Genomic DNA, 114,489 nt, shown 5'->3' on the forward strand with positions numbered 1-114,489 from the left:
CGGCACGGCGACGCGCGCCTCGCTAGCCGGCCCCACCGTCTGGCTCGACGCGCGGGCCTTCTCGGTGATGGCGCTGGTGCTGCACGAATTGTCGACCAACGCGGCGAAATATGGCGCGCTGTCGCGGCCGGGCGGGCGGGTGGAGGTCCACTGGCAGCTCGTCGAGGATGGCAGCTGCGAGGTGCTCTGGCGCGAGTCCGGCGGGCCGGCGGTGGTGCGCAGCGGCCGCTCGGGCTTCGGCACGGCGCTGATCGAGCGCGCGGTGCCCTATGATCTGGGCGGCGAGAGCGAGATGCGCTTCGAGGCCGCGGGGCTGCAGGCCCGCTTCCGCCTGCCCGCGCGCCATGTGCTCAGCGCCGGCCTGCTCGACGCCGAAGCGGGGACCGGCGAAGAGGCCGGGGCGCAGGCGGCCCCCGGCGATCCGCTCGACAATGTCGCGGTGCTCCTGGTGGAGGACCAGATGCTGATCGCGATGGATGTCGAGTTCATGCTGGAGGATGCCGGCATCACCCATGTCATCACCGCGCCCTCGGCGGCGGAGGCGCTGCGCCGGCTGAAGGACTTCACCCCGGATGTGGCGGTGCTCGATGTCAATCTCGGTGCCGGCACCTCGGCTCCCGTGGCCACCGAATTGCAGCGGCGCGGCGTGCCCTTCGTGTTCGCCACCGGTTATGGCGACCGCTCGATGATCCCGCCCGGCTGCGAGGACGTGCCGGTGCTCGCCAAGCCCTATGAGCGCGAGCCGCTGCTGGCCGCGCTGCGGGAATTGCGGCGCCAGAGCGGGGGTCAGCCCACCTTCGCGCCATAGGCGGCGAGGAACACCCGCACCGCGCGCTCGACCGCCGTGGCGATCGCCTCGGCGGTGGGCGGCTCGGCGCCGGTGAACATCATCGCCTTGACGAAATTGCCGTGGCACATGTTGAGGAACAGATGCGCGACCTCGACGGAGTCCTCGCCATTCAGGTCGAGGCGTCCGCGCGCTTCCTCCCCCCGCAGGAGATCGGCCATACGCCGCCCGCCATGGCAGGGGCCGGCCTCGAAGAAGCTGTGGCCGATGCGCGGGAATTTTTCGGCGACGCCGACCACCATGCGCACCAGCCGGATGTTGTCGGGCCGCACCATCATGGTCATGAAGGACATGCCGATATGCTGGAGCACGCCGGCAATATCGTCGACGGCCGGGTCCACCGCGAACAGACGCTCGGCCGAGCGGTCGCGCTCGCTCAGCACCAGCGCCTCGAACAGCTCATCCTTGCTGGCGAAATGCGCATAGATGGTCGCCTTGGAGACGCCGGCGGCCTTGGCCACCTCATCCATGCTGGCGCCGTCGAAGCCCTTGTCGAAGAACACACGCCGCGCGCCCTCGATCACCTCGCGGCGCTTGGGGGATTCGGCTTCCAGCCGTTCGGCCGCGTGGGCCGTCAGTGTCGCGATATCGGTCATGATCATGTGCCTCCCGACCAGTTAGGCGGCGGAACGGTGCTTTGTCAAAGGCATTGACTAGACGGTTTAGTTTGCTATGTAAATTGTCAAATGAACTAAACGGTTTAGTTGACCTTTGGTGAGGTAAGTCATGGCACAGACGGGCAGCCGGACGAGAAACATGGATATCGGCGAGATCGAGCCGCAGGGCGGTTCCGAGCCGGTGCCCTTCATTGCCCGCAAGCGCGAGGAGGCACCGGCGCAAGCGCCCGAGGCGCCACCGGCCGAGGCGGCGAGCCCATCCCCCGCGCCGCCGAAGACGTCGCGGCGCCGGCTGGTGTTCGGCGCCCTCCTCATCGCGGCCCTGGCCGGGGGAGGCTATTACGGCGTGCATTGGTGGCAGGTAGGGCGTTTCCTCGTGTCCACCGATGACGCCTATGTCGGGGCCGACACCTCGATCATCGCCGCCCGCGTCTCCGGCCACATTGTCGGTCTGGATGTGCAGACCAATCAGCCGGTCAAGAGGGGGGATGTTGTCGCCCGCATCGACGATGGCGATTACCTGCTCGCGGTGAAGGCCGCCGAAGGCAAGATCGCCACCCAGGAAGCGACGATCGAGCGTTATGGCCAGCAGATCGCGGCGGGGCAGGCGAGCGTCGACCAGACCAAGGCGGAACTGGCCTCCAGTGCGGCGGAGCTGAACCGCACCCAGCTTGAACTTGACCGCCAGACCGAGCTTGCCAAGTCGCAATTCTCCAGCCGCGCGACTTTTGAGACCGCGCGCGCCGACCGTGACAAGGCGCAGGCGGCCGTCGACGCCGCCAAGGCCGCCATCGCGTCGGCCGAGGCCAATGTCGCGGTGCTGCATGCCCAGCAGATGGAAGCCGTGCGCCTGCTCGACGAGTACCGCACGGCGCGCGATCAGGCCCAGCGCAATCTCGATTTCACCGTGGTCCGCGCGCCCTTCGACGGCGTGGTCGGCAACCGCGCGGTGCAGGTCGGCCAGCTGGTGCAGGAAGGCACGCGCCTTCTGGCGCTCGTGCCGATGAGCCAGGTCTATGTCGACGCCAACTTCAAGGAGACCCAGCTCGGCGAGTTGCATCCGGGCCAGAAGGTCGACATCGCCGTCGATGCCTACCCGGACGAGCAGTTCCACGGCCACGTGCTCAGCGTCGCCCCCGCGTCGGGCTCCGTGTTCAGCCTGCTGCCGCCGGAGAACGCCACCGGCAATTTCACCAAGATCGTGCAGCGCGTGCCGGTCCGCATCGAGCTGGACGAGGAAGCCCGCGCCAAGGCCGAGCTGCGGCCGGGCATGTCGGTGGTCGCCACCGTCGATACCCGCGGAGGCGCCTGAACCGGCGCCGGAAAGGACCCATCATGTCGGACGCTGTCATCACCGGGACGGGGGAGAGCGCCGCCGCCCGCGACCGGCGGCGCATGATCGCCTTTCTCTGCATGGTGTTCGGCATGTTCATGGCGATCCTGGACATCCAGATCGTCTCGGCCTCGCTGGCGGAAATCCAGGCCGGTCTTGCCGCCTCGTCGGACGAGATAAGCTGGGTCCAGACCAGCTATCTGATCGCCGAAGTGATCATGATCCCGCTATCCGGCTTCCTGTCGCGGGCGCTGTCGACGCGCTGGCTGTTCGTCGGCTCGGCGGCCGGCTTCACCGTGATGAGCTTCATGTGCGCCACGGCGACCAATATCGACCAGATGATCGCCTATCGCGCCTTGCAGGGCTTTCTCGGCGGCGGGATGATCCCGACCGTCTTCGCCGCCGCCTATTCGGTGTTTCCGCGCAGCAAGCTGCCCATCGTCTCGCCGATGATCGGCCTCGTCGCCACGCTGGCCCCGACCATCGGGCCGACCATTGGCGGCTATCTCACCGATCTGTTCTCCTGGCACTGGCTGTTTCTGGTCAACATCGTGCCCGGCATCTTCGTCATCATCGCCACGGCGACGCTGGTCGATTTCGACGAACCGGACCTCGCCTTGCTCGACCGCTTCGACTGGTGGGGCCTGCTGTTCATGGCCGGTTTCCTCGGCAGCCTCGAATTCGTGCTGGAGGAGGGGCCGACCAATGACTGGTTCCAGGACGAGGCGATTCTGATCTTCGCCCTCATCGGCATTGTGTCGTCGGTCGCCTTCTTCGCGCGGGTGTTCATGGCGCGCGAGCCGGTGGTGGACCTGCGCGCTTTCGCCAACCGCAATTTCTCGGTCGGCTCGGCCTTCAGCTTCGTGGTCGGCATCGGCCTTTATGGCCTGACCTATCTCTACCCGCTCTATCTGGCGCGGGTGCGGGGCTATTCGGCGCTGATGATCGGCGAGACCATGTTCGTTTCCGGCGTCGCCATGTTCCTCACCGCCCCGCTGGCCGGGCGGCTGGTCGCCAAGGTCGATCCGCGGCTGATGATCGGTTTCGGCTTCCTCGCCTTCGCGCTCGGCACCTGGCAGGTGACCGGGCTCACCAGCGACTGGGATTTCTGGGAACTGCTCTGGCCGCAGATCCTGCGCGGGGTCGGCATCATGATGGCAATGATCCCGATCAACAACATCTCGCTCGGCACGCTGCCGCCGGCGCAGCTCAAGAATGCCTCCGGCCTGTTCAACCTGATGCGCAATCTCGGCGGCGCGGTCGGTCTCGCGCTCATCAACACGGTGCTGAACGACCGCTGGGACCTGCACCTCGCCCGGCTGCACGAGAGCGTGCAATGGGCCAATGGTGTCGCCGTCGAGCGGCTGGACGCGATGACCAGCGCCCTGTCGGCGCTGGGCTCGGATGCGGACCGCGCGGCGCTCAAGGAAATGGCCGGGCAGGTGCGCATCCAGGCCGAGGTGATGGCCTTCGCCGATGTGTTCCTCGTGCTCACCGCACTGTTCGTGATGCTGTTCTTCTTCACCCCTCTGATGAGCCGGCCCAAGAACCCCGGCGGTGGCGGGGGCGGGCATTAGGGGCGGGGCCCTGTTTGGGCGTGCGTCATCCCGGCCGTAGTCCGCAGGGCGAAGAGCCGGGATCGTCATCGGTTCGCGCGGCACGCGATCCCGGATCGGCCTGGGGCCGTCCGGGATGACGAGCATGGAGTGGGGCTTTCGCCGCCATTGCCCCCCAACACCGCCCCGCTTGCCGTTTCATCCGCGCTCGGCTAAACAACTCGTCCTGAGAGCAACCCTCGCGAGAGCCGAGCCGTGACCTTTGCGTCCGTCCGCCGCTGCACCGCGACCCCGACCGCCCTGCGGTTTTCGGGGCTGGCTCTCCTTGCGTCCGGGCTCCTTCTTCTTAGCCGCCCCTGAGGGCCGGCCGGGCATTATGCCTGGGCGCTCAGGGGATGACGCCCATCAAGTCGCACCACGCCAGATCAGCGCCGGACGATGCCCATGAAGGCTCCCGGCCGCAGGACGCCCAGAAGGAAGACCCCCATGTCCGATAAGAACCGCGTCGTCATTTTCGACACCACCTTGCGCGACGGCGAACAGTGCCCCGGCGCCTCGATGACCTTCGAGGAGAAGCTGCAGGTGGCCGAGCTGCTCGACACGATGGGCGTCGACATCATCGAGGCCGGCTTCCCGATCGCCTCCAATGGCGATTTCGAGAGCGTCGCCGAGATCGCCCGCCGCACCAAGAACGCGGTGATCGCCGGCCTCTCGCGCGCCGCCCCCGGCGACATCGACCGCTGCGCCGAGGCGGTGCGCCACGCCCGCCGCCCGCGCATCCACACCTTCATCTCCACCTCGCCGGTGCACATGAAGTACAAGCTCCAGAAGGACCCGGAGACGGTGCTGGAGATGATCGGCGCCTCCGTCGCCCGCGCCCGCGGCCATGTCGACAATGTCGAATGGTCGGCCGAGGACGCCACCCGCACCGAGATGGACTTCCTGTGCCGCGCGGTGGAGATCGCCATCAAGGCCGGCGCCACCACGATCAACCTGCCCGACACGGTCGGCTACGCCACGCCGGGCGAATATGAGGCGATGTTCCGCACCGTGATCGAGCGCGTGCCGAATTCCGACCAGGCGGTGTTCTCGACCCATTGCCACAACGACCTCGGCATGGCGGTGGCCAACTCGCTGGCGGGTCTGGCCGGCGGCGCGCGGCAGATCGAGTGCACGGTCAACGGCATTGGCGAGCGCGCGGGCAATGCGGCGCTGGAAGAGATCATCATGGCGATCAACGTGCGCAACGACGTGCTGCGCTACGACACCGGCATCGACGCCACCATGCTGATGCGCGCCTCCAAGCTGGTCTCGGCCGTGACCTCCTTCCCGGTGCAGTACAACAAGGCCATCGTCGGCCGGAACGCCTTCGCCCATGAGAGCGGCATCCATCAGGACGGCATGCTCAAGAACACCACCACCTACGAGATCATGACCCCCGAGAGCGTGGGCGTGAACAAGACCTCGCTGGTGATGGGCAAGCATTCCGGCCGCGCCGCCTTCCGCGACAAGCTGAAGGCGCTCGGCTACGAGCTGGGCGAGAACGCCTTGAACGACGCCTTCACCCGCTTCAAGGATTTGGCCGACCGCAAGAAACTGGTCTATGACGAGGACATCGAGGCACTGGTCGATCAGGAGATCGCCGCCGCCCATGACCGCGTGAAGCTGGTCTCGCTCTCGGTCATCGCCGGCAGCCACGGCCCGCAGCGCGCCACCATGAAGATGGCGGTCGACGGCCAGGTCATCACCGAGGAATGCGAGGGCAACGGCCCGGTCGACGCGGTGTTCAACTGCATCAAGGCGATCGTCCCGCACGCCGCCGCCAAGCTGGCGCTCTATCAGGTCCACGCCGTGACCGAGGGCACCGACGCGCAGGCGGAAGTCTCGGTGCGGCTGGAGGAAGGCGACAAGGCGGTCACCGGGCGCGGCTCCGACCCGGACACGCTGGTCGCCTCGGCGCAGGCCTATATCATCGCGCTGAACAAGCTGCACACCAAGCGCCACAGCCTCAACGCCGCCCAGCCCGCGGCGGAGTGAAGGCTCGCGCCATCTCGGCGTGACGAATGAGCGGCGCGGGGCCTGCCTCGCGCCGCCGCCACAATGATGCCGAGCCGCGCGGCTAGGCATGTCAGGCCACCGTCGGTCCGTCTGATATGCTCCCGTCCACGACGTCCGTTCCCGCATGACGAATGCCGCGCGCGCTGTGGACCCCGCGGACGCACAGGTGCGCTGGAACGCGTCCGCTCTGCCGCCGCGATGGCCGGGCGGGCTCGATATCGGCGCCTCGCTGGTTTTTCATCTGGCGCTGCTGGCCCTCGCCCTGCTGGCGGCCATTCGCCCTCTCTCGGCCCCCGAGGCGCCGGCGATCGAGACGGAGGTCATCAGCGCCGCTGAATTCGCCGCCGCGACGGGGCGCGCCACCCTGTCCGACCCAGCGCCCTCGGTCGTCGCACCAGCGCCCGCGCCTGCGCTACCGGGCGCTGCGGCCAAGCCGGCCCGCGCCGCGCCGCCGCCCGACATGATCCGCGCCGAGCGCATGCTCTCGGACGCCGCGCTGCACGAGCCGCGCAACCGCCCGCTGCGCCGCCAGCTCACCACCCTTGCCGACGATGAGTATGTGGCGCAGCTCTGCGACTTCGAGGCCATGGAGCAGATCCACCGCTGGCGCGCCAGCCTGCAGCCGGACCGGCTGGTGGACTATGCGCTCTCGGACCCACGCTGGGAGGATGGCGCCTTCGTCGCGCAGGGCGGCGCCTTTCGCAGCGGCCGGGCCTGGTACGAGGTGGCCTATCGCTGCGAACTCGATGCCGCCCGGCGCGCGGTTGCCGGCTTCGCGTTCCGCGTCGGCCCGCCGATTCCGCGCAGCGAATGGTCGGCGCTCAACCTGCCGGCGGTGCATTGATCCTGCGGGAGCGGCCGCTCAGGCCTCCGGTATGCCCAGCGCGGCCGTCAGCGCCCCTGTGAGCGCGCTCTCCATCTGCGGGGACTGCGCCAGTGCCACGCCGTCCAGCGCCGCCACCGGGCGCAGGAGCCGCACGGAATTGGTGAGGAACACCGCATCTGCCCCGGCGAGTGCTTCCGGCGCCAGCGGGCGCTCCTCCACTGCGAGGCAGAGCGCGGGTGCGGCCTCGATAAGCAGCGCGCGGATGATCCCCGGCAGGCAGCCCTCGGCAAGGGACGGCGTGACCAGCCGCCCGCCGATCAGCATCACCACATTGGCAATGGTCGAGCAGGCGACGCGCCCCTGCGTGTTCAGGATCAGCGCGTCATCCGCGCCGCCCTCCGCCGCCTGCCGCGCGGCCAGGATATGGTCGAGATAGCCCAGCGTCTTGAGATTGGCGCTCAGTGAGAACTCGTTGCGCCGCCCCGTCGCGGTGATCAGCCGCGCCGGCTGGCCGATCAGCGACGGGCTCCACGGCGCCGTCGTCGTCACCAGCGTCGGCGCGCCGACGCTGGCCGGCCAGAGTCCGCGCGCGGCGCTCCCGCGTGTCACCGTGGTGCGCAGGATGGCGGGCGCGTCGCTCAGGCCCGCCGCCATCGCCGCCTCAATAGCCTCATGGGTCACCGCAATGCCAATGGCCTGCGCCGCCGCGACCAGCCGGTCGACATGGCGTGCGCCGGCCAGCACGCGCCCGTCCAGCGCCAGCGCGGTGTCGAACACCCCGTCGCCGAGCGTGAAGCCGCGATCCTCGACGGAGATAATGGCGCTCACCGCTCCGCTCCCCAGCGCGCCGGCCAGACCTTGGCCCAGTCCGGCGTCGGCAGGGCGGCCGGGGCCAGCAAAGGCGGGTAGGCGCCCGGCGCGTGGTCGGGGACGGCGACGGGGCCGAGCATCGGCGTCCGGGTGCCGAGCCCGGCGAGCCCGAGGAAATTGGCGAGGATCTCGTAGCCCGGCCCGGTGAGCACGGATTCCGGGTGGAACTGCACGCCGAAGGTCGGGTGCGTGCGGTGCGCCAGCCCCATGATCTCGCCATCCTCCGCCCAGGCGGTGGCGATCAACGGCGTACCCTCGTCCAACTCCACCGCCAGCGAGTGATAGCGGCCGGCCGGAAAGGGGGAGGGCAGGCCGGCGAACACGTCGCGGCCCTCATGGCGTACCGCCGAGGCGCGCCCATGCATCGGCTCCTTCGCCCGCACCACGCGCCCGCCAAAAGCCTGCCCGATGCATTGATGGCCGAGGCAGATGCCGAGAATGGGCAGCCGCCCGGACAGCGCCCGCACCGCGTCGAGCGATACGCCGGCTTCATTGGGCGAGCAGGGGCCGGGCGAAATCACCAGCGCCCGCGGCGCCAGCCGCTCGATGGTCGCCACGTCCAGCGCGTCATTGCGGACGACCTCGACCTCCTCGCCCAGTTCGGTGAGGTAGCGCGCCACGTTGAAGACGAAGCTGTCGTAATTGTCGATCAGCAGGATCATGCGAGCCCCTCCGGCCGGAAGGCGCGAAACAGCCGCTCCGCCTTGGTCAGGCTTTCCACATGCTCGGCCGCTGGGTCGGACAGGGCGGTGATGCCGCCGCCGACGCCGAAGCTGGCCGTGAGGCCGGCCCCGTCCTCCTCCACCGTCACCGTGCGGATGGCGATGTTGAAATCCATCGTGCCGTCAAAGCCGATATAGCCGATGGAGCCGCAATAGACCCCGCGCGGGCGCCCCTCCAGCTCGCGGATGATCTCCATGGCGCGGATCTTCGGCGCGCCGGTGATCGAGCCGCCGGGGAAGGAGGCCGCCATCAGGTCGAGCCCGTCGCGGCCCTCCTGCAGCGTGCCGGTCACCACCGAGACGAGGTGATGGACATTGGCATAGGTCTCCAGCCCGCACAGATGCGGCACCCGCACCGTGCCCGGCCGGCAGACGCGGGAGAGATCGTTGCGCAGCAGGTCGACTATCATCACGTTCTCGGCGCGGTCCTTCTCGCTGGCGGTCAGTTCCCGCCCGCGAAAGGCATCGAGCGTCGGCTCCACCGAGCGCAGCACCGTGCCCTTGATCGGCCGGGTCTCGACCTCCGCCCCCGTCAGCTTGACGAAACGCTCGGGCGAGGAGGAGGCGATCACGCGGTCCTCATTGACGATCAGCGCGGCGAAGGTGGCCGGGTTGGCGCGGCGCAACTGGTCGTAGAGCGCCAGCGGATCGAACGCCCCGCCAGCTATCGCGAGGGGCGATTCAAACCGCTGGGTGAAGTTCGCCTGGAAGATGTCGCCGGCGCGGATATAGGCGATCACCTGCGCGACGGCGTCGCGGTAGCCTGCCGCCTCGAAATTGGAGCGCCAGCCCGTGGCCGTCACCGCCGGGCCGAGGGCGGGCAGGGGGGCGGCAAGGCGTTCGCCGGCCTGCGCCAGCCGCTCCCGCGCCCGCGCGGCCCGCCGTGCGGGCTCGCCCTCGGGCCAGCCGGTGGAAATGAGGAAACCGCGCCGGGCCACCGTGTCGAAGGCGATCACCAGATCGTAGAAGCCGAGGTCGATTTCCGGCCCTTCGCCCGGTTCGGCCTGCGGCGTCGGGAAACGGTCGAACAGGCGTCCGGCCTCATAGGCGACATAGCCGGCCGCCCCGGCCTGAAACGCGGCCTCGCCCGGCAGACGCGGCTGGGCGTAGCGGGCGAGGCGCTCCTTCAGCGCCGCCAGCGGCGCGCCAGCAACACGCTCGCCATCCCAACGCGGGATGCCGGCGGCGACGGTGAAGCGGCCGAAGGGCTGCGCCATCACATAGGACCAGCGCCCCAGAAGCGGGTGCGCCATGGCGCTGTCGAGAAAGACGAGGCCCTCCGCCCGCGCATCATCCGCCCGCCCGAGCCGGCGCGCGGCCTGCCATGGCTCCTGCCAGGCGATCTCGACAATGAGGGGCGGCGGTTCCTGAATCATCCGCCGAATATGGAGGCTCGCGCCGCCGCTTCCTAGATCGTCCACGCTGCCTCGGGCCGAAACCGCTTCCAGAACGAAACACTAAGCCGAAAGGGCCACTTGACGCAGTGTCATGCGGGTGCTGGCTTAAGCGCCCACAAATGCCGGATGCAACGTCGTCCGGTCAAAGCGTGCCAAGCGTTTTACATGTCTCGGGAGGGACGCATGAGGAATTTGAAATCGGCCGCGATCGCGCTCGCGGCACTGGCGCTCTCGGTAGCGCCCTTTGCCGCCGCGAAGGCCCAGGATTTTCCCAGCCGCAATGTGACGATGATCGTGCCCTTCGCCGCTGGCGGGCCGACCGACACGGTGGCGCGGCTGATCGCCGAATCGATGTCCCGTTCGCTCGGCCAGCAGGTCGTGGTCGAGAATGTCGGCGGCGCCGGCGGCACGCGTGGCGCGGGCCAGGTCGCCAAGGCCGCCCCCGATGGCTACACCATCCTGCTGCACCATATCGGGCAGGCGACCTCCGCCACCCTCTACCGCAAGCTGCCCTACAATGTGCTGACCGATTTCGAGGAAGTCGGCCTCGTGACCGACGTGCCGATGACCATGATCGGCAAGTCGACGCTTGAGCCCAAGGACGCCGCCGCCCTCATCGCCTATGTGAAGGAGAAGAAGGACGGGGTGATCTACGGCAATGCCGGCGTCGGTTCCGCCTCGCATCTGTGCGGCATGCTGTTCATGTCCGCCATCGGCACCCCGATGACCACGGTTCCCTATCAGGGCACCGGCCCGGCGATGAACGATCTGGTCGGCGGGCAGATCGACCTGATGTGCGACCAGACCACCAACACCACCGGCCAGATCAAGGCCGGCAAGGTGAAGGCCTATGGCGTGACCACCCCGAACCGCCTGAAGTCGCTGCCGGACATCCCGACCTTCAAGGAAGGCGCGCTGCCGGGCTTCGAGATCGCCGTGTGGCACGGCCTGTACGCGCCGAAGGGCACGCCCAAGGTGACGATCGACAAGCTCAACGCCGCGCTGTTGACCGCGCTTCAGGACCCCAAGGTGATCGCCCGCTTCGCCGATCTCGGCACCGAGCCGGTGGCGCTGGAGCGCGCGACGCCCGAGGTGCACGAGAAGTTCCTGGCGGCGGAAGTCGCCAAGTGGAAGCCGGTGATCGAGCAGGCCGGCGTCTTCGCCGACTGATCCGAGCCGACCCATCCCGCCCGCTCGTCAGGCCGGAAAGGCCGTCGGGCGGGCGGGTCATTTTATCTGAAGGCCGTGCAGGGGGGGCTATGGTCCGTTTCGTCAAGAACCCGCGCAATGTCGCGACAGGGCTGATGCTGATCGCCGTCGCCGCGTTTTTCGTCTGGCAGGGATCGGATCTGCCGATGGGGCGCGCCATCCGCATGGGGCCGGGCTATTTCCCGATGATCCTGGCCGGTCTGCTGGCGCTGCTTGGCCTGATCGTCCTCCTCACTGGCCTCACGCGCCCTTCCGACGATGAGGGCTCGATCGCCCTCAGGCACTGGCCCTGGCGGGCCCTCGCCCTCGTCACACTAGCGGTAGTATTGTTCGGCTTCGGCATCCGCCCCCTCGGCCTCGGCCCCTCGATGTGGCTGGCCGTGTTCGTCTCCTCCCTAGCCAGCTCCCGCTTCAACATCCTCACCGGCCTGCTCTCCGCCTGTATCATGGTGGCGTTCTCATGGGCCGTGTTCATCAAGGGCCTCGGCCTGCCTCTGCCCATGCTCGGGCCGTGGCTCGGCGGCTATTGATCAGGAGCCAGACCCTTGGAAATATTTGATAATCTGGCGCTCGGCTTCTCCGTCGCCTTCACCTTCCAGAACATTCTCTACTGCTTTCTGGGCGTGCTGCTGGGTACGCTGATCGGCGTTCTGCCCGGCCTCGGCCCGGTGCCGACCATCGCCATGCTGCTGCCCATCACCTTCGGCCTGCCGCCTGTGGCGGCGCTCATCATGCTGTCGGGTATCTATTACGGCGCGCAATATGGCGGTTCGACCACGGCCATCCTGATCAATCTGCCGGGCGAGAGCTCCTCGGTCGTCACCGCCATTGACGGCTATCAGATGGCCCGTCAGGGGCGGGCAGGAACGGCGCTCGCCACGGCCGCACTGGGCTCATTCTTCGCCGGATCGGTCGCCACTTTCCTGCTCGCCGTGTTCGCCCCGCCGCTCGCCGATCTCGCCTTGAAATTCGGCCCGCCTGAGTATTTTGCCCTTATGGTTCTTGGGCTTATTGCGTCCGTCGCGCTCGCCTCGGGCTCCGTGATCAAGGCACTGGCGATGGTCGTTCTGGGTATCCTGCTTGGCCTCTCTGGTCAGGATGTCTACACCGGCACCCCCCGCTTCACCTTCGACGTGATCGAACTCGCTGACGGGATCGAATTCGTCGCCCTCGCCATGGGCGTGTTCGGCATCGGCGAAATCGTCCGAAATCTTGAGGACGAGCACACGCGTACCGTCATGGTGCAGAAGGTGAAGGGCCTGCTGCTCTCCAAGGATGACTTCAAGCGCATCATCGGCCCGGTGCTGCGCGGCACTTTTCTCGGCTCTTTCCTCGGCATATTGCCGGGCGGCGGGGCGATCCTGTCCTCCTTCGCCTCTTATTCCATCGAGAAGAAGATATCGCGCCACCCCGAACGCTTCGGCAAAGGCGCGATCGAGGGCGTGGCGGGCCCCGAATCGGCCAACAATGCGGGTGCGCAGACGTCCTTTATCCCCATGCTGACGCTGGGAATTCCGTCAAATCCGGTGATGGCGCTGATGATCGGCGCACTCATCATCCAGGGGATCGTGCCTGGCCCGAATGTGGTCAACGAGCAGCCGAACCTGTTCTGGGGTATCGTTGCCTCCATGTGGATCGGCAACTTCCTGCTGGTGGTGCTCAACCTGCCATTGATCGGCATTTGGGTGCGGCTGCTCACCGTGCCCTACCATATCCTGTTCCCTTTGATCGTCGGCTTTTGCTGCATTGGCGTCTATAGCGTCAACAACAATGAGTTCGACGTCTTCACCATGGCTCTCTTCGGCTTGATCGGCTACGTGCTGGTCAAGCTTCAATGCGAGCCGGCGCCGCTCCTTCTTGGCTTTATCATTGGGCCAATGCTTGAGGAATATTTGCGCCGGGCGATGCTGATCTCCCGTGGTGACCCTCTGGTGTTCGTGTCCCGTCCGATTTCCGCGACCATGCTGGGGCTTGCCGCGCTCGCGCTGCTCGTGGTTCTGCTGCCTTCGGTGCGCAAGAAGCGCGAGGATGCGTTCAAAGAGTGAGGACAAATAGCGGGAGGGTGTAGACAGGCCGGAATCGCTTTGCTACATGACCCCCCGTTCGCGGGACGTTGTTCCGCAGACACACGGTCCGGGCGCATAGCTCAGTTGGTAGAGCAGCTGACTCTTAATCAGCGGGTCCTAGGTTCGAGCCCTAGTGCGCCCACCATATCCTCCCAGGAATGAAATTCTGGACCGGTGTCGGCAAGCGATTTAGTTATCAGGCCATGGATGGCCTTCCCCCGATACCACTCCAATTGACTGTAGCCGCGCTAGCGTCTGGAAATGTTCGATTGGATTCACCGGACTGATCGTCCGCTTCTTGTGGTGGAAGGGCCTCAGGTCCGGGTCGTGGCAGCGAATGCCGCGGCGACGGCGCTGATGGACCAACCCTTGCTGAATTGCGAACCCGGCCCGTTGCTCGCCGAGATCGGTCAGATGCCGGATTGCTCTGTAATGGAGCGGGCCTGGATGGCCGAGCCGGAAACACTGCAGGCCCAGTTCGAGATTGACATCATCGCGCAGGATGGCGCGAGCCGGCGCCTGCATTGCGGCCTGCGTCACCTGACCGACATGCATCGGCTGATCACCCTCCGCGAGGGGCCAGGTCGACTGCCCAATGACCAGGCGACCGAAATCCTCGACAAATTGCCGGTGGCGCTGGAGATCTACGATCTTGACTTCAACAGCCTGTTCTACAATCAGGTCTCTGACGAGATGTTCCTCTATGAGGAAAAGGCGATCGTTCATCACGATGAATGGTGGGAACTCGGCTTTCCTGATCCTGTGGAGCGGGCAGCGGTATTTGCCGAATGGCTTTCAAAAACGAAGGCCGCGCGGCAGGACCGTTCTGTCATCCAGTTCAGTGAATGGGCCGTGCAGTGCCGCGACGATGTTCGCCGCATCGTCCAGTTCCGCTACCGCTTCGTCGGCGATTTTTTCCTGCTGACCTGGTGGGATGTGACTGCACAGCGCCAGAGCGAGGAGCATCTGCGCCAACTTGCCGTTTCCGATCCGCTCACCGGCGTCTGGAATCGGCGCCGGCTGCTGCAGGAAATTGGCGGCGCGTTGGAGAAGGCCCTTGCGGGAGGGCCGGTCTGTTCGCTGCTGTCGATCGACATCGATCATTTCAAGTCGATCAATGATCGCTTCGGTCACCCGATCGGCGATGAAGTGCTGCGTGCGATCGCGCAGCGTTGTCATGCGCTGTTGCGGGGCGCCGATGTGCTCGCCCGTATCGGGGGCGAGGAGTTTGCGGTTCTCCTCATCGGCATGGGCGGTGTTGAGGCGCAGATTGCCGGGCAGCGTCTGCTGCGCGAATTGTGCCGGCCAATCATCACCAGTGCCGGGCTCGCCATCGACATCTCGGTCAGCATCGGGCTCGCCACCAGCCTGCCGGGAGAGCAGGATGTGGACGCTTTGCTGAGCCGCAGCGATCGCGCGCTTTACCGGGCCAAGGCGGCGGGGCGCGGCTGCCTGGTTGTCGACGGCTCGTGAACGCTCTTCTCGCCTCCACTGTGCTAGAATCATACCCAGCGAGCCGAGCGGTAAGCCGGAAGCGCCGCCGACCGGAGGACATTGCCATTTCCCATACGCTTTCGATGATCTGTGCCCATTGCCAACGCTGTGGGCGGCGGTCCGCGCTCGGTCAGGGCGATGCAGCGGCGCTTGCCGAGCTTGATCCCGCCGAGCCGGCCCCGCGTCTGCGTTGCGATATGTGCGGAGGGCGAAGGGTCACCCTGTTCCGGGCGCGCGGCCCTATGGAGATGATCGCCTTTCTGGCCGGCCGCATGTGAAGGGCCCCGCGAACCAAACGGCGACTGCCGCGTTGTCCGGCGCGGGCATTCGACCGGAGGACAGCGATATGGCCAATAACGACACGACTTCGAACGGCACGGAAAAAATTCCCGGCGCTTCGGGCGCTTATCAGGCCGTATCCGGTGAGTCCTTTGGGAGCACGAGGACGACCGGCAGCGGCGCGTCGTCAACCCTTGCACCTCGCCCGGTCAAGAGCGCCGCGGCGATGACTGAGGACGCGGCTTCTGGCACTGGCCGGCGTTATTCATTCAACATGCTGCTGGCGACGGCCGTTGTCGGCTACGCGATCGGGCGTTTGCTCCCGCGCTGAGCTACGATCGGAAAGGTCATTATGCAGACACTCACTGTGCGCCATCTGACGCACTACACTTATGCCAATCCCGTGGTCTTCCAGCCGCACAAGCTGATGCTGCGTCCGCGCGACAGCCATGATCTGCGTCTGGTGGCGGCGGAGCTGACACTCTGGCCGCACGCTAATGTGCGCTGGCTGCATGATGTCTTCGGCAATTCCGTTGCGATGGTCGAGTTTCTCGAGCCGTCCAACGAGTTGAAGGTCGAAAGCGTCCTTACGATCGAGCGTTACGGGACGGGTGGTCTCGATTTTGAGCTCGACGACGCGGCCAAGGAATACCCCTTCGTCTATTCCCCAGATGATCGCACCGATCTCGGGCGAATGCTCGAACCTCACTATCCCGACCCCGTCGGGCAGCTGGAGCAGTGGGCGAAGGGATTTATCGCCAGCCGGCCGACAGACACGATGGCGCTGTTGACCGATCTCAACAACAGCATTCACCAGGGGTTCGGCTATCAGGTCCGCCACGAGCAGGGCACGCAGCCGCCGCTGGAGACGCTGCGTCTGGGCACCGGATCCTGCCGTGATTTTGCGCTTCTTCTCATTGAGGCTGCGCGGGCCCTCGGTTTCGGCGCGCGCTTCGTGACGGGCTATCTGTACGATCCGGCGCTCGACGGTGACGCCCCCGGTGTTGTTGGGGCAGGTGCAACCCATGCCTGGGCGGATATCTATCTGCCCGGCGCCGGCTGGGTGGAGTTCGATCCCACCAACGGCACGATCGCCGCCGATAACCTGATCCGTGTTGCGGTGACGCGTGATCCAAGCCAGGCCGTTCCGGTGGCCGGCGGCTTCACCGGGCTGACGGGTGACTATCTCGGCATGGTGGTCAATGTGTCCGTGCGGGCGCAAGCCGCACCCTTGGCCGCCTGATTTCAGGCCCGTCCGATCGCGAGAGGGGCCTGCCCTGAATCAGGCAGGCCCCGGGCGTCGTCAGGCGCCGGTCTGTTCCAGCGTGGGGTAGTCGATGTACCCCTTGGCGCCACCGCCATAGAGGTGATCGCGGTCAAGCTCGTTGAACGCGGCACCGAGGCGCAGGCGTTCCACGGCATCCGGGCTGGAGATGAATGGTTTGCCGAAGGCCACGAGATCGGCCTTGCCGTTGGCTACGACGTCTTCGGCCATGGCCTTGTCGTAACCGTTATTGACCATCCAGGTACCGCTGTAACGCTTGTGCAGGGCTTCGAAATCGAAGCCGGGCACGATGTCGCGCGGCCCGCCGGTCGCGCCTTCGATCATGTGGACATAGACCGGCTTGATGGCTTCCAGCACGTCCATCACATGGGCAAAGAGAGCCGCGGGATCACTGTCCGAGAGGCCGTTCGCCGGAGTCACCGGGGAGATGCGGACGCCGGTACGGCTGGCACCGATCTCGACCGTCACCGCCTCCATGATCTCCTTGAGGAAGCGGACGCGGTTCTCGATCGAGCCGCCATATTGGTCGGTGCGCTGGTTGGCGCTGTCGCGCAGGAACTGGTCGATCAGATAACCATTGGCCGCATGGATTTCCACGCCATCGAAGCCGGCGCGGATCGCATTTGCCGCCGCGCGGCGGAAATCATCGATGATGCCGGGAATTTCGCGGGTTTCCAGCGCGCGAGGCTCGTCGACCTCGGAAAACCCATTGTTCACATAGGTTTTCGTCTCGGCGCGGATGGCGGAGGGAGCAAGCGGCGCGGCGCCGCCCGGCTGCAGCGAACGATGCGAGACGCGGCCGACATGCCAGAGCTGGACAAAAATATGCCCGCCCTTGGCGTGCACGGCGTCCGTGATCTTCTTCCAGCCCTCGATCTGCGCCTCGGTGAACAGGCCGGGCGTATCCTGATAACCCTGTGCGGTCGCCGAGACCTGCGTAGCCTCGGTGATGATGAGGCCTGCGGAGGCGCGCTGGGCATAATATTCCACCGCCAGCGGGGAGGGGACGAGGCCTTCCACTGCGCGGTTGCGCGTCAGAGGTGCCATGACGACCCGATTTGCCAGGGTGATTTCGCCGAGACGGTAGGTGTCGAAGAGCGACGGCGTGGGGCTCATGAAAATTCCTGTCCTGTCGGAGGATGACTATCCCTGCTCACGTAGTCATCGTTTCGGCGGACGGAAGGGGCTGCGAAACGCGCATTGTTGCAACGCACGCTCTGCGTTTCTGCCAACTGTTCGGTCCCGGCATTTACCGTTGCCCTGCACATTGGCATTCCAATGCACTAGAAGGGGAATGCCGGCCAACAGGGCAGTCCCGCATGATCGATATCGCCTCGCGCGTCTACAATCACACTTGGAAGATCGACCCGATCGTTCGATCGGTGCTCGACACCGATTTCTACAAGCTGCTGATGGCGCAGACGATCTATCGGCGGCATTTCCAGACGCGGGTCACCTTTGGCATCATCAACCGCACGGCGCGGATTCGCATCGCGGATTTTGTCGATGAGGGGGAACTGCGCGAGCAGCTCGACCATGTGCGGTCCCTGTCGCTGACGCGCGGGGAATCGACCTGGCTGCGCGGCAACATGTTCTACGGCAAGCGTCAGATGTTCTCCCCGGACTTCATGGCCTGGTTCGAGAATTTCCGCTTCCCCGCCTATCATCTGGAGAGGCGCGACGGGCAGTATGAGCTGACGTTTGAAGGGCCGTGGATCGAGACCACAATGTGGGAAATCCCCGCCCTTGCCATCATCAATGAGCTTCGATCGCGCGCGGTGCTGCGCAGCATGGGGCGCTTCGAGCTTCAGGTTCTGTATGCCCGGGCGATGACCCGCGTATGGGAAAAGGTGGAGCGTCTCAAGGCGCTCGGCGGCGTCAATGTCGCCGACTTCGGAACCCGTCGCCGGCACGGCTTCTTGTGGCAGGACTGGTGCGTGCAGGCGATGATGGAGGGGCTCGGAGAGAGTTTCCTGGGGACGTCGAACTGCCTGATCGCCATGCGGCGCGAGGTGGAGGCCACCGGCACCAACGCCCATGAACTACCCATGGTCTATGCCGCGCTCGCCGATTCCGACGAGGAACTCGCCAGGGCGCCCTACAAGGTGCTGTCAGACTGGCAGAAGGACTATGAGGGCAATCTGCGGGTGATCCTGCCCGATACCTTCGGAACCACGAACTTTCTCGCCATGGCGCCCGACTGGGTCGCCAATTGGACGGGTATCCGAATCGACAGCAAGGAGCCGATCGAGGGTGGGGAGGAGGCGATCGCCTGGTGGACCTCCCGCGGGCAGGATCCACGCACAAAACTCGCGATTTTTTCCGATGCGCTGGACATCGCCGATATCGAGCGAATTTATCGGCACTTCCAGGGGCGGATGCGCATGGGTTTCGGCTGGGGCACGCTGTTGACCAACGATTTCCGGGGATTTGCCCGCGACGGCCGGCTGGACCCGATCTCCATCGTTTGCAAGGTCATCTCGGCCGATGGCCGCCCCACTGTGAAGCTCTCCGACAATGCGACCAAGGCCATGGGGCCGGCGGACGAAATCGCCCGATATCGGCGCGTGTTCCATGCCGTGGAGGAGGACCGTCGGGAGGTCGCGGTCTGAGCGCCCAGAGAGGTATTAAAATCGCGTGTGCGGAACCGTCGCGTGGGTGGGCCAAGAGTTGCCGCAATCGCGCGTCATGTTGAAAAACTAGCCATGTTGCTTTCTTGCATCAACCGACCCAATGCGGTTAGTGTGGCGCCGGAGCGTGCGGGAAGTAGTTGAGTAGTGTCAGCGGGTCTGCGGAGGCCCGCCACAGAACGGAAGTTACGCATGCGGAGTGTCGAGCACTGCGAAGCCGAGTGGATGGCGGGGACGGCCTTCGGGCACAGCCGCCGGGAGACCCGATCCAATGCTGAGACTGTCGTCATGATGTGTGAGCCCGTCGGCCGTTGCCGCTCGAAAGCCGCGTTCCCGCTGACGACGTTCGCCGAGTGACCCGCGCCATGCCGACCTCATCGCAGGAGCCGCGCGGTTCGGGACTATCGTCCACGCTGGTCAAAGATTTTCGCGCCATTCTGAATGCTCTGGAGCAGGAGAAGGCCACACGTGGCGGCGATGCTCAGTTGGTGTCGTCTACAGGCGCGTCTGTGAGCGGGCACGCCGGTGCCGATCCCCGTTCCGTGGATGAGCCTGCACGCCCCTTGGTCGTGCGGCGCGAGCCATCGGAGCGTCCGGCGCCAGCTCCCTATTCCGAGGTCCGCACCCGAATCGCCGCTTTGGGTGACGTGCGCGACATGTTTCCCGTCCGGCCCAAGGCCGAACTCCAGACGCCCGTAGCGCCGCTATCGTCCGAGGCGCAGCCTGTGCCCGATCAGCTTCGGCCCGCCGCACTGCGTCCCGTACAGCAGCCGATTTCCGATTCCTCGACGACCGAATCACGGCGGCGGGGCTTTGGCGTTGTCGGGCGCTGCGCAGAAGGTGAAGCGCCGGCGCGCCGGCGCCGTGCCGCGTCCAAGGATGCCTTTACGTGGCAGCGCCTCGGTGTGCTCGCCATCTGCATGGCGATCGCGGGCGGTGGCGCCGTGGCTCTGCAGTCGGTTGTCGGGCGTGAAGAGGCCAAGGTCGCCCCTGAGGCCATCGGCAACGCGGCCATTGCCAGCGTGGCCCCCTCAGCGCCGCTGGCGATGGTCGCTGCCACGGAAAGCGCGGAAGCCGGTCCCGCCGAGCCGTTCCCCATTGCGTCCGCGCCCGCCGCAAGTACGGCTCCGAGCGTATCCGCTGTGGTAGCTGAAGTGCCGCAGCCGACACTGCGCAATGCCGAACCGCTGTTCGAAACGACGCCGGTACCTGCCAACATACCCGGCATGACCGCCTTTGCGCCGACGGGTGAGGCCGATGCCCAGAACACGGAGGCTCTCGCCTCGGCCCAGCCCAAAGCCGTGAGCCTGCCGAAGCAGGCGCCGCTGCCGCCGCCGGCCCCCGTCAAGCATGTGGCGTCGGCCGAACCGACGGCCCCGACCGACAGCGATACGGCGGCCGTCGCCGAGGAGGATGGGCCTTCCGACACGGCTGCCACTGGTTTCGGCGGTGATCCGGTGGGCACCATCACCCTTCGCTCGCCGGTGACGATGCGTGCGGCGCCGAAGAAGGGCGCAGCTCCCATCGCCAATCTGCCCGGCGGCCAGAAGGTCGATCTCGTGGCGTGCTCCGGCTGGTGCGAAGTGATTGCCGACGGCAAGCGCGGCTTCATCTACAAGAGCTTCGTCGATGTCTCGGCGCTGAAGCCGATGGAGACGGTCACGCCCTGAGCGTGACGTCCTGCCTTGAGATAGGCGCCTCGGTAACAACCTGAATCAATTGTTGAGCCGGCGCCGGCGCAGAACATGCGTGGCTTGGCTCGTCACGTTTCGGGGCGCGTGTTAGACCGCGACCGGAACGTTTCATTGGCAATTTCGTCACGAGGTCAGATCAATGGCTCAAAGCACGGCTGCGGAAAAAGCTCCTATCCGCGTCGGCGTCATCGGCGTCGGCGTCATGGGCTACAATCATGCGCGCGTGCTCTGCGACCTTCCCGGCGCCGAACTGGTCGGCATTGCTGATCCGGACGAGGCGCAGCGTGCCAAGGTGGCGGCCATGCTCGGCTGCAACGCGGTGGCGAGCATCGGCGATCTGATCGAGCTTGGCGTCGACGCGTTGGTGGTGGCCGCTCCCACCCATCTTCACCACGATGTGGCGCTGGCGGCGATCAACGCCGGCAAGCATGTTCTGGTCGAGAAGCCTATTGCCCCGACCGTTGCCGAAGCCGAGGCCATTGTCGCCGCTGCCAAGGCGAAGGGCCTTGCTCTCATGGTGGGCCATGTCGAGCGGTTCAATCCGGCTGTCGAGGCCGTGAAAAATGCCATTCGCGGCGAAGAGATCCTCTCCATCGGCATTACCCGTGTCGGCCCGTTCCCCCCGCGCATGTCCAATGTCGGCGTGGTGATCGACCTCGCCGTGCACGACATCGACCTGATCTGTCACTTCACGGGTTCGCACATCGTCGACGTGCAGCCGCAGGTGAAGGCGGCGGTGGCCGACCGCGAAGACATTGCCCTGCTTCAGTTCCGCACGGCCAATGGCGTACTGGCGCACATCAACACCAACTGGCTGACGCCCTTCAAGGCGCGCACCGTGCATGTCGCTACCCGCAACAAATATGTCATCGGCGACCTGCTGACCCGGCAGGTGACGGAGTGCTTCGACTACAAGCCGGATGGCAGCTACTCGATGCGGCATCTGCCGGTCGCCTATGCCGAGCCGCTGCGCGTTGAACTGACCCGCTTCCTCGAAGCGGTGCGCGGCGACCGCGACCCGGCGGTCTCAGGTGAGGACGGCGTTGCCGCCATCGCGACCGCCATGCGGTGCCTCGAACACTTCCCCGCCCCGAAATCGGCCCCCGAGACGCCCCTGCGCGTTGTCGCCGCCGGCTGAGCGAGACCATCGAATGAATTCGCATGTGAAGACCGAGACCGTGTCCGCCTCCCTGCCGCCGATTCCCTTCATCGACGTCGCCTCCCAGCGCGCCCGCCTCGGCTCGCGTATCGACGAGGCGGTGACGCGGGTACTGAACCACTGTCGCTTCGTGAATGGTCCGGAAGTGACCGAGCTGGAAACCCAGCTTGCCGCTTTCGCCGGCGCCAAGCACGCGATCTCCTGCTCCAGCGGCACGGACGCGCTGGCGATGATCCTCATGGCCTGGGGCGTGAAGGCCGGCGACGCGGTGTTCTGCCCCGCCTTCACCTTCTGCGCCACCGCCGAGGTTGTGCCGTGGGTAGGGGCAACGCCTGTCTTCGTCGATGTGCTGGACGATACGTTCAATATGGATCCGGCGAGCTTGGAGGCCGCCATCAAGGTCGCCACGGATCGCGGACTTAACCCGCGTGTGGTGATCCCGGTCGATCTGTTCGGCCAACCGGCCGATCTCGATGCGATCGAGGTCATCGCCAAGGCACATGATCTGAAGATCCTGTGCGACACGGCGCAGGGCTTTGGCGCCACCTGGAACGGCAAGCGCACCGGCTCGTTCGGGGACGCCTCAGCGACCAGCTTCTTCCCGGCCAAGCCGCTCGGCTGCTTCGGCGACGGCGGTGCCGTATTCACCGATGACGACGATCTTGTGCCCGTGCTGAAGAGCGTGCGCGAGCATGGCCAGGGTGTCGACAAATATGAGAATGTCCGCATCGGCATGACCGGCCGCCTCGACACCATCCAGGCGGCCATCCTTCTCGAAAAGCTCAGCATTTTCGAGGATGAGATCGCCGCCCGCCAGCGCGTCGCCACCCGCTACAATGAGGCGCTGAAGGACGTGTGCGTCGTTCCTGCGGTGGATCCGCGTGCGACTTCGGTCTGGGCGCAGTACACGATCCGCCTTCCGCATGGCGTGCGCGATGGCCTCGCCGCCGCCCTTCAGAAGGAAGGCGTGCCGACCGCCGTTTATTACCGCATCCCGATGCACCGCCAGCCGGCCTATGCGCAGTATCCCGCCGCCGGAAACGGCTTGCCGGTCTGCGAGAAGCTCTGCGGCGAGGTCATCAGCCTGCCGATGCATGCTTATCTCGACGAGGCGAGCCAGGAACGGGTCATCGCCGCCGTCCGTCGGGCGCTCGGCGCCTGACGCAGCAGTACAGGGCTGGCAGTCAGGGGCCGACGGGGCTAGCTTCCGCCGGCCCTTTTCGTGACCAGCAAGCCCGCGCCATGATTCGCAGCATCTTCTCCGTCGGCGGCTGGACGCTTCTCTCGCGCCTGACCGGCTTCGTGCGTGACATCATGATGGCGGCGGTGCTCGGCGCCGGGCCGGTGGCGGACGCCTTCTATATCGCCTTCCGGCTACCGAACCATTTTCGCTCGATCTTCGCGGAAGGCGCGTTCAACACCGCCTTCATCCCCGCTTATGCGCGGGTGAAGACGGTGCTGGGCGATGGCAGCGCCCGTCAGTTCGCCAATGGCATCCTCACGGCGGTGGTGCTGGTGCAACTCGCCCTGCTCGCCTTCGCGCTTGCCGCGACCGACTGGGTGGTCTCCGTGCTGGCGCCGGGATTGGCTGATGATCCCGAGCGGTTCGCGCTCACCGTCGATTTCACGCGCATCACCTTCCCCTATCTCGGCTTGATCGCCGTCGTGACGCTGGTCGGTGGCGTGCTCAACGCCAATGACCGCTTCTGGGCGGCAGCAGCGGCCTCGATCCTGCTCAATGTCGCGATGATCGGTACGTTGAGCGTCGTCGGTCTGTTTCCGACCGCGGGCGATGCCGCAGCCTGGGGTGTACTGATCTCCGGCTTCCTGCAAGTGGCGCTGCTGGTGTTCGACGCGGAGCGGCACGGACTTGGACCGCGCTTCGGCCGGCCCCGGCTCGATCCCGAAATGCGCCGGTTCCTGCTGGCGCTCGGACCGGCGATCATCGGTTCGGCTGGGGTGCAACTCTCCATCTTCGCCGACACGATCATCGCCTCCTTCTTGCCTCAGGGGGCGATCGCGGCGCTGTTCTATGCCGACCGTATCAACCAACTGCCGATCGGCGTGATCGGTATCGCGGCCGGTATCGTGCTTCTCCCGGAGCTCTCACGCCGCATCGCGGCGGAGGATTATGCCGGGGCACGCCATGCCCAGTCCCGGGCCATCGAGCTTACCATCCTCCTCGCGCTGCCTTTCCTCGCGGCGTCGCTGACGATCCCGGAGATCATCATGCGCGGACTGTTCCTGCGCGGGGCGTTCACGGCCGAGGCGGCGGCTGCCGCCGGGGCGACGCTGGCGGCCTACGGCATAGGACTGGTGCCCTTTGTCATCCTCCGGTCGATCTCCGCGCCCTTCTATGCGCGTGGCGACACCCGTACGCCGGTCATGGCGACGCTCGGGGCGGCGGTCATCAACATCGCGTTGAAGATCGTGCTGATTGATGACTATGCCCAGGTAGGGCTCGCCTTCGCGACCTCGATCGGGGGCTGGATCACCGTCCTCGCTCTTGGCTTTCTGGCGCACCGGCGCGGTTATGAATGCGGTGACGAACAGCTTTGGCGCAAGCTGCCCGTGCTTGGACTGATCGCACTTGCCCTCGCAGCAACGCTATATTTCGCCGGCCATTTTGGCGTTCGCGTGTTTGCGAATTTGGACCGCGGTCAGGATGAGGGGCTGCTCGCCCTGTGTATCGCGGCGGCTGCGTTGGTCTATGCGGCGCTGGTTGGATTACTGCTCGGGCCAGCCTATCTTCGTACCCTGCTGCGCCCACCAAGGCCGCCCGCTATCGCTCCGTGATATTGATTACGCAGTGCAGCAAAACTGTGCTAGTGGCTCCCGAAGATGGGCGCCCGATGCGGGGCGGCGCGTATCGTGCGGCAGCCATACAGGGGCTGTCCGACTGACGTTCTCGGAGAGAATCGCATGACTGCAGCGTTGCCGCGCTTTCCCCTCTTTGCTCTCATCACGGCCGTTCTCGCTCTGGCCGGCTGTTCCGAGCAGAAGCAGGCTCAGCCGGCGGCGCCGCCGGCTGCTGCGGTCACTGTGGCCAAGCCGAGTGTGCGCACTGTCACTGATTATGACGAGTATGTCGGCCGCTTCACCGCCGTGGACCTGGTTCAGGTCTATGCGAGGGTCTCCGGCTATCTGCAGTCGATCAATTTCACCGATGGCCAGCTCGTGAAGCAGGGGGAACTCCTCTTCAGCATCGACAAGCGGCCGTTCCAGGTGGCGCTTGATCAGGCGCAGGCCAATCTGGACAAGGCGCAGGCGGATCTCGATTTCGCGCAGTCGGACCTCCAGCGCGCGCAGACGCTGATCGAGGACCGTGTCTCCACCGCCATCTCCAAACAGACCTTTGACCAGCGCCTGCAGACCGAGCGTTCGGCGCGTGCCAGCGTGGCGGCGGCTCAGGCGCAGGTTCATTCCGCCCAGCTCGACCTCGAATTCACCGAGCTTCGCTCGCCGGTCACCGGTCGTATTGGCGATCGCAAGGTCTCGGTTGGCAATCTGGTGACGGGCGGTGCGGGCGGCACCAACACCAATACACTTCTGGCCACCATTGTCTCGATGGATCCGATCTATTTCGAGTTCACCTATGACGAAGCCTCCTATCTGCGTTACCAGCGCATGGCCAAGCAGATGGGCGATACCGGCAAACCCATTCCGGTCGAGCTTGGGCTGATCGACGAGAAGAGCTTTTCCTACAAGGGAACGCTGAATTTCGTCGATAACCAGATCAGCACCGAAACCGGCACGATCCGCGGCCGGGCGCAGTTCGCCAATCCCGATGGCATCTTCACGCCGGGCATGTTCGGGCGTGTGCGCGTGCCGTCCTCCGTGCCCCATGAGGCTGTCCTGGTGCCGGACGCCGCCATCGGCACGGAGCAGACCCGCAAATTTGTCTATGTGATGCAGCCGGGCGATGAGCCTCAGGTGCCGCAGATGAAATATGTCACGCTTGGTCGGTTGAGCGATGGCTTGCGGATCATCAATAGTGGCCTCACCAAGGATGATCTGGTGGTGGTCAATGGTCTGGTCCGCATCCGTCCGGGTGCGAAGGTTGTCGGCAAGCCCGAGGAGCCTGCGGCCCCGGCCGCCGGCGCCGGGACGCAAGCGCCTGCCGCCAAGCCCGCCAACTGATCGCGGGAGAAACGATCATGCGCTTCTCCCATTTCTTCATTGACCGCCCGATCTTCGCCTCGGTCGTTTCGGTCATCGTCATGATCCTCGGCGGCGTGGCCTATGTCGCGCTGCCGGTCGCTCAGTATCCCGACATTGCGCCGCCGGTCGTGAACGTGTCGGGCCAGTATCCCGGCGCGTCCGCGGAGACGGTGGCCGACACGGTTGTCGCGCCCATCGAGCAGCAGATTAACGGTGTCGAGGGGATGCTCTACATCTCCTCGAACTCGACGGCGGATGGGCGCTTCTCCATCGCGGTCACCTTCGATATCGGCACCGACCTCGATATTGCGCAGGTTCAGGTGCAGAACCGCGTGTCTACGGCAACTCCGCGCCTGCCGCAGGAGGTGCAGCAGATCGGCGTGACGGTGGCCAAGTCGTCGCCGGATATGCTGATGGTGGTCAGCCTGTTCTCGCCGGACGACACCCGCGACTCGCTGTTCATATCCAACTACGCCAATCTGCAGATCAAGGATCAGCTCCAACGTGTGCCGGGCGTCGGCTCCATCACGGTGTTCGGCTCGCGTGACTATGCGATGCAGGTCTGGCTCGATCCGTTGAAGCTGCAGGCGTTGAGCCTTACCGCAACGGATGTGACGGCCGCGCTTGAGGCCCAAAACCTTCAGGTCGCCTCAGGTGTGCTGAACTCCCCTCCGGTGGAAAAGCAGCTCGCTTTCCAGGTCGCGGTGCGCACGCTCGGGCGTCTATCGACACCGGAGGAGTTCGGCAACATCGTCGTGCGCCAGAGCGGCAATGCCGTGGTGCGGTTGCGTGACGTTGCACGTATCGAGATCGCCGCGCAGGACAGTTCCTCGATTTCGTATTTCGACTCCAAGCCATCGGTGTCGCTGGGCATCTTCCAGTTGCCGGGCTCCAACGCACTCGCCACGGGCGAGGCGATCGAGCGCCAGGTCAAGGAAATCGCCAAAAGCTTCCCGTCCGGCATCGTCTATTCAACCGCCTATAATCCGACGCAGTTCATCGCCGAATCCGTGCGCGCGGTCGAGCACACGATCTTCGAGGCGATCATTCTCGTCGTGATCGTGGTGATGCTGTTCCTGCAAAGCTGGCGTGCGGCGATCATTCCGATCATCGCTATTCCGGTGTCGCTGATCGGCACCTTCTTCATCATGAGCCTGTTCGGATTCTCGCTGAACAACCTCTCCCTGTTCGGCCTGGTCCTTGCCATCGGCATCGTCGTCGACGACGCGATCGTTGTGGTGGAAAGCGTCGAGCACAATATCTCGACCGGGCTCAGCCCGCGCGATGCCGCCTACAAGACCATGGATGAGGTCGGCGGTGCGCTTGTTGCCATTTCGCTCGTGCTGGCCTCGGTGTTCATTCCCTCGGCCTTCATCACCGGCATTTCCGGCGAGTTCTACCGCCAGTTTGCGCTCACCATCGCCGGTTCGACGCTGATCTCGCTGCTGGTCTCGCTGACTCTCTCTCCTGCGCTGTGTGCGCTCCTGCTGAAGCCGCACAAGGGGCCGGATCACAAGCCGGCTTGGTATGCTCGCCCCATCACCGGGTTCTTCCATTATTTCAACAAGGGCTTTGACGGTGTCTCCCGCGGTTATGGCTGGCTCACCAGCCGGCTGGTGCGCTTCGCCATCGTCGTCCTGGTGGTCTACGTCGCGATACTGGCGGGCGGCTTCAAGCTGTTCTCGATGACGCCGCAGGGTTTCATCCCGGCGCAGGATCGCGGCTATCTCATCGTTGCCGCGCAGTTGCCGGGCGGCGCCTCGCTCGCGCGCACCAATGAGGTGATGACGCGCGCGGCTAAGGAAGTGCTGGCGACCCCGGGCGTGGCTCACGTGGTCAACATCGTCGGCTTCTCGGGCGCGACCTTCACCAACGCGCCGAATGCGGGCGCGATGTTCGTCATTCTGGGACCGGCCGCCGAGCGTGCGGAGCATCCCGGACAGTCGGCGGCGGCGATCCAGGGGCAACTCTTCGGCAAGCTCGCGCCGATCCAGGAAGCGTTCATGATCGTCGTCATGCCGCCGCCCGTGCAGGGCATCGGCAATGCCGGCGGCTACCGCATGATGATCGAGGATCGCGGCGGGCGCGGCTATCAGGCGCTGCAGGGTGCCGTCTATGCGATGATGGGCCGCGCCAACCAGACGCCGGGCCTCAAGCAGGTCTATTCGCTGTTCGAGACATCGACGCCGCAGCTGTTCCTCGATATCGACCGCACCAAGGCGCAACTGCTCGGCGTCAACATGGCGGACGTGTTCTCGACGCTGCAAACCTATATCGGCTCGAGCTACGTCAACGATTTCAACCTGTTCGGCCGCACGTACCGCGTTCAGGCGCAGGCTGATGCGCCTTATCGCCTGACCCCGGAGGATGTGCTGCAATTACGGGTGAAGAACGCCGCCGGGCAGACCGTGCCGTTCGGCTCCTTCACCACGGTGCAGGACATCTCCGGTCCCTATCGCGTGCCGCGTTACAATCTCTACCCCGCCGCCGAGCTCGACGGCGACGTGGCCGGCATATCGCAAGGGCAGGCGATCCAGCTCATGCAGCAGATCGCCACCGAGACCCTGCCGGACGGCTTCGCCTATGAATGGACGGCACTTGCGTATCAGCAGGTGCGGGCGGGCAACACGGCCATCTTTGCCTTTGGGCTTGGCGTCGTGTTCGTCTTCCTCGTGCTGGCGGCGCAGTATGAAAGCCTGACACTCCCGCTCGCGGTCATTCTGATCGTGCCGATGTGTCTGATCGCTGCCGTGGTGGGCATTCTGCTGCGTGGGCAGGACAACAACATTCTCAGTCAGGTCGGCTTCATCGTGCTGATCGGTCTGGCGGCGAAGAATGCGATTCTGATCGTGGAATTCGCCAAGCAATTGGAGGATCGCGGTGAGGATCGCTTCACGGCGGCCACCCATGCCGCGCAGCTGCGCCTGCGCCCGATCATCATGACGTCGCTCGCCTTCATCCTCGGCGTCGTGCCGCTGGTCTGGGCGACGGGGGCGGGCTCTGAACTCCGACAGGCGCTTGGTACGGCCGTGTTCTCCGGCATGATCGGCGTGACGATATTCGGCCTTCTTTTCACGCCCACTTTCTATGTTGTCAGTCGCTGGATTGCCGGCTTTGGCGAGCGGCGGCGGGCGCGTGCGCGCGAGCAGGCGGCCAGCTTGCCGCATTAAGGCGGCTACACAGCAAAAAGGCGCCCGCTGGGGCGCCTTTTTCATAACGGCAGTAGCGCGGGTCTCAGTCGAGCACGGCCGCCTTGAGCAGGCACACCATGGTGGCCTGGGCCGGCTCGCTGCCGAGATTGCGAATGACATGGCGCCGGTCGCACCGGTAGCGCAGCGTCTCGCCGGCGCGGGCGACCTCGATCACATCCGCGCATTCCACCTGCAACTCGCCGGAGAGCACGGACAGACACTCGATGGAGCCGCGCTGGTGGCCGTCCGAGATCAGCTCGCCGCCCGGCTCCGCGACGAAGTCGAACCATTGCAGCCATTCCACCGTCTTGATCCAGCCGGTGATGGTCAGTCGGCACTTGCCATCCTCCGAGAGGAGAATGGGCGTGTCGGCGCGGGTGAGGTGCTCGACAAAAGGTTCATCGTCCGTCGCCGCCATGAAGCGGTCAATGGAGACGTCGAGCGCCTGCGACAGCCGCCAGACCGTGGCGAGGGTAGGGTTTGTCTCGTTCCGCTCGATCTGGCTGATGATGGATTTGGCGACGCCAGACTGCTCGGACAGTTCCGAGAGCGAGAGATTATAGGCCTTGCGCAGCCGCTGGATGGTGCGGCCAAGCTGGCCGGTGATCGCCTGGGCGCCGGCTTCCATGCCAATCCGATCGAGACTGCGCGTGCGGCCCGACATGTCTCTCATATCCCTCGTTGATCCTGGAACTTAGGGTGCAGGAGCCAGGCGGCGCAAGCATGCCAAGCTTGTGTGAGGCTTTTGTCCCGGCTTGTTGTGCAGTGCCCCACACCGGATGACCATGGAATGGGGATGCGCGTCGCCTCGACCCGGACTAAACTCATAAAATGATGCAGTCCAACGCCCTCCCGACTATCGACGACATTCTCTCCGCCGCCGAGCGGCTTGCTCCTGTGGCCGTGCGCACGCCACTCATGACATCATTGAAGCTCGACGAGTTGACGGGGGGACGCATTTTTCTCAAGCCGGAACCGTTGCAGCGCACAGGCTCCTTCAAATTCCGCGGAGCGTATAATCGCATCTCGCGCATTCCGGCCGACCAGCGGGCAGGGGGCGTGGTGGCCTGTTCCTCGGGCAACCACGCACAGGGCGTGGCCGCGGCGGCGACCTTGATGGGCATGTCCTCAGTAATCGTGATGCCGAACAATGCGCCGGCCATGAAGAAGGCCCGGACGATTGCCTTTGGTGGAGAAGTGGTCGAGTACGACCGTGAGCATGATGATCGCGACGCCATTGCCGGCGCGATCGCCCGCGAGCGCGGGGCGATCTTCGTGCCGCCCTATGATGATTTCTACGTCATCGCGGGTCAGGGCACCGTCGGTCTGGAGATCGCACAGGATCTCGCGGCACTCGGTCTGGCGCCCGATGTAGTGATCGCCAATGCCTCGGGCGGGGGGCTTGTCTCCGGCATTGCGCTGGCCGTCAAGGATCGCTTTCCCGAGGCGCGGGTGATGACGGCGGAGCCGGCCGGGTTCGACGATCACGCACGCTCCTTCCGGTCCGGCGGGCGCGAGCGCAACAATCAGGTAAGCGGCTCGATCTGCGACGCGCTGCTGGCGGCGACGCCGGGCAAGCTCACTTTCGAGATCAGCTCCCGCATTGTCGGCGAGGGCGTCTCCGCGACGGACGAGGAAGTGGCGCGCGCCGTCGCCTTCGCATTCGAGGAACTGAAGATCGTGGTCGAGCCCGGCGGGGCCGTGGCACTTGCCGCGGTGCTGGCCGGGCGCGTTGATCTGACAGGTAAAATTGGGGCTATCGTGCTGTCCGGCGGTAATGTCGACGCGACGGTCTTCGCCCAGTGCCTCTCCGCTGCCTAAGAGGCAATAGCGTTCAGCTCGCCGCGACGTTGATGTGCTGCACGCGGCCCTGAGCCATGCGGATATTGCCGAGGAATTGTTCCGTGCAGGCCCGCCAGGAATAGCGCAGCGCGTAGGAGCGGGCGGCGCCTCGGTCAATATCCAGCGCGGCGAGGGCGGCGCGGCGCAGGTCGGGGTCGAGAACTCCGACCGGTGTGTCCAGCGGCGCCTCGCCGATGACGTCCATGGGGCCCGTCACCGGGAAGGCCGCGACCGGCAGACCGCTGGCGAGGGCTTCGAGCAGGACGATGCCGAACGTGTCGGTCAGGCTCGGAAAGACGAAGACGTCGGCGGCCGCGTAGATGCGCGCCAGCGCCTCGCCTTCCTTCATGCCGAGGAAATGCGCGTCCGGGTGCTGGGCCTGCAATTCGGCGCGGGCCGGGCCGTCACCGACGATGACCTTCGAGCCTGGAAGATCCAACTTCAGGAAAGCACTGATGTTTTTCTCCACCGCGACCCGGCCGACGGAGAGGAAGATCGGACGCGGCAGGCTGGCGACGAAGGCGTCCAGCTCATCGGCCGGGCGCGGGCGGAACAGTTCCGCATCGACGCCGCGCGACCAGCGCAGGATGTTGTGGAATCCGCGCCCGCGCAGCTCGGTCTCCAGCGTGCCGGTGGAGACCATGATGCCCGCGCCGGCATTGTGAAAGCGGCGCATCCAGGCATAGGAGAGGGCCTGCGGCACGGGTGCGCGCGCGGCCAGATATTCCGGGAAGCGGGTGTGATAGCTGGTCGTGAAGATCTGCCCGCGCGACAGACATACGCGCCGGGCGAGCATCCCGACGGGGCCTTCCGTGGCAATGTGGACGAAGTCGGCACCGATCTCGTCCATGCGGCGGGCCACCATGGAGCGGGTCGCGAGAGCCAGGCGGATCTCGGGATAGGTCGGCATCGGCACGGTGCGGAAATCGGACGGTGTCAGAAATTCGATTTCAGCGCCAAGAGCTTGCGCCTCGCGCGCGGTGTTTTGCAGCGAGCGGACGACGCCATTGACCTGCGGCGTCCAAGCGTCGGTCGCGATGAGGATGCGCATCAGGCGGCGACTTTCGGCCTCTCGAGAAGCAGGGGCGCGGTGACGCGGGCGCGGGTCTGGCGGGCCCAGTCGATCAGTTCGAAGCGTCCATCCTCATGCTCGACGATGGCGGTGCAGCTTTCCACCCAGTCGCCGCAGTTGAGATAGGAGACGCCGAAATTGTCGTGCATGATCGCGTGGTGGATATGGCCGCAGATCACGCCGTCCACCTTGTGGCGGCGGGCTTCGGTTGCGACGGCTTCCTCGAAGCGGCCGATGAAGTTGACCGCGTTCTTGACCTTGAGCTTGGCCCACTGGCTCAGCGACCAGTAGGGGAAGCCGAGCTTGCGGCGGATCCAGTTCAGATAGGTGTTCACGCCCAGCGCGAAGCTGTAGGCACCGTCACCCAGGAAGGCGAGCCATTTGGCATGGCGCACCACCACGTCGAACACGTCGCCATGGATGACGAGGTAACGCTTGCCATCCGCAGCCTCGTGGATCGCGGTCTCCACGACCTCGATCCCGCCGAAGTGGCTACCATAATAGTCACGCAGAAATTCGTCATGGTTTCCAGGCAGATAGACCATGCGCGCGCCTTTGCGGCCCTTGCGCAGGAGCTTCTGCACCACGTCATTATGCGCCTGCGGCCAATACCAGCCGGAGCGCAGCCGCCAGCCATCGACGATGTCGCCGACCAGATAAATGGTATCGGCATCGTGATATTTGAGGAAATCCAGCAGGAGATCCGCCTGACAGCCCTTGGTGCCGAGATGGACATCCGACAGGAACATGCTGCGGTAGCGGCGCTCTTCGGGCGCGTCGGTCATATTCAAAGCCCTCCCCGACATGCCCGCAATGGGCTCTGCGATGGCTTCATCGTCGCGACATAAGCCTGACTCGTATCACGATTTTATGACGCGCGGGGAGGGAATGTTGCAGTGCAGCGTCACAGCCGCGGCATCACAGGAACAGCATCACCACGCTGGCGGCGACGAGGGCGGCCATCACGTAATTGACGATGCGCTGCTGGCGCGGGGTGGACAGAAGCCGGGCCAGAAGCGCGCCGAAGCCCGCCCAGATGGACAGAGAGGGCAGCGTCACGATGCCGGAAACGACTGCAATCACAAGGATTTCCGCCATCAGCCCGTCGCCGCCGACGGTGGTGAAGGCGGGCACCATGGAGAGCGCGATGGTCCAGGCCTTGGGGTTCACCCATTGGAACAGGGCGGCCTGAAGCAGCGTCATCGGCTGCTCCACCGCCGTTCCGCCCCCCGTGCCGCCGGCATTGGCGATCTTCCAGGCGAGGAACAGCAAATAGAGCGATCCGATCACTTTAAGTGATTGATGGGCATAGGGAATCGAGAGGAACACGGCGCCCAGGCCGAAGCCGACCGCGATCACCATCACCATGAAGCCGACTGTGACACCCCAGATCTGCGGCAGGGTGCGCCGGAAGCCGAAGGCGGCACCCGATCCGGCGGAAATCATGTTGTTCGGCCCGGGGGTTAGCGCGCCCGCAATGGCGAACAGGAACAGCGGGACGAGGTGGGCCGTGGCGAGCGGATCGGCGGCGGACACAGGCACGGGCGGCTCCCTATTGGTCAGCAGTGCTGACATTTTTCGCCACTAAGCGCCCGTTTCAACGCGGGCGCAACCCGAAAGCAACGCGCGCCCGACGACGAAAAACGGCCGGATTATACATCCGGCCGTGGTGGATTGTCGGTGCAGTCAGGTGGACGATCCGGCCAGTCTGTCCGATGGGACCGACGCCCGGACCGCGCCGCCCTCAATGCGCGATGAAGAGGGGCACGGGCGGGTTGGCGAGCAGCGAGGCGGTGACGCCGCCGAGGATCATTTCGGCGAAGCGGGAGCGGCTATAGGCGCCCATCACCACCATGTCGGCGCCGAAGCGGGTGATCTCCTTACCGATCGCCGCCGTCGCCGCCTCGTCGCTCATATGGGTGTGGATGGCGTTGACGCCGTGGGTCTTGAGATAGGCGGTGAGCTGGGCGCCGGAGGTTTCGACGCCCTTGCTGCCTTCCGCCACGGTGACGACCTCGACCTGATCGGCGGCGGTCAGCAGGGGGAGGGCGAAGCGCACCGCGTGGCCGGCTTCGCGGGAGGGTTTCCACGCCACCAGCACCTTGCCGATCCGGGCGGGTACCGGCTTGCCGGTCGGCACCACGGCGACCGGGCCGTTGCAGGCCAGCGCCAGATGCTCGGGCAGGGTGGCGGCGAGCTGGTCGTCCACCGTGCCATAGGGGGTCTCGCTCACAACGGTGAGGTCGGAGAAGCTGACGGCGTCGCGCAGCGCGGCGGTGACGTCGCCCTCGATGGTCTCCCAACTGCCCTGGACGCCGCCGAGGGCCTGCTCGAACTGCGCCTTGAGGGTGGGCTCCTTGGCCTTGGCCTCGTTGACCAGCTCGTTGACATAGATCGACAGGGCGCGGCCGACGCGCGGCACGCCGGTGGGATAGAGCGTATAGACGGCCCGGATGGCGGCCCCGGACTGGCGGGCGAGCGCGACGGCGAAGGCGAGGCGGTCGGCGAAGCCGGTGTCAGCGGAGGCGTGCAGGAGAATCGTGCGGATAGCCATGGCGCGGTCCTTTCGATGGGCGGATCGATTTATGATTTTGGTATCGATTGGTCTTCTTGCCGGCTCACCCTAGGTGAAGTGGGGCGGTTGCAAATCGGGAAAACCCCCATCCGCACACTACCAAATGCTGAGGGTTACATTGGGGAAACCGGCTTCACGTCCGCGCGAAGTCGGCTTTTGAACGATTGTCACAGGTTGGAGCCTTACTAAGGTGATCTGCGGAGTCGGGAGCGGCTCCAGCGATCAGGGGAGCCTTCATGAATCGTCGCCTCGCGGCCTTTGCCGCCACCTTCGCCGTTGTTCTCGGCGCCACCGCCGTCATGGCGCAGTCGGACGTGATCAAGCAGCGGCAGACGCTGCTCAAGGAATTTGGCGATCTGACCAAGCCGGTCGGCGGCATGCTGCGCGGCAGCAATGCGTTCGATCTTGCCGCCGTGCAGGCCGCTCTCGACACCTATGCCAAGAGCGCCAAGGAACTTCCCGCTCTGTTCCCGGCCGGTTCCGACACCGGCGATACCGATGCCTTGCCGGCTATCTGGCAGGACAAGGCGAAGTTCGACGGGCTGTTCGCCAAGCTCGCCAGCGACGCCACGAGCGCCCGCGCCGCGATCACCGACGAAGCCAGCTTCAAGGCGAATTTCCCCGGTGTGATCCGCACCTGCGGCACCTGCCACGACAGCTTCCGCAAAAAGAGCTGATCGTGCGGGCCGACACTCCCGCCGCGGCCTCGGTGCTCGCCTGGGATCTGCCGACGCGGCTGGCCAAATGGCTGCTGGCCGCGCTGGTGGGGCTCGCCTTCGCCAGCAAATATTACGGCGACCCGGCGATGGTCTGGCACCAGTGGAACGGGCTCGCCATCCTCGTGCTGGTGGTGTTCCGGCTGCTGTGGGGCGTGGTGGGCGGCAGCACCGCCCGCTTCGCGGCCTTTGTGCGGGGGCCGTCGGCGCTGCTCGGCTATGTCGGCGGACTGCTGAAGGGCCGGCCGGCGCATTATCTCGGGCATAATCCGCTCGGCGCCCTCGTCATTCTCGGCCTGCTCGGCCTGGTCGCCGCGCAGGGGCTCACCGGGCTGTTCACCACCGACGACATCATCGTCTATGGCCCGATGACGCCGGTGGCGAGCGACGCGACGATGGCGCGGGCCTCCGCGCTGCACCAGCAGATCTATCCCTTCCTGCTGGCGCTGATCGGCCTGCATGTGGTCGCCAACCTCGCCTATTCGCTGTTTGGGCGGGACAATCTGGTCCGCGCCATGATCACCGGGCGCAAGCCCGCGGCCGCTTATGTGGACCGCGCCCCGGCGACGCCCGGCTCGGTGATCGCGGCGCTGACCTGCCTCGCCCTGGCGGTCGCCATCGTGTTCGGCGGTATCGCGCTGGCGGGCGGCAACCCGTTTCCGTGATCCGGCGCATGTGACCGCGCGTGGCGCTTGCGGGGCGGGGGGACTCATGCTCCAAGGCGCCGCATGAACGCGCTCAAGGGGATCGCGCTGCAGATCGGCGCGACCTTCCTCTTCACCATCATGTCGGCTCTGGTACGCATCGTCTCGGCCCATGTGCCGACCGGCGAGGTGGTGTTCGCGCGCTCCTTCTTCGCGCTGTTCCCGCTGCTCGTGATGCTGGCCTGGCGCCGCGAGATCGGCGCCGCGATCCGCACCGCCAACCCGCTCGGCCATATCATTCGCGGCACGGTCGGGGTCTGCTCGATGGGGCTGGGCTTCTCGGCGCTGGCGCTGATCCCGCTGGCGGATGCGACCGCGATCGGCTTCACCGCGCCGCTGCTCACCGTCATTCTGGCCGCGATCTTTCTGCGCGAGCGGGTGCAGATCTATCGCTGGGCCGCGGTGGTGGTGGGGCTGGGCGGCGTCGTCATCATGCTGTGGCCGCATCTGGCCGGCGATTTCGACACGCCCGGCCACAAGATCGGCGCGCTGATGGCGCTGATCGCCGCCGGCTTCACCGCCGGGGCGATGATCCAGGTGCGCCGGCTCACCCAGACCGAGACCACGCCGGCCATCGTGTTCTATTTCCAGGCGCTGGCGGCGGTGGCGGGGCTGGCCAGCGCGGCCTGGGGCTGGGTCATTCCCACGCCGCTGGAGGCGGTGCTGCTGGTGAGCACGGGAATCATCGGCGGTGTCGGGCAGATCCTGCTCACCGAGAGCTACCGTTACGCGCCGGCCTCGGTGGTGGCGCCGTTCAGCTATTCGGCCATGCTGTGGTCGCTGCTGCTCGGCTTCATCCTGTTCGCCGAAGTGCCCCCGCTGCTGGTGCTGCTGGGCGGGGCCATCGTCATCGGCGCCGGGCTGTTCGTCATCTGGCGCGAGCGCCAGCTCGGCATCGACCGGGCGAAGGAAGACGCGGCGGCGACGCCCCCGGCGGGGCCCGCACCGTAGCCCCGCGCCCTAGCCGCCTCAGGCTTCAGAACGCCTTGAAGGTGATGAGGGTGCGGGTGTCCTGGATGCCGGGCAGCTTCTGCACCTTCTCGTTGACGAAATGGCCGATATCGGTGCCCTCCGGCACATAGAACTTCACCAGCAGGTCGAACTCGCCGGCGGTGGAGTAGATCTCGGAGGCGATCTCGGAATCGGCCAGCGCGTTGGCGACCTCATAGGAGCGGCCAAGCTGGCATTTGATCTGCACGAAGAAGGGGACCATGGCGGCAATTCCGGCGGGTTCATCAGGACGCGCCACAGGACCAGAAGGGCGGCGGGCGCGCAACCCCGGCGGTGCCGTACGGTGCCCGTACGGTGGCCCCTTTCCGGGCGATGGCATGTCCCGCTTGCACGACACCGCGCCTTCGCCTATCTGCCGGACACGACAAAACCGTTGGGGTGCCCGAAGGGCTGAGAGGCGACGAGCCAACCCACGAACCTGATCCGGGTCATGCCGGCGGAGGAAACGGGTCGCGCTCGCTCCGGCACCGGGGCGGGGTGCGCGTGCCGTCCGCCCGGCGGGGGGAGCGCAGAATGACATTCGCCACAGCGCCGGCAACGGCCATCGCCGTAACCATTGCCGGCTCCGATTCCGGCGGCGGCGCCGGCATTCAGGCCGACCTGAAGACCTTTTCCGCGCTCGGCGTCTACGGCGCCTGCGTGATCACCGCGCTGACCGCGCAGAACACGCAGGGCGTCACCGCCATCCATGACGTGCCGGCGGATTTCCTGGCGGCGCAGATCGACGCGGTGTTTTCCGACCTCGCGGTCAACGCGGTGAAGATCGGCATGCTCTCGCGTCCCGAGGTGATCGAGGCGGTGGCGGCGGGGCTGGCCCGGCACGGGCAGGAAAATGTGGTGCTCGACCCGGTGATGATCGCCGCCTCGGGTGACCGGCTGCTGGTGCCGGAGGCGATCGACAGCCTGCGCCGGGTGCTGCTGCCGCGCGCGCTGCTGATCACGCCCAACCTGCCGGAGGCTGCCGCGCTGCTGGGCTCGGCGGTGGCGGGCGACCTCAGCGAGGTGCGCGCGCAGGCGCAGACGCTGCTGGCGATGGGGCCGAAGGCGGTGCTGATCAAGGGCGGGCATGGCGAGGGGCCAGAGAGCGTCGACGTGCTGCTCGATGCCGAGGGTTTTCTGGAACTGTCGGCCCCGCGCGTGGCCACCCGCAACACCCATGGCACGGGCTGCACCCTGTCCTCCGCCATCACCGCGCATCTGGCCAAGGGCCACTCGCTGCGCGCGGCCGTGGAGGGGGCGAAGGCGTATCTGACCGCCGCCATCGGCCGGGCGGATGATCTGTCCATCGGCCATGGCCATGGGCCGGTGCATCATTTCCACGCGTGGTGGTGAGGGGTTGGTGGTGAAGCTCTGGCGGTGAGGGCCTGACAGGGGCGGGTGGGCTCGTAACGGAAGGGCGGGGCTGCTATCGAGGCGGCGTCGCCCCCCGCGAGTTTCCAGCGTGCCCGTCCTCGCCCCCCGCATCGCCATCCCCGCCGCCTATGCCGGGCTGTTCTTCGGCATCGGCGTCTACATCCCGTTCTTTCCGGTCTGGCTGGAAGGGCGCGGCTTCGACGCCGGGCTGATCGCGCTGACGCTGTCCGTGCCCTTCGGCATCCGCCTGTTCACCATGCCGCTCGGTGGGCTGGTGGCCGACCGCAGCGGGCGCCCGCGCGCCACGCTGGCGGCCTATGGGGTGATGACGGCGCTGGCCTTCGCCGCGGTGGCGCTGGCGCCGGGCACGGTGCCGATGCTGCTGGCGCTGGCCGTTGCGGCCTCGTTCTGGCAGCCGAGCCTGCCGGTGCTCGATGCCTATGCGGTGGCGCGGCGCGCCGAGGGGCGGATCGATTATGGGCGGGTGCGGCTGTGGGGCTCGCTCGCCTTCATCGCCGGCAATCTCGCCGGCGGCTTCCTGCTGCCGCATCTGCCGGCCGACGCCACGGTGTGGATGATCGTCGCCGGCAGCCTGGTCGCCGCGCTCTCTGCCCTGACGCTGGAAGAGGTGAAGCTGCCGGCGCGCACCGGCAAGGCCGGCTTTCCGCGCATCTCCCGGGTGCTGGGGCTGGCCATTCTCGCGGCGGCGCTGGTGCAGGGCTCCCATGCCACGCTCTACGCCTTCGCCTCGATCCACTGGCGCGCGGCGGGGCTGACGGATTCAGCGGTCGGGCTGATGTGGTCGATCGGCGTCATCGCCGAGGTGGCGCTGTTCCATGTCGGCACGCGGGTGACGCAGCGCCTCGGGCCGGAGAAGCTGCTGCTGATCGGCGGGCTGGCGGGGCTGGTCCGCTTCGGCGCGATGGGGCTCGATCCGCCCGACGCGCTGGTGCCGGTACTCCAGCTCCTGCACGCGGCGAGCTTCGGCTGCACCTATCTCGGCACGGTGGAGATGGTCGCCCGCCATGCGCCGGAGGGACGGGGCGCGGCCGTGCAGGCGCTGGCGGCCTGGGCGACGACGATCGCCATGGCGCTGGCCACGCTCGCCGCCGGGCCGCTCTGGCAGGGCTTTGGCGGCCATGCCTTTCTGTTTTCCGCCGGGCTGGCCGGCGCGGGCGCCCTGACCGCCGCGCTGCTGCGCCGGGCCGGCTGATCAGCCCCAGAGCGCCGGATCGGGCGGCAGGACGCGGCTGCCCTCATAGACGAGGCCGGGTTCGCGGTCCTGCGCCAGCAGCAGCGGGCCGTCGAGATCGACCACGCTTGCCATCCCCGCCAGCATCAGCGCCGGGGCCATGGAGAGCGAGGTGGCGACCATGCAGCCGACCATGATGGAGAGCCCGGCCGCCTGCGCGGTGCGGGCCAGCTCCAGCGCCTCGGTGAGGCCGCCGGTCTTGTCCAGCTTGATGTTGAGCGCGTCATAGCGGCCGATCAGATGGCCGAGCGTGTCGGATCCATGCGCGCTCTCATCGGCGCAGACCGGCACGGGGCGCGCGATGAAGGAGAGCAGCGCGTCGTCATCGGCGGGCAAAGGCTGTTCCACCAGCTCGACGCCGGCCTCGGCGCAGGCCGCGAGGTTGGCGGCGAGGTTGCCGGCGTTCCAGCCCTCATTGGCGTCGACGATGAGGCGGGTGTCCGGCACCGCGCGGCGGATCGCCTTGAGGCGGGCCATGTCGCCCTCGGTGCCGAGCTTGAGCTTCAGCAGTTCATGGCCGCTGGCGGCGGCGGCCTGCGCCATCGCCTCGGGGCTGGCGAGGCTGATCGTGTAGGCGGTGACCACCGGGCGGGGCGCCGGCAGGCCGGCAATCTCATGGACAGGCCGGCCGGTGAGCTTGGCTTCGAGATCCCACAGGGCGCAGTCCAGCGCGTTGCGGGCCGCGCCGGCGGGCAAGATGTGCTGGAGGGCCTTGCGGTCGGCACCCGCCACGATCGCCCGGCGGGCCTGCTCGATGGTGGCGACGACATCCTCGACGCTGGCGCCATAGCGCGCATAGGGCACGCATTCGCCGCGTCCAACCGCCTTGCCCAGCCGTATCTCCACCTTGACGACCACGGCTTCCGTCTTCGAGCCGCGGGCGATGGTGAAGCTGCCGCGAATGGGAAATCGCTCAATGTCAACGGAAAGCGCGGGCATGATGGCAGCCGGTCTTGGTGAGACGAATCACGTTTGCCACCTTAGGCGGCAAGCCGCGAGGGTGGCCAGAGGTGCATTATCTGGGGTTGCGGTATAGCCGTGCGTCACAAGGAAAGCACACTTTCTGGTGTAGATGGCCTATGCATCATCATGGTACCGCGAAACGGGGCTGCCGGCTCGACAGAGCGTAAGCTGCACTTGTATGAAGCAAAAGGGCAATTGCGAGCAGGCGCCGCTGCAAGGCTGGGGCTGAAACAGGATGGGAGCCGCTGATCTTGGGAGCCGTTGAGGCACCGCTGCTCGCCACGGCGCGCCACGGGCGCGAACTGGTCTTCGTTGGCAATGGCCGTTGGGTCGCCGCGCAGGGACGGGCGCTGGAAGGCGCTGTCGAGGCGGCGCTGGCGGAGCTGCGCGCGGGCCAGGCCGAGACGGCGCGGCTCGATTTCTCCGGCGTGCGGCGCCTCGACACGGTCGGCGCGGTGATGCTCGACCGGATGATCCGCGAGCTCGACAAGGCGGGCGTGCGCGCCCAGCTGGTGGGACTGGAGCGGCGCTTTCACCCGCTGCTCAAGGAAATCACCAATGGCTGCCACGAGGTGCCGCCGGTCAAGCCGCATGCCAGCGCCGTCGTCGGCGGCCTGGAACTGGTCGGCCACGTGGTGGTGGAGACGGGCCGGGACACGCTGTTCTTCCTGTCTTTCATCGGCGCGGTGGTCGCGGCGCTGCTGCGCGTGCTGGTGCGTCCGCTGACCTTCCGCTGGACCTCGATGGTCTATCACCTGGAGCGCACCGGGCTGCGCGCGGTGCCGATCGTCGCGCTGATCACCTTTCTGATCGGCTGCATCATCGCCCAGCAGGGCATCTTCCATTTCCGCAAATTCGGCGCGACGACCTATGTGGTCGACATGGTGGGCATTCTCACTTTGCGCGAACTTGGCGTGCTGATCGTTTCCATCATGGTCGCCGGCCGCTCCGGCAGCGCGTTCACCGCCGAGCTGGGCTCGATGCGGATGCGCGAGGAGGTGGACGCGCTGCGGGTGATGGGCTTCGACCCGAATGAAGTGCTGGTGCTGCCGCGCCTCGTCGCGCTCGTCATCGCCGTGCCGCTGCTGACCTTCATCGGCAATATGTGCGCGCTGTTCGGCGGCGGGCTGGTCGCCTGGCTCTATGGCGACATTTCGCCGACGATTTTCGTGGCGCGGCTGCAAGAGGCGATCGGCCTCAACACTTTCGAGGTCGGCATGATCAAGGCGCCCTTCATGGCGGCGATCATCGGCCTGATCGCCTGCATGGAGGGGATGCGGGTGGGCGGCAGCGCGGAATCGCTCGGCGCCCACACCACCGCCTCGGTGGTGAAGGCGATCTTCCTGGTCATCGTGGTGGACGGGCTGTTCGCCATGTTCTTCGCCGCCGTGGACATGTGAGGCGGTGCTGACGACATGATCCACACCTCCCATACCGCTTCCTCCGTTCCCGACATCCAGCCGGGCGAGCCGATCATCTCCGTGCGCGACGTGGTGGTCGGCTTCGGCGAGCGCACCATTCTCAAGGGCCTGTCGCTCGACGTGATGAAGGGCGAGATCATGGGCTTCGTCGGGGCCTCGGGCGGCGGCAAGTCGGTGCTCACCCGCACCATTCTCGGCCTGGTGCCGAAGCGGTCGGGCACGGTGGAAGTGTTCGGGCAGGACCTCGACACGCTCACCTATGAACAGCGCCGGCAACTCGAACAGCGTTGGGGCGTTCTGTTCCAGCAGGGCGCACTGTTCTCCTCGCTCACGGTGCGGCAGAACATCCAGTTCCCGATGCGCGAATATCTCGACCTGTCGCCCGCGCTGATGGACGAGATCACCATCGCCAAGGTGGAAATGGTCGGGTTGCAGCCGGATGTCGTGACCAAGATGCCGTCGGAACTCTCCGGCGGCATGATCAAGCGCGTGGCGCTGGCGCGGGCGCTGGCGCTCGACCCGGAAATCCTGTTCCTCGACGAGCCGACCTCGGGTCTCGACCCGATCGGCGCGGGGGAATTCGACGAGCTTATCGCCACGCTGCAGCAGACTTTGGGGCTGACCGTATTCATGGTAACCCACGATCTCGACAGCCTTCACACCGTTTGCGACCGCATCGCCGCCCTGGCCGATGGACAGGTCATCGCCGTGGGACCGATCGACACGATGCTCGCCTCCAAACATCCCTGGGTCACCGCCTATTTCCATGGAAAGCGGGCCCGCGCGGCGGGCTTCGTCGAGCAGGGGGCGCGCTGAGCCGGATCATGGAAACACGCGCCAATTACGTCACCATCGGCCTGTTCACCCTCGCCATCATCGCCGCCGGCTTTGCCTTCGTCTGGTGGTTCACCGGCTCCTCCGGCCGCGGACCGCGCGTCGCTTATGACGTGGTGTTCAACGGCGCGGTGAGCGGGCTCCAGACCGGCTCCGCCGTGACCTTCAACGGTATTCCCGTGGGCGAGGTGACGGGGCTGCGGCTTGACGAGCAGGATCCCCGCCGCGTGGTCGCCACCATCGCGGTGCAGCCGGCCACGCCGGTGAAATCCGATACCCGCGCCCAGCTCGACGCGCAGGTGCTCACCGGCCTGTCCTCGGTCGGGCTGATCGGCGGATCGGCCAGCGCCGATCCGCTGCCGACCCCGCCCGAGGGCCAGCTTCCGCGCATCCAGGCCGATGCCAGCGCGGTGCAGGACCTGATGCAGGGCGCGCGCCAGGTGATGGGCCGGGTCGACGACATCGCCCGCCGGGTCGACGACCTGCTGCGGCTCAACGAGACCAAGATTTCCTCGGTGATCGACAATGTCGACAAGTTCACCACGGCGCTCGGCAATAATTCCGGCAATATCGACCAGCTCATCACCGATGTGAGCTCGGCGGCCAAGCGCATCGACACGCTCGCCGGCAATCTCGACCGCACGGTCTCCGCGATCCAGCCGGAGAAGGTGACGGCGATGGTGAACGACATCAGCGATTTCACCGCCCAGCTTCAGGGCATGTCGGGCAAGATCAATGCGATCCTCGACAATGTGAACGGGCTGACCGCGAGCGAGGAAGGCAAGGGCATGTTCGCCGAGATCACCAGCGCGGCGGCGGAAGTGCGCAAGCTGGCCGCCAATCTCGACGTGCGCACCGCCGAGCTGACCGTGAACATCAACAAGTTCACCGGTCCGGGACTGCGCCAGTACGAGGCGCTGGCGGTGGATGGGCGCCGCACGCTGGCGGAGATCGAGCGGGTGTTCCGCAATCTCGAGCGCAATCCGCGGCAATTCATCTTTGGCGGCCAGTCGGTCCCCAACTATACGGGGCGCTAGGCGATGCGACGGACGGATGGCGAGAGCAGGGACGGGCGCGTGACGGGAACAGATATGAGCCGCAAGCTGGCAGGTTCGGCCGCCGTGGTGGCGCTCGCGCTCGGTCTGGGCGGCTGCGCGTCGCTGCTCGGCGGCGGCGACAAGGCCCTGCCGACCTTCGACCTGACGGCGCCGGTCGGCTTTACCGCCCCGCGCGCCGGCTCGGCCCAGCTCGTGGTCGCCGGCTCGACCGCCCTTCAGGTGCTCGACACCGAGCGGATCGTGGTCGAGCCGCAGCCCGGCCAGATCACCTATCTCGGCAAGGCGCAATGGGCCGACCGGCTGCCGGCGCTGTTCCAGGCGCGGCTGATCCAGACCTTCGAGAATGGCAGCCGCGGGCGCGCCGTCGGCCGTCCGGGCGACGCCATCAATGCCGATTACACGCTGCTGACCGACATCCGCGCCTTCGGGCTCCAGAGCTTCGGCGAGGGGCCGGAGGCGGTGGTCGAGGTGTCCGCGCGGATCGTCAGCTCCAGCAGCGGGCGCATCGTCGCCGCGCGGGTGTTCAGCGCCCGCGTGCCGGCGACGGGCACCGGCGGGCCGGAGGCGACGCAGGCGCTCGACGCGGCGGCGGACCAGGTGTTCGTCGAGATCGTGACCTGGACCGGCGGACGGGTCTGAACGGCGCTCCTCATCCGCGACCGCGCTACGAAAAAAGGGCCCCTCGCGGGGCCCTTTTGCTTAGGTCGGGCAGGCGGGTCGGGAAGGCGGGGCGGAGCCCGCAGCCTGCCAGACCGGCGGGCGGGCCGGAGCCCGCCGCGCGCATCGCTTCGGGTTCAGTCGAGACGACCGGCCGCGTGGGCCAGCAGGGTGTAGACCTTGCCGGTGTCGGAGGTCAGATAAGTCTTGGTGAGCTGCTCGCCGCGCTCGTCGCGCCCGACCTGCTCGATCAGCCGCTCGAACTCGCCGATATAGCGGTCCACCGTGTCGCGGAATTCGAGATCGCGCCGGTACTTGCGGCGGATTTCCTCGAAGGTCTGCTGGCCCTGCATGGTGTAGAGCCGGCGGGTGAACACGTTGCGTTCGCCGCGCTTGTAGCGTTCCCACAGATCGACGGCGGCCTCATGGTCGATCATCCGGGCGATGTCGACCGAGAGCGAGTCGAGCGACTCGATGGCGTGATGCACCGGGCGCTCGACCTCGCGCTCGCTGCGGCGGTTCTCGGGCTGGCGACCGCGCGGGGCGCCGGGGGCGAGCGAGGGGCCTTCATGGTCGGCGCGGGCCAGCAGCTCGGACAGCCAGCCGCCCTGAGCTTCGCTGGCCGGACGGGCCGGCGGGGCGGGCGGTGCCGCCGGGCGGCGCGGCGCGGGAGCCGGGGCCGGCGCGGGACGCGCGGCGGCCGGGCGGGGCGGCTCGTAGCGCGGCGCGGCCGGAGCCGGGCGGACCTGATCCTGTCGCACCTGCTCCTGACGCGGCGCGGCGGGAGCCGGGCGCGGGGCGGGCGGGGCGACCGGCGCGGGGCGCTGGGCAACGGGAGCCGGCGCCGGGGCGGGACGCTGGGCGACGGGAGCCGGGGCAGGCGCCGGCATCACCGGGACCTGCATCACCGGAGGCTGCATGACGGGCGGCTGCATCACGGGAGCCTCGATGACCGCCGCCGCCGCCACCGGGGCGGCCACGGGGGCGGGCTGCGGCAAAGGCTGCGGGGCGCGGGCGCGCACGCCGCTGTCGACATCCAGCGTGCGGCCATGGCGCGAGACGATGTCGTTCAGCTCGGCCAGAGCCTTGATCTGCTCGGCGATGGTGCGGCGCATGGCCGAGGCGTTGGCCTCGGTCTCCTCCGGCAGTTCGAGGATGCCGCGCTTCATCTCCTCGCGGGTGGTCTCCAGCATGGTCTTGATCGCGGCGATCGAGTCGCGCAGTTCCTCGGCCGTGCCGGTGAAGCCGTTGCGGGCCTCGCCCATCAGCGCGTTCACCTCGTCGACCGCCTGGCGATAGGTCTCGCGCAGCGAGGCGAGGGTGCGCTCGCGCTCGGCCTCGGTGGCGCTGCGGATTTCCTCCTGCTGCGCCACGATGGTGCTGGTCGACTGGCTGGCGGCTTCCAGAATGGTCTTGGACAGCTCCGAGACGCGCTGCTCGGCCTTGCCGAAGGTCTCCTGGATGGAGCGGGCATAGGCGCCGAGCCGCTGGTCGAGTTCGGCGGTGCGCCCGCCGACCTTTTCGGCCAGCTCCAGCAGCGCCTCGTGGCGGCCGCCGAGCGTCTCGTCGAGATTCTCGTGAGCGGCGCCGAGCGCGGTGGCGACGCTGGTGATGATGCCGGCCTGCTGGCTGAAGTTCTCGCTGAGCGAGGTGACATCCTGCAGCACGCTGCCGGACACTTCACGCAGCTCGCGGATCTGCTCGTCCATGCGGGTGGACGCGCCGCGGCTGGCTTCCTCGACGCTGTAGACCGTGTTCTGGAAGGTCGAGAGGCGCTCGCTGATCGCGCCCTCGATGGAGGCCAGGTTGTTGGCCGAGCCGGCCAGCACGTCCTGAAGCTGGACATTGACCTCGCCGAGGCGCTCCAGCAGCGACGAGACGTCGCCCTGCAGCGCCTGATTGGTGGCGGCGATCTCGGCGACGGCGGAACGCCCGCTCTCGGCGATCGAATCGATGAGGCCGGCGCCACGCCCTTCGAGCGTGCTGACGAACTCCTCGGTGAGGCGGGTCAGTTCGCCGGAGGTGTAGTCGGCGGTCTGGCGGGCCGCGTCGACAATGGTGCTGCCGCGCCCGTCGAGGGCCGAGACGAACTCCTCGGTGACGCGCGACAGCTCGCCCGAGGTGAATTCGGCGGTCTGGCGGGCGGCGTCGACGAGGGTGCTGCCACGCCCGTCAAGGGCCGCGACGAACTCCTCGGTGAGGCGGGACAGCTCGCCCGAGGTGAATTCGGCGGTCTGGCGGGCGGCGTCGACGATGGTGTTGCCGCGCCCGTCCAGCGTCTGGACGAATTCGTCGCCGACGCGGGACAGTTCGGTGCTGGCGAATTCCGCCGTCTGGCGGGCCGCATCGACGAGGTTGGTGCCGCGCTCGTCGAGGGTGCGGATGAAGTCCTCGGTGAGGCGGGTGAATTCGGAGGAGGTGACGTCGCTGGTCTGGCGCACGGTCTCCACGAGCTGCGAGCCGCGCCCGTCGAACTCGGCGAGCAGGGCATCGCTGGCGCGGGCGATCTCGTCCACCACCTGGCTGCTGACATGTTTGACGGTGTCGACGAGATGCGAGCCGCGCCCGTCGAACTCGGTGAGCAGGCCGTCGCCGGCCCGGGCGATCTCGCCGGTGACCTGGCCGCTGAGCTGCTGCAGGGCGGAGACCACGTCGCCGCTCTGGTTGTTGAGGGTGGCGAGCAGGTCGTCGCCGACCCGCGCCATTTCGGTGGTGGTGGTGTGGCTGGACCGCTGGAAGGCGTCCAGCAGGCCGGCCGTGCGCTGCTCGACCGTGTTGAGCACATCGTCGCTCATCTGCATGAGCTGGTCGGCGCGCCCGCCGGTCGCCTGCTCGAAGGCCGAGACGATGGCGTCGGAGCGGGTTTCCAGAACGTGCAGCAATTCCTCGCTGGCGCGGGTGATGTCGTCCACGGCGCCGGCGCGGGTGTTGTCGAGCGCGCGCACCAGATTGTCGCGATGGTCGTCGATGGCGGCCAGCAGCTCGCCGCTGGCGCGGGAGATTTCGCTGGTGATGCCGAGGCTGCGGTCTTCCAGCGCGGCGAGCAGGCCGTTGCCGCGCTCCTCGACGATGCGGGCGATTTCCTCGGTGCGGGAGTCGAACAGCGAGGTCACTTCGCCGGCGCGGTCGACCAGGGTGCGGCTGACATTGTCGACGAGGTTGGTGAGGCTGCTCTCGATCTCGCCCGCCTCGTTGCGCAGCTGGCCGGCCACGGCGCCGATGCGCTGGCCGAGCAGGTCCGCCATCGCGGCGCCGCGCACCTCGACCGAGGTGGCGACATTGTCGATGCGGCCGATGACGGTTTCCTCGAAGCGGCTGACCCGCTGGTCGAGCGTGTCGGCGATCTCCTGGGCGCGGGCGGCGAGCGTGCGGTCGGCCTGCTCGATGCGGTCGCTGAGCTGCTCGGTGACGGCGCCGGCGCGGTCGTCGAAGAAGTTGCTGAGCACGTCCAACGAGCGCGTCATGGCGTCGTTGGCCTTCATCGCCCCATCGGTCATGGTGCGGGCGGCCTGGTCCATGCGCTCGCCGATGCCGGCGGTGACTTCCTGCGCATGCTGGGTGAAGAAGCCGTCCAGCACGCCGAGCGACTTGTCCATCGCATCGGTGGCGAGGCGGGCGCCCTCGGTCATGGTCTGGGCGAATTCCTGGGTGCGGCCGGCCAGCGTCTCGTTGAGGCCTTCCACGCCGCGGTCCAGCACGCCCTCGATATTGGCGATGCGCAGATCGAGCGAGGAGGCGACCTGCTCGGTCTTGGCGGTGATCTGGTCATCAAAGCCGGCAAGATTCGCGTCCATGGCGCGGGTGATGGCGTCGACGCGCTCGGTGATGCGCTGGACCACATCCGAGCCATTGGTCTGGAGCACGGTGTCGAAGTCGCGCAGCCCGTCGGTGATCTGGCGGCCGAGCAGCGAGGTGTCGGTGGCGATCCGCTCGGCGAGCTCATTGCCGCGCACCGCAATGGTTTCCTCGAGCATCTGGAGGCGGGAGGTCAGCATCTCGCGCACCGCTTCGGCACGGTTGCCGAGGGTCGAGGTGAGCTGTTCGGCGGTGTCGCGGAACTGGTCGGTGGCGCGGTTGCCGCGCTGGGAAATGGCCTGCGCCACCTCGTCGCCGGCGAGCGTGATCTGCTCGCTGGCCGCGGTGCCGCGATAGCTGATGTCCTGCGACAGGCGGCTGGCGGCTTCCGCCAGCGTGTCATGGGCATTGGCGCCGGCATCGGAAATCTGATGCACCACGCGCTGGCCGGTCTCGCCGAGCAGGCGCTCCAGCTCGGTGCCGCGCACGGCGATGGTGTCGTAGATGCGGTTGCCGGTGTCAGCGATGCGGTCGGCGAGGTCGTCGCCGCGCACGGTGATGGTCTCGGCGACGCGGTTACCGGTCTCCTCCAGCTTGCGCACCACTTCGCCGCCGCGCACCGACATGTCGAGCACGAGGGCGTCGCCGGTGGACTTCAGCGTGTGGTTCACCTCGCTGGCGCGGATGGCGATCTCGTCGGCCAGACGCGTGCCGGTGCCGACCAGCGCCTCGGTGATGTCGTCGGAACGGGCCGCGAGCGTCTCGGTCAGGGTGTGCGTGGTGGCGGTGAGCTTCTCGCCCATCTCCGTCGTGCGGGTGGTGACGACGTTGGACAGCTCGGTTGCCGTGGTCAGCAGCCGCTCGCCGATCTCGTCGGTACGGGCGGCGAGGGTGTCGGTCAGGTTGGCGGTGACGCCGGACAGGCGGGTGGTGATCTCGTCGGTCTGCGAGGTCAGGGTCGAGATCAGGTGCTCGCTGGCGTCCGACAGGTTGGTGTTGACGTCGGAGCCGGTGGCCTGAAGGCGGTCGATCAGGTCGCCGCCCTTCTCGGTGAGGGCGTCGATGATGGTGTCGCCGACGCGGCCGAGCGCGAGCGTGATGTGCTCGCCCTTGTCGGACAGCGTGCCGGTGACGCGGTCGGCGGCCTCGTTGATGGTCGCGTTGATGCGTTCGCTGACCCCGTCCACCTCATGGGTGAAGGAGAATTGCGCGCTGGAGATGGTCTCGCGCAGATGGTCGGCATGGGTGAGGATGAGCTCGCGCTCGCCCTGGAGCCGCTCGATGAGGTGGCGCATGCGCACCTCGTTTTCCTCATAGGCGTGTTCGAGCGAGGAAATCTCGCTGCGCACCAGCGCCTCAAGCTCGCTGGCGCGGGCGATGGTGCGCTCCACGCCGTCATCCATGGCGGCGACCTCGCGGCGGACCACCTGGCTGACATTGACCACCGCCTCGGTGGTCGACTTGTCCGGCTCGGCGATGCGGATCGCCACCTGCGCCATGGAATGGGCGACGATGCGCATTTCCTGCATCCGGCTCACCATCGAGGCGAGCACGAAGAAGAACACCGGCGGCACGACGAGGCTGGCCAGCGTCGTCAGCAGCGCGGTGGAGGAGAACAGGTCGGCGCCCGGCTGGCTGAACTGGGCATAGGAGATCAGCCCGCCAAGACCGAGCCACAGCGCCGAGGCGCCGGTGGCGAGGTAATAGGGCGTGGGCGGCGGGCGGCGCTGGAGCGCGGAGAGCAGCTGGCCAATGGTCTGGCGGTCGTCATTGGCGGCGCGCGGGCCCTGCGGCGCCGGACGCGGCGCGCGGCGCGGCTCCTCGCCGGCGAGGGGTCCGGCGGCCATCGTCCCGGCCGCAAGCGTGGCGGCGGCACCGGCGGCGAGGGCCGGCGCGATCATCGCCCCGGCGGCCGCGGAAACGGACGGGGCCTCGGCATGCGGCGCGGGCGGGGAATCGGTATTCGGGCCGAAATCGAAGCGGGGCTCATGCGTCGCGTCCGGCTCGGACGCGGTGAGCGGGAGATCGAAGGCCGAATGGGTGAAATCGTCGCCGGCGGTGAAGTCGTCCGGGGCCGGCTCGCCGTCGAGGTCGCTGGCGCTGAGGAAGGAGGGCTCGTCGAAGATCGGGTCGCGGAAGGCGCTGTCGCCCGCCGGGTCGTAACCCGCGCCGGCACGTTCCTCGATGCGCGGGCTCTGCGGCTCGCGGGCGGGCGGCAGATCAAGCGACAGCTCGGGCGGCTCGCCCTCGATGGCGCTGCGCAGATGCGCGTCCCCGTCCGTCTCCGGCGAGGTGGCGATCGCGTCTTCGCTCGCAAGATCGAGGTTCAGGGCCTCTTCAATGGCCGACAGGGCGGCCTCGGCGGGGTCCTGATAAACCTTCTTCGTATTCGTCGACATCGGCGCCTGCCTCCGGTCCGTACGCTACTCCGACCGGCTTGCGCCGTCGGCCCGGGGTTCCGCGACAGACTGCCACCTCGCACGCCAGGGAAAGCCCTGGGACTTGACGAGAGAAGCGGCAGTCCACCGCACCTTTATCTTACGCTCTTGCACAATAAAAATGGAACTGGGGTTAATGCGGCAATTGAGGTTATCGTTAACGGCCTGTTCACCATGCCCGTAAACACCTTGTTCACCTCCCCGGCCGGAGCGGTTGCTTGGCGCGAATCGAATGCCGCGAACGGCAGCGGGGTAAGGTCGCGGCTCTGGCAATCGCGCGCCATGGAGGCTAGATAGGGCGTCTTCCTTTTAATTCTTCAAGAGCGTCGAAGCCCATCATCATGGCCAAGATCACCTTCATCGACCCAGCGGGAACCGAACGCACCGTGGAGGCACAATCCGGCTCAACTGTGATGGAGGCGGCGATCCGCAACGGCGTCCCCGGCATTGATGCCGAGTGCGGCGGCGCCTGCGCCTGCGCCACCTGCCATGTCTATGTCGACGAGGCCTGGACGGCGAAGACCGGTGAGCCCGGCCCGATGGAAGAGGACATGCTGGACTTCGCCTCCGACGTGAAGCCGACCTCGCGGCTGTCCTGCCAGATCAAGATCAGCGACGCGCTGGACGGGCTGGTCGTGCGCACCCCCGAGCATCAGGGCTGACGCTCCGCCGGATCGTCACGCGCTGTCCTCTTTCGCCTCGCGGGTGATGAGCCCGGAGGCGACGTCCTTCAGGGCCGGGGCGGGCAGGGCGACGAACGGCAAAGGCCGCGTCACCTCGATGGCGGCAAGCCCCAGCCGCGCGGTCAGCAGCCCGTTCACCACGCCCTCGCCAAGCCGCGCCGAGAGCTTGGCGGCAAGGCCGTGGCCGACCACCTGCTGGATCAGCGAATCCCCCGCCGCCATGCCGCCGGTGACGGCGAGATGGGCGATGACCTGCCGGAACAGCCGGATCATCCCCAGCGTGCCCGGCCGCCCGCCATAGAGCAGGGCAAGGCGGCGCACGAGGCCGATGGCGGTGACCAGCACGAAGATGAGATCGACCGCCGCGCGCGGCGACACCGCCGTGACCACCGACACCCGCTTGGCGGCGGAGGAGACGAGCCGCGTCGCCTCCGCGTCGAGCGGGGCCATCAGATGGCGCTCGGTGAGGCGCACGAGGTCGGCGCCGTCGATGATGGCGTCGAGATGCGAGGAGAGTTCGGTGCGGGCGCGGTACAGCCGGGGCGAGGCGCGGGTGACGGCCAGAAGCTCCTGCGCCACCCCTTCCGCGAGGCGCCGGTCGTCCTTGGCGACTGCGTCGGCGGCGCGTTCGCGCAGATCGTTCAGGGTCTTCAGCCGCATCAGCCCGAAGGCCTCCCGCGCGAGGATCGCCAGCCCGCCGAGCACCAGCGCGGCGGTGAAGGCGAGCCCGACATAGCCGAGCCAGTCGGCACGGGCGAAGAGGTCCTCGATCAGCTTGGAGACGGCGAGGCCGATGCCGAGGCTGACGAGGCCGCCAAGCCCGGACCAGAACAGCGTGGCCCAGCGCGAGGCCTTCGGGGGCGGGACCGGTAGCGGCATATCCTCCGTTGGCTCCAGCGCGGCGGGGGTGGGCGTCACCACGATGGCGCCGCGCGGGGCGGCGCGGCCTTCCTCGGCAAACACCACATCGGGATCGTCGAGGCGGAAGGCTTGCGGGCGGCGGGGGGAACGGTCGGTCATGACGTCTTCATTTCAGCCGGTCGCCGAGCAGGAATTCGAGCGCCCGGTCGAGGCGTATATGGGGCATGGGCAGCGCATCGCCATCGGCGTTGCGCGTCACCAGCGGCGGGCGGAAGCGCAGGAAGCGGAAATCCCCGCCCTGCGCATCGGCGAGGCCCTTGAAGCCGAGGGACGGATCGAACAGGGCGGACGGGTTCTCCGGCAGGTCGCCGGGGAAGACGGCGGCTTCCGCCAGCCCGTCGAAATCATCGGCGCCGTGCTGGCCGGCTTCCGGCACGCCGACAATGGCCGGCAGATGCGCGCGGCCGCGCTTCACCATGGCCTCGCGGGTGGCCCGCACGGCGGCAAGCGCCACCACGTCGATCTCCGCTCCCGCGCCTTCCGCGCGGCCCAGCGCCCGCTCGACCAGCCGGCGCAGGATCGCCTCCAGCGGATCATGGCTGGTGTGGTGCAGATGGTCGGCCTTGGTGGCGGCGAACAGCACCTTGCCGATGCGGTGGCGGAACAGCGCCGAGAACCAGGAATTCCGCCCGACGCGGAAGGCGGCGAGAATGCCGTCGAGCGCGGCCTCCAAGTCGGCTAGCGCCGCCGGGCCGGCATTGAGCGCGCTCAGCACGTCGATCAGCACGATCTGCCGGTCGAGCCGGGCGAAATGGTCGCGGAAAAAGGGGCGGACCACATTGTCCTTATAGGCCTCGAAGCGCCGGCGCATCATGGCGTGCAGCGAGCCGGGCTTCGCCTCCTGTCCGGGCGAGAGGTCGAGCGGGGCGAAGGTGAGCGCGGGCGAGCCTTCCAGATCGCCGGGCATGAGGAAGCGGCCGGGCGGCAGCAGGCTCATGGAGACCGTCTCGGCCCGGCAGGCGGCGAGATAATCGGTGAACAGCGCGGCCAGCTCGCGGGCATGCGCCTCGTCGGCCGGGGCATCCGGGTCGAGGCTTTCCAGCCGCCCGAGGAACAGGCCGGCCAGATGCCGGCGGGCCGGGGCGCGGGCGAGGCTGAGGCTGTTGGCGGCGAAGGTCGCGAAATCCTGATCGAGCAGCGGCAGGTCGAGCAGCCACTCGCCGGGATAGTCGACGATATCGAGCATGAGCGAGCGGCGCCCGCCGCGCGCCGGCGCATAGTCGATGGCGAGGCGCAGTTCGCTGATGCGGCGGGTGGAATCGGGCCAGCGCCGCTCATCGACCAGCGTGGCGAGATGACCCTCATAGTTGAAGCGCGGCACGTCGTCGTCCGGCTGCGGCTCCAGACGCGCGCTCGCGATCCGTCCCTCATGCATCGCCCGGAACACCGGCAGCCGTCCGCCACGGGCCAGCGCATGGACCAGCGCGGTGGTGAACACCGTCTTGCCCGAACGGGACAGGCCGGTGATGCCGAGGCGCAGCGTCGGGTTCGCCAGTTCCTCCGCCCGGTCCAGCAAGGTGAGGGCGGTGAGGCGGGCCTCGTCGATCAGTTCTTCATACCAGGAGGGCAATGCGGCTCCTCACTCCTTGTCCCGGGGCACGCCCAGCGCGCGCGGCGTGACGAAACGTTCCAGCTCTCCCTCGCCGGCGGCGAGGCGCGCCCAGTCGTCCGAGGGCAGGTCGATCACGGCCAGGGCGCCGGTCGGGTATTTCGGCAGCACCTTGAGGCGGTGGGCGCGCTTGAGCAGCCGCGCCGCCAGTTCCTCCATGCCGGGATTGTGCCCGACCAGCATCAGCGGCGAGCGGCCGTTCTGGGCGCGGATGATCTCCATCAGGCCATCGGCCGAGGCTTCATAGATGCCCTCCTCGAAGACGGGCGGCTCATGGGTCGGCCAGTCGCGCGTGGCAATATCCCAGGTCTCCAGCGTGCGCCGCGCCGGGGAGACCAGCGCATGGGCGGGAACAAGGTGGTTCTCGGCCATATAGGCACCGATCGCCGCCGCGCCACGTTCGCCGCGCGGGGCGAGGGGGCGGTCGCGGTCGGGCACGCCCTCGGGCCAGGCGGATTTGGCGTGGCGCAGCAGAAACAGGCGGAGCATCGCGGTCCTCGGGTGAGGGGAGTTCACGGGGTCGATACCGCCATTATAGGGGCGGAATGACGGCACGCCCTGCGTCGCCGTGCCTCGCGCACAAAGGCGAGGTATCCGGGGGCCGGTCGCGTCCCGAGCGCGGGTGAAAGACGGCGTTAAGGCTGTCGCGCACGATTTTGACGGTTACGTAACAGCAATTGGCGTCGTGACTTTTCGGCCACCACAGGCGCCCTATCCTCGTATATGTATGACAGGAGTTCTTGAGCAGGGTTTGGCCAATGCGTTCGATCGCGACGACGAGTCTTCTGGTGCTGGCGGGTTCGCTGGGCCTCTCCACGCTCGCCGCCGCGGCGGACATGACCATGTCGGCGCCGACTGTTGCTCCCGCTCCCGCCTCGATCGACCGGGAATGGACGCTGACGCTGGGCGGCTATGCCATGGTGCAGCCGGATTATCCGGGCTCGGACGATTACGAATTCGGCTTCAAGCCGATCATCAGCATCTCGCGCGCCGACAAGCTGAGCCGCTGGCGCAGCTTCAACGACAATGCGAGCATCGCGCTCTACGACACCGGCGTGATCGAGGCCGGTATCACCGGCAAGATCGACTGGAAGCGCGACACCGATGATTCGGACGATCTGCGCGGCCTGAACGATGTCGACTATGCCTATGAAGTCGGCGGTTACGCCCAGTGGTACCCGGTGGACTGGCTGCGCCTGCGCGCCGATCTGCGCTACGGCTTCGGCGGCTTTGAAGGCGCGGTGGCCGATTTCGCGGTGGACGCGATCTATTTCACCGAGTTCTGGGGCGGCATGGCGATCTCGGCCGGTCCGCGCATGACGCTGGCGAGCTCGGGCTATATCGACGCCTATTACGGCATCACGCCTGAAGAATCGGCGGCGGCGATGGCGCTCGGCAATAATCTGAGCGCCTATGAAGCCGGCGGCGGCATCTATTCGGTCGGTGTCGGCGGGCAGATCCTCAAGCGTTTCACGCCCAACATTCTCGGTTCGGTGTTCGCCGAGTACAAATATCTGCTGGACGATGCGGCCGACAGCCCGCTGGTCGTGCAGAATGGCGACCGCAACCAGTTCCAGGCGGGCGTCTCGCTCTCCTACACCTTCTTCCTCGGTTTCGAGTGACCGATTCGCGCGGTTGATCCGGCGCCAAACCAAGCAATCTGTTGATGAACGCCCCGGCGCCGCAAGCTCCGGGGCGTTTTGCTGTGATCTGTGCAAGGCTGCGGTATCCCGGCGCTGGCGTGGGGGCCAAGGTTGGCCCGGCGTTTGCCTGTGGTACCGGCGGACCCGCCTGGAATCAGCGCCCAAGGTGCTGATAAATCCAACGTTTCATGTCGTGTGCGTGACGATGAGAAATGTTGTACCGGGCGATCCGGCGGTCTATAAGCGGCGCCCGAAGGGGTGCCCCCCGAACACGAGGACGAAGGCCGATGTCGGTGGAGATCGACCAGGAATATCGCCCCCGCGAGGACGAGCCTTTCATGAATGAGCGGCAGCGGGAGTATTTCCGCCACAAGCTGCTCGCGTGGAAGGAGGACATCCTGCGCGAGGCGCGTGAGACGCTTCAGCACCTTCAGGACGAAAACCAGAATCACCCGGACATAGCCGACCGGGCCTCGTCGGAAACCGACCGAGCCATCGAGCTGCGGGCGCGTGACCGCCAGCGCAAGCTGATCGCCAAGATCGAATCGGCGATCGAGCGGATCGATGACGGCTCCTACGGCTATTGCGAGGAGACCGGCGAGCCGATCTCGCTCAAGCGCCTCGAAGCCCGGCCGATCGCCACGCTGTCGATCGAAGCTCAGGAGCGTCACGAGCGCCGCGAGCGCGTCTATCGCGATGATTGATCCGCGCGACGACTGATCCGCGCGACGACTGATCCGCATCGCCGATACCGACCCATGAAAAGGGCGACCCGTCATCCGGGTCGCCCTTTTTCGTTCTGCCGGGAGCTGCGCTGATCAGGGGCGGCGGTTGCGGCCGAGCAGGCTGGCCATCTCGATCTCGAACGGATCGTCGCCGGGCGCGGCCGGACGGTCCTGCGCGGTCGGGGCGAGCACGTCCGGCGAGGCCGCCTTCGGGGCAGCGTCACTGGTCTCGGGGGGCAGAATGTCGGTCGGGAGAACCGGGATCGGTGCGTCCGCCCGTCCCTCGGGCGAGGGCTTGGGGGTGTCGGCAGGCGAGGCGGCGGGGATGGTGACGGCGGGAGGCGTCCCGACCGGCTTGGCTGCCGCGACATTGAGCAGCTTTGGTTCGTCCTTGGGCGCCGCCGGGGCGACAGCTTCCACGGTCTTCATGTCCGGCACCGGGCGCGCGGGCGCGCTGGCGCTCACGGTGGCGGTGGCGACCGTGACCTGGGCGCTGCGCGCGGTCTCGCCATTGCCGGTCGGCCGGCGCAGCGTCTCTTCGAGCTGTTCCACCATGCCGGCGAAGAACGGGTCGAGCTTCACCGCGACGCGTGGGCCGCCTTCGGGCTTGTCCGGCGCGGCGCTGTCCAGACGCGGCTCGGTGCGTGGCTCGGGGCGCAGTGGCGCGCGCGGGCGGACAGCGGGTTCAGTCACCGGGCGCGGCGGGGTGACGGGATCGATGTCGAGCCGCGGTTCGGGCATGGCAACGGGCGCCGGCTCCTCGGCCGGAGGGGCCACCGGCGCGGCGCGGCGCGGCGCGGCCGGACGGAACAGCGCGCCGGGCTCACGCGCCGGGGCGGGCCGCTCCGCCGCGCGGGGGGCGGGCTCGCGCAGCGGCGCAGCTTCGCGCAGCGGCTCGGGCTCGCGCGCGCTCTCGGCGGCCGGCGGCTCGCGGCGCGGTTCGTCGAGGAACACCGGGCGATGGTGCGGGGCGTGCTCGTGATGGCCATGGTCGTGGTGGCCATGCTCGTGATGCGCATGCGGGGCCGGCTCGGGGGCGTGCAGGCGCACCTCGCCGGCGCGGATGCCGCTTTCCACAAGGAAGTCGCTGCCGCCGCCGAGGATCACCAGATGCTGCACCTCATCGCGCTGGATCAGCACCAGCCGGCGGGTCTGGTCGATCGGCACCTGGTCGACCACCGCCAGGCGGTGGCCGGCGGCGAGGGCATGAGAGCCCCGGCGGCGCGCGCGCCGGCTGAGAACGAGCGCGAGCAAGGCCAGCACGGCGAGGCCGCCAAAGGCCAGCCAGGGGCCGAGCGCGCTCAGTGAGGTCAGAGTTTCCGCCATGAGGTTGGCTCTCCTGCGAAGGTCGGGCGTTCCGCTTTCCGGTGGCCCGTTCGCGCTCTTTGTGTCGCGTAAGCCGGTCGCGGGCAAGGGGTGGGCAGGTGGTGGGGCAGCGAGCGGGGCAGGGGGACGAGTCGAGGAAGGCCTGCATGCCCCTGCGCGAACCGCCCGCGCGATCGCCCGGCGGGGCGGCGCGAAATCGGGCATGGGGGCGAATCGCGCTTGCTCCGCGCCAGCGGGTCAGGCACCAAGAAGGGGTAATGAATCGCTCCCGGCTGCGTCGCGCGGGAGCCTCTTGGCTTGGACATGGCGGATAGCGGACACGACGATCCCACTCTCTCCCGCCTCGAGATCGGCGGCAGCATCCGGCTGGTGCTGGTGGTCGCGCTGGCCCTTGTCGGCGCCGTCGTGTCGCTGCTTCTGCTCGGCCGGGAAAAGGCCGATCCCTGGATCATCGGGCTGCTGACCGTCCTTGCCGTCATTGGTGTGTTCGCGCTGTTCGCCTATGCGGCTGGCCTGCTGCGCTTCGGCCTGCCGGATGCGCGCGACGAACTCGCCCGGCGCGTCGTCGACAGCGCGACCGAGGGCATGAGCGTGGTCGATTCGCTCGGCCGCGTGCTCTACGCCAATCCGCGCTATTGCGAGATCATCGGCGCGCCGAGCCCGGACGAGGCCCGCCCGGTCGAGCGCCTGTTCACCAGCGATCCCGATGCGTCCGAGGCGGTCTACCGGCTCGCCCAGGGCGTGCGCGAGGGCCGTGCTTCCAGCGAGGAAGTGCGCATCGCCACGCCCGGCCAGCCGGTGCGCTGGCTGCGGCTCGGCGCCCGCCCGGCGCCGGCGGGCCAGCGCGGCGGGCGCTGCGCGGTGTGGACGGTGAGCGATCTCACCCGCGAGCGCGAGCGGCAGGAGACGGCCTTTCTCGAACTCCAGCACGCCATCGACTATCTCGACCACGCCCCCGCCGGCTTCTTCTCGGCGGCGGGCGGGGCGATCCACTACATCAACGCCACGCTGGTCGACTGGCTGGGCTATGACCTCGCCGAGTTCGGGCCGGGCGGGCTCTCCGTGGCCGATCTGGTGCCGGGGCCGGCGGCGGCGCTGCTGACCAACATCGCCCCCGTGCCGGGCGGCGTGCGCACCGAGGTGCTGGATCTCGATCTGAAGCGCAAGAACGGCCAGACCCTGCCGGTGCGCATCTGGCACCGCGTCGCCTTCGCCTCGGACGGCACGCCCGGCGCCTCGCGCACGCTGGTGGTCAACCGCTCGCGCGAGGACAATGCCGGCGACCCCGCCCGCGCCGCCGAGGTGCGCTTCGCCCGGTTCTTCCACAATTCCCCCATTGCCATCGCCACGGTGGACAGCGAGGGGCGGATCGCCCGCGCCAACGCCATGTTCGCCCGGCTGTTCGGCGGGCGCGAGGCGGCGCGCGGGCGGCGGCTGGTCGAGGTGATCGGCGAGACGTCCCGCGTCACCTTCGAGAGCGTGATCGAGGCGGCGGTGAAGGGCCATACGCCGCCCAGCCCGCTCGACATCGCCGCCGAGCGCGATGGCGGGCGCTCGGTCCGCTTCTATGTCGCGCCGGTGGAAGACGACGCGGCGGGCGGCGAGGCGGCCATCGTCTATGCCATCGACACCACCGAGCAGCGCACGCTGGAGGCGCAGTTCGCCCAGTCGCAGAAGATGCAGGCGGTCGGCCAGCTCGCCGGCGGGGTGGCGCATGATTTCAACAATGTGCTGACCGCCATCATCGGCTATTCCGACCTGCTGCTGGCCAATAGCCGGCCGACCGACCCGTCCTTCCAGGACGTGATGCAGATCAAGCAGAACGCCAACCGGGCCGCCGGGCTGGTGCGTCAGCTTCTCGCCTTCTCGCGTCGCCAGACGCTGCGCCCGCAGGTGCTGAACCTCGGCGACGTGATGAGCGACCTGTCCATGCTGCTGCGCCGCCTGCTGGGCGAGCTGGTCAAGCTGGAGGTCAAGGAAGGCCGCGACCTCTGGCCGGTCAAGGCCGACCTCAACCAGTTCGAGCAGGTGATCGTCAATCTCGCGGTCAATGCCCGCGACGCCATGCCGGAGGGCGGCACACTCACCATCCGCACCGCCAATGTGCCGGCCGAGCAGGCCGAATTCTACGCCGAGGCCGGCCTGCCGCGCGCCGACCATGTGCTGGTCGAGGTGTCCGACACCGGCACCGGCATTCCCCCGGCGATCATCGACAAGATCTTCGAGCCGTTCTTCTCCACCAAGGAAGTGGGCAAGGGCACGGGGCTCGGGCTGTCCACCGTCTATGGCATCGTCAAGCAGACCGGCGGTACGCTCCAGGTGGAGAGCGAGGTCGGCCACGGCTCGGTGTTCCGCGTGTTCCTGCCGCGCCATGTGCCGGATGTGGTGGAGATTCCCGCCCGCGTCGAAGTGGAGGCGCCGGCCAAGCCGCAGGACCTGACCGGACGCGGCACGCTGCTGCTGGTCGAGGACGAGGAGGCGGTGCGCGCCTTCGCCGCCCGCGCGCTGGTCTCCCGCGGCTATCAGGTGCTGGAGGCCGGTTCCGGCGTCGAGGCACTGGAGGTGATGGCCGAGCATGGCGGCGAGGTGGATCTCATCCTTTCCGACGTCGTCATGCCGGAGATGGACGGCCCCACCCTGCTGAAAGAACTGCGCGGCACGCATCCCGACATAAAGGTGATATTCATGTCGGGCTATGCCGAGGAAGCCTTCGCCAAGAACCTGCCGGAGGGCGCGGATTTCGGCTTCCTGCCGAAACCCTTCACACTCAAGCAGCTTATCGAGGCGGTTAAGAAAAGCATGGGGCGCAGCGACACCTAAGCTGCCGTCCGCACACGAGTTCGGAGAGACCGCATGAGCACCGCGACGGAAAACGTCTTCAAGACCCTTGCCGCCGACCATGCGGGGCGCGCGACGCAGAAGGTGGCGGCCCTGTTCGCCGAGGATGGCGAGCGGTTCGCCCGCTTCTCCGCCTCCTTCGAGGACATGCTGCTCGACTACTCCAAATGCTCGATCGCGCCGCAGACCCTGTCGCTGCTGCTCGACCTCGCCCGCGCCGCCGGCGTCGAGGAAAAGCGCGCCGCCATGTTCGCGGGCGTGCATATCAACCTCACCGAGGACCGGGCGGTGCTGCACACCGCCCTGCGCAACCGCACCGCCACGCCCTTCGTGGTCGACGGGCAGGATGTGCGCGGCGATGTCGCCACGGTGCTGGCCGATATGAGCGCCTTTGCCGAGGGCATCCGCTCCGGCGCGCTGAAGGGCGCCACCGGCAAGAAGATCACCGATGTCATCAATATCGGCATTGGCGGCTCGGACCTCGGCCCGGTGATGGCGACGCTGGCGCTGTCGCCCTATCATGACGGGCCGCGCGCGCATTACGTCTCCAATGTCGACGGCGCGCATCTGTACGACACCATCAAGCCGCTCGATCCGGCGACCACGCTGGTGATCGTCGCCTCCAAGACCTTCACCACGCAGGAGACCATGTCGAACGCCGCGAGCGCCCGGCACTGGATCGTCGAGGCGCTCGGCGAGGCGGCGGTGGGGCACCATTTCGCGGCAGTTTCCACCGCGCTCGACAAGGTGGCGGCCTTCGGCATCGCCCCCGACCGGGTGTTCGGCTTTTGGGACTGGGTCGGCGGGCGCTATTCGGTGTGGTCGGCGATCGGCCTGCCGGTGATGATCGCGGTCGGGCCGGAGGATTTCGGCCGCTTCCTCGATGGCGGCCACGCCATGGACGAGCATTTCCGCACCGCGCCGCTGGAGGCCAATCTTCCCGTCCTGCTCGGGCTGGTCGGCATCTGGCACCGCGACGTGTGCGGCTACGCCACGCGCGCGGTCATTCCCTATGACCAGCACCTCGCCCGCCTGCCGGCCTATCTCCAGCAGCTCGACATGGAGAGCAACGGCAAGCGCGTGACGCTCGACGGCACGCCCGCCGCCCATGATACCGGGCCGGTGGTGTGGGGCGAGCCGGGCACCAATGGCCAGCACGCCTTCTTCCAGCTCATCCACCAGGGCACCAGCCCGATCCCGGTCGAGTTCCTGATCGCGGCAAACGGCCATGACGAGGACGCGCTGCCGGGGCTGAAGCGCCAGCACGCCATGCTGATCGCCAATTGCCTCGCCCAGTCCGAGGCGCTGATGCGCGGGCGCACGCTGGAGGAGGCCAAGGCACAGTTGCTGGCCGCCGGCCGCGACGAGGCGAGCGCGAGCAAGATCGCCCCGCACCGGGTGTTCCCCGGCAACCGGCCCTCCGTGACCCTCGCCTATGACCGGCTCGACCCCTACACGCTCGGGCGCATCATCGCGCTCTATGAGCACCGCGTGTTCGTGGAAGGGGCGATCTGGAACATCAACAGCTTCGACCAGTGGGGCGTCGAGCTCGGCAAGGAACTCGCCAACACGCTGCTGCCGGCGGTGGAGAGCGGGCAGGCCTCGGCCGACCTGTCCGCCTCGGCGGCGGGGCTGCTGCGCCATCTGACGGGCAAGTAGTCTCAACCGTCATCCCGGACGCCGGCGCAGCCGGCGAGCCGGGATCGCTCGCCTCGCCATGCGCGATCCCGGATCGGCGGATGGCCGTCCGGGATGACGACCAAGAGTTCAGAGGGAACCCATGATCCGCACCGTCGCCACCACGCCTTTCGAGGGGCAGAAGCCCGGTACGTCCGGCCTGCGCAAGAAGGTGAAGGTCTTCCAGCAGCCGCATTATGTGGAGAATTTCGTCCAAGCGCTGTTCGACAGCCTGTCCGACTTCGAGGGCGAGACGCTGGTGATCGGCGGCGACGGCCGGTTCTACAACCGCGAGGCGATCCAGACCGTGATCCGCATGGCCGCCGCCGCCGGCTTCGGCCGGGTGCTGGTCGGCAAGGGCGGCATTCTCTCCACCCCCGCCGCCTCCTGCGTCATCCGCAAGCATGAAGCCTTTGGCGGCATCATCCTGTCCGCCAGCCACAATATGGGCGGCCCGGAGGGCGATTTCGGCATCAAGTACAATATCGGCAATGGCGGCCCAGCCCCGGAATCCGTCACCGACGCGATTTTCGAGCGGTCGAAGACCATCGCCGAATACAGCATCAGCGATGCGCCCGATGTCGATCTCGATGCGCTCGGCCTCACCCGCGTCGAGGACATGGTGGTCGATGTCATCGACCCCGTCGAAGATTATGCCGAACTGATGGGAACGCTGTTCGATTTCGACGCGATCCGCGACCTGTTCGCCACCGGCTTCACCATGCGCTTCGACGCGATGAGCGCAGTGACCGGTCCCTATGCGCGGGCGATCCTCGAGGAGACGCTGGGCGCTAAGGGCGGCACGGTGGTGCATGGCGAGCCGCTGCCCGATTTCGGCGGCCATCACCCCGACCCGAACCTCGTCCATGCCAAGGACCTGTACGACCTCCTGATGTCCGATCACGCCCCGGACCTCGGCGCGGCCTCCGATGGTGACGGCGACCGCAACATGATCATCGGTCGGGGCCTCTATCTCACTCCGTCGGATTCGCTCGCCATCATCGCCGCCAATGCGCATCTGGCGCCCGGCTACAAGGCCGGCATTGCCGGCATCGCCCGTTCCATGCCGACCAGCGGCGCCGCCGACCGCGTGGCCGCCAAGCTGGGCATCACCTGCTATGAGACGCCCACGGGGTGGAAGTTCTTCGGCAATCTGCTCGACGCCGGTCTTGCCACGGTCTGCGGCGAGGAGAGCTTCGGCACCGGCTCGAACCATGTGCGCGAGAAGGACGGTCTCTGGGCGGTGCTGATGTGGCTCAACATCCTCGCCGTGCGCCGGCAGAGTCTGGCCGACATCGTCAGCGAGCATTGGGCGGCCTATGGGCGCAACTTCTACACCCGTCACGATTATGAGGAAGTGGATGCCGCCGCCGCCGATGGCCTTGTCGGCGAACTGCGCCGGCGCCTCGACGGGTTGCCGGGCACGGTGATCAACGGCCTCACCGTCGAGAAGGCGGATGACTTCGCCTATCACGACCCGGTCGACGGCTCGGTGACGACGCGCCAGGGCGTGCGGATATTCTTCAGCGACGGCTCGCGTATTGTCTATCGGCTGTCGGGCACGGGAACGGCCGGGGCGACGCTGCGCGTCTATATCGAGCGTTTCGAGCCGGATGCCGACCGCCACGGCATCGACACGCAGGAGGTTCTGGCCGACCTGATCGAGATCGCCCGCGCGCTGCCGGACATTCCCGGCCGAACCGGCCGCGCGGCGCCGAACGTCATTACCTGAGGGCCGACACTCTCTCGATACCCATCAACGAAAACCGCGCCGCGTTGATTACGCGGCGCGGTTTTCACATTCTGCCAGAATGAAAGGCGAGGGAGAGGAGGCGGGTCAGCCGCCTTCGCCGCCATAGCGCAGCGCGCTGGTCCAGTGCATCTCCAGCCTGCGCAGCACATTATAGGCCACGCTTAACTCCATCGCCTCGGCATCGTCGCGGGGCGCCCGATCGGCGGTCTCGTGCATGGAGCGGATGGCTTCGCACAGGCTGACCGCCTTCGCCGTCAGTCTGAGACGGGCGGAGCGGCGGTCGCGCAGCGATGGCGAGCGGTGGACATAGCCGCCCTCGACCAGTTGCTTGAGATTGTAGGAGGCGTTGGAGCCGAGGTAATGGCCGCGCTCCAGCAGGTCACGCACCGACAATTCGTCGCTGCCGATGGTGAACAGCAGCATGACTTGCGAGGGACTGATGTCGTCAGTGCCGAGCCGGGTCAGCTCGATCCGCAGAAGATCGAGAAAGCGGCGATGCGCGCGCTCGATCACACGGGCGATTTCCAGATGGTTGATGACGAACTCGGACGGTCCATCCGCGGCGGGTGCTTCCGCCATTGCGGACATAAGCTGCGCCGGATTCGACGCGACCTCATCGTTCAGTTCTTTGGCCGGCCTTACTACCATAAGCGTTGCCCCTTTCTCGGTTTGCGCCCTCCCCGGAAAGGACGCCCCCGACGGATCGCGATTCCATAACGCTTTACAGGCGAACCATGACGGAATTCGCGCCTTTCGCAAAGCGGTAAGCTACGGTGGTAGAAAGAAAATCGGCGCGTGTCATCGCCCTTCGGCAAGTACAGATTGTATTTCTAGATATTGACGGTTCTCATTTACCGGGAAAATGGGCGCAAGATTGAGGCAAACCTGCGCACCACCTCGCTAGGTTTCCTGAAGATGGGATTCCAGGAACCAAAGCGCTTTGTCGAGCGAACGGGAGGCCGCGGTGAAGATATCGGCCGTGGTCGGGTCGCCGGCTTCGTCCGATTCGCCGATCGCCTTGCGCACGCTGTTGGCGACGGCGCCGTAGCGCGCGGCCATTTCCTTGAGATGATCGCTGACCTTGTAGATGTCGGTCGGATAGGGCTTGAGATGGGTCATCTCGGCCACCGTCTGGGTGGTGCCCAGAGCCGTGCCGCCAAGCTGGACGACCCGCTCGGCTATGGTGTCGTTATGCCCGTCCAGCTCGGCGCGGAACCCGTCGAGCATCTCGTGCACGGCGATGAATTGCGGGCCCTTGAGGTTCCAGTGGGCCTGCTTGGTGGCGAGGGCGAGATCGAGTCCCGCGGCCAGATTGGCATTGAGAAGGTCGATGGCGACCTTTTTGGCGTTGGAGGGCAGGTCGTTGGACGTCTTGTGGGTCGGCATGGTCGCTCCTCTGCGGCTTCCGGCATCGCCATCATGGCGCGTTCGCGCCCGTGGCGACACTGGTACGTGGATGGAGAGCAAATTGGCCAGTTAAGCCCGAGGTCAAGGGCCGGGCGCGCTCACGCCTTTCGGTTGTGCAGGATGCGGCCGATGAAGTTGAGCAGCACCTGCGCCGCCAGGATCGAGGTCACCCCGCCCGGATCATATTCGCGGGCGACCTCGACGAGATCCACGCCGATCACCGTGCCGCGCTTGGTCAGCCCGTCCAGCAGTTCCAGCACCTCGTAATAGGTGAAGCCGCCATGGCTGGGCGTGCCGGTGCCCGGCGCGATGGAGGGGTCGAAGCCGTCAATGTCGATGGTGACGTAGTAACGCTTGCCCTCGGGGATACGGGCGAGCACGGCCTCCGGGCCGAGCTTGCGGATCTGCCGCACGCTGAGAATGTCCGAGCCCATGGAGCGCGCCGCCTCATAGCCCTCGCGGGCGGTCGAGGAGACGTTGCGGATGCCGAGCTGGGTGAGTCCGGTGACATAGGGCTTCTCGGCTGCCCGGCGCAGCGGGTTGCCGTGGCCACGGCGCACGCCCTTGCGCTCATCCACGAAATCGAGATGGGCGTCGAACTGGACGATGTGGAACGGCTCCTCATCGGCGAACGCCTCGATGCAGGGAATGTTGACCGAATGGTCGCCGCCGAGCACCACGGGCAGGGCGCCCGCCTTGAGGATCTTGCGCACGCCATATTCGATATTGGCGTGGCTCTGGTCGGTGTCGGTGTGGATCATGTCGGCGTCGCCGATATCGACGATGCGAGTCTTCTCCGCCGCCAGATAGGTGACGTCGTCCTCATGGTCATAGGCGCCGGCATGGCCGAAGGAGAACAGCGTCGAGGCCTCGCGAATGGCGCGCGGGCCGGAGCGGGCGCCCGAGCGCCATTGCGTGCCGAGATCGAAGGGCGCGCCGAGAATGGCGACATCGGCGTCGATCCGGTCCCAGTCGAGCTGGAGCGGGTATTTGCCGAAGGTGCAGATGCCGACGAAGGGCAGGTCGAGCCGCCCGCTTTCATAGCCATGGGCCATCAACGCTTCCCCTTGGTCTCGACAACGCCCGCGAGCACGCAGAGCAGTTCGAACATGATCGTGGCGCCGGTGAGCGCGGTGAGGCCGGACGGGTCGAAAGGCGGGGCGACCTCGACGAGATCGGCGCCGATCATGTCGAGCCCGTCCAGCAGGCGAACCATTTCCTGCGCCTCGCGGGTGGAGAAGCCGCCGATTTCCGGCGTGCCGGTGCCCGGCGCCTGCGAGGGGTCGATGCCGTCAATGTCGAAGGTGACATAGGTAGGCCGGTCGCCGACGATGGCGCGCGCTTCCGCCATCACGTCGGCGACGCCGCGGGCGACGAATTCCTCGATGAAGATGATGCGCACGCCCATCGCGCGGGCATAGTCGTAATTGCCGGCATCCGAGATGGCGCCGCGCAGACCGATCTGCACGAAGCGTTTCGGGTCGACCAGCCCTTCCTCGATGGCGCGGCGGAACGGGGTGCCATGGGTGTAGCGGGCGCCGTTGAAGAAGCTGTCATAGGTGTCGGAATGGGCGTCGAACTGGATCAGGCCGACCGGCCCGTCGCTGGCGAGGCCGCGCAGGATCGGCAGGCTGATGAGATGGTCGCCGCCGGCGGTGAGCGGCAGCGCCCCGGCCTCGCGCACGCCCTTGTAATGCGCGGTGATGAGGTCGAGCGAGCGCATCAGGTCGAACGGGTCGGTGATGACGTCGCCGCAATCGGCCACGCGCGCCCGGTCATAGGGCGACAGGCCGGTGACGTGATGCACCCGGCGCATCAGGCTCGACTGGTTGCGCAATTCGCGCGGGCCATGGCGGGTGCCGGCGCGGTTGGTGGTGCCGAGGTCGAAGGGCAGGCCGAGAATGGCGATGTCGACCTCGGAGGGCTCGGCCACCGGCAGGCGCATGAAGGTCGGCAGACCCGCATAGCGGGGGATGCTGCCGGAATCGAGGGGCTCGAAGGCGTGGGTCATGTACGGTCTCGCTACGAGGGCGCGATGAGGCGTGGGATCGTTGGGGCGGCGGAGGTGCCGCGTGCTTCGAGACGCGGGGCGTTGCCCCGCTCCTCAGCATGACGACGTTGGGCTCCGGTCCTCGTCATCCTGAGGTGCCCGGCGCAGCCGGGCCTCGAAGGACGCAGACGGGTTTCCGTTGTCGCCCCTACAGCCCGAATTCCTTGCGGATGGCGGCGGAGATGTAGGTGACGTAATCGGCCATCAGCAGTTCTCCCTTTTCGGCGGTGGAGCCGGTAGCGACCGCCAGCACGCCCGAGGGCGGCAGGCCGAAATCGGCCGGTACGGGGAATTTGTCATAGGGCGGGAAGGTCGCGGGGCCGTCGGTCGGCACCTTGTCCATCTCCACGAGGTCCGGGCGCAGCACCAGCATGAGCGAGGTCTCCAAAAGGCTCGCATGTTCGAGGTCGATGCCGGGGAAGCCGTCCGGGAACAGCGCGTCGAGCGTGCCGCGCTGGGCGAAATCCCAATATTCCAGCCGCATCACCTGCATGTCGGTGATGCCGTCGCGGGCGAGCTCGCGCAAGCCGAGGTCAAGCCCTTCCACGGAGGGCCACAGATTCTCGTAATGGCCGTTGAGTACCACCAGCCGGCGCACGCCCTGCCGGCCGAGATTGCGGATCACATCGCGCAGCACGAGCGCGAAGGTGTGGGCATCAAGGCTCAGCGTGCCGGGAAAGGCCTCGCCGCCGCCCGAGCGCGGCATCGACTTGCAGCCATAGTTCACGGTCGGGGCGACGATGCCGCCGACCTCGCGGGCGACGCGCTCGCACACGCCGGTCGGCAGCGTCACATCCACGTTCAGCGGCAGATGCGGGCCGTGCTGCTCGGTGGAACCGAGCGGCAGGAACACCGGCGCGCCGGCGGCAATCTTCGCCGCGAATTCAGGCCAGCTCAGTTCATCGAGACGGACGCTGTCGACCATGTGTTTTCCTCTGATGCTCAGTGCATCCGTTGTCAGTGCATGCCCGCGCCGCCGTCGACACTGATGCATTGCCCGGTGATGAAGCCGGTGGCGCGGCTCGCAAGGAACAGCACCGCCTGCGCGATTTCCTCCGGCCGGCCGACACGGCCGAGCGGGTTGGTGGTCTCCAGCGCCCGCTCGGCCGGACTCATGCGGTCCAGCCCCAGCAGCGGCGTATCCACCGGGCCGGGCGCGACGGCGTTGACGAGGATGTGGGGGGCGAGTTCGCGGGCCCAGGAGCGGGTGAGCCCCAGCACCGCGCCCTTGGTGGCGCAATAGCCGGAGGCGCCGGCGCGGCCGAGATAGGCGAGTTCCGAGGCGATGTTGATGATGCGTCCGCGTACCGGGCCGTTGCCGTTGAAATGCCGCAGAGACTCGCGCGCCATGAGGATCGGCCCGCGCACATTGACCGCCGCCATGCGCTCGTAAACCGCGATGTCGAAGTTGGCGAGCGGAGTGTCCGCGAGCACACCGGCGCAGTTAACGATGACGTCCAGCCCGCCGAGATGGTCGCGCGCTGCATCCATGCCGGCGATGACGGCGGCCTCGTCCGACACATTGGTGAGGATGGTCGGCCAGTGCGAGGTCTGCTCCGGCGGGTGCAGGTCGAAGCCCACCACCTTGGCGCCGGCGGCGCTCAGCGCGTCGGCGCAGGCGCGGCCGATGCCGCTGCCCGCGCCGGTGACGATGACGCGCAAATCCTTGTGGGGGCTCACCATGGGAATTCTCCTCGGTCGACGCCGAGGCTCTGGCCGGTGATGTTGGCCGCAAGGTCGGACGCCAGGAACAGATAGGTGCCGGCAATATCCTCCGGCTCCATGAAGCCCGGCAGGATCTGCGCCGACACGATCTCGTTCAAGAGCGTTTCCGGCTCGACAGCCATGCGCGCCGCCATGGCGTGGAGCGAGCGCAGCGAGGCCTCCGTGCGCACCCAGCCCGGACACACGGCATTGACGGTGATGCCGCGCGGCCCGAGCTCCTTCGCCCAGGTCTTGGTGAGGCCGATCACCGCGTGTTTGGAGGCGACATAGGCGCCGAACAGCGCCTCGGCCGAACGCGACCAGATGGAGGCGGTGTTGATGATGCGCCCGCCATGGCCCATGCCCGGCAGCAGCGCGCGGGTGACGAGGAAGGTGCCGACGACGTTGATCTCCACCACGCGGCGGAAGATCGCCTCATTGGCCGCGCCGGCATCGTCGAGCGGGGTGACGAGTTCGAGGCCGGCATTGTTCACCAGTACGTCGAGCTTGGGGATCGCCTGCGCCACCGCCGCCACCGCCTCGCTGGAGGTGATGTCCGCCTGATGCCCGCGCGCCCCGAGCCGGCCGGCAGCCTCGTGGATCGCCGCGTCGTCGGCCAGCATGTGCAGTTCCGCGCCGGCCGCCGCGAAGGCGCGGGCGATGCCATGGCCGATGCCGCGGCTGGAGCCGGTGACGAGGACGGTGCGGCCGGCGAGCCCTTCGAGCTTCATGCGGGTAGGTCGCAGGGGAGGGAGGGGACGCGCATGGGGAACTCCGAGGCGAGAGGTGCCATGCTGGCGCAGTTTCACTTTCCGAAAAATCGGAATTAGTGGAAGGATGTATCGAGGAAACTCGATGTATCGGACATGTCCCTTCGAGCCACCACCTGCCGTCATCCCGGAGGGTCCGCAGGACCGAGCCGGGAGCGCGTGGAGGTAGGCGGGCGGAGCACGATCCCGGCTCTCGCTGCGCTCGGCCGGGATGACGGTAAGGGCACAAGCGGAGGGAACACGCCGATGCGGCGGCTGGACAATATCGACCTGCGGCTGCTGCGCGTTTTCGTCGTGCTGGCGCAGGAGGGCGGGTTTCAGGATGCGCAGATCGCGCTCAACCTCTCGCAATCGACGCTCTCCACCCATCTGGCGGCGCTGGAGCGCAAGCTCGGCGGGCAGCTCTGCGAGCGGGGGCGGACGGGGTTCCGGCTCACGTCCTTCGGCGAATCGACACTCGCCGCGGCGCTCCGGCTGTTCGAGGACATCGACGCCTTTCACGGCCGGATCGGGCGCGACCAGCGCCGCCTCGTCGGGCGGCTGCGGCTCGGCATCGTCGATGGCGTCGTCACCAACCCTCAGCTCGGGCTCCAGACGGCGCTGGCGCGCTACATGGACTACGCCTCGGAAGTCTTCGTCGATCTCGAACTAGGCACGCCGCTGGCGCTGGAGCGGGCGCTGATGGACGGGCAGCGCGACCTTGTGGTCGGACCGTTCTCGCAGAAGGTGCCGGGCATCACCTATATTCCGCTGCACCGCGAGGCGCAGGCGCTCTATTGCGGGCGCGGCCATGCGCTGTTCGACCTGCCGGGTGCCGAGATCAGCCATGCCCGGATCGAGGAGGCGCTGTTCTCCGTGCGGCGCTACCGCCACCTCGACGACCTCTACCGGGTGAACCACCCGCGCGCGAGCGCCGCCATCGTGCAGATGGAGGCGCAGGTGATGATGATCCTGTCCGGCCGCTTCATCGGCTATCTGCCGCGCCATATCGGCGAGGATTGGGTCGGGCGCGGGCAGATGCGGGTGCTGAGACCGGAGAGCTATGGCTTCGATTCCGCCCATTTCGCCGCGACCCGCCGGCTGAAGGGCGAGCAGCCGCTGATCGACGCCTTCATCCGCGAATTGCAGGCGCAGGCCAAGGCGCGGCCTGATGCGTCGCCGGAGGCGGGCACTCAGGTGATGCGGTAGATCCAGTCCGGCAGGATGTAGCGCCGGCCGACGAAGACGAAGCCGAGCGGCACGCCGCCATTCTCCACCACGGCGCTGCGCAGCGCGGTCGCGGCGGGCTTGCGGGTCTTCTCGGCCCGCACCACCAGCACATTGCCGTCAACCAGCGCGTCGATCCGGTGGCCTCGGGCGGCGGCATCGGCCGCCGTGGCGCAGAACACCACCGCCTCGAACTCGCCGCGCAGCTCGTCCATCAGCCTGTCGGCCTCGATCAGCGGGGTGCGCGGGTCGAGCAGCGGCGAGCCCTCCACCGCCGCGAGGCTCCACAGCAGCGGCGTCGGCGTCGGGTAGGCGAGAATGCCGCCCTTGAGGCGGGCGGTGGGGTCGTCGCGCAGATCCGGCGCGGAAGCGAGATCGACCAGCAGGGTGCGCAGGCCGCGCTGCGTGGTGAATTCGGCGGCCACGCCCTCGGCGAGCGTGCGCAGGGCCTCCTCCGCGTCGGAGCTGAGGAACTGCACGATGCGCAGCGGACGGTCATCGACCCGCGTGTCGAGCAGCAGGGCGGCAAGGTTGCCGGCATCGCGCTGGAGCGCCGCCGGATCGCCGGAGCGCGACTGGTTGTCATATTCGCCGAGGATCGGCACTTCGAGCGCCCGCTCGGCCTCCAGCGGCATGATGAAGGTCGAGCGCAGCGCCGAGGCCACCGCCCCGGCGGCGGCGGCGAACAGCAGCGCGCCGAGCACGCCCGCGCCGAGGAAGGGCAGGCGCATCGAGCGGTTGGTCACCGAGGCGCCGGCGTCCTGCACCAGCCGGACATTGGATTCGCGTTCGGTGGCGGCGGATTCCTCGATCTTGGCGGCGGTCGCCCGGCGCAGATATTCGCGATAGCCCTCCGACAGCGTCTCGCGGCGGCGGTTCAGCTCGACCAGTTCGGTTTCCGCCGCGCGCAGCGTGGTGAGGCGCTTTTCCGCATCGGCCTGCTGGTCAACGAGTTCCTTTTCCTGCCGGTCGAGCGCGTCCGCCTCGATGCGCAAGCTGAGGATCATGTTGTTCACATAGCCGACCGCCGGGTTGCGCACGTCGCGGCTGGTCTCGTAGAGCCGCTCATTGCGGGTGGCGATCTGCTTGCGGATGGTCTCGATCTTGCGGTTGATCTCCCGCATCATCGCGCCATTGGCCGAATATTGCAGCGACAGGCGGTCGCGCTCGATCAGCAGGCGGGTCAGCGTGTTGTTGTCGTCGTCATTGCCGAGCGCGTCGCTTTTCTGGTTGAAGTCGAACACGGTCGGCGGGAGGCCGGCGAGCTGCTTCTCGGCCTCGGCAAGCTGGCCGGCAACCGCTACCCGGCGCTCGGCCACCTGCCGGCGGCGCTGCACCACCGAATCCACCTGATTGGCGGCGAGCACCGCGTCCTGGTCGAAATCGATGATGCCGACGCGGGTCTTCAGCGCCTCGACGGCGAGGTCGGTGGCGGTGAGATCGCGCTGGAACCGCTCGACCTCGGCCTGGAGGATGCGCGCGGTGGGGTTCTCCATGATGATGCGCCGGCGCGCCATATAGGCGGCCACCAGCTTGTCGGTCGCCTCGATGGCGATGGCGCGGTCGGGATGGGTGAAGGACACCTCGACGACATTGGAGCCGTCCAGCACCTGCGCGCGCAGATTACGCCGGAACCGCTCGATCGCCCGGTCCATGGCGCTGCCGCTGCTGGCGAAGAAATCGCGCACGCCGGACAGAAGCCCCGGCGGGAACAGCGTCTCGCGTCCCATCTCGTCGATTACCGTGCGGATGACGTCGGCGCTCTCCAGGATCTGCACCTCGGACTCGACCTGCTTCAGCCCTTCGATGGAGAGCACCGCCGGCCCGCTGCCGGTCACGTTCTGGGCGTTCGTCACCTCGCGGCTGACGATCACCATGAGCAGGCTGTTGGCGGTGTACTCGGTTTTGGCGAAGGTCGCCGCCGCCACGCCCGCCGCCAGCGGCAGCAGCGCGGCAAGGAGAATGATGCGGATGTGGAAGAAGGCGGCGATCAGGAAGTCGCGCAGCGTGAAGCTCGGCGGCCGGCTGCCGGGCCACTGGCCGGCGGGCGTGCCCTCGACGCCGTCCGCATAGGTTCCCGTCATCGCCATTATGCCACTCGCGCTCGCCGGCACCGCCGGAGAAGCTGCCCTCAACCACTGTTTCCAGGCCGTAACTGTGACGGGTTAACGCTAATGTGCGGTAAATATGCCGCTGCGAAACGTCAGAACGCCTGCGGCATCAGGCGCCGAACGGCCAGGGCGGTGCCGATCGCCCCCTGCGCGATGACGAGCGCCGTCAAGATCGCCGCCCCGTTCATCCCGTAGAGCGGCACGAGCACGGCTCCGGCGGCACAGCAGACGAGGAACTGCGCGACGTTCAGCCAGCGCAGCAGGCTGCCATGGCCGGTCATCGCCAGCATGATGTCCTGGCAGGAGAGCAGGCCGTTCACCAACTGCCCCGCCGCCATGATGACAAGGGCAGTGGCGGCGATCTCGAAGCCGGGGCCGATGAGGGCGAGCAGCGGCGCGGGGGCCAGCATCATGATCGCGATCGGCGGCAGGCTGCACAGCGCCACCAGACGCCGCACCCGCCGGTTCTGCGCCCGCAGCGCCGCCCAGTCGCCGGTGCGGTGGAACGCGGCAAAGCGGGGGGCGGCGATCGAGCCGATGGCGATGATGACCACCCAGATGAGGATGGACAGCCGATTGGCGATGCTGAAGGCGCCGACTTCCGCCGCGCTGGCGAAGACCGCGAGCAGCAGCATGGGGATGGAGTTCAGCGAGACCTGCACCACCTCGACCATGCCGAGCGGCAGCGCCGTGCGCCAGAGCGCGGGCAGGGCCGCAGGGGCGTCGGCAAGGGCTCCGGCGGGTGCATCAGCGGTTGTCGGCTGGGGTGCGGGGATCGGGTCCCGCATGGCTCGCAGGATCAGCACCGCACCGATGGCGGTGGCGGCAAGGTTGCACAGGGCCAGCGCGTAGAGCATGGCGCTCAGCGAGTGGGCGCCGGCCGCCATGGCGGCGAAGGTGAAGACCGGCCAGGAGCCATTCTGCACGAATTGCCCGGCCACGCCGCGATTGAAGCCGAACAGCGCATGGCCGGCATAGAAGCACAGCGCCTGCGGCAGGATGGACAGCGCGGCGATGCGCAGCGGCGCGGCCAGATCCGGGTCGTGAAACAGATAGTGCGCGGCGGGCGCGGCGGCGGCGAGCGTCGCCAGGGTCGCCGCGATGCCGCCGATCAGCGTCCAGCCGAGCCCGGTGAGCAGGGCCTGTCGGGCGAGATCGGTCTTGCCGAGGGCGATTTCCGCCGCCATGTGGCGCACCGCGGCCTTCTCGAATCCGGCGCGGGCGAGGGTGGCGGCGAGCCCGACCCAGGTCAGGCAGATGAAATAGAGCCCCGCCTCATGCGCGCCGAGCAGCCGCGCGGCCAGCATGAACAGGCCGAGCTTGCCGACGATTTCCAGCCCGCGCACCGCCAGCGCCCCGGCATAGGGCGCATAGCCCAGCGCCAGCCGGCCAAGTCTCGCAAGACGGGAAAGCTCCATGCGACCCCTTGGAAGGCGACCGCCCGTCGCGGGAAAGCGCAGACAGGCGCGGCGCGGCGTGGCATATGCAAGGCCCCTCGGGGCCGGACCGGATTTAGCTCGCATGAACCACGCAGCCCGCCGGGCCGCAAGATGCTTGTGCGTCGCCTTCGCGGTCGCGGCCGTGCTGCCGCTCGCGGCGGGCGCGGCGCGGGCGCAAGCGGGGCTCAGCGATCTGCCGGGCGACAGCGCGGTCGATCCCTCGATCGACCCCTTCCCCTTCGATGGGCGGCTGGCGATTCGCGACTATCTGCGGCGCACCCTGCCGACGCGCTGGTGGGCGAACGAACCCTCTTTCTCGCTCGGTACCTGGTCCGCCATGGTGCATGTGCCCGATGACTGGAAGGGCAATCCGACCGCCGCGATGATCCGCTTCTGCCCGCCGCGGGGCAGCACGCTGTGGCGCCATATCGAGCGGCTCGACCTCGTGCCCTTCTATCGCGACGCCCGGCGGGCGGGCACCACCTGCCGTCCCTGAATGCGCATGGCGGAAGCCGAGTCATTCCAAGCATTTAAGGCTTCATTAACTGCGTTTCTTTAGGTTTCGACCGTCGCCTTCCGCGCTGCCGATTTCAGGGCGGGAAGGCCGCGAGCCGGAGAAGATGAATGCCCTTGGCCGATAGAGGCGACGACGCGCCCCGCTTCCGCGCCGCCGGATCGGCGGTCGGGGGGCTGCGCGCCGTGTTGCCGACGTTGATGGCCGCCCTGCTTCTTGCCGGCTGTACCACGACGAGCCGCGACACGACCGGTTCGGTCGGCCAGCCGCAAAGTCCGGGCGATGCCTTCACCACGGGACAGGAACTGCGCTTCACCGAGGTGAACCCGACGGGTTTCCGGCCCTGGAGCAGCCAGATGCCGGCCTACCGGATCGGGCCCGGCGACAAGCTCAAGATCAAATATTTCCTCACCCGCGAGATGGACGAGGAACTCACCGTCTCGCCGGACGGCACGGTCGCGCCGCGCGCGGTCGGCCAGCTCAAGGTCGAGGGGCTCACCCTCGCCGGGGCGCAGGAAGTGGTGCGGCGCGCCTCCAAGGCCGAGCTTGCCGACCAGAAGGTGGTGATCGCGCTCGAAGACCCGGTTTCGGCCAAGGTCTATATCGGCGGCATGGTCGAGCGGCCCGGTCCCTATAATCTTTCGGAGATGCGGGCCGGAACGCTACAGAGCATCCTGACCGCCGGCGGCTTCACCGAGGATGCACGCACCGTGCAGGTGGCGATCATCCGGCGCGGGCCGGACAACATGCCGATGCTGCGCCTCGTCAACGTCAAGGACATCATCCAGACCGGCTTCACGCTGGACGATGTGCAACTCGTCGCGGGCGACATCATCTATGTGCCGCGCAGCTCGGTCTCCGAGCTGAATGTCTGGATCGACCAGTTCATCAACAAGGTGGTGCCGTTCCAGCGCAGCTTCAACTATACGCTGGGGTCGCAAAGCACCGTGGTGCCCTGAGGCAGGGCACGCCGCGCAGGATGGCGTCCGTGACAAGCGTGCCCGCTATGACAGATCCCGGTCCAAGTCCCGCTGGCCCGAAACATGCGGGGCGCGCCGGCGTGCCTGAGATCGTCTTTCTCGGCGTGCCGATCGCCCGGCTCGATGCGCGCGGGGCGGCCGACCACATCGCGGCCCGCGCGCCGGGGCAGCCCTTCGCCTATGTGGTGACGCCCAATGCGGCGCAGTTCACCCGGCTCAACGAGCTTTCCGACCCGCGTTTTCACGACGCCTATGACCATGCCTGGCTGCGCCTGCTCGACGGGCAGGTGCCGCGCATGCTGGCGCGGCGGCTGTTCGGGCTGGACCTTCCCCATGCGGCCGGCAGCGATGTGACGCTCGACCTGCTTGAGCGCCAAATCCAGCCGGACGATCCGGTCACGCTGATCGGCGGCAGCGACGAGTTGCGGCGGCGGCTGATCGAGCGGTTCGGCCTTTCCACGGTTCATCTTCACGTCCCGCCCATGGGCTTCATCCGCGACGCGGCGGCGGTCGAGGCCTGTGTCGACTTCGTGCTGGCCCACCCCGCGCGTTATGTCTTTCTCGTCGCGGGCTCGCCGCAGTCGGAATATCTGGCGCGGCAGATCGACCGGCGCGGCGGGGCGGTGGGCGTCGGGCTGTGTGTCGGCAGCGCGCTCAACTTCGCCGTCGGCCTCGTGCCGCGCGCGCCGTCATGGCTGCGGCAGGCGGGGCTGGAATGGGCCTATCGGCTGATGCGCAACCCGGTCGGCCATGCGCGCCGCGTGTTCGTCGATTCGGCGCCGGTGCTGCTGACCGCGCTGAAGGCGCGGCGCGATCCGGCGCGCTACGGCATGGCACCGAATGCCACGGGGCGCGGATGAGCGGGATCGGCGGCAAGGCGCGGCGGCAGGCGGTGGTGACGCTGCCGCGCGCCTTCATGCCTGATCCGCTACCCCTCTCGGATGAGCGTTTTTCCGGGCTGGTGACCACGACGGTGCTGGTCGGCACCCTGCCGCTGTTCGCCCAGACCTTCCATTACCTGCACGAACTCACCGTGCCCTATCTGCTCTCCAAGGCGTGGCCGCTCGCCTGCCTGCCGCTGGCGCTGTACGCCGTGGTCTGGCTCGAATTGCCGGCCAAGCGGTTTTATCTCGTCTTCCTCGCCTATGCGTTGGGCGTCACGCCGTTCGTCTCCATGGTGCAGCTCGGCAACGGGCTGATCGACGCGCTGATCACCACGGTGAAGGTGTGGCCCGTCACCTATTATTTCGCGCTCTCGGCCCTGCTGGTCTGGCTCGCGCCGAGCTATGGGCGGGTGCGCGCCGTTCTGCTGGGGCTCGGCGCCACGACCTTCGCGCTGATGGTGGTGCTGTGGGTGGCGGCGCCAGTGAGCTGGTATGTGAACGACCCGATGCTCGGCAAGCTGTTCATGATCGAGGTCGAGCGCGGCTATCGCATCTACATGCCGATGTTCTTCGGCGCGCTGCTGCTGTTCTATCTGACGCGGCGCTTCGTGCAGGAGCCGAAGCTGCTGCCGCCGCTGCTCATCCTCGCCGGCTTCGTCGCCATGCTGATGATCTACAAGCAGCGCACGGCGATCGGCGGCATGCTGCTGATCTGCCTCTATGGCGCCGTGACCTCGCTCGCCCCGCGCCGGCGGCTGCTGATCGTTGGCCTCTTTCTCGCCGTGGTGCCGCTCGGTGTCGGCGCCATGATGGTGCAGAACGCGGATAATCTCCTGCAATCGCTCGGCGGCTCGCTCACCGTTCGGCAGACCTCGCTGGCGCTGGCGGCGAATTTTCTCGGTGACGATCCCTGGCGCTGGCTGTTCGGCGTGGGGGCGACCACGCGCTTCGGCGCCATCACGCTGGCCGACATTTTCGGCAATGACCAGTTCTACATCGCCGATCTCGGCTGGTTCGGCGTGGTGTTTGAGTATGGTCTGATCGGCGCGCTGCTGCTGGCCGGTCTGTATGGTTGGGGCGTGATCGTCGTGCTCAAGGCCGCGCGCGGCTCGGACGATGCGCTGGTGCTCGCGCTGTCGGACTACATCCTGTACATGCTCGTCACCTCGGCGGTGTATTCGCTTGTCTTCACGCCCGGCGAACTCGGCGTGGTGATGGCGCTCGCCATCTATCTCAGCCGCGTGCGCGGGCGCCCACCCTCGACCGTCCCGCTTGCCCACCACATCAGCTTCGGCGCCCGGCGCCGCCCGAATGGAGACTAGGATGCTGCGCCGTCTTGCCAAGCTCATGCGCATGCCCGGTTTCCGCGAGGCGCCGCTGACGGTCGGCGCGCGCGGGCTGCGCTGGCTCGCGGCGGTCGGCCTTGGCCGCAGCCCGGTGTTCGAACTGGTGCCGGGCGCCAGGCTGCGCGTGCCGCCGGACCTGCGCTTCACCTCGGTTTCCGCCTTCCTGCTGCGCGACGCGGTCGAGCCGGAACTGCATTACCTGCAGAAATTCGTCCGGCCCGGCGATGTGTTCGTCGACGTCGGCGCCAATATCGGCTTGTTCACGCTGAAGGCGGCGCCCCATGCGGCCCGCGTCGTCGCGGTCGAGCCGGGCGAGGCGGCGGGCTCGCAACTCGCTTCCAACATTGCGCTCAACGGCTTCGGCCATGTCACTGTGGTGCGCAAGGCGCTGTCGGACGCGCCCGGCAAGGCGGCGCTGTTCCACAACCCGCTCGGCGACGATCCGCAGGCCTTCTCGCTGCTGAGCGACGGCTCGGATGCCGGCAGCGAGCTGGTGGAACTGACCACACTCGATCTTCTGGTCGCCGAGCAGAAGCTTGCGCGCGTCGACTGCATCAAGATCGACGTGGAAGGCGCCGAAGGGCAGGTGCTGGCCGGCGCCACGCAGACGCTGGAGCGCGACCGGCCGACCGTCATCTTCGAGATGAACTGCCCGACGCTGGACAAGGCGGGCGGCGATGCCGCGGCCGGCTGGAACCGTCTCGCGGCGCTCAACTACCGCTTCTTCCATCTCGACGAGAATGGCGGGCTCACCCCGCTCGCCACGCGGCCGGACGAATTCTGCAATGTGGTGGCCCGCCACAAGGACGCGCCGGCGCTGGCGTGAGGCGTCTTACGGCGCCGGCGTACCGCAACCGGCGAGATCCAGCGTGATGCAGATGGCGCTGGCCAGCGCGCGAGCGTCGGGATTGTCCGGGCCGGGTGGGCCGGGCGGCGTGAGGTTCAGCGCATAGAGCATGGCGCCCGCCAGCGGGTCCGGTTTGAGCGCGGTCAGCAGCGTGGCGGTGCCGGCCAGCGTGACGCGCGGCCCGTCCGTCGGTGGCAGCACGGCGATCCCCAGAGCGAGCGGACCCTTCCAGACCTGGCGATAGGCGCGCAACGCCTCCAGCGGGCGATAGGCGGGGCCGGCATCGTAGCTCATGATCGAGACGAGGTCGATCATCGCCGCCTCGGGCGCGCGCAGCAGGGCCAGCATGGAGCCGCGCCACGGGCTCACTGGCGGAGCATTGGCGAAAGCGCCCTCGCCATAGGCGCCTACGCTCCAGCCGGCGACACTGACCACAAGCGGACGCGGCAACGCCTCCCGCAGGCGCCGCACATGGCTGATCCAGTCCGCATCGCTGGCGCAGCGTACCCGGCCGGCGAGGGTGAGGCAGGCGGGCTGTGCCGGTTCGAAGTCGATATCGACGCCATCGGCGCCCAGGTCGCGCACCAGCCGGGCGAGGGCGGCGGGATCGAGCCTGTCCCACCCGCCATAGCTCGCCCCGCCAACCGCGAGCAGCACGCGGATTTGCCGATGGCGGGCCTTCAGCGCCGCGATGGCCTGTTTCAGAACCGTTCCGGCAAAACGATACTGCAGCCCCGTCCCCTCAAGAGCGAGGTCGCCAGCATAGGCAAGGTCCGGCTTCACGAAGGCGAGGGCGACATGGGTGATGGAGCCGGGCAGGCGGGCGAGGGTGGTCGCCTCGCCCGAGCTGGCGGGCGGCTCGTACCAGCTGGCGTGATAGGCGAGGAACGGGCGCGCCGGCTCGGTCCGCGCCGGTGCCGGTGCCGGCATCATCAGGAGAAGGACGAGCGTCAAAAGGCCGAGGTGTCGGCGAGGCCCTTGGTGACGGTCAGCAGCAGGATGCGGATGTCGAACCATATCGACCAGTGCTCGATGTAATAGAGGTCGAGCTCGACCCCCCGCTCGGCCTTCTCGACCGTGTAGATGCCGCCGCGCATGCCGTTGATCTGCGCCCAGCCGGTGACGCCGGGCTTCATGCGGTAGCGGGCGACATAATCGCTGATGGCTTCATAGCGCACATCTTCGGTGATGCGCATGTTCGGCACATGGGGGCGCGGGCCGACCACCGACATGTCGCCCTTCAGCACGTTCAGGAGCTGGGGAATCTCGTCAATGGAGAAGCTGCGCAGGAGCGCCCCGACGCGGGTGATGCGCGGATCCTGCTTCACCGCGCCGATGGAGCCGTCATCGGTCGGGTCCACATGCATGGTGCGCAGCTTGTAGACCATGAAGGGGCGGTTGTTCAGCCCGATACGGGCCTGCCGGAACAGGACCGGGCCGGGAGAATCGAGCTTGATGGCAATGGCCGCGAGCAGCAGCACCGGCGAGGTCAGCACCAGCCCGACAGCGGCGACCGTGTAATCCTCCACCGCCTTCAGCAGGCCCAGCGACCCTTTCAAAGGGCGCTGCTGCACCTGCAGGGCGCGGTGATCGGCGATGCTGGTGAGTCCGGCATAGCCGGGCTTGAAGGTGCCGGGCTCCAGTTCCAGCATCACATCGACGGCGAAGCGGTTGAGCTGCTGCGTGACGGAGCCGATCGCCGCGACATCGTTCCAGGATTTGGTGACGATCACCATGTCCACCGTGTCGCGCCGGGCATAGTCGAACAGCTCGGCGAGGCCGCCGCGCATCGGCGGAACGCCCTCGCCCGCCAGTTCCGCGGGCGTCGCCGCGCGGCCCTCGTCGCGGAAGACGCCGATGAAGTCGAGCAGCCGGTCGCCCTGCTGCTCCTCGTAATAGTTGCGCACCAGCGCATAGGCCCGGTCGAGATCGCCGATCACCAGCACCTCGCGCCGCAGCAGGCCGCGCCGGTTGATCGAGCGGATCAGCCAGCCGACCAGCAGCAGGCGGCCGACGAGTAGCGCGAGCGCGGCGATGGACGCCCAGTGGCCGAGGGCGGTGAGGTCCTCGGCCTCGGCCGGAACCAGCGCGTAATAGACCAGCAGCACCGCCAGCGCGGCGGGAATACCACCGATGAGCACATGGACGATCTGCCGGCGCAGGCGCTTGTAGTGCTCCACGCGGTAGGCCTGGCCGAGGGTGAGGGTGCCCGCATAGACCGCGGCGGCGATGACGCCGAGAACGGCGGTCTGGCTCCAGTTCAGCTCATGCCAGATCAGGTAGTTCGCCAGCGTGGCGAGCAGAATCATCGCCAGATCGCACAGGATCACCAGACGGTTGACCAGCCCGTGGGTCCAGCGCGTCATGACGGCAGCGCCCCACAGATGGCACCGTGCGCACGGCCTTCCGACACGGCGGCACAGCGGGGGGGGATGGTGTTGAAGCCTTGACGAGTGAGCATGGGACCCGATGAGCTTCAGCCGCTCGCAAGCGTGGTGCAGATTATTCCATGAGTGTCGCGCGGAGGTTTAACACTGGCTTTGTTGCGAATCTATTTCTGGATGCTTCCCGTCACGGACGCGCTTAACGAGTAGTCAAAGATAGGCGCGCGCGTCCATGTACCAGTCGACAAAGGCGCGCACGCCGACCGACAGGGGCGTGGAGGGGCTGTAGCCCGTAAGGCCCTTCAGCAGCGCGGGACTAGCGAAGGTGCGGGGGACATCGCCCTTCTGCATCGGCAGCATCTTGCGTCGGGCCGGCCGGCCGATGATCTGCTCGATGGTCTCGACAAAGTCGAGCAGCCCCACGGGGTTGCCACCGCCAATATTGACCACGCGGAACGGACCCTGATGGGAGAGCGTGTCGATTCCGGCGGGGTCGGTAATGCGGTTGTCCTCGTTCGGCGGCACGGCCGACAAGCGCAGGATGGCCTCCACCAGATCGTCGATATAGGTGAAATCGCGGCTCATCTTGCCTTCGCCATAGATCTCGATCTCCTGATCTTCCAGCATCGCCGAGACGAACTTGAACAGCGCCATGTCCGGCCGGCCCCACGGACCATAGACCGTGAAGAATCGGAAGGCGGTGGTCGGCACCTTGTAGAGATGGGCATAGGAATGGCCCATCATTTCCATGCCCTTCTTGGTGGCAGCATAGAAGGTCAGCGGCTCGTCGGCCCGATCCGTCTCGTGGAAGGGAACGGTGGGGTTGGCGCCATAGATCGAGGAGGTCGAGGCGAGCAGCAGGTGCTTCACCTCGAGTTCCTTGGCCAGTTCGAGCACGTTCCAGGAGCCGACGAGGTTCGAGTCGAGATAGGCCTGCGGGTTCTCCAGGCTGTAGCGCACGCCGGCCTGCGCGGCGAGGTGGACGATGACATCGGGCCGCGCGGCGCGGGCGGTCTCGCTCAACAGCGAGCGGTCTTCCAGCCGGCCGATCACCGGCCGGAAAGCGTCGAACTGGCCGAGCGCGGCGTGGCGGGCTTCCTTGAGCTTCAGATTGTAATAGGCGGTCATCCCGTCATAGCCGACGACCTCATGCCCGTCCTCCAGCAGCCGGCGCGCGAGGTGGAAGCCGATGAAGCCGGCCGTGCCGGTGATGAGATAGCGCATGTGCCCCCGCAGGTTGTTCCCGGATCGCCTCCGCGATCCGGGGCGCATGTTTAGATGCGCCGCAGCAGAGTCAAGGGCGGTAGCGGAGGATAGGCTAAATGCCCCGTCGGACGCGATCGCTCAGGTTGCGCCGCTCGCGGATGATGGAGTCGAGTGCGACCTGCTGGGCCGGCGTGCGCGGCAGCTGGTCGAGCTGGTCGAGCTGATTGAGCGCGACAAGGCGCAGAAGGTCGTCACGCACCTCGCCATTATCCTCGCGCGGCAGGGCGGCGACGATCTGGATGTGCTCGGGCGCCAGCAGGTCCGGCAGATCAGCGGCGAGCCGGGCGCGCAGCGCCTCCTCGCTGACATCATCGGCTTCGACGAAAGCGTAGAGGCCGAAGCTGTGCCCGGCGGTGGGAAAGTCCGCGATCTGAACGCTTCGCACGCCGGGATGGGCGGCAAGCGCGGCGGCAAGGCGCGGTCCCTGCTCCATGGCGCGCGGGCCACGGCCTTCCGTGTCGTGGTAATTCAGCAGGCGGCGGGTGACGAAGTTGTAGACCTTCTTGCCGGTGCTCATCCAGATGCGGTTGAACAGGCTCTTGCGGGCGAGGATGCGCTTTTCCATTGAGGTCAGCGCCTCCGGGCAGAAGCTGCGCTTCTGCTTCAGGAGATGGCGGATATCCTCATAGGCGGCGATGCGGAAGACCTTGCTGCGCCGCTCAAAACAAAAGGCGAGCTGGAAGTCCATCAGCACCGCGCGCCCGTCGGCGGCGTAGAGCCAGTTTTGCGGCTTGGCGAGGTCGTTATGGGCGATGCGGCGACGATGCACCTCGCGCAGCCCCTGCCGGGCCGAGCGGAAATAGGCGACGTCGCCCATGGGTCGGGCGATCTGCAGCGGAATACCATCGACGAAGCCGCGCACCAGATAGCCTTCTTCCAGCGCATAGACCGGCACCGTATGGCCGCTGCCCTCGGCCCGGCGCAGGGCACGGGCCTCGCGGCGGGCGAAGTGGCGGGCGAGCGGCTTTACCCACCATTTCACGTCGTCATAGCGCCGGCGCACGGCGGGCAGGGCTTGGCCGGCGTCATCGCGCCAGGTGCCCCGCTCGATGGTGCTGAAGATGTCGCGCTTGAGCACAGTTTCGCACTCGAAGACGCCGGTCGGGGAAGAGGAGTGAGCGGTCACGCGGCGGCCTCAGAGGCAAGGTCGGCATGGGCACGGGCGAAGGCATCCATCTCGCTCAGCGCGCGCGCGGCCATCAACTGTTTCTTGGCGACCGTTTTCTGGTTGCCGCGCAGGCGGTTACCCTCGGCATCGCGGGTCGGGTTGGCGTGCAGCGGCGGGAACAGGCCGAAATTGATGTTCATCGGCTGGAAGGAGCGCGGGCCGGCTTCCACGGTCTCGATGTGACCGCCGGTGATGTGGTTCAGCAGCGCGCCATGGGCCGTGGTGGCCGGCGGAGGTTCCATGACACCGCCGAGGCGCTCGGCACTGGCGAACAGGCCGGCCATCAGCCCCATGGCGGAGCTTTCCACATAGCCTTCGCAGCCGGTGATCTGGCCGGCGAAGCGGAGGCGGGGGGCGGCTTTGAGGCGGAGTGTGGGATCGAGCAGCTTGGGCGAATTGAGGTAGGTGTTGCGGTGCAAGCCGCCGAGGCGGGCGAATTCGGCCTTTTCCAGACCGGGAATCATGCGGAAGATCCGCACCTGCTCGGCATGGCGCGTCTTGGTCTGGAAGCCGACCATATTATAGAGCGTTCCCAAGGCGTTATCCTGCCGGAGCTGGACCACGGCATAGGGTTTGACGGTCGGGTTGTGGGCGTTGGTGAGACCCATCGGCTTCATCGGGCCGTGGCGCAGCGTCTCCGGGCCGCGCACGGCCATCACCTCGATCGGCAAACAGCCGTCGAAATAGGGCGTCGCGGCTTCGAAATCGCGGAACGGGACGGTGTCGGAAGCGACCAGCGCGGCGACGAACGCCTCGTACTGCGCCTTGTCCATCGGGCAGTTGATATAGTCCGCGCCGGTGCCGCCGGGACCCACCTTGTCATAGCGCGACTGGAACCAGCACACGTCCATGTCTATGGAATCAAAGTGAATTATCGGCGCGATGGCGTCGAAGAAAGCGAGCGCGCTCTCCTCGGTGCGGGCGCGGATGGCCTCGGCCAGAGCCGGGGAGGTGAGGGGGCCGGTGGCGATGATGACGCTGTCCCAGTCCTCCGGCGGCAAGCCGTCCACCTCGCCGCGCTCCACCGTGATCAGCGGATGGGTGGTGATGGCGGCGGTGACGGCAGCGGCGAAGCCCTCGCGATCCACCGCCAGCGCGCCGCCGGCCGGGATCTGGTGCGCGTCGGCGCAGGCCATGATGAGCGAGCCGAGGCGGCGCATCTCGGCGTGCAGGACACCAACGGCATTATTGGAAGAATCGTCTGATCTGAAGGAGTTGGAGCAGACCAGCTCGGCCAGGTCCTCGCTCTTGTGGGCCTCCGTGCCGCGCACGGGGCGCATCTCGTGCATCACCACGGGCACGCCGCGCCGGGCGATCTGCCAGGCGGCTTCGCAGCCGGCGAGGCCGCCGCCGATGATGTGGACCGGACCCTTGTGCGAACTCATCATGATCCCGTTGGACTGCTCTGCCGGATGCCTTCAGACGCGCGCCTTAGCACGGAACCGGGCCAAAAAAGAAACGGCCCCGGAAAATTCCGGGGCCGTTTCCTGGTTCGATGAGGTGGACGATCAGTCCAATGAGACCAGCTCATCGGGTCGTCCGACCAATCAGGCCGCGGCAGCGGCCTGACGGGCGACGCGGGTGATCTCGCCACGGGTGACGTTGATGTCAGCCAGCGTGCGGTCGTCGAGCTGCGACAGCTCGAGAAGGGTGCGGCGGTACGCCTGCCAGCGGCGGATCTGCTTGGCAACAAGGCCCCAGAGCAGCATGTGAAGTCTCCATCAGCTTCGGACACGGATCGCGGCCGCCCCTCACCGGGGGTAGCTGCACGTCCGTTAATCAGTTCGCTGCCTATATATTCGACACTCTGCTCATTCGGTAGGAAGTATACCGCATCCCAGCCCTGCGCCGCCCGCATGCCAAACTCATAAATCGTTCATCTTCCGCAAGGCTGGCGACAGCCCGGTGTGAATCAGGCGCCCGCCAGCGCCTGTTCCAGATCGGCGATGATGTCGGCCGCATCCTCGATGCCGATGGAGACGCGGATCACCTCCGGCCCCGCCCCGGCCGCGCTTTTCTGCTCGTCGGCAAGCTGGCGGTGGGTGGTGGAGGCCGGGTGGATGATCAGCGAGCGGGTGTCGCCAATATTGGCGAGGTGGGAGAACAGCTTCACGCCCGAGACCACGGCGACGCCGGCCTCATAGCCGCCCTTGAGCCCGAAGGTGAACACCGCGCCGCCGCCCTTGGGCGCGTAATGCCGGGCGAGGTTGTAATAGCGGTCGCCCGGCAGGCCCGGATAGCTCACCCATTCCACCTTGGGGTGGTCGGCCAGGAAGGTGGCGACGGCCAGCGCGTTGTCGCAATGGCGCTGCATGCGCAGCGGCAGCGTCTCGATGCCGGTAAGCAGCAGGAAGGCGTTGAAGGGCGAGAGTGCCGGGCCGAGATCGCGCAGGCCGAGCACGCGCGCGGCAATGGCGAAGGCGAAATTGCCGAAGGCCTCGCCGATCACCACGCCCTCATATTCCGGGCGCGGCTGCGACAGGAAGGGATAGCGCCCCTCGCGCAGCCAGTTGAACGAACCGCCATCGACCAGCAGGCCGCCGATCGAGTTGCCATGGCCGCCGAGGAACTTGGTGGCGGAATGGATGATGATGTCGGCGCCATGCTCGAAGGGGCGGATCAGATAGGGCGTCGCCAGCGTGTTGTCGACGATGAGCGGCACGCCGGCGCGCTTGGCGATCTTCGCGATGGCGGCAATGTCGGTGACGATGCCGCCGGGATTGGCGATGGATTCGATGAAGATCGCCTTGGTCTTGGGCGAAATGGCCCGCTCGAAGGAGGCGATGTCGTCGGAATCGGCCCACACCACGTTCCAGCCGAAGCTCTTGAAGGCGTGGTTGAACTGGTTGATCGAGCCGCCATAGAGCTTGCGCGCGGCGATGAATTCGTCGCCCGGCTGAAGCAGGGTCTGGAAGGCGAGAAGCTGTGCGGCATGGCCCGAGGCCACCGCCAGCGCCGCCGTGCCGCCTTCGAGCGCGGCGACGCGCTCCTCCAGCACCGCATTGGTCGGGTTGCCGATGCGCGTATAGATATTGCCGAACGCTTTCAGCCCGAACAGCGAGGCGGCGTGGTCGACATCGTCGAACACGAAGGAGGTGGTCTGGTAGATCGGCGTGGCGCGCGCCTTGGTCGTCGGGTCCGGCTGGGCGCCGGCATGAACGGCGAGGGTGGCAAAGCCGGGGGAAGTCGGGCTATCGGTCATCTGGCGTCCTCCTTGGCCGTCCGCGGGCGAGACGCGGCCGGTATGGTCATCCGTCAGGGCATCCTTGCCGGTTCGGTAAAAAACGCAAGGTGTCTGGAAAAATATTTAAATTACATTTAATGGAGGTTGTATAGCCGGCGCCCGCCGCGGGTCAGCCTGGCGCCAGCCGGGTGCGCGAAGTCCGGTGCGGGGCGGCAGCGGCGGCCCGGCCTGGGTAGCGGCGCCTTGATGGCGTTGGCGGACGCCTCGGCGCTGCGGTTTGCGGTGCTCGCCGCCGCCGTCTGCCGCCCCACCAATTTCACCATGATTCAGCTTCGCGGCGGCACGCGCAGGCGCGGAATCTCGATCGCCGGGCAGCGATCCATGATGATCGCGAGGCCGGCCTGTTCCGCCGTGGCGGCGGCCGTGTCGTCGTGCACGTCGAGCTGGGTCCAGATCAGCGCCGGCCGGGGCGACAGGGCGAGTGTCTCCTCGACCACGCCGGCCAGATATTCCGGCGCCCGGAATACATCGACCATGTCGATCGGCTCCGGCACATCGGCGAGCCGCGCATAGGTCGGCAGGCCGGCAATGTCGCGCCCGGCCTGGCCGGGATTGATGGCGAACACCCGGTAGCCATGCCGGGCGAGAAACTGGGCGACGCGATGGCTGGGGCGGGCCGGATTGGGGCTCGCCCCGACCACGGCGATGCTGCGCACGCGGGTGAGCCAGCCGGCCAGCATGGCGTCGTCATAATGATCGTGGTTCATCTCACCCTTCCCTGTCGCGGTGTTTTCTTCGAGATAGGCGCCGCAGGGCGCGAAATCCATGGCGCGGAATCCATTCTCGACCCTCGCGGGTGGGGGATTGGCGGCCTTCAGCGGGCGGAATGAGCGATTTTAGGACCTTAGCGGCAGGTAATAATATACCGATATCGTAACGTATTGATTTTGAAGAGGTTTTTGGCGTGTTCGTGGATTGACGTTGCGCGCGGGCTGCGCTAGAAGCCGCGCCACGAGAGAAGTGCCGCCGCCTAAGGTGGGCACCCCTTGAATATTGGACATTCCCATGAAGACGTTTTCGGCAAAACCGGCCGACGTAGACAAGAAGTGGGTCGTGATCGACGCGTCCGGCCTCGTCGTCGGTCGTCTCGCCACGATCATCGCGACCCGCCTCAAGGGCAAGCACAAGCCGACCTACACCCCCCACGTTGATTGCGGCGACAACATCGTCGTCATCAACGCCGAGAAGGTGGTTCTGTCCGGCAACAAGCGCGCCGCCAAGGTCTATTACCACCACACCGGCTTCCCGGGCGGCATCAAGGAGCGGACTGCGAAGTTCATCCTTGAAGGGCGCTTCCCCGAGCGCGTGGTCGAGAAGGCGGTCGAGCGCATGCTGGCGCGCGGCCCCCTCGGCCGCAAGCTGATGGGCAATCTGCGCGTCTACAAGGGCGCCAGCCACCCGCATGAGGCCCAGCAGCCGGTCGCGCTCGACGTCGCCGCGCTCAACCGTAAGAATGTGGGGAACTGATCATGGCTGAGCTCATCCAGTCGCTCGACGGGCTCGAGGCCCTGAAGCCGCAGGTCGTCGAAGCTCCCAAGCATGTCCAGAAGCTGGACCGCCAGGGCCGCTCCTACGCCACCGGCAAGCGCAAGAACGCGGTCGCCCGCGTGTGGATCCGCCCCGGCACGGGCAAGATCCTGGTCAACGAGCGCGATATCGAGACCTATTTCGCTCGCCCGGTGCTGCGCCTGATCATCCAGCAGCCCTTCTCCTGCGCGACCCGTACCGGCCAGTATGACGTGGTTGCCACCGTCTCCGGCGGCGGCCTCTCCGGCCAGGCCGGCGCGCTGCGCCACGGCATCTCGCGCGCGCTCACCTATTATGAGCCCGAGCTGCGTGGCCCGCTCAAGAAGGGTGGCTTCCTGACCCGCGATTCGCGCGTCGTCGAGCGTAAGAAGTACGGCAAGGCCAAGGCCCGCCGCAGCTTCCAGTTCTCGAAGCGCTGATCGGCTCCCGCGAGGGCGGGTTCTCCTGCGCGGGAGCCCGTTTTTCCGTGGACATATCGACAAAGGGCAGGCCGCAGGGCCTGCCCTTTTGTTTTGGGCCGCTTGGTCATTGGAACAGGTATCCCGGCCGGGTATTTCCGGGCAGAGTACCGGCGAGCGCGCGAGGTGTTTCGGGGCGGAAACCTTGCGGCCGGGCGCGAGGCTTGGGGGCCGGCATACAGACCGGTTTATGGATGGGGTTCGATCCCTGGACATTATGGGTGATCGTCGGCCTCGTCGGTCTGTTCTCCGCCGGCGCGACGCTTTTGGCCTGGTTGCTGGGCGGGCGTGAGCGGTACCTCGGCGAATGGGGGGTGAGCAGCCTGTTCCTGGCGCTCGGCGTCGACGGGCTGATCCTGCGCAACACCGCCCCGGCCCTCGTCTCCGTCCTGCTGGCCAATGCCGCGCTGCTGTTCGGCTTCGGTCTGCAATGGGCGGCGCTGCGCAGCTTCGCCGGCAAGGTCTGGCGCGGCTGGTGGCTGGCCGGCCTGCCGGTGCTGTGGTGCGGGCTCTGCCTGCTGCCCGCCTTCAGCGATTCCGCGGCTTCCCGCATCGCCCTGTTCGCCGTGTTCGCCGGCGTGCTGAACGTCGCGGCGATGCGCGAGATCTGGCGCGCCGAGATTCCCGTGCCGGGCCTGCGCTGGGGCCTTCTGGGCGTCTGTGGCGCCCTGCTGGTGCTCAATCTCGGCCGGCTGCCCCTGCTGATGCTGATGGCGCCGCAGGGGCGCGACATATCCATCATGTCCGCCGAGGCCGCGCTGTTCGGGCTGATCAGCATGGGGCTGATCGTGCTGGCCAGCTTCATGATGGTGTTTCTGGTGGGCGAGCCGGCTATGCGGGCGCTGCGCCAGGAGATGTGGCGGGACGAACTGACCGGCCTCGCCAACCGGCGCGGCTTCATCGAGGCGGCGCAGAAATGCTGCGCCCGTGGCGGCGCGCTGGCGCTGCTGATGATGGACCTTGATCACCTCAAGCAGATCAACGACCGCTACGGCCATGCCGCCGGCGACCGGGTGCTGGCGCTGTTCGGCGAGATCCTGCGCCGCAACAGCTTTGCCGGTGCTCTGGCGGGCCGGCTCGGCGGCGAGGAATTCGCCGTGCTGCTGCCGGGTGTCGATCGGGAGGGCGCGCAGGCCGCCGCCGAGCGGCTGCGGCAGGCCTTCCGCGAGGCCAGCACCCACATCGCCCATGGCGCGGGCGTGCCGTCTTTCCTGGCCACGGTGAGCGTCGGCATTGCCACAGGCGCGGCGGCGCCGGCCTGCGACGAGGAGGAGGCGCAGCGCCGGCTGGAGCGGCTCTGCGCGCAGGCGGATGCCGCGCTCTACCGCGCCAAGCAGCAGGGCCGCGACCGCGTGGAAATGCGCGAAGCCATCATCTGAGCGGGGGCGTCCGCCAATAGTACGTGGAAGGCCTGCTTCCGTGGCAGGCGGAAATGTCTATGATACCGTTCCGGAAACCCGAAGCGTTGTGGTGACCATGCTGGATCCGTGGACGCTGTGGGCCGTGCTCACCGTCGTCGTCGCGCTGCTCGCCGCGGGAATGCTGTTCGTCTGGTGGCTCACCCCCAGTGAGCCGTCGCTGGCGCACTGGGTGATCAGCCTCCTGCTGTTCATCGTCGGCGTTCTCGGCGGAATCTTTCGCGCGGAACTGCCCTATGTGGTTGGCGTGGGCTTGGCCAATGCCTGCTTCATCGCGGCCTATGCGCAGCTCTGGAGCGGGCTGCGCCGATTCGACGGGCGCCCCGTTCCGCTGCTGCTCGACTGGATCGCGCCCGCGGCCTGGGTCGTGCTGATTCTGGTGCCGCCCTTCAGCGAGACGCCGGAGGCACGCGTGGCGTTGATCTCGGTGATGATCGCCGGGATGACGCTGCTGGCGCTGGAACAGCTCTGGCGCGGCGGGCTGCGGGCCTCGAAGGCGCGCATGGCGCTGTTCGTCGCGCTCGCCGTCGCGATGGTGATGAACCTGCTGCGCATTCCCTATCTGCATGCCCAGATCCGCGACGACCGCGTCGAGCTGTTCAACAGCCCGGAGATGGCGTGGTTCGGCCTGCTCGGCATCGCACTGGGCATCCTCACCTGTTTCTCGGTCGTGCTGATGGTGCGCGAACGCGCCGAACAGCAGTACCGGCAGGCGGCCGAGAGGGATGAACTGACGGGCCTGCTCAACCGGCGCGGTTTCATGCAGCAGGCGGTCGGGGCGGCGGCGGCCGGCGGGCCGCTGGCGGTGATGTTTCTCGATCTCGACCATTTCAAGCAGATCAATGACCGCTTCGGCCATGCCGCCGGCGACAGCGTGCTGGTGCTGTTCGCCCGCGTGCTGCGCGACAATGTGCGCGCCGGCGACGTGATCGGCCGGGTCGGCGGCGAGGAATTCGTCGTGCTGCTGCCCGGTGCCGACGATGCGACGGCCCGTCTTGCCGCCGAGCGCGTGCAGCGCGGGCTGAAGGAGGCGGCGATCAGCCTGCACATGGGCGGGGAGGGGGCGCCGGTGGAGTGCACCGCCAGCATCGGGCTCGCCATCGCCGCCTTGCCGGCGGCCGGCTCGGCGCCCGTGCTGGAGGGGCGGCTGCGCATCCTCATGGACCGGGCCGACGCGGTGCTCTACCGCGCCAAGAGCGGCGGGCGAAACCGCATCGAGGTGGTGCGGGTGGAGCCGATCACGACCGGCTGAGGCCGGTTGCGGCCGTTCATCGCCCGCAGTCATTGGCCGGGAGTCATGGTCCAAAAGTCATGGCCCGTGCCAACGAAAAAGGGGCGCCCGAGGGCGCCCCTTTCCGTTCGTCCGAGGCGAGCTCAGACCGAGTAGTACATTTCGAACTCGACCGGGTGCGGCGTCATTTCGAAGCGCATCACCTCGGCCATCTTCAGCTCGATATAGGCGTTGATGAAGTCGTCCTCGAACACGCCGCCCTTCTTGAGGTACTCGCGGTCCTTGTCGAGCGAGGCCAGCGCCTCGCGCAGCGAGCCGCACACGGTCGGGATCTTCTTCAGCTCCTTCGGCGGCAGATCGTAGAGATCCTTGTCCATCGCCGGGCCCGGATCGATCTTGTTCAGAATGCCGTCGAGGCCGGCCATGACCAGCGCCGAGAAGGCGAGATAGGGGTTCGCGCCCGGATCGGGGAAGCGGGTCTCGACGCGCTTGGCCTTGGGCGAGGTGGTGTAGGGGATACGGCAGGAGGCCGAGCGGTTGCGCGCCGAATAGGCGAGCAGCACCGGCGCTTCATAACCCGGAACCAGACGCTTGTAGGAGTTGGTCAGCGGGTTGGTGAAGGCGTTCAGCGACTTGGCGTGCTTGATGATGCCGCCAATGTACCACAGGCATTCCTGGCTGAGGTCGGCATATTTGTTGCCGGCGAACAGCGGCTTGCCGCCCTTCCAGATCGACTGGTGGACATGCATGCCCGAGCCATTGTCGCCGAAGACGGGCTTGGGCATGAAGGTCGCGGTCTTGCCATAGATGTTGGCGACCTGGTGGATGCAGTATTTGTAGACCTGCAGGTGGTCGGCCATGGTGACCAGCGTGTCGAACTTCAGACCGAGTTCGTGCTGGGCGGACGCCACCTCATGGTGGTGCTTCTCGACCTTGGCGCCCATGCGGGCCATGGCGGCGAGCATCTCGCCGCGCATGTCCTGCGCGCTGTCGATCGGCGGGACGGGGAAATAGCCGCCCTTGGTCTTCACCCGGTGGCCGAGATTGCCGCCTTCATATTCGGTGTCGAAATTGGTCGGCAGTTCGATCGAGTCGAGCTTGAAGCCGGTGTTGTACGGGTCGGCCTTGAAGCGCACATCGTCGAAGATGAAGAACTCGGCCTCGGGGCCGATATAGACGGTGTCGCCGATGCCGGTGGACTTGAGATAAGCCTCGGCCTTCTTGGCGATGCCGCGCGGGTCGCGCCCATAGGGCTCGCCGGTGGTGGGCTCGAGCACGTCGCAGACGACGACAAGGGTGGTCTCGGAGAAGAACGGGTCGATGCAGGCGGAATCGAGATCCGGCTGGAGGTGCATGTCGGATTCGTTGATCGCCTTCCAGCCGGCAATCGACGAACCGTCAAACGCCTGACCTTCTGCGAAGAAATCCTCGTCCACCATCGAAAGATCGAAGGTGACATGCTGCCACTTGCCACGCGGATCGGTGAAGCGGAGATCGACGTACTTGACGTCATTCTCCTTGATTAGCTTCATGACATCCTTGGCCGTCGTCATCTTATTCGAACCTCTTTTGAATACTGCTCATTCGCGGGCAGGTGAGACACAAGCGGTGGTGCCAACAACGAGACGCGCTGCATCAAGGCGATGCAGCGCGTGCTGTCGGCCGGACCATACTACGCTTGCTGTCAGATGGCGTCGACGCCAGACTCACCGGTGCGGATGCGGATCGCTTCTTCGATGTTCGACACGAAGATCTTGCCGTCGCCGATGCGCCCGGTCTGGGCGGCGCGGCGGATGGCGTCGATGGCGGTTTCCACCATCTCGTCGCCAACCACGACCTCGATCTTCACCTTCGGCAGGAAATCGACGACATATTCGGCGCCGCGATAGAGTTCGGTGTGACCCTTCTGCCGGCCGAAGCCCTTGGCCTCGGTGACGGTGATGCCCTGCAATCCGACTTCCTGCAGCGCCTCCTTCACCTCGTCCAGCTTGAAGGGCTTAATGATGGCCTCAATCTTCTTCATCTCAGCTTATCTCCCTGACTCGACGATCCGCGACGCCCGGTCGAGCCGAAACGCGTCGAAGCAGAACCCATGCCAAGCGTTGGGCCTAGCGGGAAAATAGCGGGTTCGGCGCGCTTTACGAGCGGCAAAAAGCGTAGGCTCCGGCAATATTTTGAGGGGTGTGATTAATAAATAGTCTTTTGCATAAAAAATATGCAATTTGATCGAGGTCAAACCCGGCTAGGGCGCGCGCAAATTAGGCATGCGGATTGCTCGTGTTGCTGCAGCGAAAAGGGTGATCGCCTTGGCAGGTTAACGCTCGGCAAGGGGGCGCGTTCGTTGTAAGCGAGGCTGCCGAAGCTAAGGGGATGGTATGGAGCTGCTGACGCCGGACGAGATGGGGCGGGCGGACGCACTGACGATAGCACGGGGCATTGCGGGGCACGTGCTGATGGAGAATGCGGGGCGGGCGGTGGCAGCCGCTGCGGCGCGCATGGTGGAAATTGGCCGCCGTGTTCTGGTGCTTTGCGGCCCAGGCAACAATGGCGGTGACGGCTTCGTCGCGGCCCGGCATCTTGCCTTAGCCGGCTATCAAGTCCGGGTGGCGCTGCTTGGCCCGCGCACGGCGCTGACCGGCGATGCCGCCTTGATGGCGGAACGCTGGACGGGCGAGGTGGAGGCGGCAGGGCATGCGAGCCTCGATGGGGTCGCTCTGGTCATCGACGCGCTGTTCGGCGCGGGTCTGGCGCGCGATCTCGACGGGGCGGCGCGGGCGCTGGTGGAGCGGGTCAACGAGGCCGGGCTGCCGGTGCTGGCGGTCGACCTGCCCTCGGGCATTGACGGGGCGACGGGCGCGGTGCGCGGCGCGGCGATCCGGGCACGTGCCAGCATCACCTTCTTTCGCCCCAAGCCGGGCCATGTGCTGCTGCCGGGGCGCCTGTATACCGGCGCGCTGGAGGTCGCCCAGATCGGCATTGGCGAGGGCGTGCTGGGGGCCATCGGCTCGCGCACCTTCGCCAACAGGCCCGCGCTCTGGGATGCGCAGTTCCCGGTGCCCCGGATCGACGGGCACAAATATGATCGCGGTCATCTGGTCGCCGTGTCCGGCCCGGCACAGGCGGCGGGGGCCACGCGGCTGGCTGCCCGCGCGGCGCTGCGCGGCGGGGCGGGGCTGGTGACGGTCGCCTGCCCGCCGGCGGCGCTGTCGATCCATGCCACGAATCTGTCGGCCATCATGGTGCGGCCGGTGCTGGGCGCGAGCGAACTTGCGCGCCTGCTCGAAGACGCCCGCCTGTGCACGATCGTGATCGGGCCGGGCGTCGGGGTGGGGGAGGCGACGCGGCAGATGCTGGCCGCCTGCGCCGACCGGCGGCTGGTGCTCGATGCCGATCTGCTCACCAGCTTCGCCGGCCGCGCGAGCGATCTAGCCCGGCAGATTGCCGAGGCCCCCGCTGCCATCGCCACGCCGCATGACGGCGAGTTCGCCCGGCTGTTCGCGGGCTATGACGGCGTGCTCGGTCCCGCTTCCAAGGTCGAGCGGGCCCGCGCCGGAGCGGTGCAGCTGGGCGCGGCGCTGGTGCTGAAGGGCCCCGATACGGTGGTGGCCTCGCCCGACGGGCGGGCGGCGATCGCCTCCAACGCCCCGCCCTGGCTCGCCACGGCGGGGGCGGGCGATGTGCTCGCGGGCATCTGCGGGGGATTGCTGGCGCAGGGCATGCCGGCCTTCGAGGCGGCCTGCGCGGCGGTGTGGCTGCATGGCGAGGCCGCAACGGAGGCGGGGCCGGGGCTGGTGGCCGATGATCTGATCGACGCGCTGCGCCCGGTCTATGCCCGGCTGTTCAAGCGGCTCGGCGTGGTCGGCTGAAGGCTTCCGGGCGCGCCGGGGCGGTCCGGCGGCTCGCGCAACCGTGCGCTGTTTTAGGGCTGGCGCTGGGGCAGCGCCGTGCTATAAGCCCGCACCCGGCTGGCGGCATCTTTTCGGGTGCACGCGTCCGCGCGCCTTGGCTTCTCCGCAGATCGCGGAGGTGAGGCGACCGGCGTGTCCGCGGGCGTGGCGGAACTGGTAGACGCGCTGGATTTAGGTTCCAGTGTCGCAAGATGTGGGGGTTCGAGTCCCTCCGCCCGCACCAGTTTTCCGATACCCCGGAGCCTCCCGACCGTATGCACCGACGAGGCTGCGTGGCGCACCAGCGCCGCCGCTTCGCATAACCATTCGAGAACGCCGCGTCCGCGGCTCACACGACGAAGGCCGATTGAACATGCAGGTCACCGAACTCCTCGCCGAAGGTCTGAAGCGCGAATATCGCGTGGTGCTGCCGGCCGCCGAACTCGACGCCAAGGCGACCGCTCGCCTCACCGAGATGAAGGACAAGGTGCGCATCAACGGGTTCCGTCCGGGCAAGGTGCCGGTCGCCCATCTCAAGCGCATGTATGGCAAGTCGGTTCTCGCCGAGGTCATCGACCAGGCGGTGAACGAGGCCAACACCAAGATCATCGACGACAACGGCTTCAAGCTCGCCATGCAGCCCAAGGTCGAGCTGCCGCAGGACGAGGCGGTGGTCAATGAGGTGATCGAGGGCAAGGCCGACCTGTCCTACACCGTCGGCATCGAGGTGCTGCCGGCCATCGAGCTCGGCGACTTCAAGTCGATCAGCCTCGACAAGCCGGTTCTGGCCGTCACCGACGCGGAAATCGACGAGACCGTCAACCGCATCTCTGAGGCCAACCGCCCCTACGCCGCCAAGGAAGGCGCCGCCGACAAGGGCGACCGCGTCACCGTCTCCTTCGTCGGCTCGATCGACGGCGAGAAGTTCGAAGGTGGTTCGGGCGAGGACATCCCGGTCGTGCTCGGCTCCAACAGCTTCATCCCCGGCTTCGAGGAGCAGCTGATCGGCATCGCCGAGGGCGAGACCCGCACCGTCAACGTGACCTTCCCGGAAAATTACCAGGCCGTCGAGCTGGCCGGCAAGGCCGCCGCCTTCGAGGTGACCGCGACCAAGATCGAGGCCCCCGGCGAGATGGCGCTCGACGACGAGTTCGCCAAGTCGCTCGGCATGGACGACATGGCGGCCCTGCGCGAGCAGGTTAAGAGCCGCATCGCCCAGGAGCACAACGCCCAGAGCCGCGCCAAGGTGAAGCGTCGCCTGCTCGACGCGCTGGACGGCCTGCACCAGTTCGACGTGCCCCCGACCCTGGCCCAGCAGGAATTCGAGGGCATCTGGAATTCGGTGACCTCGGAGATGGACAACCAGAAGCGCAGCTTCGCCGACGAGGGGACCACCGAGGAGGAGGCCCGCGCCGACTACGACAAGATCGCCAAGCGCCGCGTGCGCCTCGGCCTGGTCCTTGCGGAAATCGGTGAGAAGAACAACATCCAGGTGACCGACGACGAGGTCACCCGCGCCGTCGTCGAGCGTGCCCGCCAGTTCCCCGGGCAGGAGCAGCAGGTGTGGGAGTTCTACCGCAAGAACGCCCAGGCGCTGGCCAGCCTGCGCGCGCCGATCTTCGAGGAGAAGGTCGTCGACTTCCTGCTCGAGCTTGCCACGGTCAATGAAGTCCCCGTCACCCGCGAGGAACTCTACGCCGAGGACGAGGCCGACAAGGCCTGATGACGGTTGCGGACATGCCGCGCGGGATCGTCTCCTGCGCGGCCGATCCGCGGCACAATGGCCCTATGGGCTGGTAGGGATGCGCTTTCGCTTTATTGTGGGGCGGGATGGATTCGCGGGCGGTGCACGGGCGCCGTACCGCCGAGGATCGAAATATGCGTGACCCTATTGATACTTACATGAATTATCTCGTTCCCATGGTGGTCGAGCAGACCAACCGGGGCGAGCGTTCCTACGACATTTATTCGCGCCTCCTGAAGGAGCGCATCATTTTCCTGACCGGCCCGGTCGAGGATGGCATGGCGACGCTGATGGTCGCGCAGCTGCTGTTCCTTGAGGCGGAAAATCCGAAGAAGGAAATCTCGATGTACATCAACTCCCCCGGTGGAGTGGTGACGTCGGGTCTCGCGATCTACGACACGATGCAGTTCATCAAGCCGGCGGTGTCGACGCTGTGCATCGGCCAGGCGGCCTCGATGGGCTCGCTGCTTCTGACCGCCGGCGAGAAGGGTATGCGCTTTGCCCTGCCGAACGCGCGAATCATGGTTCACCAGCCCTCGGGCGGTTTCCAGGGCCAGGTGACGGACATCCTGATCCACGCCAAGGAAGTCGAAAGCCTGAAGAAGCGGCTCAACGAAATCTATGTGAAGCACACCGGGCAGGACCTCAAGGCGGTGGAGGACGCGCTGGAGCGCGACAACTTCATGACCTCCGAGGCCGCCAAGTCCTTTGGTCTTATCGATAATGTGATCGACAAGCGCCCGGACGAAGCCCCCGCGAAAGCCTGACAGCCTTTAATGTGCGTGTTTCGGAAGCCACGCCGGCTTCCTATATGAAGGGCAATCCCGCGCGTAACTTAAGCGTGGGGTTGCGTGCGGCGCGGTATCGCGCTTGCATGGCATGACAGTGAAGTGTCGCCAGGAGGTGTGACAGGGGTACGACGGGGCCGGCGCCCGATCCGCGAAGGCGGGGATGACGCGAATGCCTTCTTGATCGCTCCGCCGCTAGCGTGCTTGGCTAGCAGGAATGGTCGGACCCTGAAAGTCGCTTCCTTTTGACGGCCCATTGAGCCGTCGCGTTTCTCCCCCCTTGGAGGCCCGCGGCGGCCTGCGAGACTGGGGCGGGATCAGGAAACCCCTGGACCGCCGAGCGGACGGAGAGACGCATGAGCAAGGTTGGCGGCGGCGACAGCAAGAACACTCTTTATTGCTCGTTCTGCGGCAAGAGCCAGCACGAGGTCCGCAAGCTGATTGCGGGACCGACCGTGTTCATCTGCGATGAATGCGTCGAGCTGTGCATGGACATCATCCGCGAGGAGAACAAATCCTCGCTGGTGAAGTCGCGCGACGGCATTCCGACCCCGAAGGAGATCTGCAAGGTCTTGGACGATTATGTGATCGGCCAGTTCCATGCGAAGCGCGTCCTGTCGGTGGCGGTGCATAACCACTACAAGCGCCTGAACCACGCGACCAAGCACGCCGGTGACGTGGAGCTCGCCAAGTCCAACATCATGCTGATCGGGCCGACGGGCTCGGGCAAGACGCTGCTCGCGCAGACGCTCGCCCGCATCCTCGACGTGCCCTTCACCATGGCGGATGCGACGACGCTCACCGAGGCGGGCTATGTCGGCGAGGACGTCGAGAACATCATCCTCAAGCTGCTTCAGTCGGCCGACTACAATGTCGAGCGGGCGCAGCGCGGCATCGTCTATATCGACGAGATCGACAAGATCAGCCGCAAGTCCGACAACCCCTCGATCACCCGCGACGTGTCGGGCGAGGGCGTGCAGCAGGCGCTGCTGAAGATCATGGAAGGCACGGTCGCTTCCGTTCCGCCGCAGGGCGGGCGCAAGCATCCCCAGCAGGAGTTTCTGCAGGTGGACACGACCAACATCCTGTTCATCTGCGGCGGCGCCTTCGCCGGCCTCGACAAGATCATCTCGTCGCGCGGCAAGGGCACCTCGATCGGCTTCGGCGCCATCGTCTCCGCCCCCGAGGACCGCAAGCCGGGTGAGGTGTTCCGCGAGGTCGAACCCGAGGATCTGCTGAAATACGGCCTGATCCCGGAGTTCATCGGCCGTCTGCCGGTGATCGCGACGCTCGAAGACCTCGACGAGGCGGCGCTGAAGAAGATCCTCTCCGACCCGAAGAACGCGCTGGTGAAGCAGTATCAGCGCCTGTTCGAGATGGAGAATGTCGAGCTGACCATCCATGAGGAGGCGCTGGGCGCCATTGCCCGCAAGGCCATCGAGCGCAAGACCGGCGCGCGCGGCCTGCGCTCGATCATGGAAGGCATCCTGCTGGACACGATGTTCGATCTGCCCGGCCTTGAAGGGGTCGAGGAAGTCGTCATCAGCAAGGAGGTCGTCGAGCAGAATGCGCGTCCGCTCTACATCTACGCGGATCGTGCGGCCGGCGATGCAGGCGCGAGTGCCTGACCCGGGCGACGCAATGACCACGGCCGGGCGCCCGCGCCCGGTCGCCACGGCCGCCTCCCTTGACGGAGCCGGGGGGCGTCGCCATGTGAACGTCAACCTCCGGTCCTCGACCCGCTTCGACGTGCAGTCCCGCGGCCTACCGCTCCCGCACACCGATTCCCGATCGTGTTCCGGCCGTCTAGCGGCACGGCCCCTTCCCTTGGCGCGTCTGGCGTCCGGGTCAGGTGCCGGCCGTCAACAGAAAAGGATAGAGCCATGACGAGCTCCAAGCCTCGCACCGCGCTCACGCCGGGCGTCTCGCAGACGTTTCCGGTCCTGCCGTTGCGCGACATCGTGGTCTTTCCGCACATGATCGTGCCGCTCTTCGTTGGTCGCGAGAAGTCCATCCGCGCCCTGGAAGAGGTGATGCGGAACGACACCTTCATCCTGCTGGCGACGCAGGAGAACGCTTCCGACGACGATCCCAGCACCGACTCGATCTACAAGATCGGCACGCTCGCTTCCGTGCTGCAGCTGCTCAAGCTGCCGGACGGCACGGTGAAGGTGCTGGTCGAGGGCATCTCGCGTGCCCGCGTCGAGCACTATACCGACCGCGCCGACCTCTATGAGGCGGAAGCCATCGCGCTTGAGGAGGAGCTCGGCTCCAAGGTCGAGGCCGAGGCGCTCGGCCGCTCGGTGCTGGCCGAATTCGACAGCTATGTGAAGCTGAACAAGAAGGTCTCGCCCGAGGTCGTCGGCGTCGTCACCCAGATCGAGGACCACTCGAAGCTGGCCGACACCATCGCCTCGCATCTGGCGGTGAAGATCCCCGAGAAGCAGTCGGTGCTGGAGATCCTCAAGGTCACCGCGCGGCTGGAGAAGGTGCTCTCGCTGATGGAGAGCGAAATCTCGGTCCTTCAGGTCGAGAAGCGCATCCGCACGCGCGTCAAGCGCCAGATGGAGAAGACCCAGCGCGAGTACTATCTCAACGAGCAGATGAAGGCGATCCAGAAGGAGCTGGGCGACGGCGAGGATGGCCGCGACGAGCTGGCCGAGCTGGAGGAGCGCATCAAGACCGTCAAGCTCTCCAAGGAAGCCCGCGAGAAGGCGACGCATGAGCTGAAGAAGCTGCGTCAGATGAGCCCCATGTCGGCGGAAGCCACCGTGGTGCGCAACTATCTCGACTGGCTGCTGTCGATCCCGTGGGGCAACCGCTCCAAGATCAAGAAGGACCTGCCCTTCGCCCAGAACGTGCTCGACACGGACCATTTCGGCCTCGACAAGGTCAAGGACCGCATCGTCGAATATCTTGCGGTGCAGAGTCGGCAGAACAAGCTGACCGGCCCGATCCTGTGCCTGGTCGGCCCGCCCGGCGTCGGCAAGACCTCGCTCGCCAAGTCGATCGCCAAGGCGACCGGCCGCGAATATGTGCGCGTCGCTCTCGGCGGCGTGCGCGACGAGGCCGAGATCCGCGGCCACCGGCGCACCTATATCGGCTCGATGCCCGGCAAGGTCATCCAGTCGATGCGCAAGGCGAAGAAGGCCAACCCGCTGTTCCTGCTCGACGAGATCGACAAGATGGGCGCCGATTTCCGCGGCGATCCGTCCTCGGCCCTGCTGGAAGTGCTGGATCCCGAGCAGAACCACACCTTCAACGACCACTATCTCGAGGTCGATTACGATCTGTCCAACGTCATGTTCGTGACGACGGCGAACACGCTGAACATCCCGCCGGCCCTTCTGGACCGCATGGAGGTGATCCGCATCGCCGGTTACACGGAAGATGAGAAGGTCGAGATCGCCCGCCGCCATCTCATTCCGCAGGCGCTGACCAAGCATGGTCTCCAGCCGAAGGAATGGGCCATCGACGACGAGGCTTTGCTCACTTTGGTGCGCCGCTACACGCGGGAAGCCGGCGTGCGCAATCTCGAGCGTGAAATTTCCAACCTCGCCCGCAAGGCGGTGAAGGACCTCATGCTGTCGAAGAAGAAGACGGTGAAGGTCACGGTCCAGCAGCTCGAGGATTATCTCGGCGCGCCGCGCTACCGCTATGGCGAGGCCGAGAGCGAGGATCAGGTCGGTGTCGTCACCGGTCTTGCCTGGACCGAAGTGGGCGGGGAAATCCTGACCATCGAAGGCGTCATGATGCCCGGCAAGGGCAAGATGACGGTGACCGGCAATCTGCGCGACGTGATGAAGGAATCGATCTCGGCGGCGGCCTCCTATGTCCGCTCCCGCGCGCTCGATTTCGGTATCGAGCCGCCGCTGTTCGACCGCCGCGACATCCATGTCCATGTTCCCGAAGGGGCGACCCCGAAGGACGGCCCCTCGGCGGGCGTGGCGATGGCGACCGTGCTGACCTCGGTGCTCACCGGCATCCCGATCCGCCGCGAAGTCGCCATGACCGGCGAAGTCACGCTGCGTGGCCGGGTGCTGCCGATCGGTGGCCTCAAGGAGAAGCTGCTGGCGGCGCTGCGGGCCGGCATCAAGAAGGTGCTGATCCCCGAGGAGAATGCCAAGGATCTCGCCGAGATCCCGGACAATGTGAAGAACGCCCTCGAAATCGTGCCGGTTTCGCGCATGGACGAGGTGTTGCAGCACGCGCTCATCCGCCAGCCGGAAGCGATTGTCTGGGAGGAGAAGATCCTTCCCGACACCGGCAAGGTGGAGCCGGTGATCGGCAGCCTCGACGAGCCGAGCGGCGTCGCCGCGCACTGAGCGCGACTTCCCGCAGACGATGATCACGGCGGCGTCCTTGCGGGCGCCGCCGTTTTCGTTGGTGCCGGAAGCGTCGGCCAGCGCCGCACAGTTCATCTCATTGACGTTGCGCGCTCAAATTCGAGGCGCTGGCATGCCAGGCGAGAGGGGTATCTTGTTACTCTAAAATCATCCAAAATCGTGTATTCGTGCGGGTTTGATGCCGGTTGCGCTTGCAATCGCCGCAATTTGGAGAAAGGGTTCGCGCCCGTCGTTGGTGCATGTAACCGACGATTCTTGTGCAACAAGGGAAGGACGGTCTCATGACCACGAAGAACGAACTCGTCGCCGCCGTGGCCGAGCAGGCCAAGCTCACGAAGGCTGCCGCCGCGGCTGCGGTCGACGCGACCTTCGATGCCATCGCCGCGTCGCTGAAGGCGGGCGAGGAAGTGAAGCTCATCGGTTTCGGCAGCTTCTCCGTCGTGACCCGCGCCGCGCGTGAGGGCCGTAACCCGCGCACCGGCAACCCGGTCAAGATCGAAGCCTCGAAGGCGCCGAAGTTCACGCCCGGCAAGGGCCTGAAGGAAATCGTCAACGGCTGATTTCGTCCGCTGCCGCGAGGCGTCGGCGCCCCCGCCGCATCGGTCGGGGTGGCGTGACGTCCCGCGCGGGACTCCAAAAGGCGCGTCAGGTGGCGAGTGGACCGGAACCGGTCTCCCATCCGGCGCGCCTTCGGTCTTTTAGGGCCGCGCCGCGTGGCGAGGCCGGGCGACATCTCGCCCCTATCTCGCCCCTTGCCCGGCCCGGCATCCGGTGCTTTAAGGCGCGGGATCGGCCTTGCGGGCCGTTTGGTCGGGACAGATCCCGCCAGGCGGCCGCATCATCGACAGTTCGGGCGGTTAGCTCAGTTGGTAGAGCATCTCGTTTACACCGAGAGGGTCGGCGGTTCGAGCCCGTCACCGCCCACCACCCCGTTTCGCCGCGCGTCGGCATCCTGCCGGAAGGGACGCCGTGAAACTCGTTCTGTTTGATTGCGACGGAACGCTGGTCGACAGCCAGCATGTGATCGTCGAGGCCATGACGCGTGCCTTTACCCGCGCCGGCCTGATCGTGCCGCCGCGCCCGGCGGTGCTGGGCATTGTCGGCCTCTCGCTGGTGGAGGCGATGCGCCGGCTGGGCGATGAGGACCCCGCCTTTCCCGCCGAGGCTCTGGCCGAGCTGTACCGCGAGGCCTTTCGCGAACTGCGCGCCGAATCGGGCTTTGTCGAGCCGCTGTTTCCCGGTGTGCGGGCGGTGCTGGACGAACTTGCGGCGCGCGAGGACGTGCTGCTGGGCATCGCTACCGGCAAGTCGCAGCGCGGCGTGGCGGCGGTACTGAGCCATCATGGCCTTGAGGGCCGCTTCATTACCATCCAGACCGCCGATGACGCGCCTTCCAAGCCGCATCCGGCCATGGTGCTGCAAGCCTCCGAGGCGACCGGTATCGCGCCGCGGGACACGGTGCTGATCGGCGATACGAGTTTCGACATGGTGATGGCCCGCGCCGCCGGCGCCCGCGCTTTGGGCGTGACCTGGGGCTATCATGCTCCGGCGCTGCTGACCGAGGCCGGTGCGGAACGTCTGATCGACCAGGCCGAGGATCTGATCCCCGCCATGGAGCAGTTCTGGGGAGGCGCGGCATGAGCGAGCGGGATACCTCCGATCTGGCGGCCAAGCTCGCCGCCCAGACCGCCGTGCCGCGGATGAAGCGATTCTATACCGCCGCCGGCGTCGCCCCGACCGAAGATGGGGGTTTTCGTATCGAGCTGGACGGCCGCCCGGTGCGTACGCCCGGTCGCCACATCGTGCGCGTTCCCAGCCTCGCTCTGGCCGAGGTGATGGCCGCCGAGTGGGGCGGGCAGGGCGCCTTCATCGACCCGATGAGCATGCCGGTGACGCGGCTGGTCAATTCGGCGCTGGACGGCGTGGAGCCGAACCGGGCCGAGGTGGCGGCCGAGATCGTCAAATATGCCGGCTCGGACCTCCTGTGCTACCGCACCGATGCGCCGGCGGCGCTGGTCGATCTGCAGCGCGACCTCTGGGACCCGCTGCTGGACTGGGCACGGGCGGAGATTGGCGCCGTCTTCTTCCTCAGCGAGGGCGTCATCCATGTCGAGCAGCCCGAGCGGAGCCTTCAGGCGATCGCCGCCTATCTGCCGGATGAGGCGCTGCGCCTCGCCGCGCTGAACCTGATGACGACGCTGTCCGGCTCCAGCATCATCGCGCTCGCCGTGTGGCGCGGGCGCCTGAGCGCGGAGGACGCCTGGCGCGCGGCCCATATCGACGAGGATGTGCAGCAGCAGATCTGGGGCACGGATGCCGAGGCGTCAGCTCGTCGCACGGCGCGCTTCCGCGACTTCAGTGCCGCCGCCCTGTGCCTGCAACTGATCGGCGCCTGACAGCCGATCAGGTCCGCCGGCGGGCGATTCTCGGCAAATGGCCGCCTTTCGCCGCAGGCCATGTGCCCGCATGCGCGGCATGCCTAAGTTCAAAGCGCCGACCTTGTGTTCTTATCCCATATTTATGGGGGGCGACGGGTCTGAAACATAAAAAATACACATGCTGTTGCGGTGCAGCGTGCCTTTTCTCAAGACGTATCGATTGCGAAGGCATTCTTTCCGCTGCGACAGATGGCGAACATCAGGCGGTTCGGCCCCAAAATTTTGAGTTTAATTTAATGTTAACAGTCGGATTGGGTTTTATTTGTCAGGGAATGCAGGGTTGTTTTTGAGAATAATCTGCTTGTTTGGATGAAGAGCTATTTATCTATTCAGTCCCTGATGGCCAAGAGGGTGGGTTCGCCTGTAAAATGTTTCAAATTTCCGTTCATTTAGCCGACGTTGCAGGCGGTAAATGTTGACCGGTGTGGCTTCTGTGCACTAGTATGCCTGTGGTGACATGGTAATCATGAATCGCGGAAATACGGACGGGGGGTCCAATGGCGATGGGTTTGGCGCGCAGTGCAGCTGTCGCATTGGTGATTGGTCTGTCCGGCGTTTCGCTGCTGGGCGTTGAGTTCGGCCAGGCGCAGGATAGTTCCGGGGCTGGTACTGGTTCCGGTGTTAGCGGTGCTTTTAATCCTTCTACGCGTTTAAATCTTGGCGGCGGCGGTAGTGGAACTCGGCCGTCTTCCAGCGGCGTCCCGGTCGCTCCCGTGGTGGCCGGTTCATCGGAGCAGCGGGCTGCCACGGTCAAGGCTTATGTCGCGGCGCTGGTCGCGGCGCAGCGTGCCGGGAATCTCTCGACTGCGGATTTGCGCGGCATTCTTCGCGATTTTGTCGTGGCCAACCAGAGTATCGCCGGCGAGGTGGTGGCGGCCATCGTCGCTTTCAGCAGCGAGGGGGCGCCTGGGATTAGTCCCAATCTCAGCCTGACCCAGTTGCTGGCGGATGGCGTGGCCCTCGGTGTTGCAGAGCTTCAGGTTTCTGCGCCGACCAGTCCTGCGGCGGCGGCGGCGCTCCAGGCAATCAATCAAACCTTTGCCGATGCGGGCGTGTCGCGGGGCAGCGCCTTCGGGGCGCAATTCGCTGTGACATTGAATGCGGCTGGCGGGACACTGATACCTCCGGGGCTTGCGCCGGCGACCAGTCCGATCGCGGTGATCATTCCGTCATTGCCGAACGATCCGACCAACGAAATTAGCCCGACCTAAGAGCATTGCGGGGCGCTGTGAATTTGAGGGGCGGGGATATGAAGAAGATTGCGGCAGCGGGCCTGGTATCGGCCCTTCTTGGTAGCGTATTCGGTGGCGTTGCGGGCGCTGCGGAATATCCGGCGCCGGCGTCTGCCGCGTCGACCTCGAACCCCCTTACCATGGGGGTTGGCGACCGTGCGGCGGCTGTCTCGGCTCCGGGTATCGCCCTGTCGTCGTTCAGCATCCTGCCGTCGCTGTATGTCGGTGGTGGCTATAATGACAACATCACGGCGACCAATACCAACGAGAAGGCGGACTGGATCCTGACCGTCAAGCCGGCTGTCACCGTGAAGTCCGACTGGACCCAGCATTATCTCGGCTTTGACGGTTACTTCCAGAGCGGCAGCTACGCCAAATACAGCGATGCCGACTATCAGAACTATTCGGTCGGGACCAATGGCCGCCTCGATATGGCGGATAATCTGGAACTCATCGGCTATGCGCGCTTCTCGCACCTCAACGAGTTGCCGGGCGATGACGAGACCGACACCGGTCTGACCTCGCCGCTGCCTTATGACCAGACCACGGCCGGCGTCGGTTTCCGCAAGCAGTTCAACCGCATGTGGACGCGGGTCCTGTTCGACTTCCGTGACCGTGCCTTCGACGACGCGATCGACGGTGTCCCGACCGATCAGAGCTATCGCGACGGTCAGGACTACAAGATCAGCGGTCGTGTCGGCTATGACATCAGCCCGCTGACCAGCGTGTTCGTCGGCGGCAGCTATGGCTGGGCCTTCATGGATGACCCGGATTACAACGCCGAAGAATACGAAGTCATCACGGGCTTCGAGTTCCAGCCCTCGCGCCTGACGCGCGGCGAGATCTTTATCGGCTACAAGTACTGGGACTCCGAAGGCGATATCGACTCGATCCCGCATTTCACCTATGGCGCCAATCTCGACTGGTTTGCCACGCCCCTGCTGACGATCAACTTCAATGCCAAGCAGGAGGTCCTGACCTCCAACTTCGATTATGCCGGGCTCAGCGGTTCGAGCGTGCTGAGTTCGACCGTTGGCATTCGTGGCGATTATGAGTGGCGCCGCAATATTCTCCTCTCCGCCTGGTTCAGCTATCAGAACCAGAACTACGAAGATTATCCGCGTGACGACGACCAGTATGTCGCCGGTGCCGAGCTGCGCTACCTTTACAATCGCTACGCGACGTTCCGCCTGACCTATAATTACACGGATTACGCGTCGAGCCTGAACGGCGTGAACGGGGTCGAGGACTACCAGCAGAGCGTGGTGAGCGGCGGCATCGTCCTCACCTACTGAGGCGACACGGTATCTTGACCCGCCCGCATTTGTGGGCGGGGTGCGTTTAGGGCATGGTCAGTGGGGGCTCGTACGGTTTCGTTCATCCCAAGCTCCCTGGCCGAATTCATGTTGTTTTCCCGCTTTCGCGCCCCCGCGGCGGCTCCCACAATGTACCGGATCCCGGAAGGCGAGCGCGTCTACGCCACGGGTGACATTCACGGGCGCTACGACCTCCTGAGCCGCCTGCTGGACGATGCCCTGCGCGACATGGGAACCGGCGCGGCCGGGGTAACAAGCCAGTTTGTCTTTCTCGGCGACTATATTGATCGCGGTGCCGATACCCGCCGGGTGCTGGACTGCCTGATCAAGGGACGCAGCGCGTCCGGCTGGGTGTGCCTCAAGGGCAATCACGAGGCTATGTTGCTTGATGCCCTCGATGGCCGCCGGGACTGGAGTTCGTGGCTGGCCAATGGCGGTGTGGAAACGCTGTTCTCCTATGGTCTCCTCGCCCGCGACTACATGACCGCGGGCCGGACAAGCGAGTTGCGTGAGGCGGTGCTGGAGGCGATGCCGGCCGAGCACCTTGCTTTCCTGCGCGACCTGCCGGCCTCACATGTGGTGGGAGGCTATTTCTTCTGTCACGCCGGCATCCGCCCCGGCCTGCCGCTGGACCGGCAAACCGAGGATGATCTGCTCTGGATCCGCGATGTGTTCGTCGATTCAGGGGATGATCACGGCAAGCGCATCGTTCATGGACACACGCCGGTGATGGTGCCGGATGTCCGGCCAAACCGCGTCAATGTCGACACAGGCGCCTATCTCACTCACCGCCTGAGCTGCGCGGTGCTGGAAGGGCCGGATGTGCGGTTCCTGCACACATGAGCCGAGGCGTGGCTGAGCCGAAACTATCCCCAGACGCCCCGCGCCGTTCGCCGAACGGGGCGTTTCTGCGCCGACGAACGCCGGCAGACACCTATAACGACATCATTTTCGTGTTTTTCGTGCTCGCTTTGGCGTGGGCTCCGCTGTTTTTCGGCAGCAACCGCCCGCTGGCCTGGGCGGTGAATGCCGTTCTCTTCGGCGCCCTCTTGATCCTGTTCGAGGCGGGGCGATTGGTGAGTGGCGCGCCGCATCCGGTTTCCTGGCGCCGCATCTGGTGGTGCGGGGCACTGTTCGCGCTTTTTGTAGTCTGGATTCTGTTCCAGATCGTGCCTTGGGCGCCCGCCGCCTGGCAAAACCCGTTCTGGGACCTGGCGCGCCAGGCCCTTGCCGGTTTTTCCGCCGCGCCGCGCATGGAGGGGGCCATTTCAGCCTCGCCGGATGATGGACTCGTGGCGCTGATCCGGCTGGCCCCGAACGCGGTGAGTTTCTATCTCGGGCTGCAACTCTGCCGGGACCGACGTCGGGCGGAGATATTCGCCTTTGCGCTTGTCGGCCTGATCACGCTCTATGCCTGCTATGGGATCGTGCAGTTGCTGTTCTTTCCGCAGGAACTGCTCTGGGCGCCCAAGCGGTCCTATCTCGATGCGGTCACGTCGACCTTCGTCAACCGCAACAGCTTCGCGACCTTCGCCGCTGTCGGTTTGATCGTGACGCTGGGCCTGATGCTGGAGAGCTTCCGCCGGCAGGATGGGGGGAGAGCCGTTCCTCTCGCGCACCGCATCGCCACGCTCACGGACCAAATCGTGCGCCGTGCCCTTCCGCTGACAATTCCGGCGTTGATCATCGGTGTGGCCCTGCTCTGGAGCCTGTCCCGTGCGGGCATGATGAGCGGTCTGCTGGGTGTCCTCGCCCTGCTTGTTCTGTTTGTGTGCTTTGAACGTCGGCGGGGTGGGCTTCTGGCGGTCAGCGGGCTCGTGCTTATCGCCCTAGTCGCGATTCTGCTGACCTATGGAGGCGGCGTGGCCGAGCGGCTGGAAGCTGCCGGACAGGAGGGCGTCGAGGATATGTCGGCTCGACTGACCGCTCCGACCAGCACTTTCACCGCGGCTCTGGATCAACCTCTCTTCGGGTTTGGTTATGGCAGTTTTCCGAAGATATTCCCGCAATATCGGGCCGACCCCTATATTTTCGCCTTCTGGAACCACGCTCATAACACCTATGCCGAAATCATCATGGATGTCGGCTTTCCGGCGGCAGCGATTGTGGGTCTTCTCATGGTCGTTCTGCTGATCAGCATCTTTCGCAATGTGACCCGCTGCGAGCGCCGCCCCATGCTGAGCCTCGTGGCGCTGGCGGCGAGCGTGACTGTACTCATCCACTCAATGGTGGATTTCAGCCTGCAGATTCAAGCGGTTGCGCTTATCTACTGGGGTCTCTTGGGAGCAGGACTGGCACAAAGCTGGAGCCGCCGCATCGAGACCGCGCAAAGCTAAGTATCGATGCCGCGATGTTGGTGGGACGACGACCCGATAATCATCCGACCGGATCGGACAACTAGAACAGGCGCTCCGCGACGCGCACGATGTCACCAGGATAGACCATCGTCGTGGTCGCCACAGGGTAGGAATATTCCTGTGTCTGTCCCGCGCGGCGGATCAACACGGTCTGGTCATTGGCGCGATAGTTGAAGCCGCCGGCAACCGCGACGGCGCTGATAATATTCATGCCGTTGCGGAAAGGATACTCGCCCGGCTTGCTGACTTCGCCGATGATATAAAAGGGCCGGTATTTCAGGATTTCAACGTTGACACGCGGATCGCGCATATAGCCGGCCGAGAGCTTGGTGCTGATCTCCTGCTCAAGCTGGCGCTGCGTTACGCCGGCCGCTTTCAAGCTGCCGACCAGCGGGATGGAAATGGCCCCGGAGGCATCCACTTCGAATTCGCCGGAAAGAGACGGTTCGTTGAAGACAGTCAGTCGGATTCGATCGCCCGTGCCGAGCACGTATTCCGGCGGGGATTCCGGGCTGGCAGTTGCGGAAGGCGGCGCGCTCGGGGCGGAGGCGCACCCGGCGAGAAGGCTGGCGGCGATGCCAACTACCAAGGAGCGGCGCGTGCCATCCAATAATAGGCGAGACTTCGTGCGGCCAAACTTACTCCAGACAAGCATCATTTTACCTTAGTAGGTCAACGAACAGTTCTGTCATGAACGTCTATTCCCGATCATGTATCGTTCTGTTGACACCTTGTGGCCAAGGGGTGCGAACAATGTGAACATGCCAAAATTTATATCACCGTGCCGCGCGAGCGTCTCTATGAATCGCATGGGTACGTGAGTATAATGCACATTGACGGAGATGGGTGGCCAGCGGGGGCGGGTCGCGCTTTGTCTCTCGATCTGCGTCAATATAAATTTCAAGTGAGTGGATATGCACGGGAAGATTGCGGAATTTGCTCGTCTCGAAGAGAGCGGGCAACTCGATATCCATAGTATTGTCGACTTTCTGCTGCGGCGCTGGAAGATGATTCTGGCGATCATGATTTCCGTGCTGGCCGCCACAGTGGTGGTTCTGCTGACTCTCACGCCAAAATACACGAGTACCGCTGAGGTTCTGCTTGATTCATCCTCTCGGCAGACGCTGGGTGACCAGTTGTCTCCGGGCCAGGATCCGACGGTCATGGACGATCAAATTTCGATCATGACGTCCGTGAATTTTCTCAGGCGCGTCGTCGAGCGCGAGAAGCTTACCGAGGACCCGGAATTCGGGGTTTCCAAGCCATCCCTGTTCGGCTGGATCATGTCGTTTTTTCCGTCAGGTGCGCCGGCCGTGAATGCCGGTGGTGCCGTGGCCGACCCGGATGCGATTCCCAGCAATGTGCGCGGCACGATATCGCGCCTGAAGCGGGCCATGACAGTTGCCCGCAGCGGCCGCTCGTCGATCATTTCGATCGCGGTTGAATCCGAGAGTGGCGAAAAGTCTGCGCGCCTCGCCAATGCCATCGCGGATGCCTATATCGTTGATCAACTTGAAAATCGCTTCGATTCCGCGCGGCGCGCCACGACCTGGTTGACGGATCGGCTTCAGAGCCTGCGCGATGCGCTGCGGAAATCGGAGGAGGAGGCGGTTCGTTTCCGCACCGACAACAATCTTGTCGCGGTCGGCTCTAAGACGCTGAATGAGCAGCAGCTTTCCGAGGTGAACGCCGAGCTGGTGCAGATCCAGACCGAGGCGGCGGAGAAGAAGGCGAAATACGAGCAGGCCCGTGATCTCGTGGAGAGCGGCGGCAAGGTCGACACGATTCCCGATGTGATCCGCTCCGCCGTGATCGGTGATTTGCGCGGACGGCTCGCCGCAGTTTCGGCGCGCGAGGCCGATCTTGTATCGCGCTATGGCGAGCGCCACCCGCTGGTTGTCAATGTGCGCGCCGAGCGCCGCGAAGTGGAGCGGCTGATCAGCGCCGAAATCCAGCGCATCATCGCCAACCTCCAGAATGATTACGATGTTGCCCAGTCGCGCGCCGAGGCGATGGCCGCCAATGTCGCGGCGGCGTCGGGCCAGGCCAGCAGCGACAACTCGCTGACCATCCGGTTGCGCGAGCTGGAGCGCGATGCGCAGGCCAACCGTACCCTTTACGAGACCTTCCTCAACCAGGCCAAGCTGACGTCCGAACAGTCCGAGGTCGATATCCGGGACGCGCGCATCATCACGCCGGCCTTGCCGAGCGGCACGCCCTCCTTTCCCTCGCGCAGTCTCTTCCTGGCCGCGGGTGGTCTTCTCGGCCTGATGCTCGGTGTCGGCATCGCCTTCACGCTCGACCTGTTGAACTCCGGTTTCAACAGCCCGCGCGAGGTTGAGGAGCAGACCGGGTTGCCGGTTCTGTCCTCCGTGGAGTGGGCCGAGTTCGAAGGGGAGGCGGTCGCCGGTTCCGTCCCGGTCGTGCGCTATCTGGTCGAGAAACCATTGTCGCGCTTCAGTGAATCGATCCGCAGCCTGCGCGCGGGCGTGCAGATGTCGGATGTCGACAACCCGCCGCAAATTGTCGAGATCACTTCGGCTTCGCCCGGCGAAGGCAAAACATCGCTGGCGATTTCTCTGGCGGTTTCCGCCGCGACTTCGGGCAAGCGCGCGCTTCTCATCGATTGCGACCTGCGGCGCCCGTCCATTTCGCAGCAATTCGGTCTCACCGAGCGCCCCGGTCTGGTCGAACTGCTCGCCCAGACCGCCTCCTCCGACGGTATCCTGCATCGCGACAAGGCGTCAGGCGTCTATGTAATGGGCTCGGGCGCGAAGACGCAGAGCCCGCCGGATCTGCTCGGCTCGGCCCGCATGCAGCATCTGCTCGACCAGCTTCGCCAGAGCTTCGATCTGATCATTCTCGACGCGCCCCCGGTCGGGCCGGTGATCGACGCCGCCGTGCTGGCCAGCATGGCCGACAAGGTGGTGTTCGTCGTCCGATGGAGCGCGACGGCACGCGAATTCGTGCGCCATTCACTCGAACGCATTCCCGGCGACCGCAAGGTCTGCGGCATCGCGTTCAACATGGTTGATCTGCGCCGGACGCCGAAATACGGCCGTTATTCCTATTATTCATCGGCTTATTATAAGAAGTACTACGTCGGATGATCCGTGCCGGTGCCATGGCAAGGCCGGGCGCCGCGCTCGTGTCGGCGCTGCTTGTCGTGTTGTCGGCGCTGCTGGTTTACCAGGGTATCCAGCTCTGGCGCTTCAACGCACTGGAGCAGCAGGCGACCGCGACACTTGAGGGGGAATACTGGCGGGCGGAGACAATTCAGCCGCTGGTCGATCTGCGCGACTCATTGACAGGGTGGCAGGACACGGCGGGCATGCGCAGCCGGGCACGGCAACTCGGCTCCCGGCTCGGGCAGGCCATGGGGCAATCGCCAAGCGCCACGCAGCGCGACGCAGCGGCGGTGCTTGCCGTCGACCCGGTGAACGCAAGCGCCTGGATGGATCTCGCGATCGCCAGTTGGGCGGCCTCGGACCGGGCGCTCGCTTATGAGGCCTGGAAGATGTCCTCGCTTGTGGCGCCACGCGAGATGGGCCATGTGACCCGTCGCATGGCCTTCCTGCTCGCGCTCTGGCCGCAGGCACCGGATGAGCTCAAGCAGCAATTCTTCTTTCAGCTGAACCTGATGTTCGGCGCCAGCCGCTATTTCGGCACGCCCTGGCGTAAGCTGATGGCGAAGGTTCCCGCGGACATTCGCAAACAGGTCGATGCCGAATGGCGCGCTTATGGCAGGCCGGCAAGCCTGCGCTGAACCGGGCCCCCGCTAGGCCCGCCCCTTCAGCAGGCGCAGCGTGTGGCGGGCGATCATGGCTTCCTCGTCCGTGGGGATAACAAATACACGCTGCCGCGAGCCCTCCGCATCGATGCGCGAATCGTTCGCCTCATTCGCGCGGGCGTCGAGCTTCATGCCGAGAATCGCCAGGCGCGCGGCGATGCGCGCTCGTATGGGGGCGGATCGCTCGCCAATGCCGGCGGTGAAGACCAGCGCGTCGAGGCGGCCGAGTGTCACCGTGAACTGGGCGATGGCCTGCGCGACCTTCAGGCAGAAATAATCCACCGCCAGCGCGGCCTCGGGCGCCTCGCTCGCCAGCAATTCGCGCATGTCGCTGCTGATGCCCGAGAGACCCTTCAGACCACTGTCGTGATAGAGCA

General features: G+C 66.7%; 95 protein-coding genes, 3 tRNA genes, 1 pseudogene and 1 riboswitch (2 of these 100 only partly in view). Of the genes and pseudogenes, 61 read left to right on the forward strand and 38 right to left on the reverse strand.

What is annotated here, in order from left to right:
* A protein-coding gene (locus KIP89_RS00765) for an HWE histidine kinase domain-containing protein (RefSeq protein ID WP_213753505.1) crosses the window boundary here: on the forward strand, nt 1-808 show its end. Its footprint begins 1,760 nt before the window's first position; only the last 808 of its 2,568 coding nucleotides appear in the window; its start codon lies off the left edge, out of view; the stop codon is at nt 806-808.
* Here the strand turns inward: KIP89_RS00765 and KIP89_RS00770 are convergent.
* Nucleotides 787-1,443, reverse strand: coding sequence for a TetR/AcrR family transcriptional regulator (locus tag KIP89_RS00770; RefSeq protein ID WP_250152097.1), 657 nt, complete (start codon nt 1,441-1,443; stop codon nt 787-789). The genes KIP89_RS00765 and KIP89_RS00770 overlap by 22 nt on opposite strands.
* A 160-nt stretch (nt 1,444-1,603) precedes the next feature.
* Between KIP89_RS00770 and KIP89_RS00775 the strand changes: the two genes are divergently transcribed.
* From KIP89_RS00775 to KIP89_RS20075, 4 genes are all read left to right on the forward strand, one after another.
* On the forward strand, nt 1,604-2,776 hold the full coding sequence (locus KIP89_RS00775) for an HlyD family secretion protein (protein ID WP_250152098.1): 1,173 nt from the start codon (nt 1,604-1,606) through the stop codon (nt 2,774-2,776).
* Between the two features lie 23 nt (nt 2,777-2,799).
* Nucleotides 2,800-4,374: a DHA2 family efflux MFS transporter permease subunit gene (locus KIP89_RS00780; protein ID WP_213753508.1), complete on the forward strand. Its 1,575-nt coding sequence runs from the start codon at nt 2,800-2,802 to the stop codon at nt 4,372-4,374.
* A 465-nt stretch (nt 4,375-4,839) separates the two neighbouring features.
* Nucleotides 4,840-6,390, forward strand: a complete 1,551-nt coding sequence (locus KIP89_RS00785) for a 2-isopropylmalate synthase (RefSeq protein WP_213753509.1) — start codon at nt 4,840-4,842, stop codon at nt 6,388-6,390.
* A gap of 187 nt (nt 6,391-6,577) precedes the next feature.
* Nucleotides 6,578-7,255 carry a DUF930 domain-containing protein gene (locus KIP89_RS20075; protein WP_369807014.1) on the forward strand — a complete coding sequence of 226 codons (678 nt, stop codon included), beginning with the start codon at nt 6,578-6,580 and terminating at the stop codon, nt 7,253-7,255.
* A gap of 18 nt (nt 7,256-7,273) precedes the next feature.
* On the opposite strand, the gene KIP89_RS00795 is transcribed toward KIP89_RS20075, so the two are convergent.
* The 3 genes and pseudogenes from KIP89_RS00795 to pabB form a co-directional block, all read right to left on the reverse strand.
* Nucleotides 7,274-8,065: an aminotransferase class IV gene (locus KIP89_RS00795; RefSeq protein ID WP_213753510.1), complete on the reverse strand. Its 792-nt coding sequence runs from the start codon at nt 8,063-8,065 to the stop codon at nt 7,274-7,276.
* 143 nt (nt 8,066-8,208) lie between these two features.
* Nucleotides 8,209-8,769 (reverse strand): annotated as a pseudogene (locus KIP89_RS00800) (anthranilate synthase component II); the annotation flags it as partial.
* Complete coding sequence (gene pabB, locus KIP89_RS00805) at nt 8,766-10,205, reverse strand: aminodeoxychorismate synthase component I (protein ID WP_213753512.1); 1,440 nt, start codon at nt 10,203-10,205, stop codon at nt 8,766-8,768. The gene pabB and the pseudogene KIP89_RS00800, both read right to left, overlap by 4 nt.
* Before the next feature lie 204 nt (nt 10,206-10,409).
* Here pabB and KIP89_RS00810 point away from each other — a divergent pair, with 204 nt between their 5' ends.
* The 7 genes from KIP89_RS00810 (at nt 10,410) to KIP89_RS00840 (ending at nt 16,517) form a co-directional block, all read left to right on the forward strand.
* The gene (locus tag KIP89_RS00810; protein WP_213753513.1) at nt 10,410-11,396 is read left to right on the forward strand and encodes a tripartite tricarboxylate transporter substrate-binding protein; all 987 of its coding nucleotides are present in this window, start codon (nt 10,410-10,412) and stop codon (nt 11,394-11,396) included.
* 89 nt (nt 11,397-11,485) lie between these two features.
* Nucleotides 11,486-11,965: a tripartite tricarboxylate transporter TctB family protein gene (locus KIP89_RS00815; RefSeq protein ID WP_213753514.1), complete on the forward strand. Its 480-nt coding sequence runs from the start codon at nt 11,486-11,488 to the stop codon at nt 11,963-11,965.
* A 15-nt stretch (nt 11,966-11,980) separates the two neighbouring features.
* Nucleotides 11,981-13,480, forward strand: coding sequence for a tripartite tricarboxylate transporter permease (locus KIP89_RS00820; protein WP_213753515.1), 1,500 nt, complete (start codon nt 11,981-11,983; stop codon nt 13,478-13,480).
* Nucleotides 13,481-13,570: 90 nt separating this feature from the next.
* Nucleotides 13,571-13,646 (forward strand) — tRNA-Lys (locus tag KIP89_RS00825).
* 116 nt (nt 13,647-13,762) lie between these two features.
* Entirely contained in the window at nt 13,763-14,974 is a 1,212-nt protein-coding gene (locus KIP89_RS00830; RefSeq protein ID WP_213753516.1) for a GGDEF domain-containing protein, read from the forward strand.
* Nucleotides 14,975-15,341: 367 nt separating this feature from the next.
* Nucleotides 15,342-15,605: a hypothetical protein gene (locus KIP89_RS00835; RefSeq protein WP_213753517.1), complete on the forward strand. Its 264-nt coding sequence runs from the start codon at nt 15,342-15,344 to the stop codon at nt 15,603-15,605.
* A gap of 21 nt (nt 15,606-15,626) precedes the next feature.
* Nucleotides 15,627-16,517: a transglutaminase family protein gene (locus KIP89_RS00840; RefSeq protein ID WP_213753518.1), complete on the forward strand. Its 891-nt coding sequence runs from the start codon at nt 15,627-15,629 to the stop codon at nt 16,515-16,517.
* Between the two features lie 60 nt (nt 16,518-16,577).
* Here the strand turns inward: KIP89_RS00840 and KIP89_RS00845 are convergent, their stop codons facing one another.
* Nucleotides 16,578-17,675 carry an alkene reductase gene (locus KIP89_RS00845; RefSeq protein WP_213753519.1) on the reverse strand — a complete coding sequence of 366 codons (1,098 nt, stop codon included), beginning with the start codon at nt 17,673-17,675 and terminating at the stop codon, nt 16,578-16,580.
* A gap of 203 nt (nt 17,676-17,878) precedes the next feature.
* On the opposite strand from KIP89_RS00845, the gene pncB reads away from it, so the two are divergent.
* The 7 genes from pncB (at nt 17,879) to KIP89_RS00880 (ending at nt 29,373) form a co-directional block, all read left to right on the forward strand.
* Entirely contained in the window at nt 17,879-19,171 is a 1,293-nt protein-coding gene (pncB, locus tag KIP89_RS00850; protein ID WP_213753520.1) for a nicotinate phosphoribosyltransferase, read from the forward strand.
* A gap of 383 nt (nt 19,172-19,554) precedes the next feature.
* Nucleotides 19,555-20,859 carry an SH3 domain-containing protein gene (locus KIP89_RS00855; RefSeq protein ID WP_213753521.1) on the forward strand — a complete coding sequence of 435 codons (1,305 nt, stop codon included), beginning with the start codon at nt 19,555-19,557 and terminating at the stop codon, nt 20,857-20,859.
* Nucleotides 20,860-21,022: 163 nt separating this feature from the next.
* Nucleotides 21,023-22,021, forward strand: a complete 999-nt coding sequence (locus KIP89_RS00860) for a Gfo/Idh/MocA family protein (RefSeq protein ID WP_213753522.1) — start codon at nt 21,023-21,025, stop codon at nt 22,019-22,021.
* Between the two features lie 13 nt (nt 22,022-22,034).
* Nucleotides 22,035-23,204, forward strand: a complete 1,170-nt coding sequence (locus tag KIP89_RS00865; RefSeq protein ID WP_213753523.1) for a DegT/DnrJ/EryC1/StrS family aminotransferase — start codon at nt 22,035-22,037, stop codon at nt 23,202-23,204.
* Between the two features lie 80 nt (nt 23,205-23,284).
* Entirely contained in the window at nt 23,285-24,838 is a 1,554-nt protein-coding gene (gene murJ / locus KIP89_RS00870) for a murein biosynthesis integral membrane protein MurJ (RefSeq protein WP_213753524.1), read from the forward strand.
* Between the two features lie 126 nt (nt 24,839-24,964).
* Nucleotides 24,965-26,182: an efflux RND transporter periplasmic adaptor subunit gene (locus KIP89_RS00875; protein ID WP_213753525.1), complete on the forward strand. Its 1,218-nt coding sequence runs from the start codon at nt 24,965-24,967 to the stop codon at nt 26,180-26,182.
* Between the two features lie 17 nt (nt 26,183-26,199).
* Entirely contained in the window at nt 26,200-29,373 is a 3,174-nt protein-coding gene (locus KIP89_RS00880) for an efflux RND transporter permease subunit (RefSeq protein WP_213753526.1), read from the forward strand.
* 64 nt (nt 29,374-29,437) lie between these two features.
* On the opposite strand, the gene KIP89_RS00885 is transcribed toward KIP89_RS00880, so the two are convergent.
* Entirely contained in the window at nt 29,438-30,058 is a 621-nt protein-coding gene (locus KIP89_RS00885; protein WP_213753527.1) for a helix-turn-helix domain-containing protein, read from the reverse strand.
* 167 nt (nt 30,059-30,225) lie between these two features.
* Between KIP89_RS00885 and KIP89_RS00890 the strand changes: the two genes are divergently transcribed.
* Nucleotides 30,226-31,215: a threonine ammonia-lyase gene (locus KIP89_RS00890; protein WP_213753528.1), complete on the forward strand. Its 990-nt coding sequence runs from the start codon at nt 30,226-30,228 to the stop codon at nt 31,213-31,215.
* Nucleotides 31,216-31,228: 13 nt separating this feature from the next.
* Here KIP89_RS00890 and KIP89_RS00895 read toward each other — a convergent pair whose 3' ends face one another.
* The 4 genes from KIP89_RS00895 to KIP89_RS00910 form a co-directional block, all read right to left on the reverse strand.
* Nucleotides 31,229-32,287, reverse strand: coding sequence for a glycosyltransferase family 4 protein (locus tag KIP89_RS00895; protein ID WP_305825929.1), 1,059 nt, complete (start codon nt 32,285-32,287; stop codon nt 31,229-31,231).
* Nucleotides 32,287-33,093: a UDP-2,3-diacylglucosamine diphosphatase gene (locus KIP89_RS00900; protein ID WP_213753529.1), complete on the reverse strand. Its 807-nt coding sequence runs from the start codon at nt 33,091-33,093 to the stop codon at nt 32,287-32,289. Before KIP89_RS00900 ends, KIP89_RS00895 begins: the two co-directional genes overlap by 1 nt.
* Before the next feature lie 133 nt (nt 33,094-33,226).
* Entirely contained in the window at nt 33,227-33,850 is a 624-nt protein-coding gene (locus tag KIP89_RS00905; RefSeq protein WP_369807015.1) for a LysE family translocator, read from the reverse strand.
* 202 nt (nt 33,851-34,052) lie between these two features.
* Nucleotides 34,053-34,862, reverse strand: a complete 810-nt coding sequence (locus KIP89_RS00910) for a universal stress protein (RefSeq protein WP_213753531.1) — start codon at nt 34,860-34,862, stop codon at nt 34,053-34,055.
* 257 nt (nt 34,863-35,119) lie between these two features.
* Here KIP89_RS00910 and KIP89_RS00915 point away from each other — a divergent pair, with 257 nt between their 5' ends.
* The 3 genes from KIP89_RS00915 to KIP89_RS00925 all read left to right on the forward strand — a co-directional run bounded on the left by KIP89_RS00915 (nt 35,120) and on the right by KIP89_RS00925 (nt 37,254).
* On the forward strand, nt 35,120-35,560 hold the full coding sequence (locus KIP89_RS00915; protein ID WP_213753532.1) for a c-type cytochrome: 441 nt from the start codon (nt 35,120-35,122) through the stop codon (nt 35,558-35,560).
* 2 nt (nt 35,561-35,562) lie between these two features.
* The gene (locus KIP89_RS00920; protein ID WP_369807016.1) at nt 35,563-36,264 is read left to right on the forward strand and encodes a cytochrome b/b6 domain-containing protein; all 702 of its coding nucleotides are present in this window, start codon (nt 35,563-35,565) and stop codon (nt 36,262-36,264) included.
* Between the two features lie 63 nt (nt 36,265-36,327).
* On the forward strand, nt 36,328-37,254 hold the full coding sequence (locus tag KIP89_RS00925; protein WP_213753533.1) for a DMT family transporter: 927 nt from the start codon (nt 36,328-36,330) through the stop codon (nt 37,252-37,254).
* Between the two features lie 25 nt (nt 37,255-37,279).
* Here KIP89_RS00925 and KIP89_RS00930 read toward each other — a convergent pair whose 3' ends face one another.
* Nucleotides 37,280-37,516, reverse strand: coding sequence for an Lrp/AsnC ligand binding domain-containing protein (locus tag KIP89_RS00930; RefSeq protein ID WP_213753534.1), 237 nt, complete (start codon nt 37,514-37,516; stop codon nt 37,280-37,282).
* 162 nt (nt 37,517-37,678) lie between these two features.
* Nucleotides 37,679-37,776, forward strand: a riboswitch (TPP riboswitch).
* 51 nt (nt 37,777-37,827) lie between these two features.
* Here KIP89_RS00930 and thiD point away from each other — a divergent pair.
* Nucleotides 37,828-38,646, forward strand: a complete 819-nt coding sequence (gene thiD, locus KIP89_RS00935) for a bifunctional hydroxymethylpyrimidine kinase/phosphomethylpyrimidine kinase (RefSeq protein WP_213753535.1) — start codon at nt 37,828-37,830, stop codon at nt 38,644-38,646.
* A 109-nt stretch (nt 38,647-38,755) separates the two neighbouring features.
* The gene (locus tag KIP89_RS00940; protein WP_213753536.1) at nt 38,756-39,880 is read left to right on the forward strand and encodes an MFS transporter; all 1,125 of its coding nucleotides are present in this window, start codon (nt 38,756-38,758) and stop codon (nt 39,878-39,880) included.
* On the opposite strand, the gene dgcA is transcribed toward KIP89_RS00940, so the two are convergent.
* Entirely contained in the window at nt 39,881-40,858 is a 978-nt protein-coding gene (gene dgcA, locus KIP89_RS00945; RefSeq protein ID WP_213753537.1) for an N-acetyl-D-Glu racemase DgcA, read from the reverse strand.
* 275 nt (nt 40,859-41,133) lie between these two features.
* Here dgcA and KIP89_RS00950 point away from each other — a divergent pair, with 275 nt between their 5' ends.
* Genes KIP89_RS00950 through KIP89_RS00965 form a run of 4 tightly spaced genes read left to right on the forward strand, consistent with a single transcriptional unit; the run spans nt 41,134 to nt 44,834 of the window.
* Nucleotides 41,134-42,282, forward strand: a complete 1,149-nt coding sequence (locus KIP89_RS00950) for an ABC transporter permease (RefSeq protein ID WP_213753538.1) — start codon at nt 41,134-41,136, stop codon at nt 42,280-42,282.
* 15 nt (nt 42,283-42,297) lie between these two features.
* Nucleotides 42,298-43,119, forward strand: a complete 822-nt coding sequence (locus KIP89_RS00955) for an ABC transporter ATP-binding protein (RefSeq protein WP_213753539.1) — start codon at nt 42,298-42,300, stop codon at nt 43,117-43,119.
* A gap of 8 nt (nt 43,120-43,127) precedes the next feature.
* The gene (locus tag KIP89_RS00960) at nt 43,128-44,174 is read left to right on the forward strand and encodes an MlaD family protein (protein WP_213753540.1); all 1,047 of its coding nucleotides are present in this window, start codon (nt 43,128-43,130) and stop codon (nt 44,172-44,174) included.
* A gap of 54 nt (nt 44,175-44,228) precedes the next feature.
* Nucleotides 44,229-44,834, forward strand: a complete 606-nt coding sequence (locus tag KIP89_RS00965; RefSeq protein WP_213753541.1) for an ABC-type transport auxiliary lipoprotein family protein — start codon at nt 44,229-44,231, stop codon at nt 44,832-44,834.
* A 155-nt stretch (nt 44,835-44,989) separates the two neighbouring features.
* Here the strand turns inward: KIP89_RS00965 and KIP89_RS00970 are convergent, their stop codons facing one another.
* A complete protein-coding gene (locus tag KIP89_RS00970; RefSeq protein ID WP_213753542.1) occupies nt 44,990-51,046 on the reverse strand; it encodes an apolipoprotein A-IV repeat region-like domain-containing protein in 6,057 nt (2,018 codons plus the stop codon).
* Between the two features lie 380 nt (nt 51,047-51,426).
* Between KIP89_RS00970 and KIP89_RS00975 the strand changes: the two genes are divergently transcribed.
* On the forward strand, nt 51,427-51,747 hold the full coding sequence (locus KIP89_RS00975; RefSeq protein WP_213753543.1) for a 2Fe-2S iron-sulfur cluster-binding protein: 321 nt from the start codon (nt 51,427-51,429) through the stop codon (nt 51,745-51,747).
* Nucleotides 51,748-51,762: 15 nt separating this feature from the next.
* Here the strand turns inward: KIP89_RS00975 and KIP89_RS00980 are convergent, their stop codons facing one another.
* The 3 genes from KIP89_RS00980 to KIP89_RS00990 are packed head-to-tail and all read right to left on the reverse strand — an operon-like array spanning nt 51,763 to nt 54,787.
* Nucleotides 51,763-52,788 carry a YcjF family protein gene (locus KIP89_RS00980; RefSeq protein ID WP_213753544.1) on the reverse strand — a complete coding sequence of 342 codons (1,026 nt, stop codon included), beginning with the start codon at nt 52,786-52,788 and terminating at the stop codon, nt 51,763-51,765.
* 7 nt (nt 52,789-52,795) lie between these two features.
* Nucleotides 52,796-54,259: a YcjX family GTP-binding protein gene (locus tag KIP89_RS00985; protein WP_213753545.1), complete on the reverse strand. Its 1,464-nt coding sequence runs from the start codon at nt 54,257-54,259 to the stop codon at nt 52,796-52,798.
* 9 nt (nt 54,260-54,268) lie between these two features.
* On the reverse strand, nt 54,269-54,787 hold the full coding sequence (locus KIP89_RS00990) for a SixA phosphatase family protein (RefSeq protein WP_213753546.1): 519 nt from the start codon (nt 54,785-54,787) through the stop codon (nt 54,269-54,271).
* 269 nt (nt 54,788-55,056) lie between these two features.
* Here KIP89_RS00990 and KIP89_RS00995 point away from each other — a divergent pair, with 269 nt between their 5' ends.
* Nucleotides 55,057-55,920 (forward strand): MipA/OmpV family protein, encoded by an 864-nt coding sequence (locus KIP89_RS00995; protein ID WP_213753547.1) that lies wholly within the window; start codon nt 55,057-55,059, stop codon nt 55,918-55,920.
* Between the two features lie 308 nt (nt 55,921-56,228).
* Nucleotides 56,229-56,645, forward strand: coding sequence for an RNA polymerase-binding protein DksA (gene dksA / locus KIP89_RS01000; protein WP_213753548.1), 417 nt, complete (start codon nt 56,229-56,231; stop codon nt 56,643-56,645).
* Between the two features lie 114 nt (nt 56,646-56,759).
* On the opposite strand, the gene KIP89_RS01005 is transcribed toward dksA, so the two are convergent.
* Nucleotides 56,760-57,992, reverse strand: coding sequence for a flagellar biosynthetic protein FliO (locus tag KIP89_RS01005; RefSeq protein ID WP_213753549.1), 1,233 nt, complete (start codon nt 57,990-57,992; stop codon nt 56,760-56,762).
* A gap of 303 nt (nt 57,993-58,295) precedes the next feature.
* Here KIP89_RS01005 and cckA point away from each other — a divergent pair, with 303 nt between their 5' ends.
* The 3 genes from cckA (at nt 58,296) to KIP89_RS01020 (ending at nt 64,239) form a co-directional block, all read left to right on the forward strand.
* A complete protein-coding gene (gene cckA / locus KIP89_RS01010) occupies nt 58,296-60,812 on the forward strand; it encodes a cell cycle histidine kinase CckA (protein WP_213753550.1) in 2,517 nt (838 codons plus the stop codon).
* Between the two features lie 33 nt (nt 60,813-60,845).
* Nucleotides 60,846-62,489 (forward strand): glucose-6-phosphate isomerase, encoded by a 1,644-nt coding sequence (pgi, locus tag KIP89_RS01015; protein WP_213753551.1) that lies wholly within the window; start codon nt 60,846-60,848, stop codon nt 62,487-62,489.
* A 121-nt stretch (nt 62,490-62,610) separates the two neighbouring features.
* A complete protein-coding gene (locus KIP89_RS01020; protein ID WP_213753552.1) occupies nt 62,611-64,239 on the forward strand; it encodes an alpha-D-glucose phosphate-specific phosphoglucomutase in 1,629 nt (542 codons plus the stop codon).
* Between the two features lie 105 nt (nt 64,240-64,344).
* Here KIP89_RS01020 and KIP89_RS01025 read toward each other — a convergent pair whose 3' ends face one another.
* The 7 genes from KIP89_RS01025 to KIP89_RS01055 all read right to left on the reverse strand — a co-directional run bounded on the left by KIP89_RS01025 (nt 64,345) and on the right by KIP89_RS01055 (nt 70,152).
* Nucleotides 64,345-64,839 (reverse strand): MarR family winged helix-turn-helix transcriptional regulator, encoded by a 495-nt coding sequence (locus tag KIP89_RS01025; RefSeq protein ID WP_250152099.1) that lies wholly within the window; start codon nt 64,837-64,839, stop codon nt 64,345-64,347.
* A 321-nt stretch (nt 64,840-65,160) separates the two neighbouring features.
* The gene (dps, locus tag KIP89_RS01030) at nt 65,161-65,646 is read right to left on the reverse strand and encodes a DNA starvation/stationary phase protection protein Dps (protein WP_213753554.1); all 486 of its coding nucleotides are present in this window, start codon (nt 65,644-65,646) and stop codon (nt 65,161-65,163) included.
* Nucleotides 65,647-65,765: 119 nt separating this feature from the next.
* Entirely contained in the window at nt 65,766-66,722 is a 957-nt protein-coding gene (gene speB, locus KIP89_RS01035) for an agmatinase (protein ID WP_213753555.1), read from the reverse strand.
* The gene (gene speB, locus KIP89_RS01040) at nt 66,722-67,678 is read right to left on the reverse strand and encodes an agmatinase (RefSeq protein WP_213753556.1); all 957 of its coding nucleotides are present in this window, start codon (nt 67,676-67,678) and stop codon (nt 66,722-66,724) included. Before speB (KIP89_RS01040) ends, speB (KIP89_RS01035) begins: the two co-directional genes overlap by 1 nt.
* A 187-nt stretch (nt 67,679-67,865) precedes the next feature.
* Complete coding sequence (locus KIP89_RS01045) at nt 67,866-68,642, reverse strand: creatininase (RefSeq protein ID WP_213753557.1); 777 nt, start codon at nt 68,640-68,642, stop codon at nt 67,866-67,868.
* 32 nt (nt 68,643-68,674) lie between these two features.
* Nucleotides 68,675-69,400 carry an SDR family NAD(P)-dependent oxidoreductase gene (locus KIP89_RS01050; protein ID WP_213753558.1) on the reverse strand — a complete coding sequence of 242 codons (726 nt, stop codon included), beginning with the start codon at nt 69,398-69,400 and terminating at the stop codon, nt 68,675-68,677.
* The gene (locus tag KIP89_RS01055) at nt 69,394-70,152 is read right to left on the reverse strand and encodes an SDR family NAD(P)-dependent oxidoreductase (RefSeq protein WP_213753559.1); all 759 of its coding nucleotides are present in this window, start codon (nt 70,150-70,152) and stop codon (nt 69,394-69,396) included. Before KIP89_RS01055 ends, KIP89_RS01050 begins: the two co-directional genes overlap by 7 nt.
* A 285-nt stretch (nt 70,153-70,437) precedes the next feature.
* On the opposite strand from KIP89_RS01055, the gene KIP89_RS01060 reads away from it, so the two are divergent.
* Nucleotides 70,438-71,379 (forward strand): LysR family transcriptional regulator, encoded by a 942-nt coding sequence (locus KIP89_RS01060; RefSeq protein WP_213753560.1) that lies wholly within the window; start codon nt 70,438-70,440, stop codon nt 71,377-71,379.
* On the opposite strand, the gene KIP89_RS01065 is transcribed toward KIP89_RS01060, so the two are convergent.
* Both KIP89_RS01065 and KIP89_RS01070 read right to left on the reverse strand, forming a co-directional pair.
* On the reverse strand, nt 71,364-73,487 hold the full coding sequence (locus KIP89_RS01065; RefSeq protein ID WP_213753561.1) for a GumC family protein: 2,124 nt from the start codon (nt 73,485-73,487) through the stop codon (nt 71,364-71,366). The genes KIP89_RS01060 and KIP89_RS01065 overlap by 16 nt on opposite strands.
* Before the next feature lie 113 nt (nt 73,488-73,600).
* Complete coding sequence (locus KIP89_RS01070; RefSeq protein WP_213753562.1) at nt 73,601-74,926, reverse strand: lipopolysaccharide biosynthesis protein; 1,326 nt, start codon at nt 74,924-74,926, stop codon at nt 73,601-73,603.
* Nucleotides 74,927-75,029: 103 nt separating this feature from the next.
* Here KIP89_RS01070 and KIP89_RS01075 point away from each other — a divergent pair, with 103 nt between their 5' ends.
* The 5 genes from KIP89_RS01075 (at nt 75,030) to KIP89_RS01095 (ending at nt 79,497) form a co-directional block, all read left to right on the forward strand.
* Nucleotides 75,030-75,443, forward strand: a complete 414-nt coding sequence (locus KIP89_RS01075) for a hypothetical protein (protein ID WP_213753563.1) — start codon at nt 75,030-75,032, stop codon at nt 75,441-75,443.
* Nucleotides 75,444-75,571: 128 nt separating this feature from the next.
* Nucleotides 75,572-76,420, forward strand: a complete 849-nt coding sequence (locus KIP89_RS01080) for a polysaccharide biosynthesis/export family protein (protein WP_213753564.1) — start codon at nt 75,572-75,574, stop codon at nt 76,418-76,420.
* 101 nt (nt 76,421-76,521) lie between these two features.
* Entirely contained in the window at nt 76,522-77,301 is a 780-nt protein-coding gene (locus KIP89_RS01085; RefSeq protein ID WP_369807017.1) for a WecB/TagA/CpsF family glycosyltransferase, read from the forward strand.
* The gene (locus KIP89_RS01090; protein ID WP_250152100.1) at nt 77,298-78,647 is read left to right on the forward strand and encodes a hypothetical protein; all 1,350 of its coding nucleotides are present in this window, start codon (nt 77,298-77,300) and stop codon (nt 78,645-78,647) included. Before KIP89_RS01085 ends, KIP89_RS01090 begins: the two co-directional genes overlap by 4 nt.
* A gap of 1 nt (nt 78,648) precedes the next feature.
* A complete protein-coding gene (locus tag KIP89_RS01095) occupies nt 78,649-79,497 on the forward strand; it encodes an FkbM family methyltransferase (RefSeq protein WP_213753566.1) in 849 nt (282 codons plus the stop codon).
* A 6-nt stretch (nt 79,498-79,503) separates the two neighbouring features.
* On the opposite strand, the gene KIP89_RS01100 is transcribed toward KIP89_RS01095, so the two are convergent.
* From KIP89_RS01100 to KIP89_RS01135, 8 genes are all read right to left on the reverse strand, one after another.
* On the reverse strand, nt 79,504-80,472 hold the full coding sequence (locus KIP89_RS01100) for a glycosyl hydrolase family 18 protein (protein WP_250152101.1): 969 nt from the start codon (nt 80,470-80,472) through the stop codon (nt 79,504-79,506).
* Entirely contained in the window at nt 80,469-81,884 is a 1,416-nt protein-coding gene (locus KIP89_RS01105) for an exopolysaccharide biosynthesis polyprenyl glycosylphosphotransferase (RefSeq protein ID WP_213753567.1), read from the reverse strand. The genes KIP89_RS01100 and KIP89_RS01105 overlap by 4 nt, the downstream gene beginning before the upstream one ends.
* 228 nt (nt 81,885-82,112) lie before the next feature.
* A complete protein-coding gene (locus KIP89_RS01110) occupies nt 82,113-83,126 on the reverse strand; it encodes an NAD-dependent epimerase/dehydratase family protein (RefSeq protein ID WP_213753568.1) in 1,014 nt (337 codons plus the stop codon).
* 94 nt (nt 83,127-83,220) lie between these two features.
* On the reverse strand, nt 83,221-84,294 hold the full coding sequence (locus KIP89_RS01115; RefSeq protein ID WP_213753569.1) for a serine/threonine protein kinase: 1,074 nt from the start codon (nt 84,292-84,294) through the stop codon (nt 83,221-83,223).
* On the reverse strand, nt 84,291-85,721 hold the full coding sequence (trmFO, locus tag KIP89_RS01120; RefSeq protein ID WP_369807024.1) for a methylenetetrahydrofolate--tRNA-(uracil(54)-C(5))-methyltransferase (FADH(2)-oxidizing) TrmFO: 1,431 nt from the start codon (nt 85,719-85,721) through the stop codon (nt 84,291-84,293). The genes KIP89_RS01115 and trmFO overlap by 4 nt, the downstream gene beginning before the upstream one ends.
* A gap of 162 nt (nt 85,722-85,883) precedes the next feature.
* Nucleotides 85,884-86,045, reverse strand: a complete 162-nt coding sequence (locus KIP89_RS01125) for a DUF1127 domain-containing protein (RefSeq protein ID WP_213753571.1) — start codon at nt 86,043-86,045, stop codon at nt 85,884-85,886.
* 203 nt (nt 86,046-86,248) lie between these two features.
* On the reverse strand, nt 86,249-87,538 hold the full coding sequence (locus KIP89_RS01130) for an O-acetylhomoserine aminocarboxypropyltransferase (protein WP_213753572.1): 1,290 nt from the start codon (nt 87,536-87,538) through the stop codon (nt 86,249-86,251).
* A 308-nt stretch (nt 87,539-87,846) separates the two neighbouring features.
* Nucleotides 87,847-88,287, reverse strand: coding sequence for a CoA-binding protein (locus KIP89_RS01135; RefSeq protein ID WP_213753573.1), 441 nt, complete (start codon nt 88,285-88,287; stop codon nt 87,847-87,849).
* A 298-nt stretch (nt 88,288-88,585) separates the two neighbouring features.
* Here KIP89_RS01135 and rplM point away from each other — a divergent pair, with 298 nt between their 5' ends.
* The 4 genes from rplM to KIP89_RS01155 all read left to right on the forward strand — a co-directional run bounded on the left by rplM (nt 88,586) and on the right by KIP89_RS01155 (nt 92,235).
* A complete protein-coding gene (rplM, locus tag KIP89_RS01140; protein WP_213753574.1) occupies nt 88,586-89,047 on the forward strand; it encodes a 50S ribosomal protein L13 in 462 nt (153 codons plus the stop codon).
* Nucleotides 89,048-89,049: 2 nt separating this feature from the next.
* Nucleotides 89,050-89,526 (forward strand): 30S ribosomal protein S9, encoded by a 477-nt coding sequence (gene rpsI, locus KIP89_RS01145; RefSeq protein ID WP_213753575.1) that lies wholly within the window; start codon nt 89,050-89,052, stop codon nt 89,524-89,526.
* 233 nt (nt 89,527-89,759) lie between these two features.
* Nucleotides 89,760-90,944, forward strand: a complete 1,185-nt coding sequence (locus KIP89_RS01150) for a GGDEF domain-containing protein (protein ID WP_213753576.1) — start codon at nt 89,760-89,762, stop codon at nt 90,942-90,944.
* 97 nt (nt 90,945-91,041) lie between these two features.
* Entirely contained in the window at nt 91,042-92,235 is a 1,194-nt protein-coding gene (locus tag KIP89_RS01155; protein WP_250152124.1) for a GGDEF domain-containing protein, read from the forward strand.
* A 122-nt stretch (nt 92,236-92,357) separates the two neighbouring features.
* On the opposite strand, the gene glnA is transcribed toward KIP89_RS01155, so the two are convergent.
* Entirely contained in the window at nt 92,358-93,767 is a 1,410-nt protein-coding gene (glnA, locus tag KIP89_RS01160; RefSeq protein ID WP_213753578.1) for a type I glutamate--ammonia ligase, read from the reverse strand.
* 131 nt (nt 93,768-93,898) lie between these two features.
* Entirely contained in the window at nt 93,899-94,237 is a 339-nt protein-coding gene (locus KIP89_RS01165; protein ID WP_213355983.1) for a P-II family nitrogen regulator, read from the reverse strand.
* A gap of 352 nt (nt 94,238-94,589) precedes the next feature.
* Here KIP89_RS01165 and KIP89_RS01170 point away from each other — a divergent pair, with 352 nt between their 5' ends.
* The 14 genes from KIP89_RS01170 to KIP89_RS20080 all read left to right on the forward strand — a co-directional run bounded on the left by KIP89_RS01170 (nt 94,590) and on the right by KIP89_RS20080 (nt 110,301).
* Entirely contained in the window at nt 94,590-96,080 is a 1,491-nt protein-coding gene (locus KIP89_RS01170; RefSeq protein ID WP_213753579.1) for an NAD(P)H-hydrate dehydratase, read from the forward strand.
* 180 nt (nt 96,081-96,260) lie between these two features.
* Nucleotides 96,261-96,345 (forward strand) — tRNA-Leu (locus tag KIP89_RS01175).
* A gap of 129 nt (nt 96,346-96,474) precedes the next feature.
* Entirely contained in the window at nt 96,475-97,824 is a 1,350-nt protein-coding gene (tig, locus tag KIP89_RS01180; protein WP_213753668.1) for a trigger factor, read from the forward strand.
* A 155-nt stretch (nt 97,825-97,979) separates the two neighbouring features.
* Entirely contained in the window at nt 97,980-98,612 is a 633-nt protein-coding gene (locus KIP89_RS01185) for an ATP-dependent Clp protease proteolytic subunit (protein ID WP_213753580.1), read from the forward strand.
* A gap of 377 nt (nt 98,613-98,989) precedes the next feature.
* Entirely contained in the window at nt 98,990-100,261 is a 1,272-nt protein-coding gene (gene clpX, locus KIP89_RS01190; protein ID WP_213753581.1) for an ATP-dependent Clp protease ATP-binding subunit ClpX, read from the forward strand.
* 255 nt (nt 100,262-100,516) lie between these two features.
* Entirely contained in the window at nt 100,517-102,958 is a 2,442-nt protein-coding gene (gene lon, locus KIP89_RS01195; protein ID WP_213753582.1) for an endopeptidase La, read from the forward strand.
* Nucleotides 102,959-103,260: 302 nt separating this feature from the next.
* A complete protein-coding gene (locus KIP89_RS01200) occupies nt 103,261-103,539 on the forward strand; it encodes an HU family DNA-binding protein (RefSeq protein WP_183191041.1) in 279 nt (92 codons plus the stop codon).
* 291 nt (nt 103,540-103,830) lie between these two features.
* Nucleotides 103,831-103,906: transfer RNA gene (locus KIP89_RS01205), tRNA-Val, on the forward strand.
* Between the two features lie 42 nt (nt 103,907-103,948).
* The gene (locus KIP89_RS01210) at nt 103,949-104,620 is read left to right on the forward strand and encodes an HAD-IA family hydrolase (protein WP_213753583.1); all 672 of its coding nucleotides are present in this window, start codon (nt 103,949-103,951) and stop codon (nt 104,618-104,620) included.
* Nucleotides 104,617-105,375: an ATP12 family chaperone protein gene (locus KIP89_RS01215; protein WP_213753584.1), complete on the forward strand. Its 759-nt coding sequence runs from the start codon at nt 104,617-104,619 to the stop codon at nt 105,373-105,375. The genes KIP89_RS01210 and KIP89_RS01215 overlap by 4 nt, the downstream gene beginning before the upstream one ends.
* 539 nt (nt 105,376-105,914) lie before the next feature.
* The gene (locus tag KIP89_RS01220; RefSeq protein WP_213753585.1) at nt 105,915-106,628 is read left to right on the forward strand and encodes a hypothetical protein; all 714 of its coding nucleotides are present in this window, start codon (nt 105,915-105,917) and stop codon (nt 106,626-106,628) included.
* A 161-nt stretch (nt 106,629-106,789) separates the two neighbouring features.
* On the forward strand, nt 106,790-107,944 hold the full coding sequence (locus KIP89_RS01225; RefSeq protein WP_213753586.1) for an outer membrane beta-barrel protein: 1,155 nt from the start codon (nt 106,790-106,792) through the stop codon (nt 107,942-107,944).
* 150 nt (nt 107,945-108,094) lie between these two features.
* Nucleotides 108,095-108,808 carry a metallophosphoesterase family protein gene (locus KIP89_RS01230; protein WP_250152102.1) on the forward strand — a complete coding sequence of 238 codons (714 nt, stop codon included), beginning with the start codon at nt 108,095-108,097 and terminating at the stop codon, nt 108,806-108,808.
* A gap of 8 nt (nt 108,809-108,816) precedes the next feature.
* Nucleotides 108,817-110,301: an O-antigen ligase family protein gene (locus tag KIP89_RS20080; RefSeq protein WP_213753588.1), complete on the forward strand. Its 1,485-nt coding sequence runs from the start codon at nt 108,817-108,819 to the stop codon at nt 110,299-110,301.
* 61 nt (nt 110,302-110,362) lie between these two features.
* On the opposite strand, the gene KIP89_RS01240 is transcribed toward KIP89_RS20080, so the two are convergent.
* On the reverse strand, nt 110,363-110,980 hold the full coding sequence (locus KIP89_RS01240; protein ID WP_250152103.1) for a polysaccharide biosynthesis/export family protein: 618 nt from the start codon (nt 110,978-110,980) through the stop codon (nt 110,363-110,365).
* Nucleotides 110,981-111,236: 256 nt separating this feature from the next.
* On the opposite strand from KIP89_RS01240, the gene KIP89_RS01245 reads away from it, so the two are divergent.
* Both KIP89_RS01245 and KIP89_RS01250 read left to right on the forward strand, forming a co-directional pair.
* A complete protein-coding gene (locus KIP89_RS01245; RefSeq protein ID WP_213753589.1) occupies nt 111,237-113,432 on the forward strand; it encodes a polysaccharide biosynthesis tyrosine autokinase in 2,196 nt (731 codons plus the stop codon).
* Nucleotides 113,429-114,088, forward strand: coding sequence for a hypothetical protein (locus KIP89_RS01250; RefSeq protein WP_213753590.1), 660 nt, complete (start codon nt 113,429-113,431; stop codon nt 114,086-114,088). Before KIP89_RS01245 ends, KIP89_RS01250 begins: the two co-directional genes overlap by 4 nt.
* A 12-nt stretch (nt 114,089-114,100) precedes the next feature.
* Here the strand turns inward: KIP89_RS01250 and KIP89_RS01255 are convergent, their stop codons facing one another.
* A protein-coding gene (locus tag KIP89_RS01255; protein ID WP_213753591.1) for an acetate/propionate family kinase crosses the window boundary here: on the reverse strand, nt 114,101-114,489 show its final stretch. 799 nt of this gene lie beyond the right edge of the window; 389 of the gene's 1,188 nt are visible here — the last part of the coding sequence; its start codon lies off the right edge, out of view — the gene reads right to left on this strand; it ends in the stop codon at nt 114,101-114,103.

The sequence above is a fragment of the Ancylobacter radicis genome, assembly GCF_018449475.1.
Classification (GTDB): Bacteria; Pseudomonadota; Alphaproteobacteria; order Rhizobiales; family Xanthobacteraceae; genus Ancylobacter; species Ancylobacter radicis.

Bases quoted from the DNA above. Each gene is read 5' to 3' on its own strand.
- KIP89_RS00770 (WP_250152097.1), bottom strand. From the start codon at position 1,443: ATGACCGATATCGCGACACTGACGGCCCACGCGGCCGAACGGCTGGAA.
- KIP89_RS00775 (WP_250152098.1), top strand. From the start codon at position 1,604: ATGGATATCGGCGAGATCGAGCCGCAGGGCGGTTCCGAGCCGGTGCCC.
- KIP89_RS00780 (WP_213753508.1), top strand. From the start codon at position 2,800: ATGTCGGACGCTGTCATCACCGGGACGGGGGAGAGCGCCGCCGCCCGC.
- KIP89_RS00785 (WP_213753509.1), top strand. From the start codon at position 4,840: ATGTCCGATAAGAACCGCGTCGTCATTTTCGACACCACCTTGCGCGAC.
- pabB (WP_213753512.1), bottom strand. From the start codon at position 10,205: ATGATTCAGGAACCGCCGCCCCTCATTGTCGAGATCGCCTGGCAGGAG.
- KIP89_RS00810 (WP_213753513.1), top strand. From the start codon at position 10,410: ATGAGGAATTTGAAATCGGCCGCGATCGCGCTCGCGGCACTGGCGCTC.
- KIP89_RS00815 (WP_213753514.1), top strand. From the start codon at position 11,486: ATGGTCCGTTTCGTCAAGAACCCGCGCAATGTCGCGACAGGGCTGATG.
- KIP89_RS00830 (WP_213753516.1), top strand. From the start codon at position 13,763: ATGTTCGATTGGATTCACCGGACTGATCGTCCGCTTCTTGTGGTGGAA.
- KIP89_RS00835 (WP_213753517.1), top strand. From the start codon at position 15,342: ATGGCCAATAACGACACGACTTCGAACGGCACGGAAAAAATTCCCGGC.
- KIP89_RS00840 (WP_213753518.1), top strand. From the start codon at position 15,627: ATGCAGACACTCACTGTGCGCCATCTGACGCACTACACTTATGCCAAT.
- KIP89_RS00845 (WP_213753519.1), bottom strand. From the start codon at position 17,675: ATGAGCCCCACGCCGTCGCTCTTCGACACCTACCGTCTCGGCGAAATC.
- pncB (WP_213753520.1), top strand. From the start codon at position 17,879: ATGATCGATATCGCCTCGCGCGTCTACAATCACACTTGGAAGATCGAC.
- KIP89_RS00855 (WP_213753521.1), top strand. From the start codon at position 19,555: ATGCCGACCTCATCGCAGGAGCCGCGCGGTTCGGGACTATCGTCCACG.
- KIP89_RS00860 (WP_213753522.1), top strand. From the start codon at position 21,023: ATGGCTCAAAGCACGGCTGCGGAAAAAGCTCCTATCCGCGTCGGCGTC.
- KIP89_RS00865 (WP_213753523.1), top strand. From the start codon at position 22,035: ATGAATTCGCATGTGAAGACCGAGACCGTGTCCGCCTCCCTGCCGCCG.
- murJ (WP_213753524.1), top strand. From the start codon at position 23,285: ATGATTCGCAGCATCTTCTCCGTCGGCGGCTGGACGCTTCTCTCGCGC.
- KIP89_RS00875 (WP_213753525.1), top strand. From the start codon at position 24,965: ATGACTGCAGCGTTGCCGCGCTTTCCCCTCTTTGCTCTCATCACGGCC.
- KIP89_RS00880 (WP_213753526.1), top strand. From the start codon at position 26,200: ATGCGCTTCTCCCATTTCTTCATTGACCGCCCGATCTTCGCCTCGGTC.
- KIP89_RS00885 (WP_213753527.1), bottom strand. From the start codon at position 30,058: ATGTCGGGCCGCACGCGCAGTCTCGATCGGATTGGCATGGAAGCCGGC.
- KIP89_RS00890 (WP_213753528.1), top strand. From the start codon at position 30,226: ATGATGCAGTCCAACGCCCTCCCGACTATCGACGACATTCTCTCCGCC.
- KIP89_RS00895 (WP_305825929.1), bottom strand. From the start codon at position 32,287: ATGCGCATCCTCATCGCGACCGACGCTTGGACGCCGCAGGTCAATGGC.
- KIP89_RS00900 (WP_213753529.1), bottom strand. From the start codon at position 33,093: ATGACCGACGCGCCCGAAGAGCGCCGCTACCGCAGCATGTTCCTGTCG.
- KIP89_RS00910 (WP_213753531.1), bottom strand. From the start codon at position 34,862: ATGGCTATCCGCACGATTCTCCTGCACGCCTCCGCTGACACCGGCTTC.
- KIP89_RS00915 (WP_213753532.1), top strand. From the start codon at position 35,120: ATGAATCGTCGCCTCGCGGCCTTTGCCGCCACCTTCGCCGTTGTTCTC.
- KIP89_RS00925 (WP_213753533.1), top strand. From the start codon at position 36,328: ATGAACGCGCTCAAGGGGATCGCGCTGCAGATCGGCGCGACCTTCCTC.
- KIP89_RS00930 (WP_213753534.1), bottom strand. From the start codon at position 37,516: ATGGTCCCCTTCTTCGTGCAGATCAAATGCCAGCTTGGCCGCTCCTAT.
- thiD (WP_213753535.1), top strand. From the start codon at position 37,828: ATGACATTCGCCACAGCGCCGGCAACGGCCATCGCCGTAACCATTGCC.
- dgcA (WP_213753537.1), bottom strand. From the start codon at position 40,858: ATGCCCGCGCTTTCCGTTGACATTGAGCGATTTCCCATTCGCGGCAGC.
- KIP89_RS00955 (WP_213753539.1), top strand. From the start codon at position 42,298: ATGATCCACACCTCCCATACCGCTTCCTCCGTTCCCGACATCCAGCCG.
- KIP89_RS00960 (WP_213753540.1), top strand. From the start codon at position 43,128: ATGGAAACACGCGCCAATTACGTCACCATCGGCCTGTTCACCCTCGCC.
- KIP89_RS00965 (WP_213753541.1), top strand. From the start codon at position 44,229: ATGAGCCGCAAGCTGGCAGGTTCGGCCGCCGTGGTGGCGCTCGCGCTC.
- KIP89_RS00970 (WP_213753542.1), bottom strand. From the start codon at position 51,046: ATGTCGACGAATACGAAGAAGGTTTATCAGGACCCCGCCGAGGCCGCC.
- KIP89_RS00975 (WP_213753543.1), top strand. From the start codon at position 51,427: ATGGCCAAGATCACCTTCATCGACCCAGCGGGAACCGAACGCACCGTG.
- KIP89_RS00980 (WP_213753544.1), bottom strand. From the start codon at position 52,788: ATGACCGACCGTTCCCCCCGCCGCCCGCAAGCCTTCCGCCTCGACGAT.
- KIP89_RS00990 (WP_213753546.1), bottom strand. From the start codon at position 54,787: ATGCTCCGCCTGTTTCTGCTGCGCCACGCCAAATCCGCCTGGCCCGAG.
- KIP89_RS00995 (WP_213753547.1), top strand. From the start codon at position 55,057: ATGCGTTCGATCGCGACGACGAGTCTTCTGGTGCTGGCGGGTTCGCTG.
- dksA (WP_213753548.1), top strand. From the start codon at position 56,229: ATGTCGGTGGAGATCGACCAGGAATATCGCCCCCGCGAGGACGAGCCT.
- KIP89_RS01005 (WP_213753549.1), bottom strand. From the start codon at position 57,992: ATGGCGGAAACTCTGACCTCACTGAGCGCGCTCGGCCCCTGGCTGGCC.
- cckA (WP_213753550.1), top strand. From the start codon at position 58,296: ATGGCGGATAGCGGACACGACGATCCCACTCTCTCCCGCCTCGAGATC.
- pgi (WP_213753551.1), top strand. From the start codon at position 60,846: ATGAGCACCGCGACGGAAAACGTCTTCAAGACCCTTGCCGCCGACCAT.
- KIP89_RS01020 (WP_213753552.1), top strand. From the start codon at position 62,611: ATGATCCGCACCGTCGCCACCACGCCTTTCGAGGGGCAGAAGCCCGGT.
- KIP89_RS01025 (WP_250152099.1), bottom strand. From the start codon at position 64,839: ATGGCGGAAGCACCCGCCGCGGATGGACCGTCCGAGTTCGTCATCAAC.
- dps (WP_213753554.1), bottom strand. From the start codon at position 65,646: ATGCCGACCCACAAGACGTCCAACGACCTGCCCTCCAACGCCAAAAAG.
- speB (WP_213753555.1), bottom strand. From the start codon at position 66,722: ATGGCCCATGGCTATGAAAGCGGGCGGCTCGACCTGCCCTTCGTCGGC.
- speB (WP_213753556.1), bottom strand. From the start codon at position 67,678: ATGACCCACGCCTTCGAGCCCCTCGATTCCGGCAGCATCCCCCGCTAT.
- KIP89_RS01045 (WP_213753557.1), bottom strand. From the start codon at position 68,642: ATGGTCGACAGCGTCCGTCTCGATGAACTGAGCTGGCCTGAATTCGCG.
- KIP89_RS01050 (WP_213753558.1), bottom strand. From the start codon at position 69,400: ATGGTGAGCCCCCACAAGGATTTGCGCGTCATCGTCACCGGCGCGGGC.
- KIP89_RS01055 (WP_213753559.1), bottom strand. From the start codon at position 70,152: ATGAAGCTCGAAGGGCTCGCCGGCCGCACCGTCCTCGTCACCGGCTCC.
- KIP89_RS01060 (WP_213753560.1), top strand. From the start codon at position 70,438: ATGCGGCGGCTGGACAATATCGACCTGCGGCTGCTGCGCGTTTTCGTC.
- KIP89_RS01065 (WP_213753561.1), bottom strand. From the start codon at position 73,487: ATGGCGATGACGGGAACCTATGCGGACGGCGTCGAGGGCACGCCCGCC.
- KIP89_RS01070 (WP_213753562.1), bottom strand. From the start codon at position 74,926: ATGGAGCTTTCCCGTCTTGCGAGACTTGGCCGGCTGGCGCTGGGCTAT.
- KIP89_RS01075 (WP_213753563.1), top strand. From the start codon at position 75,030: ATGAACCACGCAGCCCGCCGGGCCGCAAGATGCTTGTGCGTCGCCTTC.
- KIP89_RS01080 (WP_213753564.1), top strand. From the start codon at position 75,572: ATGCCCTTGGCCGATAGAGGCGACGACGCGCCCCGCTTCCGCGCCGCC.
- KIP89_RS01090 (WP_250152100.1), top strand. From the start codon at position 77,298: ATGAGCGGGATCGGCGGCAAGGCGCGGCGGCAGGCGGTGGTGACGCTG.
- KIP89_RS01095 (WP_213753566.1), top strand. From the start codon at position 78,649: ATGCTGCGCCGTCTTGCCAAGCTCATGCGCATGCCCGGTTTCCGCGAG.
- KIP89_RS01105 (WP_213753567.1), bottom strand. From the start codon at position 81,884: ATGACGCGCTGGACCCACGGGCTGGTCAACCGTCTGGTGATCCTGTGC.
- KIP89_RS01110 (WP_213753568.1), bottom strand. From the start codon at position 83,126: ATGCGCTATCTCATCACCGGCACGGCCGGCTTCATCGGCTTCCACCTC.
- trmFO (WP_369807024.1), bottom strand. From the start codon at position 85,721: ATGAGTTCGCACAAGGGTCCGGTCCACATCATCGGCGGCGGCCTCGCC.
- KIP89_RS01125 (WP_213753571.1), bottom strand. From the start codon at position 86,045: ATGCTGCTCTGGGGCCTTGTTGCCAAGCAGATCCGCCGCTGGCAGGCG.
- KIP89_RS01130 (WP_213753572.1), bottom strand. From the start codon at position 87,538: ATGACCGATAGCCCGACTTCCCCCGGCTTTGCCACCCTCGCCGTTCAT.
- KIP89_RS01135 (WP_213753573.1), bottom strand. From the start codon at position 88,287: ATGAACCACGATCATTATGACGACGCCATGCTGGCCGGCTGGCTCACC.
- rplM (WP_213753574.1), top strand. From the start codon at position 88,586: ATGAAGACGTTTTCGGCAAAACCGGCCGACGTAGACAAGAAGTGGGTC.
- rpsI (WP_213753575.1), top strand. From the start codon at position 89,050: ATGGCTGAGCTCATCCAGTCGCTCGACGGGCTCGAGGCCCTGAAGCCG.
- KIP89_RS01150 (WP_213753576.1), top strand. From the start codon at position 89,760: ATGGGGTTCGATCCCTGGACATTATGGGTGATCGTCGGCCTCGTCGGT.
- KIP89_RS01155 (WP_250152124.1), top strand. From the start codon at position 91,042: ATGCTGGATCCGTGGACGCTGTGGGCCGTGCTCACCGTCGTCGTCGCG.
- glnA (WP_213753578.1), bottom strand. From the start codon at position 93,767: ATGACGACGGCCAAGGATGTCATGAAGCTAATCAAGGAGAATGACGTC.
- KIP89_RS01165 (WP_213355983.1), bottom strand. From the start codon at position 94,237: ATGAAGAAGATTGAGGCCATCATTAAGCCCTTCAAGCTGGACGAGGTG.
- KIP89_RS01170 (WP_213753579.1), top strand. From the start codon at position 94,590: ATGGAGCTGCTGACGCCGGACGAGATGGGGCGGGCGGACGCACTGACG.
- tig (WP_213753668.1), top strand. From the start codon at position 96,475: ATGCAGGTCACCGAACTCCTCGCCGAAGGTCTGAAGCGCGAATATCGC.
- KIP89_RS01185 (WP_213753580.1), top strand. From the start codon at position 97,980: ATGCGTGACCCTATTGATACTTACATGAATTATCTCGTTCCCATGGTG.
- clpX (WP_213753581.1), top strand. From the start codon at position 98,990: ATGAGCAAGGTTGGCGGCGGCGACAGCAAGAACACTCTTTATTGCTCG.
- lon (WP_213753582.1), top strand. From the start codon at position 100,517: ATGACGAGCTCCAAGCCTCGCACCGCGCTCACGCCGGGCGTCTCGCAG.
- KIP89_RS01200 (WP_183191041.1), top strand. From the start codon at position 103,261: ATGACCACGAAGAACGAACTCGTCGCCGCCGTGGCCGAGCAGGCCAAG.
- KIP89_RS01215 (WP_213753584.1), top strand. From the start codon at position 104,617: ATGAGCGAGCGGGATACCTCCGATCTGGCGGCCAAGCTCGCCGCCCAG.
- KIP89_RS01220 (WP_213753585.1), top strand. From the start codon at position 105,915: ATGGCGATGGGTTTGGCGCGCAGTGCAGCTGTCGCATTGGTGATTGGT.
- KIP89_RS01225 (WP_213753586.1), top strand. From the start codon at position 106,790: ATGGGGGTTGGCGACCGTGCGGCGGCTGTCTCGGCTCCGGGTATCGCC.
- KIP89_RS01230 (WP_250152102.1), top strand. From the start codon at position 108,095: ATGTACCGGATCCCGGAAGGCGAGCGCGTCTACGCCACGGGTGACATT.
- KIP89_RS01240 (WP_250152103.1), bottom strand. From the start codon at position 110,980: ATGATGCTTGTCTGGAGTAAGTTTGGCCGCACGAAGTCTCGCCTATTA.
- KIP89_RS01245 (WP_213753589.1), top strand. From the start codon at position 111,237: ATGCACGGGAAGATTGCGGAATTTGCTCGTCTCGAAGAGAGCGGGCAA.
- KIP89_RS01250 (WP_213753590.1), top strand. From the start codon at position 113,429: ATGATCCGTGCCGGTGCCATGGCAAGGCCGGGCGCCGCGCTCGTGTCG.